110 protein-coding genes, 1 tRNA gene and 2 pseudogenes (1 of these 113 cut by a window edge) are annotated in these 113,566 nt (G+C 70.0%); 69 read left to right on the forward strand and 44 right to left on the reverse strand.

Features of this window, described 5'->3' with window-relative positions:
* Window positions 1-291 precede the first annotated feature (291 nt).
* On the reverse strand, window positions 292-711 hold the full coding sequence (locus tag MQP27_RS46555; RefSeq protein ID WP_242777310.1) for a DUF3151 domain-containing protein: 420 nt from the start codon (window positions 709-711) through the stop codon (window positions 292-294).
* Window positions 712-896: 185 nt separating this feature from the next.
* On the opposite strand from MQP27_RS46555, the gene MQP27_RS46560 reads away from it, so the two are divergent.
* The gene (locus MQP27_RS46560) at window positions 897-1,739 is read left to right on the forward strand and encodes a tryptophan 2,3-dioxygenase family protein (RefSeq protein WP_242777312.1); all 843 of its coding nucleotides are present in this window, start codon (window positions 897-899) and stop codon (window positions 1,737-1,739) included.
* Window positions 1,732-2,928, forward strand: coding sequence for a kynureninase (kynU, locus tag MQP27_RS46565; RefSeq protein WP_242777314.1), 1,197 nt, complete (start codon window positions 1,732-1,734; stop codon window positions 2,926-2,928). The genes MQP27_RS46560 and kynU overlap by 8 nt, the downstream gene beginning before the upstream one ends.
* Here kynU and MQP27_RS46570 read toward each other — a convergent pair.
* Complete coding sequence (locus MQP27_RS46570; protein ID WP_242777316.1) at window positions 2,909-3,256, reverse strand: DUF5955 family protein; 348 nt, start codon at window positions 3,254-3,256, stop codon at window positions 2,909-2,911. The genes kynU and MQP27_RS46570 overlap by 20 nt on opposite strands.
* Window positions 3,257-3,285: 29 nt before the next feature.
* Complete coding sequence (locus tag MQP27_RS46575; protein WP_242777318.1) at window positions 3,286-5,247, reverse strand: FHA domain-containing protein; 1,962 nt, start codon at window positions 5,245-5,247, stop codon at window positions 3,286-3,288.
* Window positions 5,248-5,590: 343 nt separating this feature from the next.
* Between MQP27_RS46575 and MQP27_RS46580 the strand changes: the two genes are divergently transcribed.
* The 7 genes from MQP27_RS46580 to MQP27_RS46610 all read left to right on the forward strand — a co-directional run bounded on the left by MQP27_RS46580 (window position 5,591) and on the right by MQP27_RS46610 (window position 13,400).
* Window positions 5,591-6,538 (forward strand): alpha/beta hydrolase, encoded by a 948-nt coding sequence (locus MQP27_RS46580; protein WP_242777320.1) that lies wholly within the window; start codon window positions 5,591-5,593, stop codon window positions 6,536-6,538.
* Between the two features lie 293 nt (window positions 6,539-6,831).
* Window positions 6,832-7,944 carry an alpha/beta hydrolase gene (locus tag MQP27_RS46585; protein WP_242777321.1) on the forward strand — a complete coding sequence of 371 codons (1,113 nt, stop codon included), beginning with the start codon at window positions 6,832-6,834 and terminating at the stop codon, window positions 7,942-7,944.
* 10 nt (window positions 7,945-7,954) lie between these two features.
* Window positions 7,955-9,163, forward strand: a complete 1,209-nt coding sequence (locus MQP27_RS46590; protein ID WP_242777597.1) for an acyltransferase family protein — start codon at window positions 7,955-7,957, stop codon at window positions 9,161-9,163.
* The gene (locus MQP27_RS46595; protein WP_242777324.1) at window positions 9,156-10,598 is read left to right on the forward strand and encodes a sensor histidine kinase; all 1,443 of its coding nucleotides are present in this window, start codon (window positions 9,156-9,158) and stop codon (window positions 10,596-10,598) included. The genes MQP27_RS46590 and MQP27_RS46595 overlap by 8 nt, the downstream gene beginning before the upstream one ends.
* Window positions 10,598-11,272, forward strand: coding sequence for a response regulator (locus MQP27_RS46600; RefSeq protein WP_242777326.1), 675 nt, complete (start codon window positions 10,598-10,600; stop codon window positions 11,270-11,272). Before MQP27_RS46595 ends, MQP27_RS46600 begins: the two co-directional genes overlap by 1 nt.
* A 101-nt stretch (window positions 11,273-11,373) precedes the next feature.
* Window positions 11,374-12,738, forward strand: coding sequence for a histidine kinase (locus MQP27_RS46605; protein ID WP_242777328.1), 1,365 nt, complete (start codon window positions 11,374-11,376; stop codon window positions 12,736-12,738).
* Window positions 12,735-13,400 carry a response regulator gene (locus MQP27_RS46610; RefSeq protein ID WP_242777330.1) on the forward strand — a complete coding sequence of 222 codons (666 nt, stop codon included), beginning with the start codon at window positions 12,735-12,737 and terminating at the stop codon, window positions 13,398-13,400. The genes MQP27_RS46605 and MQP27_RS46610 overlap by 4 nt, the downstream gene beginning before the upstream one ends.
* Window positions 13,401-13,420: 20 nt before the next feature.
* Here MQP27_RS46610 and MQP27_RS46615 read toward each other — a convergent pair whose 3' ends face one another.
* A complete protein-coding gene (locus MQP27_RS46615) occupies window positions 13,421-14,020 on the reverse strand; it encodes a TetR/AcrR family transcriptional regulator (RefSeq protein WP_242777332.1) in 600 nt (199 codons plus the stop codon).
* 102 nt (window positions 14,021-14,122) lie between these two features.
* Between MQP27_RS46615 and MQP27_RS46620 the strand changes: the two genes are divergently transcribed.
* Window positions 14,123-15,286, forward strand: a complete 1,164-nt coding sequence (locus MQP27_RS46620) for an epoxide hydrolase family protein (RefSeq protein ID WP_242777334.1) — start codon at window positions 14,123-14,125, stop codon at window positions 15,284-15,286.
* A 7-nt stretch (window positions 15,287-15,293) separates the two neighbouring features.
* Here MQP27_RS46620 and MQP27_RS46625 read toward each other — a convergent pair whose 3' ends face one another.
* A complete protein-coding gene (locus MQP27_RS46625) occupies window positions 15,294-16,010 on the reverse strand; it encodes a TetR/AcrR family transcriptional regulator C-terminal domain-containing protein (protein WP_242777336.1) in 717 nt (238 codons plus the stop codon).
* A gap of 112 nt (window positions 16,011-16,122) precedes the next feature.
* Here MQP27_RS46625 and MQP27_RS46630 point away from each other — a divergent pair, with 112 nt between their 5' ends.
* Together MQP27_RS46630 and MQP27_RS46635 are read left to right on the forward strand one after the other, a co-directional pair.
* Window positions 16,123-17,265: an FAD-dependent oxidoreductase gene (locus tag MQP27_RS46630; RefSeq protein WP_242777339.1), complete on the forward strand. Its 1,143-nt coding sequence runs from the start codon at window positions 16,123-16,125 to the stop codon at window positions 17,263-17,265.
* A 37-nt stretch (window positions 17,266-17,302) separates the two neighbouring features.
* Window positions 17,303-18,484: a GDSL-type esterase/lipase family protein gene (locus tag MQP27_RS46635; protein ID WP_242777341.1), complete on the forward strand. Its 1,182-nt coding sequence runs from the start codon at window positions 17,303-17,305 to the stop codon at window positions 18,482-18,484.
* On the opposite strand, the gene MQP27_RS46640 is transcribed toward MQP27_RS46635, so the two are convergent.
* Window positions 18,426-19,358: a hypothetical protein gene (locus MQP27_RS46640; RefSeq protein ID WP_242777343.1), complete on the reverse strand. Its 933-nt coding sequence runs from the start codon at window positions 19,356-19,358 to the stop codon at window positions 18,426-18,428. The genes MQP27_RS46635 and MQP27_RS46640 overlap by 59 nt on opposite strands.
* A gap of 74 nt (window positions 19,359-19,432) precedes the next feature.
* Window positions 19,433-19,849, reverse strand: coding sequence for an ATP-binding protein (locus tag MQP27_RS46645; RefSeq protein WP_242777345.1), 417 nt, complete (start codon window positions 19,847-19,849; stop codon window positions 19,433-19,435).
* 193 nt (window positions 19,850-20,042) lie between these two features.
* On the opposite strand from MQP27_RS46645, the gene MQP27_RS46650 reads away from it, so the two are divergent.
* The 5 genes from MQP27_RS46650 to MQP27_RS46670 all read left to right on the forward strand — a co-directional run bounded on the left by MQP27_RS46650 (window position 20,043) and on the right by MQP27_RS46670 (window position 23,792).
* Window positions 20,043-20,894, forward strand: a complete 852-nt coding sequence (locus MQP27_RS46650) for a helix-turn-helix domain-containing protein (RefSeq protein ID WP_242777347.1) — start codon at window positions 20,043-20,045, stop codon at window positions 20,892-20,894.
* Window positions 20,894-21,112 (forward strand): DUF397 domain-containing protein, encoded by a 219-nt coding sequence (locus MQP27_RS46655; protein WP_242777349.1) that lies wholly within the window; start codon window positions 20,894-20,896, stop codon window positions 21,110-21,112. The genes MQP27_RS46650 and MQP27_RS46655 overlap by 1 nt, the downstream gene beginning before the upstream one ends.
* Window positions 21,113-21,243: 131 nt before the next feature.
* The gene (locus tag MQP27_RS46660; RefSeq protein ID WP_308290093.1) at window positions 21,244-21,942 is read left to right on the forward strand and encodes a DinB family protein; all 699 of its coding nucleotides are present in this window, start codon (window positions 21,244-21,246) and stop codon (window positions 21,940-21,942) included.
* A gap of 84 nt (window positions 21,943-22,026) precedes the next feature.
* Window positions 22,027-23,232, forward strand: a complete 1,206-nt coding sequence (locus MQP27_RS46665; RefSeq protein WP_242777351.1) for a cytochrome P450 — start codon at window positions 22,027-22,029, stop codon at window positions 23,230-23,232.
* A 35-nt stretch (window positions 23,233-23,267) separates the two neighbouring features.
* Entirely contained in the window at window positions 23,268-23,792 is a 525-nt protein-coding gene (locus tag MQP27_RS46670) for a hypothetical protein (protein ID WP_242777353.1), read from the forward strand.
* Here the strand turns inward: MQP27_RS46670 and MQP27_RS46675 are convergent.
* From MQP27_RS46675 to MQP27_RS46695, 5 genes are all read right to left on the reverse strand, one after another.
* On the reverse strand, window positions 23,755-23,988 hold the full coding sequence (locus MQP27_RS46675; RefSeq protein ID WP_242777355.1) for a hypothetical protein: 234 nt from the start codon (window positions 23,986-23,988) through the stop codon (window positions 23,755-23,757). The two genes, MQP27_RS46670 and MQP27_RS46675, sit on opposite strands and share 38 nt — an antisense overlap.
* 47 nt (window positions 23,989-24,035) lie before the next feature.
* Window positions 24,036-24,956 (reverse strand): RNA polymerase sigma-70 factor, encoded by a 921-nt coding sequence (locus MQP27_RS46680; RefSeq protein ID WP_242777357.1) that lies wholly within the window; start codon window positions 24,954-24,956, stop codon window positions 24,036-24,038.
* A gap of 30 nt (window positions 24,957-24,986) precedes the next feature.
* Window positions 24,987-25,370, reverse strand: a complete 384-nt coding sequence (locus MQP27_RS46685; RefSeq protein WP_242777359.1) for a DoxX family protein — start codon at window positions 25,368-25,370, stop codon at window positions 24,987-24,989.
* 75 nt (window positions 25,371-25,445) lie between these two features.
* Window positions 25,446-27,014 (reverse strand): ABC transporter permease, encoded by a 1,569-nt coding sequence (locus tag MQP27_RS46690; RefSeq protein ID WP_242777361.1) that lies wholly within the window; start codon window positions 27,012-27,014, stop codon window positions 25,446-25,448.
* Window positions 27,014-27,907, reverse strand: a complete 894-nt coding sequence (locus MQP27_RS46695) for an ABC transporter ATP-binding protein (RefSeq protein WP_242777363.1) — start codon at window positions 27,905-27,907, stop codon at window positions 27,014-27,016. Before MQP27_RS46695 ends, MQP27_RS46690 begins: the two co-directional genes overlap by 1 nt.
* A gap of 74 nt (window positions 27,908-27,981) precedes the next feature.
* On the opposite strand from MQP27_RS46695, the gene MQP27_RS46700 reads away from it, so the two are divergent.
* A complete protein-coding gene (locus MQP27_RS46700; RefSeq protein ID WP_242777365.1) occupies window positions 27,982-28,476 on the forward strand; it encodes a GbsR/MarR family transcriptional regulator in 495 nt (164 codons plus the stop codon).
* On the opposite strand, the gene MQP27_RS46705 is transcribed toward MQP27_RS46700, so the two are convergent.
* On the reverse strand, window positions 28,477-29,988 hold the full coding sequence (locus MQP27_RS46705; protein ID WP_242777367.1) for an APC family permease: 1,512 nt from the start codon (window positions 29,986-29,988) through the stop codon (window positions 28,477-28,479). It abuts the gene before it with no gap.
* Window positions 29,989-30,148: 160 nt separating this feature from the next.
* On the opposite strand from MQP27_RS46705, the gene MQP27_RS46710 reads away from it, so the two are divergent.
* Genes MQP27_RS46710 through MQP27_RS46720 form a run of 3 tightly spaced genes read left to right on the forward strand, consistent with a single transcriptional unit; the run spans window position 30,149 to window position 32,656 of the window.
* Window positions 30,149-31,531, forward strand: coding sequence for an ethanolamine ammonia-lyase subunit EutB (locus MQP27_RS46710; RefSeq protein WP_242777369.1), 1,383 nt, complete (start codon window positions 30,149-30,151; stop codon window positions 31,529-31,531).
* Entirely contained in the window at window positions 31,528-32,286 is a 759-nt protein-coding gene (eutC, locus tag MQP27_RS46715; RefSeq protein WP_242777371.1) for an ethanolamine ammonia-lyase subunit EutC, read from the forward strand. Before MQP27_RS46710 ends, eutC begins: the two co-directional genes overlap by 4 nt.
* A 4-nt stretch (window positions 32,287-32,290) precedes the next feature.
* Entirely contained in the window at window positions 32,291-32,656 is a 366-nt protein-coding gene (locus MQP27_RS46720; RefSeq protein ID WP_242777373.1) for a hypothetical protein, read from the forward strand.
* Here the strand turns inward: MQP27_RS46720 and MQP27_RS46725 are convergent.
* Complete coding sequence (locus MQP27_RS46725; RefSeq protein ID WP_242777375.1) at window positions 32,653-33,504, reverse strand: diacylglycerol kinase family protein; 852 nt, start codon at window positions 33,502-33,504, stop codon at window positions 32,653-32,655. The genes MQP27_RS46720 and MQP27_RS46725 overlap by 4 nt on opposite strands.
* Window positions 33,505-33,723: 219 nt before the next feature.
* Between MQP27_RS46725 and MQP27_RS46730 the strand changes: the two genes are divergently transcribed.
* Both MQP27_RS46730 and MQP27_RS46735 read left to right on the forward strand, forming a co-directional pair.
* A complete protein-coding gene (locus MQP27_RS46730; RefSeq protein WP_242777377.1) occupies window positions 33,724-35,007 on the forward strand; it encodes an adenylosuccinate synthase in 1,284 nt (427 codons plus the stop codon).
* A gap of 149 nt (window positions 35,008-35,156) precedes the next feature.
* Window positions 35,157-36,977 carry a bifunctional metallophosphatase/5'-nucleotidase gene (locus MQP27_RS46735; RefSeq protein WP_242777379.1) on the forward strand — a complete coding sequence of 607 codons (1,821 nt, stop codon included), beginning with the start codon at window positions 35,157-35,159 and terminating at the stop codon, window positions 36,975-36,977.
* 41 nt (window positions 36,978-37,018) lie between these two features.
* Here the strand turns inward: MQP27_RS46735 and MQP27_RS46740 are convergent, their stop codons facing one another.
* The 3 genes from MQP27_RS46740 to MQP27_RS46750 all read right to left on the reverse strand — a co-directional run bounded on the left by MQP27_RS46740 (window position 37,019) and on the right by MQP27_RS46750 (window position 40,743).
* On the reverse strand, window positions 37,019-38,410 hold the full coding sequence (locus MQP27_RS46740) for a HupE/UreJ family protein (RefSeq protein ID WP_242777381.1): 1,392 nt from the start codon (window positions 38,408-38,410) through the stop codon (window positions 37,019-37,021).
* A complete protein-coding gene (locus tag MQP27_RS46745; protein WP_242777383.1) occupies window positions 38,407-39,726 on the reverse strand; it encodes a DUF3500 domain-containing protein in 1,320 nt (439 codons plus the stop codon). The genes MQP27_RS46740 and MQP27_RS46745 overlap by 4 nt, the downstream gene beginning before the upstream one ends.
* A 162-nt stretch (window positions 39,727-39,888) precedes the next feature.
* A complete protein-coding gene (locus MQP27_RS46750; protein WP_242777385.1) occupies window positions 39,889-40,743 on the reverse strand; it encodes an NAD(P)H-binding protein in 855 nt (284 codons plus the stop codon).
* Between the two features lie 155 nt (window positions 40,744-40,898).
* On the opposite strand from MQP27_RS46750, the gene MQP27_RS46755 reads away from it, so the two are divergent.
* Window positions 40,899-41,189: a hypothetical protein gene (locus MQP27_RS46755; RefSeq protein ID WP_242777387.1), complete on the forward strand. Its 291-nt coding sequence runs from the start codon at window positions 40,899-40,901 to the stop codon at window positions 41,187-41,189.
* Window positions 41,190-41,209: 20 nt separating this feature from the next.
* On the opposite strand, the gene MQP27_RS46760 is transcribed toward MQP27_RS46755, so the two are convergent.
* The 4 genes from MQP27_RS46760 to MQP27_RS46775 all read right to left on the reverse strand — a co-directional run bounded on the left by MQP27_RS46760 (window position 41,210) and on the right by MQP27_RS46775 (window position 46,674).
* Entirely contained in the window at window positions 41,210-41,860 is a 651-nt protein-coding gene (locus MQP27_RS46760; RefSeq protein WP_242777389.1) for a putative DNA-mimic protein, read from the reverse strand.
* 93 nt (window positions 41,861-41,953) lie between these two features.
* Entirely contained in the window at window positions 41,954-44,482 is a 2,529-nt protein-coding gene (locus tag MQP27_RS46765; RefSeq protein WP_242777391.1) for a dolichyl-phosphate beta-glucosyltransferase, read from the reverse strand.
* Complete coding sequence (locus MQP27_RS46770; RefSeq protein WP_242777393.1) at window positions 44,479-45,180, reverse strand: GntR family transcriptional regulator; 702 nt, start codon at window positions 45,178-45,180, stop codon at window positions 44,479-44,481. The genes MQP27_RS46765 and MQP27_RS46770 overlap by 4 nt, the downstream gene beginning before the upstream one ends.
* Window positions 45,181-45,318: 138 nt before the next feature.
* Window positions 45,319-46,674, reverse strand: coding sequence for an aspartate aminotransferase family protein (locus MQP27_RS46775; RefSeq protein ID WP_242777395.1), 1,356 nt, complete (start codon window positions 46,672-46,674; stop codon window positions 45,319-45,321).
* A 145-nt stretch (window positions 46,675-46,819) separates the two neighbouring features.
* On the opposite strand from MQP27_RS46775, the gene MQP27_RS46780 reads away from it, so the two are divergent.
* From MQP27_RS46780 to MQP27_RS46800, 5 genes are all read left to right on the forward strand, one after another.
* Window positions 46,820-47,419: a type 1 glutamine amidotransferase family protein gene (locus tag MQP27_RS46780; protein ID WP_242777397.1), complete on the forward strand. Its 600-nt coding sequence runs from the start codon at window positions 46,820-46,822 to the stop codon at window positions 47,417-47,419.
* Window positions 47,416-47,883, forward strand: coding sequence for a MarR family winged helix-turn-helix transcriptional regulator (locus MQP27_RS46785; protein WP_242777399.1), 468 nt, complete (start codon window positions 47,416-47,418; stop codon window positions 47,881-47,883). Before MQP27_RS46780 ends, MQP27_RS46785 begins: the two co-directional genes overlap by 4 nt.
* Before the next feature lie 86 nt (window positions 47,884-47,969).
* The gene (locus MQP27_RS46790; RefSeq protein WP_242777401.1) at window positions 47,970-49,964 is read left to right on the forward strand and encodes a serine/threonine-protein kinase; all 1,995 of its coding nucleotides are present in this window, start codon (window positions 47,970-47,972) and stop codon (window positions 49,962-49,964) included.
* 91 nt (window positions 49,965-50,055) lie between these two features.
* Entirely contained in the window at window positions 50,056-51,600 is a 1,545-nt protein-coding gene (locus tag MQP27_RS46795; protein WP_242777403.1) for a PstS family phosphate ABC transporter substrate-binding protein, read from the forward strand.
* Between the two features lie 78 nt (window positions 51,601-51,678).
* Window positions 51,679-53,073 carry a M20/M25/M40 family metallo-hydrolase gene (locus tag MQP27_RS46800; protein ID WP_242777405.1) on the forward strand — a complete coding sequence of 465 codons (1,395 nt, stop codon included), beginning with the start codon at window positions 51,679-51,681 and terminating at the stop codon, window positions 53,071-53,073.
* Here the strand turns inward: MQP27_RS46800 and MQP27_RS46805 are convergent.
* Entirely contained in the window at window positions 53,021-54,157 is a 1,137-nt protein-coding gene (locus MQP27_RS46805) for a sensor histidine kinase (RefSeq protein WP_242777407.1), read from the reverse strand. The two genes, MQP27_RS46800 and MQP27_RS46805, sit on opposite strands and share 53 nt — an antisense overlap.
* Window positions 54,158-54,303: 146 nt before the next feature.
* Window positions 54,304-55,059 (reverse strand): SLATT domain-containing protein, encoded by a 756-nt coding sequence (locus MQP27_RS46810; RefSeq protein ID WP_242777409.1) that lies wholly within the window; start codon window positions 55,057-55,059, stop codon window positions 54,304-54,306.
* A gap of 277 nt (window positions 55,060-55,336) precedes the next feature.
* Here MQP27_RS46810 and MQP27_RS46815 point away from each other — a divergent pair, with 277 nt between their 5' ends.
* The 9 genes from MQP27_RS46815 (at window position 55,337) to MQP27_RS46855 (ending at window position 60,667) form a co-directional block, all read left to right on the forward strand.
* Window positions 55,337-55,681 carry a YbaB/EbfC family nucleoid-associated protein gene (locus MQP27_RS46815; protein ID WP_242777410.1) on the forward strand — a complete coding sequence of 115 codons (345 nt, stop codon included), beginning with the start codon at window positions 55,337-55,339 and terminating at the stop codon, window positions 55,679-55,681.
* Between the two features lie 55 nt (window positions 55,682-55,736).
* The gene (gene recR, locus MQP27_RS46820; RefSeq protein WP_055516352.1) at window positions 55,737-56,336 is read left to right on the forward strand and encodes a recombination mediator RecR; all 600 of its coding nucleotides are present in this window, start codon (window positions 55,737-55,739) and stop codon (window positions 56,334-56,336) included.
* Window positions 56,329-56,988, forward strand: coding sequence for a DUF5063 domain-containing protein (locus MQP27_RS46825; RefSeq protein ID WP_242777412.1), 660 nt, complete (start codon window positions 56,329-56,331; stop codon window positions 56,986-56,988). The genes recR and MQP27_RS46825 overlap by 8 nt, the downstream gene beginning before the upstream one ends.
* Window positions 56,989-57,082: 94 nt before the next feature.
* Window positions 57,083-57,478: a type II toxin-antitoxin system RelE/ParE family toxin gene (locus tag MQP27_RS46830; protein WP_242777414.1), complete on the forward strand. Its 396-nt coding sequence runs from the start codon at window positions 57,083-57,085 to the stop codon at window positions 57,476-57,478.
* On the forward strand, window positions 57,475-57,807 hold the full coding sequence (locus MQP27_RS46835; protein WP_242777416.1) for a helix-turn-helix domain-containing protein: 333 nt from the start codon (window positions 57,475-57,477) through the stop codon (window positions 57,805-57,807). Before MQP27_RS46830 ends, MQP27_RS46835 begins: the two co-directional genes overlap by 4 nt.
* Window positions 57,808-57,915: 108 nt before the next feature.
* On the forward strand, window positions 57,916-58,734 hold the full coding sequence (locus MQP27_RS46840; protein WP_308290094.1) for a helix-turn-helix domain-containing protein: 819 nt from the start codon (window positions 57,916-57,918) through the stop codon (window positions 58,732-58,734).
* Entirely contained in the window at window positions 58,731-58,913 is a 183-nt protein-coding gene (locus MQP27_RS46845) for a DUF397 domain-containing protein (protein ID WP_242777418.1), read from the forward strand. The genes MQP27_RS46840 and MQP27_RS46845 overlap by 4 nt, the downstream gene beginning before the upstream one ends.
* Window positions 58,914-59,208: 295 nt before the next feature.
* Window positions 59,209-60,198: a hypothetical protein gene (locus MQP27_RS46850; protein WP_242777420.1), complete on the forward strand. Its 990-nt coding sequence runs from the start codon at window positions 59,209-59,211 to the stop codon at window positions 60,196-60,198.
* 10 nt (window positions 60,199-60,208) lie between these two features.
* Window positions 60,209-60,667: a Uma2 family endonuclease gene (locus MQP27_RS46855; protein ID WP_242777422.1), complete on the forward strand. Its 459-nt coding sequence runs from the start codon at window positions 60,209-60,211 to the stop codon at window positions 60,665-60,667.
* On the opposite strand, the gene MQP27_RS46860 is transcribed toward MQP27_RS46855, so the two are convergent.
* Window positions 60,633-61,367, reverse strand: a complete 735-nt coding sequence (locus MQP27_RS46860) for a sulfite exporter TauE/SafE family protein (RefSeq protein ID WP_242777424.1) — start codon at window positions 61,365-61,367, stop codon at window positions 60,633-60,635. The genes MQP27_RS46855 and MQP27_RS46860 overlap by 35 nt on opposite strands.
* A 47-nt stretch (window positions 61,368-61,414) precedes the next feature.
* Between MQP27_RS46860 and MQP27_RS46865 the strand changes: the two genes are divergently transcribed.
* Window positions 61,415-63,487, forward strand: coding sequence for an NB-ARC domain-containing protein (locus MQP27_RS46865; protein WP_242777426.1), 2,073 nt, complete (start codon window positions 61,415-61,417; stop codon window positions 63,485-63,487).
* 131 nt (window positions 63,488-63,618) lie between these two features.
* The gene (locus tag MQP27_RS46870; RefSeq protein WP_242777428.1) at window positions 63,619-64,128 is read left to right on the forward strand and encodes an SgcJ/EcaC family oxidoreductase; all 510 of its coding nucleotides are present in this window, start codon (window positions 63,619-63,621) and stop codon (window positions 64,126-64,128) included.
* Here the strand turns inward: MQP27_RS46870 and MQP27_RS46875 are convergent.
* The 4 genes from MQP27_RS46875 to MQP27_RS46890 form a co-directional block, all read right to left on the reverse strand.
* Entirely contained in the window at window positions 64,094-65,446 is a 1,353-nt protein-coding gene (locus MQP27_RS46875) for a HAMP domain-containing sensor histidine kinase (protein ID WP_242777431.1), read from the reverse strand. The genes MQP27_RS46870 and MQP27_RS46875 overlap by 35 nt on opposite strands.
* Window positions 65,443-66,180: a response regulator transcription factor gene (locus MQP27_RS46880; protein WP_242777433.1), complete on the reverse strand. Its 738-nt coding sequence runs from the start codon at window positions 66,178-66,180 to the stop codon at window positions 65,443-65,445. Before MQP27_RS46880 ends, MQP27_RS46875 begins: the two co-directional genes overlap by 4 nt.
* A gap of 67 nt (window positions 66,181-66,247) precedes the next feature.
* Window positions 66,248-67,447, reverse strand: a complete 1,200-nt coding sequence (locus MQP27_RS46885; protein ID WP_242777435.1) for a cytochrome P450 — start codon at window positions 67,445-67,447, stop codon at window positions 66,248-66,250.
* Window positions 67,437-68,168, reverse strand: a complete 732-nt coding sequence (locus MQP27_RS46890; protein WP_242777437.1) for a cyclodityrosine synthase — start codon at window positions 68,166-68,168, stop codon at window positions 67,437-67,439. The genes MQP27_RS46885 and MQP27_RS46890 overlap by 11 nt, the downstream gene beginning before the upstream one ends.
* 97 nt (window positions 68,169-68,265) lie before the next feature.
* Between MQP27_RS46890 and MQP27_RS51280 the strand changes: the two genes are divergently transcribed.
* The 5 genes from MQP27_RS51280 (at window position 68,266) to MQP27_RS46915 (ending at window position 75,088) form a co-directional block, all read left to right on the forward strand.
* Entirely contained in the window at window positions 68,266-70,344 is a 2,079-nt protein-coding gene (locus MQP27_RS51280) for a tetratricopeptide repeat protein (protein ID WP_278197340.1), read from the forward strand.
* A gap of 143 nt (window positions 70,345-70,487) precedes the next feature.
* On the forward strand, window positions 70,488-71,765 hold the full coding sequence (locus tag MQP27_RS46900; protein ID WP_242777439.1) for an aspartate kinase: 1,278 nt from the start codon (window positions 70,488-70,490) through the stop codon (window positions 71,763-71,765).
* On the forward strand, window positions 71,762-72,814 hold the full coding sequence (locus tag MQP27_RS46905) for an aspartate-semialdehyde dehydrogenase (protein ID WP_242777441.1): 1,053 nt from the start codon (window positions 71,762-71,764) through the stop codon (window positions 72,812-72,814). Before MQP27_RS46900 ends, MQP27_RS46905 begins: the two co-directional genes overlap by 4 nt.
* Window positions 72,815-73,253: 439 nt before the next feature.
* Entirely contained in the window at window positions 73,254-73,931 is a 678-nt protein-coding gene (locus tag MQP27_RS46910; protein ID WP_372511465.1) for a SigE family RNA polymerase sigma factor, read from the forward strand.
* A gap of 113 nt (window positions 73,932-74,044) precedes the next feature.
* Complete coding sequence (locus tag MQP27_RS46915) at window positions 74,045-75,088, forward strand: hypothetical protein (RefSeq protein ID WP_308290095.1); 1,044 nt, start codon at window positions 74,045-74,047, stop codon at window positions 75,086-75,088.
* A 43-nt stretch (window positions 75,089-75,131) separates the two neighbouring features.
* Here the strand turns inward: MQP27_RS46915 and MQP27_RS46920 are convergent, their stop codons facing one another.
* Window positions 75,132-75,929 carry an SURF1 family protein gene (locus MQP27_RS46920; RefSeq protein ID WP_242777444.1) on the reverse strand — a complete coding sequence of 266 codons (798 nt, stop codon included), beginning with the start codon at window positions 75,927-75,929 and terminating at the stop codon, window positions 75,132-75,134.
* Window positions 75,930-75,974: 45 nt separating this feature from the next.
* Complete coding sequence (locus tag MQP27_RS46925; RefSeq protein ID WP_242777446.1) at window positions 75,975-76,217, reverse strand: hypothetical protein; 243 nt, start codon at window positions 76,215-76,217, stop codon at window positions 75,975-75,977.
* A 52-nt stretch (window positions 76,218-76,269) separates the two neighbouring features.
* Between MQP27_RS46925 and MQP27_RS46930 the strand changes: the two genes are divergently transcribed.
* Window positions 76,270-78,105, forward strand: a complete 1,836-nt coding sequence (locus MQP27_RS46930; RefSeq protein WP_242777448.1) for a S9 family peptidase — start codon at window positions 76,270-76,272, stop codon at window positions 78,103-78,105.
* 239 nt (window positions 78,106-78,344) lie between these two features.
* On the opposite strand, the gene MQP27_RS46935 is transcribed toward MQP27_RS46930, so the two are convergent.
* Window positions 78,345-80,246, reverse strand: coding sequence for a potassium channel family protein (locus MQP27_RS46935; protein ID WP_242777607.1), 1,902 nt, complete (start codon window positions 80,244-80,246; stop codon window positions 78,345-78,347).
* A 356-nt stretch (window positions 80,247-80,602) separates the two neighbouring features.
* On the opposite strand from MQP27_RS46935, the gene MQP27_RS46940 reads away from it, so the two are divergent.
* Window positions 80,603-81,595 carry a permease gene (locus MQP27_RS46940; protein ID WP_242777609.1) on the forward strand — a complete coding sequence of 331 codons (993 nt, stop codon included), beginning with the start codon at window positions 80,603-80,605 and terminating at the stop codon, window positions 81,593-81,595.
* Complete coding sequence (locus tag MQP27_RS46945; protein WP_242777450.1) at window positions 81,592-82,326, forward strand: TIGR03943 family putative permease subunit; 735 nt, start codon at window positions 81,592-81,594, stop codon at window positions 82,324-82,326. Before MQP27_RS46940 ends, MQP27_RS46945 begins: the two co-directional genes overlap by 4 nt.
* Window positions 82,327-82,371: 45 nt before the next feature.
* Here the strand turns inward: MQP27_RS46945 and MQP27_RS46950 are convergent, their stop codons facing one another.
* A complete protein-coding gene (locus MQP27_RS46950; RefSeq protein ID WP_242777452.1) occupies window positions 82,372-83,133 on the reverse strand; it encodes an SDR family NAD(P)-dependent oxidoreductase in 762 nt (253 codons plus the stop codon).
* Window positions 83,134-83,302: 169 nt separating this feature from the next.
* Between MQP27_RS46950 and MQP27_RS46955 the strand changes: the two genes are divergently transcribed.
* Window positions 83,303-84,142: a helix-turn-helix transcriptional regulator gene (locus MQP27_RS46955; RefSeq protein ID WP_242777454.1), complete on the forward strand. Its 840-nt coding sequence runs from the start codon at window positions 83,303-83,305 to the stop codon at window positions 84,140-84,142.
* 53 nt (window positions 84,143-84,195) lie between these two features.
* On the opposite strand, the gene MQP27_RS46960 is transcribed toward MQP27_RS46955, so the two are convergent.
* Window positions 84,196-84,789 carry a TetR/AcrR family transcriptional regulator gene (locus MQP27_RS46960; protein ID WP_242777456.1) on the reverse strand — a complete coding sequence of 198 codons (594 nt, stop codon included), beginning with the start codon at window positions 84,787-84,789 and terminating at the stop codon, window positions 84,196-84,198.
* A gap of 207 nt (window positions 84,790-84,996) precedes the next feature.
* Between MQP27_RS46960 and MQP27_RS46965 the strand changes: the two genes are divergently transcribed.
* Genes MQP27_RS46965 through MQP27_RS46975 form a run of 3 tightly spaced genes read left to right on the forward strand, consistent with a single transcriptional unit; the run spans window position 84,997 to window position 88,146 of the window.
* Window positions 84,997-85,755: a VOC family protein gene (locus MQP27_RS46965; RefSeq protein WP_242777458.1), complete on the forward strand. Its 759-nt coding sequence runs from the start codon at window positions 84,997-84,999 to the stop codon at window positions 85,753-85,755.
* A 31-nt stretch (window positions 85,756-85,786) separates the two neighbouring features.
* Complete coding sequence (locus tag MQP27_RS46970) at window positions 85,787-86,533, forward strand: SDR family NAD(P)-dependent oxidoreductase (RefSeq protein WP_242777460.1); 747 nt, start codon at window positions 85,787-85,789, stop codon at window positions 86,531-86,533.
* A gap of 41 nt (window positions 86,534-86,574) precedes the next feature.
* Entirely contained in the window at window positions 86,575-88,146 is a 1,572-nt protein-coding gene (locus MQP27_RS46975; protein ID WP_242777462.1) for an aldehyde dehydrogenase family protein, read from the forward strand.
* Window positions 88,147-88,728: 582 nt separating this feature from the next.
* Here the strand turns inward: MQP27_RS46975 and MQP27_RS46980 are convergent.
* The 4 genes and pseudogenes from MQP27_RS46980 to MQP27_RS46995 all read right to left on the reverse strand — a co-directional run bounded on the left by MQP27_RS46980 (window position 88,729) and on the right by MQP27_RS46995 (window position 92,054).
* On the reverse strand, window positions 88,729-89,265 hold the full coding sequence (locus MQP27_RS46980; RefSeq protein WP_242777464.1) for a hypothetical protein: 537 nt from the start codon (window positions 89,263-89,265) through the stop codon (window positions 88,729-88,731).
* Between the two features lie 197 nt (window positions 89,266-89,462).
* Window positions 89,463-89,620: pseudogene (locus tag MQP27_RS46985) on the reverse strand (phosphorothioated DNA-binding restriction endonuclease); the annotation flags it as partial.
* A gap of 55 nt (window positions 89,621-89,675) precedes the next feature.
* Entirely contained in the window at window positions 89,676-91,034 is a 1,359-nt protein-coding gene (locus tag MQP27_RS46990; RefSeq protein ID WP_242777466.1) for an SNIPE associated domain-containing protein, read from the reverse strand.
* A 438-nt stretch (window positions 91,035-91,472) separates the two neighbouring features.
* Window positions 91,473-92,054, reverse strand: coding sequence for a hypothetical protein (locus MQP27_RS46995; protein WP_242777468.1), 582 nt, complete (start codon window positions 92,052-92,054; stop codon window positions 91,473-91,475).
* A gap of 531 nt (window positions 92,055-92,585) precedes the next feature.
* Between MQP27_RS46995 and MQP27_RS47000 the strand changes: the two genes are divergently transcribed.
* From MQP27_RS47000 to MQP27_RS47015, 4 genes are all read left to right on the forward strand, one after another.
* Window positions 92,586-93,809 carry a hypothetical protein gene (locus MQP27_RS47000; protein WP_242777470.1) on the forward strand — a complete coding sequence of 408 codons (1,224 nt, stop codon included), beginning with the start codon at window positions 92,586-92,588 and terminating at the stop codon, window positions 93,807-93,809.
* A gap of 180 nt (window positions 93,810-93,989) precedes the next feature.
* Window positions 93,990-94,919, forward strand: a complete 930-nt coding sequence (locus MQP27_RS47005) for a hypothetical protein (protein WP_242777473.1) — start codon at window positions 93,990-93,992, stop codon at window positions 94,917-94,919.
* 329 nt (window positions 94,920-95,248) lie between these two features.
* Window positions 95,249-95,797, forward strand: a complete 549-nt coding sequence (locus MQP27_RS47010) for a GNAT family N-acetyltransferase (RefSeq protein WP_242777475.1) — start codon at window positions 95,249-95,251, stop codon at window positions 95,795-95,797.
* A 142-nt stretch (window positions 95,798-95,939) separates the two neighbouring features.
* On the forward strand, window positions 95,940-96,584 hold the full coding sequence (locus MQP27_RS47015; RefSeq protein WP_242777477.1) for an HAD family hydrolase: 645 nt from the start codon (window positions 95,940-95,942) through the stop codon (window positions 96,582-96,584).
* On the opposite strand, the gene MQP27_RS47020 is transcribed toward MQP27_RS47015, so the two are convergent.
* The 5 genes and pseudogenes from MQP27_RS47020 to MQP27_RS47040 all read right to left on the reverse strand — a co-directional run bounded on the left by MQP27_RS47020 (window position 96,581) and on the right by MQP27_RS47040 (window position 99,619).
* Entirely contained in the window at window positions 96,581-97,006 is a 426-nt protein-coding gene (locus MQP27_RS47020; RefSeq protein WP_242777611.1) for a DUF1932 domain-containing protein, read from the reverse strand. The two genes, MQP27_RS47015 and MQP27_RS47020, sit on opposite strands and share 4 nt — an antisense overlap.
* Window positions 96,992-97,453: pseudogene (locus MQP27_RS47025) on the reverse strand (NAD(P)-binding domain-containing protein); the annotation flags it as partial. The gene MQP27_RS47020 and the pseudogene MQP27_RS47025, both read right to left, overlap by 15 nt.
* Window positions 97,429-98,001 (reverse strand): ATP-binding protein, encoded by a 573-nt coding sequence (locus MQP27_RS47030; RefSeq protein ID WP_242777479.1) that lies wholly within the window; start codon window positions 97,999-98,001, stop codon window positions 97,429-97,431. The gene MQP27_RS47030 and the pseudogene MQP27_RS47025, both read right to left, overlap by 25 nt.
* Window positions 98,002-98,012: 11 nt before the next feature.
* Window positions 98,013-99,029 (reverse strand): P-loop nucleotide/nucleoside kinase family protein, encoded by a 1,017-nt coding sequence (locus tag MQP27_RS47035; RefSeq protein ID WP_242777481.1) that lies wholly within the window; start codon window positions 99,027-99,029, stop codon window positions 98,013-98,015.
* 233 nt (window positions 99,030-99,262) lie between these two features.
* Window positions 99,263-99,619 carry a GntR family transcriptional regulator gene (locus MQP27_RS47040; RefSeq protein WP_242777613.1) on the reverse strand — a complete coding sequence of 119 codons (357 nt, stop codon included), beginning with the start codon at window positions 99,617-99,619 and terminating at the stop codon, window positions 99,263-99,265.
* Window positions 99,620-100,202: 583 nt separating this feature from the next.
* Here MQP27_RS47040 and MQP27_RS47045 point away from each other — a divergent pair.
* The 13 genes from MQP27_RS47045 to MQP27_RS47105 all read left to right on the forward strand — a co-directional run bounded on the left by MQP27_RS47045 (window position 100,203) and on the right by MQP27_RS47105 (window position 112,607).
* Window positions 100,203-100,460, forward strand: a complete 258-nt coding sequence (locus MQP27_RS47045) for a DUF6284 family protein (protein WP_242777483.1) — start codon at window positions 100,203-100,205, stop codon at window positions 100,458-100,460.
* Entirely contained in the window at window positions 100,457-101,563 is a 1,107-nt protein-coding gene (locus tag MQP27_RS47050) for a hypothetical protein (RefSeq protein ID WP_242777485.1), read from the forward strand. The genes MQP27_RS47045 and MQP27_RS47050 overlap by 4 nt, the downstream gene beginning before the upstream one ends.
* Entirely contained in the window at window positions 101,560-101,895 is a 336-nt protein-coding gene (locus tag MQP27_RS47055; RefSeq protein ID WP_242777487.1) for an RRQRL motif-containing zinc-binding protein, read from the forward strand. Before MQP27_RS47050 ends, MQP27_RS47055 begins: the two co-directional genes overlap by 4 nt.
* 107 nt (window positions 101,896-102,002) lie before the next feature.
* On the forward strand, window positions 102,003-103,598 hold the full coding sequence (locus MQP27_RS47060) for a hypothetical protein (RefSeq protein ID WP_242777490.1): 1,596 nt from the start codon (window positions 102,003-102,005) through the stop codon (window positions 103,596-103,598).
* 1 nt (window position 103,599) lies between these two features.
* Window positions 103,600-105,705 (forward strand): FtsK/SpoIIIE domain-containing protein, encoded by a 2,106-nt coding sequence (locus MQP27_RS47065; RefSeq protein WP_242777492.1) that lies wholly within the window; start codon window positions 103,600-103,602, stop codon window positions 105,703-105,705.
* A 212-nt stretch (window positions 105,706-105,917) separates the two neighbouring features.
* Window positions 105,918-106,109 (forward strand): hypothetical protein, encoded by a 192-nt coding sequence (locus MQP27_RS47070; protein WP_242777494.1) that lies wholly within the window; start codon window positions 105,918-105,920, stop codon window positions 106,107-106,109.
* A gap of 23 nt (window positions 106,110-106,132) precedes the next feature.
* The gene (locus MQP27_RS47075) at window positions 106,133-106,639 is read left to right on the forward strand and encodes a hypothetical protein (protein ID WP_242777496.1); all 507 of its coding nucleotides are present in this window, start codon (window positions 106,133-106,135) and stop codon (window positions 106,637-106,639) included.
* A 12-nt stretch (window positions 106,640-106,651) separates the two neighbouring features.
* The gene (locus MQP27_RS47080; protein WP_242777498.1) at window positions 106,652-107,161 is read left to right on the forward strand and encodes a hypothetical protein; all 510 of its coding nucleotides are present in this window, start codon (window positions 106,652-106,654) and stop codon (window positions 107,159-107,161) included.
* A gap of 91 nt (window positions 107,162-107,252) precedes the next feature.
* Window positions 107,253-107,945, forward strand: coding sequence for a class I SAM-dependent methyltransferase (locus tag MQP27_RS47085; protein WP_242777500.1), 693 nt, complete (start codon window positions 107,253-107,255; stop codon window positions 107,943-107,945).
* Window positions 107,942-108,769 carry a bifunctional DNA primase/polymerase gene (locus MQP27_RS47090; RefSeq protein WP_242777502.1) on the forward strand — a complete coding sequence of 276 codons (828 nt, stop codon included), beginning with the start codon at window positions 107,942-107,944 and terminating at the stop codon, window positions 108,767-108,769. Before MQP27_RS47085 ends, MQP27_RS47090 begins: the two co-directional genes overlap by 4 nt.
* 2 nt (window positions 108,770-108,771) lie before the next feature.
* On the forward strand, window positions 108,772-110,253 hold the full coding sequence (locus tag MQP27_RS47095) for an AICE element replication initiation protein (protein ID WP_242777615.1): 1,482 nt from the start codon (window positions 108,772-108,774) through the stop codon (window positions 110,251-110,253).
* Between the two features lie 448 nt (window positions 110,254-110,701).
* A complete protein-coding gene (locus MQP27_RS47100; RefSeq protein WP_242777504.1) occupies window positions 110,702-111,040 on the forward strand; it encodes a helix-turn-helix domain-containing protein in 339 nt (112 codons plus the stop codon).
* Between the two features lie 58 nt (window positions 111,041-111,098).
* Window positions 111,099-112,607: a tyrosine-type recombinase/integrase gene (locus tag MQP27_RS47105; protein ID WP_242777506.1), complete on the forward strand. Its 1,509-nt coding sequence runs from the start codon at window positions 111,099-111,101 to the stop codon at window positions 112,605-112,607.
* Window positions 112,608-112,725: 118 nt separating this feature from the next.
* On the opposite strand, the gene MQP27_RS47110 is transcribed toward MQP27_RS47105, so the two are convergent.
* A tRNA-Pro gene (locus tag MQP27_RS47110) sits at window positions 112,726-112,799 on the reverse strand.
* Window positions 112,800-112,841: 42 nt separating this feature from the next.
* Window positions 112,842-113,566: the 3' portion of a Pr6Pr family membrane protein gene (locus tag MQP27_RS47115; RefSeq protein ID WP_242777508.1), read on the reverse strand. Its footprint extends 61 nt past the window's final position; only the last 725 of its 786 coding nucleotides appear in the window; its start codon lies beyond the right edge, outside the window — the gene reads right to left on this strand; the stop codon is at window positions 112,842-112,844.

Raw genomic sequence — 113,566 nt, forward strand, 5'->3', positions numbered from 1 at the left:
GTGGGGCGGGGGGCGGGGTGGCGGGGGGGGGGGGGGGGGGCGGGGGGGCGGGGGGGGGGGGGGGGGGGGGGGGGGGGGGGGGGGGGGGGGGGGGGGGGGGGGGGGGGGGGGGGGGGGGGGGGGGGGGGGGGGGGGGGGGGGGGGGGGGGGGGGGGGGGGTTTGGGGGGGGGGGGGGGGTGGGGGGGGGGGGGGGGGGGGGGCGGGGCGGCTGGCAGGGCGGGGCGGCTCGGGGCCTGAGGCCGCCCCGGCCCGGCCCCGCCCCCAGCGTGCCCCCCCGGCTACCGCTACCGCTACCGCTTCAGCTCCGCGTAAGCCTCCTCGCTGCTGTCCTTCAGGAACTGCCAGCAGCGCTCCGTCTCGTCCTTCTCGTCGATCGCGCCCGCGGCCCGTGCGAGGGCGGCCAGGCAGCGCAGGAAGCCGCGGTTGGCGCGGTGGCTCCAGGGGATCGGGCCGTGGCCCTTCCAGCCGGCCCGGCGCAGGGCGTCCAGCCCGCGGTGGTAGCCGGTGCGGGCGTAGGCGTACGACTCGACCACGCGGCCCGCCTCGAAGGCGTCGTCGGCGAGCATGGCCCAGGCCAGCGAGAACGTGGGGTACTTGGCCGCGACCTCGGCCGGGCTGCGGGACTCCTCGCCGAGCAGGCGGTACGCCTCCTCGTTCTCCGGCAGATGGGTCGGGTCCGGGCCGCCGAGCAGGTTCGTGTGAGTGGTCATGGGTGCAGTCTGCCACCGCCCACCGACACCCCTTCACCGCCCACCGACACCCCCGCCGCCCCCGGTGTGACGGGGTCGTGCTTGCCGTCCGCCGCCGGATTGCGGAGGATGCCGGTGGGGACCGGGGCCCCCGTGTCGGTAACGGCAGGGGCGGACCGCTACCCGGAGTACAGCAGGAGACAGCGATGTCGTCCCATGAGGCTCAGGAATCGCAGGAGCCCGAGACCCCGCATCTCGATTTCGCCGGCACCACGCCGTACGAGGACTACGTCAAGGCGGACGTGCTCACCCACCTCCAGCACACCCTCTCCGACGATCCCGGAGAGATGGTCTTCCTGGTCACCACCCAGGTCATGGAGCTGTGGTTCACCGTCATCGTCCACGAGTGGGAGACCGCCGCACGGGCACTCCGCGAGGACCGCGTGCCGGTCGCGATCGACGCCCTCAAGCGTTCCGTACGGGAACTGGAGGCGCTGAACGCCTCCTGGCGGCCGCTCGGCCAGCTCACCCCGGCCCAGTTCAACTCGTACCGTTCCGCCCTCGGCGAGGGCTCCGGCTTCCAGTCGGCGATGTACCGCCGCATGGAGTTCCTGCTCGGCGAGAAGTCCGCGTCGATGCTGGTCCCGCACCGCGGCGCCCCCCGCGTCCACGCCGAACTGGAGAAGGCCCTCGCGGAGCCGAGCCTCTACGACGAGGTGCTGCGCCTGATGGCCCGCCGCGGCTGCGCGATCCCGGACTCGGTCCTGCACCGCGACGTCACCCGGCGCCACGAACCGGACGAGGCCGTCGAGCAGGCCTGGACCGCGATCTACGCGGGCGACGAGAACGCCGAACTCGCCCGCCTGGGCGAGGCGTTGACCGACGTCGCCGAACTGGTGTGGCGCTGGCGCAACGACCACCTGGTCGCCACCCGCCGGGCCATGGGTGCCAAGCCCGGCACGGGCGGCTCGGCCGGCGTCGCCTGGCTGGAGAAGCGCGCGCAGAAGAACGTCTTCCCCGAGCTGTGGACGGCGAGGTCCCATGTCTGAACTCCTCGTACGTGCGGAGAAGTTGGACGCCTCCGACGAACTCGCCGCCAAACGCGCCGAGTTCGTCCTCGACGAGACGGTCTACCTGGACGGCAACTCGCTCGGCGCCCTGCCCGCCGCCGTCCCCGACCGGGTCGCGGACGTCGTACGACGCCAGTGGGGTGCCCTGCGTATCCGGTCCTGGGACGAGAGCGGCTGGTGGACGGCGCCCGAGCGGATCGGCGACCGGATCGCCCCGCTGGTCGGCGCGGCGGCCGGCCGGATCGTGGTCGGCGACTCGACAAGTGTCAACCTCTTCAAGGCACTTGTGGGCGCGGTACGGCTCGCGGGGGAGGGCCGCGACGAGATCGTCGTGGACGCGACGACCTTCCCCACCGACGGCTACATCGCCGAGTCGGCGGCCCGCCTGACCGGCTGCACCCTCCGCCCGGTCACCCCCGCGGAGGTCCCCGAGGCCCTGTCCGCCCGAACGGCCGCGGTCCTCCTCAACCACGTCGACTACCGCACCGGCCGCCTGCACGACCTGCCCGCGCTCACGGCCGCGATCCACGCGTCCGGCGCGCTCGCCGTCTGGGACCTGTGCCACAGCGCGGGCGCGCTGCCGGTCGGCCTGGACGAGCACGGGGTCGACCTGGCGGTCGGCTGCACCTACAAGTACCTGAACGGCGGCCCGGGTTCACCGGCGTACCTCTACGTCCGTCACGACCACCAGGCCCGCTTCGACTCCCCGCTGCCCGGCTGGAACTCCCACGCGGAGCCCTTCGGGATGCGGACCGACTACGAACCGGCGGCGGGCGCCCTGCGCGGCCGGGTCGGCACGCCGGACATCCTCTCGATGCTGGCCCTGGAGGCGGCGCTGGAGGTCTGGGACGACGTCCCGATCGAGGCCGTACGGGCCAAGTCCCTTGCGCTGACGGACTTCTTCCTGGAGTGCGTGGCGGAGTACGTCCCGCCGGGCCGGGTGGAGTCCCTGACGCCGGCGGCGCACGCGGAGCGGGGCAGCCAGGTCGCGCTGCGGTGCGACGAAGCCGGGCCCGTGATGAAGCGGCTGATCGAGCGGGGCGTGGTCGGCGACTTCCGCCACCCCGACGTCCTGCGCTTCGGCTTCACCCCCCTGTACGTCGGGTTCGCGGACGTGGAGCGGGCGGCGCGGGTCCTGGCGGAGACGCTCAGCCCAGCACGCGGCTGACCAACTGCCCCACACCCTGCACGGCGGCGGCCACGGCACTCACGCCGCTGGCCCCCGCCGTCAGCGAGGTCAGCAGGCTGCGTACGACGGTCCGGTTCGGCCGGTCGCGGCGCAGCTGGGTGGCCAACTCGTCGGTGTCGTCCTGCAGTTGCCCGGAATTGGGGAGGGCGGCGGCGTATCGGGCGAGCAGCTGCTGCAACTCGTCGAGACGCCGCTGGAGTTCGACGGTGTCGGCGGACGGGGCGCCCGAGCTCCAGGACACCTGGTTGTTGCTGCCGCCGACGATCTGGCCGCTGTTGTTGTTCGCCACGATGCGGTTGTCGCTCACGAGGTTCTCCTCCGTTGTCCCGGACGGGCTCAGCCCTGCGCCGGAGCCCGGCCGCCGCCGCCCTGGCCCGGCCCCGGGTTCACCCGGTTCCGGTGGCCTCCGACGACCTGGCCCCGGTTGTTGTTGGCCCAGATGCGGTTGTCGTTGTAGTTGTTGTTGATGTTCTGCTGGAACCGCAGGAAGTTCTCCGAGTCGATCCCCTTGGACTCCAGGAAGTCGCCGATCGTGTTCATCAGGTGCTGCTCCGTCGTGCGCATGATCCGGCTCGCGTCCTGGTCGACGAAGTGATGCCCGAACTCCTCGCCGCACGCCAGCTCCCGAATGCTGTGCTCGGCGCCGTAGTCGAAGACGTACTTGCCCCGGATCGTGCGCCGTTGCCGCGCCCGGTACGAGGACGCGGCCAGGGCCGCCGAGCCCCGGCGCAGTACGCCCCGCGGCGCCCACAGCAGCGCGGACGGCACCCGGAACAGCGCCGAGCCGAGAGCCCGCAGCGCCGCGCCGACGGCGGTGCGGCGGGGCAAGTAGTCGACGCCGTAGTACTCGTTCCGCATCGGCACCAGCGCGTGCGCCGACCACTCCAGGTACAACGTGCCCTCGACCTGCACCGCCCGCATGTACATCGTGAGCACCAACTGGCCGCTCCATGCGGGCACTTCGATGCTCACGTACGACCGTCTGGTGGCGCTCAGCCCGTCCGGCATGCCGCGCATGAGGGGGACGGGGATCCGGGTGACCGGCGGGCGGAGGGGGTCCGGGAGCAGGTTCCGGTCGCGGGCCACGTTCTGGCCGTCGACGAACAGCCGCTCCTCGACGCGCAGATCGGCCAGGCCCATCCGCCGGGCGGCGGTGACGAGGACCTCGTAGAGCTCGCCGTTGGTGAAGCGCTGCGGGGTGCGGCGGCCGCGGCCGTCCGAAAGGAGCATGCCGCGGCGGATGTCGATCGGTGTGTCCCACTGTTCGAGGAGGTAGCCGCTGCCCGCGAACGGCGAGTAGTGGGAGCAGACGATCACGTTCCCCGCCGGCCGCTCCGCCACCGCCGCCAGCCGCGCCCGCGCCCGTCCGCTCATCGCCTCCGGCGCCTGTCTCGGCTCGAACCGCCCGTGCTTCAACTTCCGCCGCAGCACCAGGTGTTCGGTCACCCAGAAGTCCACCGCGAGAACCAGCCACGCCACTCCCAGCAGCAGTCCGCCGAGCACCGCGTACCGCTGCCACCAGCCGTCGAAGTCACCGTTCCCGAGGGCGTCCTTGTTCCCGAGCGCACCCAGCGCGAGCGTCGCGAGCAGCGTCAACAGCACGCCCAGCAAGGTCAGATCACGCGCCAGCCGCCGCCGGCGAGCGGACAGCGCCCAGCGCGTCACCACCCCGAGGTCGGCACCGAAGACGGGCGCCAGCGCCCGATAGGGCTCGTCGACGACCTGTCGTACGACCAAGTCCGCGAAACCGGGGTCGAGTTGGGTCGCCGCGGCGAGATAGCGCGTCGTGGCCGACCGGGCGTCGTCGGAGGTCGGTGGCGGCGGCGCGTGCCGGGGCGGCGGATCCGGCAGCGGCGGACCGTCCGGATCGCCGTGCGCGGAGCGCCGGTTGCGGTAGGAGTGCAGATGGGTTACGTCCGTGATGGTGTCGCCCTGTGGCTGTGGCTGTGGTGGTTGCTGCTGAGGCTGATGGAACGTCAACTCCAGGGACCCGAACCGCAGTCGGTCCCCGTCCTGCAGCCGCACCGGCGTGCCCGGCTCCAGCCGCCGCCCGTTGCGCAGCACCCCGTTGCTGGAGTGGAGGTCGTTCAGCCACACCCCGTCGCTGCCCAGGCGCAGTTCGGCATGGCGTTTGCTCACGTCGGGCGAGCTCAGCCGGATGTCCCCGAACCGCCCCACGATGTGCGCGGCCCGCGTCAACGGCCAGCGCGTGCCCGCGAGATGCGCCGGCTGCTCGACGACCAGACAGGGCGAACCGCCCCCGCTCCCGGCCCCCGCCGACGCCGTACTCCCTGCCATGGGGCATCGACCCCTTCCCCCGTGTCCCCCGTGTCCCCCGTGCCCTGCGTTCCCCGTGTTCCGTGTCGCCGAAGGCCGGATTCCGGGGGATTGCGTCCATGCTCCTCACGCGCCCGCGTACACCGCAATTCGTCAAATTTGAGGGTGGTGGAGGGGTGCATTCCGCGCTATATGGCGACGGGGTCACCCCACGGGTACGGAGGTGGGGCCCGGCAGAACCGTTTGCCCCTCACCGAGCGTGACATCCCCGTGTCCGCGCACGTCACGGGCCTGGTACCGTCCCCGCCAACGGCCGATACCCACCTGGTCCGCCAACATAGTTACGTCGCTGAGAGGTTGGAGCATGCCGGACGACGACGCCGCAGCAGCCCGGGCCGCCGCCGAGGAGGAGTCGGCGTTCTCGCACCCTGCGGTCGACCCCGACGCGACCGCCGCGTACGGCGGCCACCCCGACCAGCTGATCGACTTCTACGCCCCGCGCGTCCAGGACCCCTCCGGCGCGCAGGCCCCGCTGGTCGTCGTCCTGCACGGCGGCGCGTGGCGGGCCCCGTACGACCGCCGCCACATCTCCCCGTTCGCGGACTTCCTGGCACGGCGGGGCTTCGCGGTGGCGAGCGTGGAGTACCGGCGGGGACCGGGGGAGGAGGGGGTCGCGATTTCGGCGCAGAGTGGCGGGACGGCCAACGGCGTCGGTACCGGCACGGGCACGGGCACTGGCGCCGGTCCCGTCGCAGGACGCTGGCCGGAGACCTTCGACGACGTCGCGGCGGCGGTCGACGCGCTGCCCGCGCTCGTACGGGAAGCCCTCCCGCAGGCGGATCCGCGCCGCATGCTGATCACCGGGCACTCGGCCGGCGGCCACCTGGCTCTCTGGGCGGCGGCCCGCCATCTACTGCCCGCGGACGCACGTTGGCGCAGCGACCGCCCGGCTCCCCTGCGCGGAGTCGTGGCCCTCGCCCCGATCGCCGACTTCGAGGTCGCCGACAAGCTGAACGTCTGCGGGGGCGCTGCGCGGCAACTCCTGGGCGGGGAGGCTCACTTCGCCGAACGCCGCCCGTACGCCGACCCGGCGCTCCTGCTCCCCACGGGCATCGCGACGACGCTGGTCCAGGGCCGCACGGACGTGGTCGTCCCGCAGGCGGTCGCCGAGTCGTACGCGGACGCGGCGGCGAAGGCGGGGGAGGTGGTGGGCCTGACGCTGCTGGAGGAGGTGGGCCACTTCCCCCTGATCGACCCGGCGGCGGACGCGTGCGCGGTGGTGGCGGAGGAGATCGCCCAACTGGCCTGGTGAGCAGCCCCCGGACTGCCGTCCCCGGGCCCCCTTTCATACCCGTAGTACTTGAGAGCTACATCCCGGAAGAGCTCCCAGGCGGGACGCGGACGACATCCGCAGCTCCGTAACTTCCCATCCAGACAAGCCCGATGCCCGGGCGAACTGGAGGGGAGACGACGGTGGGGCTCACGACGGGGGACTTGGAGACGTACGGCGCTGAGCGGCCGTGCAGTAGGCGCAGCGCCGAGCACCTGGGCGACGCACGCAGCGGCGGGCACCCGGACCCGCATAGCTGCGGGCAGTCGTGCCGCTTGGGCGGCGCCCGTCCCAAAGAGAGCGGCACCCCGCCAGCGCGGGCGAGCGAAACCCCGGCACGCCAGCCCCAACGCCCCGCACCCACCCAGCCGACGGCAACCGCACCCACCCAGCCGACGGCAACCGCACCCACCCCCCGCCGCCCACGCCACCCCCACCGCCTACGCCGGACAACCCTCGCCGCCCTCATAACCGCCGCCGTAGTCCTCCCCCTCTCCGCAGCCACCCGCCCCACCATCCCCGCCCCACCCCCCGCGACCCTCACCACCCCCCTCACCCCCTCCACCCTCGACACGGCCTACAAGGCCAACCGAGCCAACGCCGCCCAGGCCGCCGCCATGGCCGCCGCCCACGGCGACCACAAGCGCGCCGCCGCGGACCACACCCTCGCCTCCCCCTCCCACCACCTCCTCCACTTCGACGCCCGAGGCGCAGGCCAGGTCACGGAGGTCTTCGGCGACCTCGCACACGCCACCCGCGTCGCCGTCCTGGTCCCCGGCTCCGACACCTCCATCGACACCTACCCCCGCTTCCGCGCCACCGCCCTGTCCCTCCAGTCCCGCCTCACTCGCACCGCCCCCAAGGACACCCACACAGCAGTAGTCGCCTGGCTCGGCTACAAGACCCCCGCCACGATCAGCCCGACCGTCCTCACCTCCGGCCGAGCAGCCCAAGCCGCCCCCCACCTGCGCGACTTCATCGCCACCCTGCACACCGTCACCACCCCCATCACCCGCATATCCCTCCTCTGCCACTCCTACGGCACAGTCGTCTGCGCCCAGGCCGCCCCCCACCTCGACGTCTCCGACATCGCCCTGGTCGGCAGCCCTGGCACGGGCGTGGACAGGGCCGCCGACCTGCACACCCGGGCCCGCGTCTGGGCGGCCCGCGGTGCCGACGACTGGATCGCCGAAGTCCCGCACGTCCGCACCGACTTCTTCGGCACGACCGTCGGCTTCGGCACCGACCCCGTGTCCCCGGCCTTCGGCGCCCGCGTCTTCGCGGCCGGCACCGGCGGCCACAGCGACTACTTCGAACCGGGCTCGGTCTCCCTGACCAACCTCGCCCGGATCGTCCTCGGCGAGACGAAGGAGGTCGGCCGTGCCTGAGTCCAGCAGCATGCGCCGCGCATGGCACGGAGTACGCCACGGGATACGGCACGGCGCCGACCGCATCGACGCCGCCACCCCCGCCGACCGCGACCGAGCCGTCGACGCCCTGCGCGCCTTCGCCATCCTCGGCGTGGTCATGGGCCATTGGCTGGTCACGGCCCTGGTGGCCGACGGCGGCACCCTGCACACCGCGAGCCCGCTCCAGCACATGCCCTGGCTGGCCCCGATCTCCTGGGCGTTCCAGACCCTGGCCGTGTTCTTCCTGGTCGGCGGCCATGTGGCGACCCGCAGTCACGCCTCGGCCCGCGCCAACGGCACCCCGTACCGCACCTGGCTGACCGCCCGCCTGTCCCGGCTGTTCAAACCGGTCGCCGCCGTCCTGGCCCTGTGGACGATCGCGACGACCGCCCTGCTCCTGACGGGCACGGAGTTCGAAACGGTCCGCACGCTCGCCAAACTCGCCCTCTCCCCGCTCTGGTTCCTCGTCGTCTTCGCGGCCCTGACCGCGGCCACCCCGCTCCTCACCCGGCTCAACCCCCTGTGGCCGCTGGCCGTCGTCCTCCATGTGGACCTCCTCCGCTTCGGCCTCGGCGCCCCGCAGAGCCTCGGCTGGCTGAACCTCGCGGCCGGCTGGCTGGTGCCGTACACCCTGGGCGCGGCCTGGACCCGCGGTGAGCTGGAGCGCCGGCGCTCGGGCTGGGTCCTGCTCATAGGCGGTACGGCGGCGACGGCAGGGCTGGTGGCCTGGGCCGGCTACCCGGCCTCGATGGTCGGCGTCCCGGGCGCCTCGGTCTCCAACCTCAACCCGCCCACCCTGGCCGCCGTCACCTTCGGCCTGGCCCAGTGCGGCCTCGCCCTGCTGCTGCGCGAGCGGCTGCGCCGTACGATGCGACGCCCGCTCGCCTGGACGGCCGTGGCCTTCGTGAACCTGTCCGCGATGACGATCTTCCTCTGGCACCAGACGGCCATGATGGCGACCACGGCCACCGGCCTCCTCGCGGGTCACCTGCCCGGTCTGCACACCCGCCCCGACGGTGTGGTCTGGGTGGCGTACCGACTGGCCTGGCTCCCGGCCTTCGCCCTGGCGCTCACCGTCTGCTGGGCCGCCTTTCGGTCCTATGAGCACGGCCGCCCCGGCCGGCCGGGACGCTCGCGCGTCGTCCGGGCGCAGCGCTCGCCGGATCGGGCGACACCGGTGAGGGCGCGCCGTGTCTAGGGTGTTGCGTGTGACGGAGACGGGGACCCAGCGCGTGCTCGCGAGCCGCGCCGAGCGCTGGCTGCGGATGCTGCGCGACGACCTGTGCACCGTCCGCGCCGATCCACTGCCCCCGTCCAAGTGGCTGCGCTGGCTGCCGCACGGCATGCTGTGCCTGACCGCGTTCGGCATCGTGCTGGGCGGCACGGCACAGCTCCAGGACAACGGACATCTGGGCGCCAACGGCTTCCTGATCGCGCTCGCGCAGGGCGGCGCCGTGGTGCTCGCGATGTGGCGGCCGATCCCGGCGTGGTGGGTGTCGACGGGGGCCACGGTCGTGGGTGCTCTTGCCGTGCACGGCAAGTTGGGCATGGACGACGGGTCCGGGTTCACCTGGCCCTGGACAGCGGCCGGGATCATCGCCCAGCTGGCTGTGCTGCTGCTGGTCGCTCTGCGGGTCCGCACCAGGGTGTCCGTCGAGGTGCTGGTCATCACCGCGCTGGTCACGTACCTCTTGGAGGGCGTGTGGGGTGCGGCGCACTACCAGCCCACCGGCGTGATCACCATCGCCCTGTCCACGATCGCCGTGGTGCTCGGCATAGCGGTCCGCGGCCGCCGCGAGGCCCGCGCGGAGCTCGGCCGGCAGGCCTCGCTCACCGCCGAGGAGCGGGCGCGGCGCACGCTGCTGGAGGAGCGCAGCCGTATCGCGCGCGAACTGCACGACGTGGTCGCCCACCACATGTCCGTCATCTCCATCCAGGCGCAGGTCGCCCCGCACCTGGTGGAGAACCCGCCCCCGGAGCTCCGGGAGAACCTGGACGGCATCCGGGCGAACGCCCTGGAGGCGCTCGCCGAACTGCGCCGCGTCCTCGGTGTGCTGCGCTCGGAGAGCGCCGACGCGGACGCGCCGGCCGACGCCGCGTTCGACCCGCACAGCCCGCAGCCCACCCTCGGCCGGCTGGACATGCTCGTCGAGAACACCCGGGCGGCAGGGCTGACCGTCACCGTCCAGACCGTCGGCGACGTCCGCCCGCTGCCGCCCGGCCTGGAGCTGTCGGCGTACCGGATCGTGCAGGAGGCGTTGAGCAACGTCCTGCGGCACGCGCCGGGCGCGAGCGCCGAGGTCAGGGTCGAGTACCACCTCTACGGCCTGCGGGTGTCGGTCACCAACACCCGCCCCGACCGGCCCGCCCCCCGGTCGCCCGGCGCGGGACACGGCCTGCTCGGCATGCGGGAGCGCGCCTCGATGCTCGGCGGCGAGCTGAGCTCCGGCCCGACGGAGGAGGGCGGCTACCGCGTCACCGCCTTCCTCCCGGTCCAACCGCTCCCCGAAGGCCTGGAGTACTCCGGCGAGTACGGCATCCGGTACATCTTCCCCGCCGACTCCACGGACTCCACGGACTCCACGGAGTCCGCAGACTTCACCGACCCTTCCGACCCCGAGGACGCCCCCTGATGACGAGCAGTCCCATCCGCGTACTCATCGCCGACGACCAGCAGATGGTCCGGCAGGGCTTCACCGTGCTGCTCAACACGCAGCCCGGCATCGAGGTCGTCGGCCAGGCGGTGGACGGCCAGGAGGCGGTGGACCGCGTGCGTGAACTCTCCCCGGACGTGGTCCTGATGGACATCCGCATGCCGGAGCTGAACGGCATCGAGGCCACCCGCCGCATCACCGGCGAACGCCCCGACATCAGAGTGCTCGTGCTCACCACCTTCGATCTGGACGAGTACGTGTACGAGGCGCTGCGGGCCGGCGCGTCCGGGTTCCTGCTGAAGGACGCGTCCGCGGAGAAGCTCGCCGAGGCGGTACGGGTGGTGGCGGCCGGAGACGCGCTGCTCGCGCCCGGCATCACCCGGCGGCTGATCGCCCAGTTCTCCCGGCTGGACGACAGACCCCGTGCCCCGTTGAAGGACCGCGTCGGCGACCTGACCGAGCGCGAGACGGAGGTCCTCTCGCTGATCGCGCAGGGCCTGTCGAACGCGGAGATCGCCGAGCGCCTGGTCGTCGCCGAACAGACCGTGAAGACCCACGTGGGCCGCATCCTCGTGAAACTTGGCCTGCGCGACCGCACCCAGGCGGCGGTGTTCGCGTACGAGTCGGGGCTGGTACGGCCCTCGGGGTACTGAGCGGTGCCGGTACCCATGTACCCGTAGTACCTGAGAGGGAGGTCGCAGGACCATCCTCACTGGTGACGACCGCGACCTCGGCCCCCGCCTACGGTTTTCATGTGAACGAGACGACCCAGACGCAGTCGACGCCTCCGGAGCCCCCGGACGGCGTCTTCGAGCCGTACAAGCCGCGCAGCCCGGAGTTCCGGGCGTCCATGGAGGCACTGCGAGGACTGCGGCAGGACCTGTTCCAGGACGCGTTCGCCTATCGGCCGTTGCCCCCGATGAGGACGTACGGCCGGTTCACCCGCGGGCTGAAGGGTCGGATGCGGGAGTACGCGGCCTGGAGGGCGCACGCCGCGATCGTCGCGGCGGGGCTCCTCGCGATGCTGATCGCCTCGAACAGCGCCGCGATCGGCGCTCGGGAGAACGTCTTCCTCGGCCTGCTCGCGCTGGCCCCCGTCCTGCTGACCCTCGTCCGGCCGGTCGGCGCGTTCTGGCTGTCGATGGCCGCGACCCCCGTCGCCGCCTTCCTGGGCACCGACTGGGACAGCGAGTGGCCGTGGCTCCCGGGCGCCTTCGCCTGCCAGCTGATGGTGCTCACGATCGTGGCGATACGCACCAGGCCGCGGACGGCGGCATGGATGTGGGTGCTGACCGGTGTGTACGGCCTCGCGGCGCAGAGCGTCGGCGGCCACTACTTCGGCTCGAACACCGTGGAGCTGCTGTTCCTCTCCGCGATCGCTCTCCTCGCCGTCACCGTCTGGCACATCCGCCGCGAGGCCCACCAGGAGGTGACCGCCCAGCAGACAGTGACCGAGCACGAGCGTTCCCGGCGCACGCTGCTCGAGGAGCGCACGACGATCGCCCGCGAGCTGCACGACGTGGTCGCCCACCACATGTCGGTCGTCGCCATCCAGGCGGAGGCCGCCCCCTACCGGGTGGAGAACCCGCCGCCGGAGCTGGAGAAGGCGTTCGCCACGATCCGGGAGAACGCGGTGGCGGCGCTCACCGAGCTGCGCCGGGTCCTGGGCGTGGTCCGCGCCGAGGACTACGAGGCCCCGGACGCCCCGCAGCCCACCCTCGCCGACCTGGACGGCTTGCTCGCCAACGTGCGGGAGGCGGGCCTGAGCGTGGACAAGACGGTCACCGGGGCGATACGTGAACTCCCGCAGGGCGTCGAGCTGTCGGCGTACCGCATAGTCCAGGAGGCGCTGAGCAACACCTTGCGCCACGCCCCCGGCGCCGGTGCCCGCGTGGAGGTCGCCTACGTCCTCGGCGGCCTGGGCCTGCGCATAGTCAACGGCCGGACACCCAACCCGTCCCTGGTGAAGCCCTCGCCGGGAGCCGGCCACGGCATCACCGGCATGCGGGAGCGCGTCACCATGCTGAACGGCGAGATGACGGCGGGCCGCACGGACGAGGGAGGCTACGAGGTGGCGGTGTTCCTCCCGGTCGCCGCACCGAACGAAGGAGAAGCATGACGATCCGCGTCCTCATCGCGGACGACCAGATGATGGTGCGCGAGGGCTTCTCGGTCCTGCTGAACGCGATGCCGGACATCGAGGTGGTCGGCGAGGCGGTCAACGGCCGAGAGGCGGTGGACCGTGTCCGCGAACTCTCCCCGGACGTGGTCCTGATGGACATCCGCATGCCGGAGCTGAACGGCATAGAGGCGACGCGCGAGATCGTAGCCACCGACACCACGGCCAAGGTCCTGGTCCTCACGACCTTCGACCTCGACGAGTACGTCTACCAGGCCCTGCGCGCCGGAGCCTCCGGCTTCCTCCTGAAGGACTCTTCGGCCCGCCAACTGGCCGACGGCGTAAGGGTGGTGGCGTCGGGCGAGGCCCTCCTGGCTCCCTCGGTCACGAAACGCCTGATCACGGAGTTCTCGAAACTCTCCGACGCCCCCCGCCCCATGCAGTCGGCCCACGCGGCCTATGGCGACCTGACCGACCGAGAGACGGAGGTCCTGGTCCTGATCGCCCAAGGCCTTTCGAACGCGGAGATAGCGGAACGCCTGGTCGTGGCGGAGTCCACGATCAAAACCCACGTCAGCCGCATCCTGGTCAAACTGGGCCTGCGCGACCGCACCCAGGCGGCGGTCTTCGCTTACGAGGCGCGGCTGGTGACACCGGGCTGACGCCGACTGCGGCCGCCGAGTCAGGGCTGGGCGCCCACGAGAGCGATGGCGCGTGTCTCGGGCACTCCCAGCATCAGCAGGCTCGTGATCGTCGCGGCTCGGGCGCCGGGGGTCCCGTTCGACAGGTCGCTGTCGGCGATGGCGAACACGACGCCGTAGGCAACCTGGCTCAGAGTGTCCGCCGGCAGGTGCCGTGCGAACACGTCGGTGTCCTGACCCCGTTTCACGAGGTCGGCGAGGAGCTCGTCGACGGGGCCGAGCAGGGCGTGGATCGCCTCGCCGTACTCGCCGCGGCGCAGCGCCAACAGCACTCGGTACCGGTGCGCCACCGGCCAGAGACGGGCGATGAATGCGACCCATGTCGCGTCCGCTTCCGCGCCGGAGGCCTCGACTTCGGTGAGCACGGCTGTCACCTCGGTGACCGCCCGTTCCGTGAGCGTCCGAACCAGGTCGAGGCGCGAGGGGAAGTGGTCGTAGACCGTGCGACGGACGACGCCGGCGGCCGAGGCGATGTCGCCCATCCCGGCGTCGGGGTTCTCTCCCAGTACGTCGAGGGCGACGTCGAGGATGCGATCGCGTGTCTCTCTCATGGAGCGCGCACGGGAGGACTCGGTGGACATCGCCCCAGTATTGCACACGGGTGTACAGTGAAATGGACTGCACACCAGTGTGCAGTGGAGAGCTGCGCTGAGCTTCGAAGCGCAGGAGAAGAGGAGAAGGCAATGACCGCATCGACGCCGCCCGCCTCGACCCTCGTCCGCCCGTTCACCGTCTCGATCCCGGAATCGGAGATCGACGACGTCAGGCAGCGGCTGGCCCGAACCCGGTGGCCGGATCCGGAAACGGTGGGCGACTGGTCCCAAGGGGTTCGCGTGGAGAACGCCAGGTCTCTGGTCGAGTACTGGGAGCGCGGCTACGACTGGCGGCGCCTGGAGTCCGAACTCAATCGCTTCCCCCAGTTCCTGACCGAGATCGACGGACTGGACATCCACTTCATCCACGTCAGGTCCAAGAACCCCCACGCGATGCCGCTGATCCTCACGCACGGATGGCCGGGCTCGATCCTCGACTTCCTGAAACTGATCGGCCCGTTGACCGATCCGGTCGCGTTCGGCGGAGACGCCGCGGATTCGTTCGACGTCGTCGTCCCGTCGCTCCCCGGGTTCGGGTTCTCCCAGAAGCCCACGGAGACCGGGTGGACCGTGTCGCGCATCGCAAGCGCATGGGTGGAGCTGATGAAACGGCTCGGCTACACGAGTTGGGCCGCGCAAGGCGGCGATTGGGGTGCCATGGTCACCACCGCTCTCGGGGCCATGCAACCCGAGGGGCTCCTCGGCATCCACCTGAACACCCAGTACGCCTTTCCCGCACGGATACCCGACGACCTGTCACCCGAACAGCGCGATGCCGTGGAGACCCTCGCCCTCTACGCCGGCGAACTCGGTGGGTCGAACCACCTCCAGGGCACGAAGCCGCAGACCGTCGGATTCGCCCTGGCGGACTCTCCCGTCGGCCAGGCGGCCTGGATCTACGAGAAGTTCCAGACCAAGACCGACAACCAGGGGCTCGCCGAGGACGCTCTAGGCATCGACGACATGCTCGACGCGATATCCCTGTACTGGTTCACCAACAGCGCGGCGTCGTCCGGCCGCATCTACTGGGAGAACAGAGCGCTCACTTTCGCCGGCCCGAAGGTGACGCTTCCGGTCGCGGTGACCGTCTTCCCGAGGGACATCCCGCGCGTGCCGCGCAGCTGGATCGAAGACACGTACAGCAATCTGATCCACTACGGCGAGGCCGACAAGGGCGGGCACTTCGCGGCCTTGGAACAGCCCGAGACCCTGGTCGCCGAAATCCGCACCGGCCTGCGCGCCCTTCGTTCCTGACGGAGGCTTACCAGGCGTTCGAGTCTCCCGCGGGCGGTCGCGGGGCCGCCGTCGCGTTGAGGCCGTCCAGGAGCAGGTCGAGGCCGGCGATGAACTGGTCACGATCGGCGTGGTCGCGCAGGTGCTGGGTGGTGCGGGTCAGGAAGGGGTAGTCGGCCGGGTCGAGTTCTTCCCAGCGTCGGGCGGTCCGGGCGAGGAAGTCCTCGCGGCTGACGGTCGCGTCGTGGGTGGGGCGCGGGGCGATGATCTGGGCGCTGACGCCGGTGATGTAGTAGGAGATCGCGGTGGCGACCGTGAAATGCCGTTCGGCCGGCAGTCCGGTTCGTGCGACCAGGGTGCCGACGCGGTCGAGCAGGCGCAGCGCGTTGGCCAGCGTGGGCGGCGCGGAGACGTGGGACGCCGCCCACGGGTGCCGGTCGAGGGCGTCGAAGACGGCGACGGCAAGCGCGCGCAGCCCGGAGGCGGCGTCTTCCTCAAGGCTCGGGTGCGCGGCGAAGGCGTGGCCGAGCACCTGATCGGCGGCCAGGTCCACCAGTTCGTCCTTGTTCGACACGTGCCAGTACAGCGCGCCGGTCCCGGTGTTCAGCTCTTTGGCCAGCAGCCTGAAGGTGAGCCCCCGCTCGCCCAGCTCGTCCAGCAGTGAGACGGCCGCGCCGACGATCACCTCTTGTGAGAGGGCGCCGGCCCGCCCGCCGCTGGGTGCTCTTCCTCGCGTCCGCTGCATGACCTCATTTTGACACACCCTGGACCGGCGTTCCATATTGCTTATGGAACGCCGGTCCATATGGATGCCGGGCGCGTGCCCGACGCTGCCCCGTGGCGGAAACGAGGAAGCCATGAACACCAGCCACCACCCCATCGCCATCGTCGGCGCCGGCCTCGGCGGCCTGACTCTCGCGAGGGTCCTGCACGTCCACGGCATCCCGGCGACGGTCTACGAGGCCGATCCCTCGGAGCAGTCCCGCACGCAGGGCGGCCAGCTCGACATCCACGAGGCCGACGGGCAGCGCGCACTCGCCGACGCCGGCCTCACCGACGAGTTCCGCGCGATCATCCACGAGGGCGCCGAGGCGTCGCGTGTGCTCGACCAGCACGGCAAGCTGCTGTTCGACGCCCCCGACGACGGCGTGGGGCGGCGTCCCGAAGTGCTCCGCGGAGACCTGCGCCGCATCCTCCTCGACTCCCTGCCCGGTCGGACGGTCCGGTGGGGACACAAGGTCACCGGTGTCCGGCCCCTCGGCGACGGCCGGCACGAGCTGGCCTTCACCGACGGCACGACCGTGACCAGCGGCCTCCTCGTCGGCGCCGACGGCGCCTGGTCGAAGATCCGCCCACTGCTCTCCGACGCCGAACCCCGGTACACCGGCACGACGTTCATCGACATCTACCTGTACGACGCCGACGAGCGCCACCCCGCGGCGGCTGAGGCGGTCGGTGCCGGCGCGATGTACGCACTGGCTCCGGGCCAGGGGATCGTCGCGCACCGCGAGGCGGGGAATGTCCTGCACACGTACGTCGAGCTGAAGCGCTCCGCCGAGTGGTTCGCCGCCATCGACTTCACCGACGCCGCCGCCGCGACCGCCCGGATCGCGGCGGAGTTCGACGGCTGGGCCCCGGAGCTCACCGCGCTGATCACCGACGGCGAGACCGCTCCGGTCGCCCGCCCGATCCACGCACTCCCGGACGGACACCGATGGGAGCGCGTGCCCGGAGTGACGCTCCTCGGCGATGCCGCACATCTGATGCCGCCGTCCGGTGACGGCGCGAACCTGGCGATGCTCGACGGCGCCGAACTCGGCAAGGCGATCGCCGCTCACCCCGACGACGTCGAGGCGGCTCTCACCGCGTACGAAGAGGAGCTGTTCACGCGCACCGAACCCTTCTACGCGGAGGCGCACGCCATGCTGAACCTGATGATCGGCGACACCGCACCGTACGCATTCCTCGACCTCTTCACCGCCGCCGACCGGGCCGCGTGACATCAGACATCAGCAGCACCTGACAGCAGAGGCCACCTTGCGCACACACGAGACCGACGACGGCATGGGCTGGACGCCGACGTGGACCCAGGCCATGACCGACTTCCGCGGTGAGGACGACGAGCCGCCCTTCGACGATGTCACCGTCCGCATGACCGTGCCCGCGAGCATCGGCGGCAGCGGAGTCCGGGTGGAGCTGTCCAATCGCTTCGGGGACGGCCCCGTTCGCATCGCACGCGGTGCCGTCGGAGTCGGCGGACGGTTCGTCGAGATCTCCGTCGACGGGCAGTCGTCGATCGAGATCGCGGCCGGCGCATCGCGGTGGACCGACCCGGTCGACCTGACCGTCAGCCACGGCGACGAGATCGTCGTCGATCTGTACCTGCCCGAGTCCACGCCCTACACGTCGGCGAACGGATTCACGCTCGACCGCTCCCTGCCGGGCGACTTCGTGGGATCACGCGAGTTCCCGCTCGAAGGACCGACGCCGGTGGAGGCCACCACCAACACCGGCACCGAACCCGATCCCGATCCCGACGGGACCGGCTGGTCCCTGCCTCCGGGAGGTCCTTTCCTGCGTACCGTCGAGGTGGCCGGAGCCGAGGCGAGGGCGGTGGTCGTATGCCTCGGGGCCTCCAGTACGGCGATGGGGTGGCCGCAGTACACCGCGGCCCTGCTTCCCGCTGATGCCGGGATCGCTGTCCTCAACCGAGGAATCGCCGGAAACCGGATCCGACTGGACGCACCGCGGACGAACCCGTCCTGGGGCCGGGCCGGGCTGTCCCGATTCGATGAGGACGTACTCGCGACCCGCGGCGTGACGCACCTGGTGATCGCCTACAACAGCAACGACTGGAGCCTTCCCGGCAGAATCACGCCGAAGGACGAGATGCCGACCTTCGCCCAGCTGATCGACGGTTACCGAGAGCTCGTCGACCGGGCCCGGACGGCAGGCCTCACCGTGCTCCTCACCACCGTCACCCCGCTCGCCCCAGACATCGCGGGCGACCCCGGCCGAGAAGGCCTCCGCGTTGCGGTCAACGAGTGGATCCGCACGTCAGGGTACGAATTCGTCGACTTCGACGCAGCGATCCGCTCCGAGGCCGACCCTTCCCTCCTGGAAGACGCATACGCCGCCCCCGACCACACCCATCCCAACATCAACGGCTCGAAGCGCCTTGCACGGGCGATGGCGGAAACTCTTGCCCGGTTGCAGTGATGAGGTCCTGGGCGTCGTTGACCTCCCAGGCGCGGTCCACCCAGATACCGAGCTGTTCGTAGTCCCGACAGGACAGGACGTGCTCGCGCACCTGGTCCGAGACCTCCAGGCCACGCCGTTCCAGCAACATGATCACGGTCCGGGCCCGCTCTTCTTCCCGGCCTTCCTCGCGGCCCTCTTCACGGACTTTCTGGGCCGCCTCGGAGCGGAAGAAGATTTCCATGGTGCTCATCAGTTGCCTCCAGATCTCGACGGCGGGGGAGCCCGTGAGACCGGCCTCCACGTATTCGGCGTAGACGACGGCTTCGTCGGGATTCGTCTCGTTGAGTGCCTGGGCCAGTCCCGTCAGTATGCCAGCGTGCGCGGGATCACGGCCATGGACCAGGCAGGACAGCACCCACAGGGAGATGTCTCCGGCCGCAGTGGCGGCGTCGCTGATCACGGGTACGCCGGCGGGGCCGAGGACCAGCGGCTGCGCGATCAGCGACGGGCGCCCAGGGAAGCCGGAGGCGACCGGCTGGGAAGCCCATCGCTCTGTGGCCGGGTCGTCGGTGAGGACGATCAGCACGGCGTCGGCCTCGTAGCGCACACCGAGATAGCCCAGGTAGTACGGCCAGGACCGGCGCTTGTCCGGGTCCGGCTTGCCCTGGGACTCCAGGGCGACCACGTACCGTCTGTCCTCCGTGTCGAGCCGGAACAGCGAGTCGACCCGTCTCTCCATGGGAAGCAGCTCGGTGACGGTTGTATCGAGCGGTGTGATCGCGATGACCGGCCCCACGGAGAGGCCGAGGAGTCGCTGCATCGCGGTGACGAGCAGTTCGGTGTCCTGCTGGAAGACCTGGTGCAGGGATTCGTGGTGCGGGCTGACAGCCATGGTGGGGACGCTAGCTTTCGGCGCGGGGCAAGATCGGCGGAAGGTTTCGGGGTCACTCGTACGAGGGGTGGGCGTCAGGCCGTGGCCAGTTGGCACCAGACGTACTTGCCCCGGTTGCCGTTTCTGGACTGCGGCTGCCAGCCCCAGACGTCGGAGCAGGCGCGGACCAGGGCGAGGCCGCGGCCGTTCTCGGCGCAGGTGAGCTGATCCAGCGCGAGGGGAGGGTCGGGTGGTTCGGGGTCCGCGTCCCACGCGCCGATCCGCAGCACGCCGCCGGACCAGCGGAGCCGTAGTGCAGCGGGGCCCGTTGTGTGGCGTACGGCGTTGGAGATCAGTTCCGCGGCGAGGAGTTCGGCGGTGTCGACGAGGTTGATCAGGCCGTGCAGGGTGAGGATCAGGCGGAGGGTGCGGCGACAGACGGTGACGGCTCGGGGGTCGTTGGGGATGGAGAGGGTGTACTCCCAGGGGGCTGGCGGTTCGGTTTCGGGCATGCGGCAACTCCGGTTCGCTGGTGGGGGATTGGCGGTGGCATCGCCGGGGCCGTCATGGCAGGACGGTACGGTGCACTTCCGCAGCGTGTGCGTTGCGTCACCGACGGTAGGGCAATAATTATCGCCAGCGCAACTGGTTGTCGTAGTCTTGCGCTCGAACGAGGCATGCCGACACGGGTGTTGAGGAGGGGTGATGCCGCCGAGGAGTTATGCGACTGCACGGCAAGTGCGTCTGGGGGCTGAGCTGCGGCGCCTGCGCGAGGCTGCCGGGCTGAAGGCGCGTGAGGTGGCCGGCCTCCTGGATTCGACTTCGGCGCAGATAAGTCAGATGGAGCTGGGTTTCGCCGGTGTCAGCGAAGAGCGAGTACGGCGCCTCGCGGCTCACTACGCCTGCACGGACGAGGCGTTGATTGATGCTCTTGTCGTGATGGCGACCGACCGAACGCGTGGCTGGTGGGAGGAGTATCGGGGGGTGCTTCCGTCGGCGTTCCTGGACACCGCCGAGGTTGAGCATCATGCGACGTTCCTGCGCGAGATCGTGATGACGTACGTTCCGGGGCTGCTGCAGACCGCCGACTACGCTCGCTCGGTGTTCACGTATACGCGGCCGGAGCTGCCCGAGAGTGAAGTGGCCCTCCGCGTGGATCACCGGATGCGACGCCGCACTGTCATCGAGCGTGATGTTCCAGTTCCGTACGAGACGATCGTCCATGAGTTCGCTCTGCGCGTGCATGTGGCAGATCGCCAGGTATCGCGCTCTCAACTCCGCTTCATCCTGGACAAGATCGATGCTGGGCAGGTCTCAGTGCGTGTTATCCCCGTCGAGCGCGAAGGCTTCGCCGGTGCCGGGGCCTCGATGATGTACCTCGGAGGTCCGGTGCCCCAATTGGACACCGGGCAACGGGACGCCCCTACCGGCGTTGCGTTCATCGATGCGCAGCCTCAGCTGGAACAGCTTCGAACGCTTTTCCGTAGGGTGCAGGCAGCGACGCTGGAGCCTGCTGCGTCGCGGGACTTCATCCACCGGCTGGCGAAGGAACTCTGATGCACTGGCGAAAGTCCACGTACTCCGGCGGCGGCGACGGTGACAGCTGCGTCGAGATAGCCACCCTCTCCACCCGCATATCCATCCGAGACTCGAAGGCCCCCACCCGCGCCACCCTCACCTTCCCCACCCCCGCCTTCACCGCCCTCGTCGACCACCTCAAGGGCCCGCTCTCAGCGAGCCTCGGCGGATCTGATCGCGTCGGTGGTCAGGCGTAGGTTCCGGAAGTCTCCGCGGCCAGGCGGGTGTAGTGGGTCTTCCCCCCTCGCCCGAAAATCGTTCGCACCCTCGTGCTCCCAGACGCTAACTTCCCTCAGCGCGTGCCAAGTTGTCGTGAGGGGAGCTCGGTGTGGGGACGACCGGTCGGCTGGGGTTGTTGCTGGGGCAGTTCGATCACGCCAGGGAGATGGCGCAAGTACGGCTCACCGGACTCACGGACGACGAGTTCCTGTGGGAGCCCGTGCCCGGGTGCTGGTCGCTTCGGCGGCGGGTCGATGCCGTGACGCCCAGGGCGTTCGGGCCGGGGGAGTGGGTCATGGACCTCGGCGCCGCGGATATTCCGGCGAGCGAGTACGGCGAAGTAGCCCGGCAGGCAGCCAGCGGCATGAGCGTCGAGAAGATCGCCGAGGACTGGAGCGTGAGTGTCGGGCGGGTGGAGGAGGTGCTCGCGCACACCGGTGAGCCGGAGCCCGACGCGACCCCGGTCACCACCATCGCGTGGCGCCTCGGGCATCTGCACTTCCAGTTCGCGGGTGGCTGGGAGTGGGCCTTCGGTGAGCGGCGGCGGGATCCCAAGCTGATGGTCGACTTCACCCCCTCCGCCTCCCTCGCCCTCGAACGCTTCTGGGCCGACGTCGACCGCTGGCGCGAGAGCGTCGCCGGCGTCACCGACGAGCAGCTCGACACCGTCGGCTTCTCCCAGTACCCGTACGGCTCGGACCCCGACGACGCCTTCGCCGACGTGCTCGCCGGTACCAACCTCGAGTTCATCCACCACATGGCCGAGATCGCCGTCCTCCGGGACCTGTGGCGCGCCCGCGCCCAGTAAGAGGCCACAGCGTCCAGTAAGAGGCCGCCGCGTCCAGTGAGACAGCCCTGGTCAGACGCCCGTCTCCCGGGCTAGCGTCCGTCCATGGCAGCCTTCGACCCCTGGGACCCGGCGTTCCTCGCCGACCCCTACCCCGCCTACGACGAACTCCGCGCCAAGGGCCGGGTGCACTACTACGAGCCCACCAACCAGTGGCTCGTCCCCCGGCACGCGGATGTCTCGGCGTTGCTGCGGGAGCGGCGGCTCGGGCGGACGTATCAGCACCGCTTCTCGCACGAGGACTTCGGGCGTACGGCACCCCCGGCCGAGCACGAGCCGTTCCACACGCTCAACGACCACGGGATGCTCGACCTCGAACCGCCGGACCACACCAGGATCCGGCGGCTGGTGTCGAAGGCGTTCACCCCGCGGACCGTCGAGCAGCTCAAGCCGTACGTCCAAAACCTCGCCCGGGAACTCGCCGGCCGGCTGGTGGACGCCGGTGGCGGTGACCTGCTGACCGATGTCGCGGAGCCGCTGCCCGTCGCCGTGATCGCCGAGATGCTGGGCATTCCGGAGTCCGACCGGGGGCCGCTGAGGCCATGGTCCGCGGACATCTGCGGGATGTACGAGCTCAATCCGCCGGAGGACGTGGCGGCGAGGGCCGTACAGGCCTCGGTCGAGTTCTCCGACTACCTGCGCGAACTCATCGCCGAGCGGCGCAAGAACCCCGGGGACGACCTCATCTCCGGGCTCATCGCCGCGCACGACGAGGGCGACCGGCTCACCGAGCAGGAGATGATCTCGACCTGCGTCCTGCTGCTCAACGCGGGCCACGAGGCGACCGTCAACGCCACGGTCAACGGCTGGTACGCCCTGTTCCGGAACCCGGAGCAGCTCGCCGCCCTGCGCGCGGACCACTCGCTCGTCCCCCGGGCCGTCGAGGAGCTCATGCGGTACGACACCCCGCTCCAGCTCTTCGAGCGCTGGGTGCTGGACGACATCGAGATCGACGGGACGACGATCCCGCGCGGCGCCGAGATCGCGATGCTCTTCGGCTCCGCCAACCACGACCCGGCCGTCTTCTCCGCCCCCGAGCGCCTCGACCTCACCCGCACGGACAACCCGCACATCTCCTTCAGCGCCGGCATCCACTACTGCATCGGCGCGCCCCTGGCCCGTATCGAACTGACCGCCTCCATGACAGCCCTCCTGGAAACGGCCCCCACCCTGACCCTGACAGAGGAGCCGAGGCGAAAGCCGAACTTCGTGATCCGGGGGCTGGAAGGGCTGCGGGTGCAGGTCTCATAGTGAGTGCTGTGGTGCGTTACGTGCACTATCAGTTGATGACCGCCGTCGAGGCGGGGGTCGCCGTGGCCGTCACCGCGCCTGTGGTGTTCGGCGTGCGCGGGCTGCCGGAGGGCGATGGCTTCAAAGTGGCTCTCCTGCTGCTGCTTGCGGGGATCAGCGCGCTCTTCGGGCTGTTGGCGGGTACGACGCGGTCGAACTGGCTGGGCGGCGAGAAGCGCGAATTCGAGAGCGCGCTTCCCCTGACCGACCCGGACGCGGTGCTCCCCACCCCGCGCGAGTCCCTGCGCCGCGGTTTCGACGCCGGCTTCGTCGTCATCCTGGCCGTGCCGTCCCTGGCTCTCGGCCTGCTCTGGGATCCCTGGGCCGTCGGCTGGGCGGCCCTCTTCGCGCCGGAGCGGATCGCGAAAGGCGTGTGCCTGATCTTCTGGGAGCGGCGGCACGGCATACGCCTGTGGCGTGGGCGGGTCGCGGAACAGCCCCTGGGCAAGGGGCAGTTCCTTTACTCCTCGGCGGCTGTCGCCGTTACTTCGTTCGGTTCCGCGTCCGGGTCAGGAGCATGAACACGAGGAGCGGTATGAACGCTCCCCCGAGGATCACGAAGGGGAGCTCGGTCAGCAGGACCGTGTAGTCCATGCCCTCGCCCTCGAAGCCGCCGCCGAGGTGGCGTCGGGTGCGGGGTGTGGACAGCCACCAGAGCGGGGCCGCCACCGCGCCCACCGCCGACAGCGCGCAGCCGCCGCACGTCACACCGTCCACGCCACTTCGTCCCATGTCCCCAAGGACGTGATCCACCGCGCCCTGGTTCAGACCGTCCGCCGCATCTCGCGGTGCAACGCCCACGCGTCCGCCACCGGTCCCAGATGGCCCAGCTTGTCGGGGTTGATCACCGTGCGGACCGTCTGGACGCGGCCGTCGGCGATGTCGAGGGTCATCGTGCTGACCACCCTGCCGTCGCGGTCGCGGAAGATCGCGCCGGGCTGGCCGTTGAGCTCGTGCGGCTGCCAGGTGATGCCGATCCGGGCCATGCGCGGGAACGCGACGGACACCAGCCCGGCCACGCGGTCGGCGCCCACCAGGATCCTCGCCAGCTGCGGCGACTTGCCGCCCCCGTCGCCGGCCATCGTCACATCGGCCGCGAGCAGATCCCTCAGGTCGGCCACGTCCCCCTCGCGCAGGGCGTCGAAGAAGCGCGCCGCCAGCTTCTCCCGCTCCTCGCGGTCCGCCTCGAAACGCGGCCGCCCCTCCGCCATGTGCTTCCGCGCCCGTACGGCCAGCTGCCGGCACGCCGACTCCGAGCGCCCCACGGCCGCCGCGACCTCGGGGAAGCCGAAGTCGAACACCTCCCGCAGCACGAACACCGCCCGCTCCAGCGGACTGAGCCGCTCCAGCAGCAACAGCGCCGCCAGCGACACCGAGTCGGCCAGCTCGGCCGCCCGCGCCGGGTCCTCGTAGGGGTCGTCCAGCAGCGGCTCGGGGAACCACTGGCCGACGTACCGCTCCCGCCGCACCCGCGCCGAGCGCAGTACGTCGATCGACAGGCGGGTCACGGTCGTCGACAAGTAGGCCTTCGCCGACCGGGGTTCGGTCGGCACGGCCTCGTACCGCAGCCACGTCTCCTGTACGACGTCCTCCGCCTCGGAGACGCTGCCGAGGATCCGGTAGGCGATCGAGAACAGCAGCGGTCGCAGTTCCTGGAATTCCGTGGTCCTGCCGCCGCCGCCCATGCCGAATCCCCCTGGTCTTCATGTGCGTTGTCAGCCGGTGAAGGACTCCGGTCCGAAACGGCCCCACGCGATGAACACCGCGAGTGCCAGATAGACCACGTTCACCGCGACGAGCGCGAACTCTCCCCTGCGTCCGTGGGTGATCATCGCACCGACCATCAGTACGATCCAGCACACCGCCGTCACGGGCACCAGCACCGGCGCGATGTCCAGCGCCGCGGTCAGCACCAGGCCCGCCGCGGCGAGGAGTTCGAGCACGCCGAGCGTCCTGACGAAGCGGGCGTCGACGTCCGCGGTCCAGCCGCCGCCGTGCAGGGCGGCCAGCTTCTCCACCGGCACGAACGTCTTGGTGACACCGCCGGTCAGGGCCACCACGGCCAGCAGTCCGGCGGCGATCCACAGCGCGAGGTTCATCGTCCTTACTCCTTGATCGGGGCTTGCCTTCACCCCCGGGACGAGAGAGCCAACCGGCCTGTGACATCCACGGGGTCAGGTGGTCAGGTCCCGTCGCCGCAGGCCCGCCAGACCCGCCCCGGCCAGTACGACCGCCAGGGCCAGCAGGACCAGCACCGGCCCCCACTCCATCCCGCCGCCCGGCAGCTTCGGGAGGTGGCCGAAGGGGGAGAGGTCCAGGACGAACCGGGGAGCGTCCAGCGCCGGTCCCACCCAGCCGATCAGCAGGACCGCGACCGCGACTCCCCAGGCCGCCGGGGCGAGGCGGGGTGCGAGGCCGTACAGCAGGACCGTCAGGCCGCCGATCACCCAGATCGCCGGGAGCTGGACCAGGCAGGCGCCGAGGATCGGGCCGACCTCCCTGCCGTAGCCGACCGCGAAGCCCAGGCCGGCGAGGAGCATGATCAGGGCGGAGCCGGCGAAGGCGACGGTCAGATGGCCCGCGGCCCAGCGCAGTCGGCCGACCGGGGCGGCCAGCAGGGGTTCCGCCCGCGCCGAGGTCTCCTCGCCGTGCAGCCGCAGTACCGACGCGACGACGTACAGCGCCGCGATCAGACCGAGCATGCCGGTCATCGACGCGAGGAACGCGTTCGTCAACCCGCTCTGGCCGCCCATCCGTTCGAAGATCTCGCGCGCGTTCTCGTTGTCGCCGACCAGGTCGGCCACGCCGTCGGTGAGGCCGCCGTAGACGACCCCGGCGAGGAAGAAGCCGACCGACCAGCCCAGCACGGCGCCGCGTTGGAGCCGCCAGGCCAGCGCGCCCGCGGTGCCGAGGCGGCCGGCGGCCGGTCCGGGCCGGGTCGGCAGGAAGCTCATGCCCACGTCCCGGCGGCCCGCCAACTCGTAGGCGACCAGGGCCTGTACGCCCACCGCCGCCGCGAACAGCAGCAGTACCCACCAGCGTTCGTCCGCGAACGGCCGCAGGTTCTCCAGCCAGCCGAGCGGCGAGAGCCAGGTCAGCGCCGAAGAACCGTCGTCGGACGCCGAGTCGCCCGCCGCGCGCAGCACGAAGGCCGCGCCGAGCACGGCCGCCGCCAGCCCGCGCGCCAGCCGCGCGCTCTCCGTCAGCTGGGCGACGATCGCCGCCATCGTCGCGAAGAGCATGCCGACGCCGGCGAGCCCGAGCCCGAAGGCGAGCGCCCCGGCCGCCCCCTGTCCGGCCAGCCCGGCCACAACCAGCAGTGCCAGTACGGCGTTCGCGACCCCGGCGGCCAGCAGGGCGGCCGTCAGCGAGGCCCTGCGGCCCACCGCGCCGGACGCGATCAGCTCCTGCCGGCCGCTCTCCTCCTCGTCACGGGTGTGGCGTACGACGACCAGCAGGCTCGTCACGGCGGCGAGCGCCCCGGCGTAGACGCCGACGCGCCAGGCGGTGAGGGCGCCGAGGGAGTCGTCGAAGACCGGGCCGATCAGCGCGCGGAAGGAGGCGTTCGTGGCCACCTGGTGCAGCAGGTCGGTGCGCTCGGACTCGGTGCCGTACAGGCCCTTGAGGGTGTTCGGCATGGAGAGGATCATCAGGGCGTTGACCGCCACCCACGCCGGGATCAGCACCCGGTCGCGGCGCAGCGAGAAGCGCAGGAGCACGCCCGTGCCGGTGAGGGAGGTCATCACGCCGCCCCGTCTTCCTGGTAGTGGCGCAGGAACAGCTCTTCGAGGGTGGGCGGGGTCGAGGTGAGCGACCGCACGCCGGACTCGCTCAACTGCCGTAGCACCCCGTCGAGTTGGTCCGTGTCGACCTGAAGCCTGACCCGCTTTCCCTGTACGTCGAGGTCGTGCACGCCGGGCAGGCGCGACAGCCCGTTGGGGGCGCCGGCGAGTTCGGCCGTCACGCTGGTCCGCGTGAGATGGCGCAGGTCGGCAAGGGAACCGCTCTCCACGGTTCGCCCCTTGCGGATGATGCTCACCCGGTCGCACAGCTCCTCGACCTCGCTGAGGATGTGGGACGAGAGCAGGACCGTGCGGCCCCGGTCCCGTTCCTCCTCCACGCAGCGCTGGAAGACCTCCTCCATCAGCGGGTCCAGGCCCGAGGTCGGCTCGTCGAGGATCAGCAGGTCCACGTCCGAGGCGAAGGCGGCGACCAGGGCGACCTTCTGCCGGTTGCCCTTCGAGTACGTCCGGCCCTTCTTCGTCGGGTCCAGCTCGAAGCGGTCGATCAGCTCGGCGCGGCGACCGGTGTCGAGCCCGCCGCGCAGACGGCCGTAGAGGTCGATCACCTCACCCCCGGAGAGGTTGCGCCACAGGGTCACGTCCCCGGGGACGTACGCGATCCGGCGGTGCACCTCCACCGCGTCCCGCCACGGGTCGCGGCCCAGCACCTGCGCGGCGCCGGAGTCGGCGCGCAGCAGGCCGAGCAGGACGCGGATGGTGGTGGACTTCCCGGAGCCGTTCGGGCCGAGGAAGCCGTGCACCTCGCCTGCCTCGACGTCCAGGTCGAGGCCGTCCAGGGCGTGCGTGCGGCCGAAGGACTTGTGGAGCCCGGCGACCGTGATTGCCTTCGTCATGCTTCAGAACGTACGCTTCTTTCAGAAATTTGTGAAGTTAAGGAAGCGTATGAAGCCCGGTTAGGGTGGTGACCATGGCTGATGAGGTGGGGCGTGACCCGGAGGCGGTCTCCAAGTTCGTGGAGAGTTTCGCGGCGCAGCTCGTCGAGGCCGGGATGCAGCGCATGCCGGCCCGGGTCTTCGCCGCGCTCCTCTCCTCCGACGAGGGCGTGATGAGCTCCGCCGAGCTGGGCGAGCAGCTGCGGATCAGCCCTGCGGCCGTCTCCGGGGCGGTGCGCTACCTGACCATGACGCACATGGTCTCGCGCGAGCGGGAACCGGGCTCGCGTCGGGAGCGCTACCGGGTGCACGGCGACCAGTGGTACGAGGCGCTCACCAACCGCGAGGCCCTCATCAAGCGGTGGGAGGGGGCCCTGCGCGAGGGCGTCAGCAGCCTGGGCGCCGACACCCCCGCGGGCCGCCGCATGGCCGAGACGCTCGCCTTCTTCGAGTTCGTCGAGGGCGAGGTCGCGGCCATGATGGAGCGGTGGCGGGCACACCGCCGACAACTGTTCGGCGGCGAAGGCTAGTTACCGCTCCTTGGTCTCCTCCAGGACCGTCCGGCCCAGCAGTTCGTACCGCTCGGGGGAACGGCGCTTGAGGTACTGGGCGTAGCCGATGCCCGTCGCCCCGACCAGGGCCACCAGCCAGGGGGTTGCCTTCAGGAGCGGTGAGTCGGACTCGGAGCCCGCTGCCACGCTCATGTTGGACACCAGGAGGAGGACCACCGCGAGCATCGCGATACCGCCGGCGAGCGGGGCGACGAAGGTCTTGAACCAGTGCCGGCTCTCGGGGTGGTTGGTGCGGAAGTAGGCCAGCACCGCGAACGAGCACACCGCCTGCACGACCAGGATGGCCATCGTGCCGAGGATGGCGAGCAGGACGTAGAGGGCGTTGGCCGGGTCCTTGCTGGTGGCCCAGAACGCGAGGATCAGTACGGCGCTGATCACCGTCTGCACCAGGCCCGCGATGTGCGGGGAGCCGTGCCGGGCGTGGGTGCGGCCGATGGTGTTCTGGAGCTTCGGCAGGACGCCCTCGCGGCCCAGGGCGTACATGTAGCGGCTGGCGCAGTTGTGGAAGGCCATGCCGCAGGCGAGCGAGCCGGTGATCATCAGCCACTGCATGAGGTCGACCGCCCAGTGGCCGACGTAGCGCTCGGTGGGGTTGAAGAAGAGGGCGAGCGGGTTCGCGGACGAGGCGACCTTGACGGCCTCCGTCTCGCCGTTGCCGATGATGGCCATCCAGGAGACGAAGACGTAGAAGACGCCGACTCCGAGGACCGAGATCATCGTTGCCTTGGGGATGATCTTCTTCGGGTCGCGGGACTCCTCGCCGTACATCGCGGTCGACTCGAAGCCGACCCACGACCAGAAGGCGAAGAAGAGGCCGAGTCCGGCGGACGTGCCCTTGAAGGCGTTGACCGGGTTGACCGGGGCGAAGGTGAAGCCGTGCGGGCCGCCGCCGTGCAGGGCGACCGAGATCGCCATCGCCGCGAGGACGGTCACCTCCGTGCCGAGGAGTACGACGAGGAGCTTCTCGGCGACCGAGACGCCGAACCAGGTGCCCGTCGCGTTGACGGCGAGCATCACGATCGCGCAGGCCCACCACGGGACGTCAAGTCCCGTCTGGTCCTTGAGGGTTCCGGTGGCGAAGACCGAGAAGATGCCGATCAGCGCCGGCTCGAAGACGACGTACGCGAAGGTCGCCAGGAGCCCGGAGGCGAGGCCGACGGTGCGGCCGAGGCCGTAGGAGATGAAGCCGTAGAAGGCGCCGGTGGAGGTGATGTGCTTCGCCATCGACGTGAAGCCGACGGAAAAGATTGCCAGTACGACCATTGCGACGAGGTAGCTGGCGGGAGCGCCGATGCCGTTGCCGGACGACACCATGAAGGGCACGTTGCCGGTCATGGCGGTGATGGGCGCGGCGGTGGCGACGGCCATGAAGACCACCCCCAGCAGGCCCACCGCGTTGGGCTTCAGCCGGTGGACCGTGTCCGATCCCGCTGTCTTCGCCGCGGGGGCGACTCCTTCGTCCACTGCCATCGGGGTGGCCCCTCTCCTGCTGTCCGCTGTTTGCACTGGACCGGAACTCTCTAGCCCGTATGAGTCGAGCAAGGGTCTCGGGACGTTAAATGTTTGTCAACCAGACCTTTAGAAATCTCGCGCAACCTGCCGGCAACACACCGCTCGTACGGTCGCCACCATGAGCTACCTGTCCACCCTCGGCGGCGAACGCTTCCGCTTCGGCTCCCTCGCCCGCCTCCTCGCCGCCGCGAGCCCCGAGCGCTCCGGCGACCGGCTCGCCGGACTCGCCGCCGCGAGCGCCCAGGAGCGGGTGGCGGCCCGCTGGGCCCTCGCGGAGGTGCCGCTCGCGACCTTCCTGACCGAGCCGGTGATCCCGTACGAGACCGACGACGTGACCCGGCTGATCCTCGACACGCACGACGCGGACGCCTTCGCGCCGGTGGCCGGGATGACGGTCGGGGAGCTGCGGGAGTGGCTGCTGGCCGCGGACGGCCCGGCGCTGGCGGCCCTGGCGCCGGGGCTGACGCCCGAGATGGCCGCGGCCGTCTCCAAGCTGATGAGCAACGCGGATCTCGTCGCCGTCGCGCGCAAGGTGCGCGTGGTGACCGCGTTCCGCTCGACGATCGGGCTGCCCGGCCGCCTCGCGACCCGGCTCCAGCCCAACCACCCCACCGACGACCCCGCGGGCGTGGCGGCCGCGCTGCTCGACGGTCTGCTGCTGGGCTCCGGCGACGCGGTGATCGGCATCAATCCCGCGACGGACAGCCCGAAGGCGGTGCGGGGGCTGCTGGAGCTGGTGGACGGGGTGATCGGGCGGTACTCGATTCCCACCCAGAGCTCAGTGCTATGTCACATATCAATGAGCGTGCAACTAATGGCCCAGGGCGCCCCCGTCGACCTCGTCTTCCAGTCCATCGCCGGCACCCAGGCCGCCAACGCCTCCTTCGGCGTCACCCTCGGCCTCCTCGACGAGGCGTACGAAGCGGCACGGGCGCTGGGCCGCGGCACCGTCGGCGACAACGTCATGTACTTCGAGACCGGCCAGGGCAGCGCGCTCTCGGCGGACGCGCACCACGGGGTGGACCAGCAGACGGTGGAGGCGCGCGCGTATGCGGTCGCGCGGCGCTACCGGCCGCTGCTGGTGAACACCGTCGTCGGCTTCATCGGCCCGGAGTACCTGTACGACGGCCGGCAGATCCTCCGAGCCGCGCTGGAGGACCACTTCTGCGGCAAGATCCTCGGTCTCCCGATGGGCCTGGACATCTGCTACACGAATCACGCGGACGCCGATGACGACGACGTGGCGACCATGCTCACGATGCTCGCCGTCGCGGGCGCGTCCTTCGTGATCTGCACGCCGGGCGGCGACGACATCATGCTGAACTACCAATCGGCCTCGTACCACGACGCGTTGTATCTGCGTGAGGTCCTGGGGCTGCGTCCGGCGCCGGAGTTCGAGGCGTGGCTGGAGTCGGTGGGCCTGCTGGACGAGCGGGGAGCGATCAAGGACGTGTCCGGGGCCCATCCCCTGACGGCGATCGGAAGGGAACTGGCGGCATGAGCGAAGTCACCCTGCCCGGCGGTGAGTTGTGGCCGGCGCTGCGCGCCCGCACCCAGGCCCGGATCGGCCTCGGCCGCGCGGGCTCCGCGCTGCCCACCCGGCACCGCCTGGCCCTCCAGGCCGCGCACGCGGCGGCGCGGGACGCGGTGCACTCGCCGTTCGAGCCGGACACGGTGGCGGCGGGGCTGGCGGGGCTGGCCACGGTACGGGTCCGCAGCGCGGCGGGTGACCGGCCGACGTACCTCCAGCGACCGGACCTGGGCCGCCGCCTCCACCCCACGGACCGCGCCCATCTCCCCGTCGGCGACTGGGACGTGGTGTTCGTCGTCGCCGACGGGCTGTCCAGCCGGGCGGTGCACGAGCATGCGGCGGCGATGGTGCGGGAGACGGCGGCACGCCTGCCCGGCTGGCGCGTCGCCCCTGTCGTCCTGGCCGAACAGGCGCGTGTGGCTCTGGGCGACGACATCGCCCACGCGATGGGCGCGGCGATGGTGGTCGTCCTGATCGGCGAACGCCCCGGCATGTCGGCGGCGGACTCCCTGGGCGCGTACCTGACGTACCGTCCGACCCCGGGCGTGACAACCGACGCGGACCGCAACTGCCTGTCCAACATCCGGCCACCGCTGGGCCTGACGTACGAGGCGGCGGCAGGGAAGCTGGCGGGGCTGATGGGGAAGGGGCGGGAGCTGGGGGTTACGGGGGTGGGGCTGAAGGACGAATCCGATCACGCCAATGTGATCGACTGGCTACCCTGAGTTGGTGATAAGCGGCACTGAGCCCAGCGGCAGCTTCGAGGAGCTCCTGGATCTTCTCGACGAACTGAACGTGCCTGACGGCTACAAGGCCGAGATCATCAGGGGGAGCATCGTCGTCTCGCCGTGGTCGAAGGGGTACTACGTCCGTGTCATGCGGTCGGTGTGCAGCCAACTCGAGCCGTACCTCCCCGAAGGCCACGTCATCGAGCGGGCGCCCGTTCTGTTTGTGTTCCCAGGCGTCGACCGTGTTCTGGACGCCGTCCGCCACAGGCTACGGGTCGCACTGCACCCAGCCGTTCGGCGAGCGCCTCCACATCCCGAAGTCGTTCGACTGCACCCTCGACACCACCGGCTTCCAGGCCCCCGCTAAGAAGCCACCGGCACCGTAAGCCCCCAAGCCCCCTCCCAAACCGTCCACGTCCGTCTCCGTACCGGCCCCCACACGCCCGCGTCCGCCCGGTACCGGAAATCCGTGCCCGAGACGCTCACCGTCCGGCCCAGGGCTCGTACCGGTGAGGCCTCCGCGCCCACCGACAGGGGGCGGATCTCGATCTCGGCCATGCCCGCGGCGGCCGGTGTCACCGACACCGTCTCCACCGGATGGTCCAGGTCCACCAGGGTCACGCCGTCCACCTCGACGCGCAGGCGGGCCGGCCGGGGGGCGGGGGCCGGGGCCTCGCGGGGCGGGACCAGGGTTCGTACCAGGGACTGGGCCGTGCGGAGCCAGGGGCGGGTCGGTTCGGCGGACGTCGGGGAAGGGGAGTCGGGGGGCAGCGAGGGGATGCGCAGGGTGCCCAGGACGACCCCGTCGCTCTCGTCCACCAGCAGGTCCAGGCGGCGTACCGAGCCGTCGAGCACCGCCCTCGCCGCCGCCACCGGCCCCGTCGGCACCCCCAGGGACCGGGCCACCGACAGGGCGCCCCCGACCGGTACCACCGACAGCGCACATCCGGCCAGCTCCCGCTGCCGGTGCAGCAGCGACACCGCGCGGGCCAGCGCGCAGTCGTCGCCGATGACCACCGGCCGCCGGGAACCGCGCCGGGACAGGGCGCGGGCGAACTCCTCCGCATCCTCGGGCAGACAGACCTTCGCCTGCGCACCCGCGCTGAGCACGTCTTTTGCGATACGTACCGCCTCGCCGTCCGTCCGGCGGGCCACCGGGTCGATGACCACAAGCAGCTGGTCGGAGCGCGCCTCGGAAGTCGCGGAAGTCGCCACCTCGGTCCTGCCTCGCTTCCTCGGGTAGCATCTTTGTGCAAGAGCCCCTTGCGCTATTGCGCCAGGGGCTTCGTCTATTCCGGGGCATCCGGGTCCGACGGGTTCGCGGCCGACGACGGCCGTCGGTGGCCGAAGCAGGTCGCCGGTGTACGAGGCACAGGGCCGTGCCGCGTACGCCCCTGACCTTGGACATGCCCCGCCCGGAAGGGGTGTACGCGCGTGCCCGCACTTGTGCTGCTCGGTGCTCAGTGGGGTGACGAAGGCAAGGGAAAGGCGACGGACCTGCTAGGCGGGTCGGTCGACTATGTAGTGCGCTATCAGGGCGGCAACAACGCCGGCCACACGGTCGTCGTCGGCGACCAGAAGTACGCGCTGCACCTGCTCCCTTCCGGAATCCTCTCCCCGGGGTGCACCCCGGTCATCGGCAACGGTGTCGTCGTCGACCCGTCGGTCCTGTTCTCCGAGCTGAACGGGCTGAACGAGCGTGGCGTCGACACGTCCAAGCTCCTGATCAGCGGTAACGCTCACATCATCACGCCGTACAACGTGACGGTGGACAAGGTGACGGAACGCTTCCTCGGGAAGCGGAAGATCGGGACGACGGGCCGCGGGATCGGTCCGACGTACGCCGACAAGATCAACCGGGTCGGCATCCGGATCCAGGACCTGTACGACGAGTCGATCCTCACCCAGAAGGTCGAGGCGGCGCTGGACGGCAAGAACCAGCTGCTCACCAAGGTCTTCAACCGCCGCGCCATCGAGGTGGAGAAGGTCGTCGAGGAGCTCCTCGGCTACGCCGACCGCCTCAAGCCGTACGTCGCCGACACGGTGCTCGTCCTCAACCAGGCCCTGGAGCAGGACAAGGTCGTCCTCTTCGAGGGCGGTCAGGGCACGCTCCTGGACATCGACCACGGCACGTACCCCTTCGTGACCTCGTCGAACCCGACGGCGGGCGGCGCCTGCACCGGTTCCGGTGTCGGTCCGACGAAGATCAGTCGGGTCATCGGCATCCTCAAGGCGTACACGACCCGTGTCGGTTCGGGCCCCTTCCCGACCGAGCTGTTCGACGAGGACGGCGAGGCGCTGCGCCGCATCGGCGGCGAGCGGGGCGTGACCACCGGCCGGGACCGCCGCTGCGGCTGGTTCGACGCGGTGATCGCCCGGTACGCGACCCGCGTGAACGGCCTGACCGACTTCTTCCTCACCAAGCTCGACGTGCTGACGGGCTGGGACGAGATCCCGGTCTGCGTCGCGTACGAGATCGACGGGCGGAGGGTGGAGGAGCTGCCGTACTCGCAGACCGACTTCCACCACGCGAAGCCGGTGTACGAGTACCTGCCGGGCTGGAGCGAGGACATCACGCAGGCGAAGACCTTCGCCGACCTCCCGAAGAACGCGCAGAACTACGTGAAGGCCCTGGAGGAGATGTCCGGCGCCCCGATCTCCGCGATCGGCGTGGGCCCCGGCCGGGACGAGACGATCGAGGTCAACTCCTTCCTCTAAGTCCCTTATATCCCCTAGCTGTTGGGCCGGTCATGGACATCCTTGACCGGCCCATGGCTTGTTCCTGGTTCCGCATGTAATAGAGGGACGCAACTATCTACGCGGGTAGCCCCGTAACTCTCCTCCCTCTTCCGTTCCAGGAGCCTCGCATGCCCGTCAGTCCCATGAACCGTCGGCAGTTCGTGAAGAAGTCGGCCGTCACCGGTGCCGCCGTCGCCGCCGCGGGAGCGGTCGGCACCGGCACCGCCCAGGCCGCCGACCTCGGCAAGCCCGCGAAGACCCCCAAGACCTGGTCGTTCTCCATCCTGGGCACCACCGACCTGCACAGCCACGTCTTCAACTGGGACTACTACGCCAACAAGGCGTACTCCGACAGCAAGGGCAACACCTACGGCATCGCCCGCATCGCCACCCTCGTCAAGCAGCTGCGCGAGCAGAAGGGCGAGGACCGGGTGCTGCTCGTCGACGCGGGCGACATCATCCAGGGCACCTCGCTGGCGTACTACTACGCGAACGTCGACCCGATCACCGGCAAGGACGGCAAGCGCGGCCCCAAGCACCCCATGGCGATCGCCATGAACGAGATGCGGTACGACGCCGCCGCGCTCGGCAACCACGAGTTCAACTACGGCATCGAGGTGCTGCGGAAGTTCGAGGAGCAGTGCCGCTTCCCGCTGCTCGGCGCCAACGCGCTGGACGCGAAGACCCTGCGGCCCGCCTTCCAGCCGTACACCGTCAAGCGCATCCGGGTCCCCGGCGCGCCGGACATCAAGGTTGGCATCCTCGGCCTCACCAACCCGGGCATCGCGCTGTGGGACAAGGACAACGTCTCCGGCAAGATGACCTTCACCGGGCTGGTCGAGCAGGCGAAGAAGTACGTGCCCCGGCTGCGCGCGCTCGGCTGTGACGTCGTCTTCCTCACCGACCACTCCGGCCTGGACGGCTCGACCTCGTGGGGCGACGAACTCCCGTACGTGGAGAACGCGTCGAACCTGGTCGCCGAGCAGGTGCCGGGCATCGACGCGATCCTCGTCGGGCACACGCACGTCGACGTCCCGACGTACACCGTGAAGAACGAGGAGACCGGCGAGGACGTCCTCCTCTCCGAGCCGTACTGCTACGGCTACCGCCTCTCCGTCTTCGACTTCGAGCTGGAACTCGTCCACGGCTGCTGGAAGGTGACGGGCAAGACCGCGACCACGCTCAACAGCAACACGGTCGCCGAGGACGAGCGCATCACCGAACTCCTCACCGCGGACCACGAGTTGGTCGTGAAGTACGTCAACACGGCGATCGGCACGTGTACCGAGGACATGTCGACGGCGGAGGCCTGCTGGAAGGACGTGCCCGCCATCGACTTCATCCACCAGGTGCAGATGGAGGCGGTGAAGTCCGGTCTGTCGACGGCGGACGCGGCGCTCCCGCTGATCTCCGTCGCCGCCTGCTTCAGCCGCACCGCCGACATCCCGAAGGGCGACGTCACCATCCGCGACGTCGCCGGGCTCTACATCTACGAGAACACGCTGTACGGCAAGAAGCTCACCGGCGCCCAGCTCAAGGACTACCTGGAGTACGCGGCGAAGTACTACCACCAGGTGCCGGCGGGGACGGCCGTGGACACCGCCACGCTCACCAACGCCAACAGCTTCTGGGACTACATGTACGACACGGCGGCGGGCGTCTCCTACGAGATCGACATCGCGGCGGCCGAGGGCTCCCGGATCAAGAACCTGACCTACAACGGCGCCGCCGTCGCCGACGACCAGGTCTTCGTCGTCGCGGTCAACAACTACCGCGCCAACGGCGGCAGCGGCTACCCGCACATCGCCGCCGCGGAGTCCGCCTACAGCTCCACCAACCAGGTCCGCGACCTGATGATCGCCTACGCGACGGCGAAGGGCACGATCGACCCGACGACGTTCGCGGCGACCAACTGGAAGCTGACGCAGGGTGGGACGCCGGTGTTCTAGCGGTCGGAGAGGGGGGAGGGGGCTCTCGCCGAGCCTCCCCCTCAGCCGACGAGTGCCGGATCGTGATCGTCGGTCGGTTCTGCCGGCTCGGTCCGGTCGGGCCTCGGCAGATGTCGCTTGGCCAGGGTCCAGGCGGTGGCCGTCAGTGCGGTCGCCGTCAGGGCCGCGAGCATCAGGGTCGTGTGCGAGCCCGCGCTGTCCGCCGCCCTGGCGACGGGGTTCGGCAGGCCCAGGCGGGCGGCCAGCCAGGCTGTTGCCGCTGTCGCCGTGAGGAGGGCGCCGGTCAGGCGGAGCCGGGGCTGGATGCTGAGGCGGGCCAGGGTCAGCAGCGTGGGCAGGGCGAGGCAGACCAGCAGGAGCTGGACCAGTTCGATGCCCAGGTTGAAGCCGAGGAGGCTGGTCACCAGCTGGCCGGTGGAGAGGTGCATCTCCGCCAGCACGAATGAGAACGCCATGCCGTGTCCCAGGCCGAAGACCCCGGCCACGACCGCCTCCCGGCCCGGGAAGAGCGGGCGGATCGCGTGGACGGCGCCGACGAGGATGCTCGCCGCGATGAACGCCTCCACCGGCCAGGCGGGGATGTCCAGCCGGCCCAGCGCGGTGACGGCCAGGGCGATGGAGTGGCCGGCCGTGAAGGCGAGGGTGATACGGCCGATGCGGGCGAGGGCGGAGCGGGCGCCGACCAGGCCGTTCCAGCGGCCGGCGGTGACGGCCAGCGGTGCGGGGAGCAGCAGGATCAGCAGGAAGAGGAGGTGGTCGGTGCCGGTGAGGATGTGGTTGCCGCCCAGTTCCACCATGGCGACGAAGCCGCGCCAGGCGCTGCCCGCGCCGAGGTCCACCTTCAGGGCGTGGACCGTCATGTGCCGGGTGTCGAGGGCGATCGTGCCGACCTGCGTGGTGCCCTTGCCGTCGACCCGGCCGGCCGCCCAGTCCTGACGTACCGTCACCAGAGCGACATGCGTGACCACTTGGTGCACGATCACGTCGTAGTCGAAGGTGAAGCGGCGTACGTCGGCCCCGGCCGGCGGGGTGAGCACCGCCTTCGCGACCAGCTCGCGGTACGGGCCGGTGGACGTCTGCTGGGTGCGGCTGAGGCTCAGCGCGCCGATGGCGACCTGCCAGGCCCTGCCGTCGGTGGTGGTCGGGTGGATGTGCTTGAGCAGGTAGGCGCGAACCGCCTTGGCCTTCGCGGGTAGTTGGGCCGTGGTCGTGTCGGTCAGGTCGATGCCGCTCGCGCGCGCCAGCTCGTCGACCGGCAGCTCCAGGCGCGCGTCGACCGAGCTCCGGTACACGTCCAGCTGCACCACCGAGTGCGGCATCGGATGCGCGGCGGCCGGCGACGCCCCGAGCAGGAGCGCCGCCGGTACCGCGATCGCGATCCCGGCCACCAGGCGTAGCAGCGCTGTGGTCAGCCAGTTTCGCGGTCCGGTCATGAGAAGGAGAACTCGTTGCCGTAGTCGCGGGTGTGGTCCCGGTACACGGTGTGGTAGTGGACCTGGTCCTGGAAGACCACGCCGTTCTGGCAGACGAACTCGATCCAGACGCTGGGGCCGTCGATCCGGACGTAGTCGCCCTGGGTGGTCAGGTCCGTGCTGCCGGAGTAGGAGACGTAGGTCTCGTCGAGCTCCTTGGCGTACGTCTTCATCAGCTGCTGCGCCGTGGCGTCGTCCACGTCGGCCACCCACGGGTGGATCGCGGCCAGGACCAGCTTCTTCTGCTTGGGGGAGAGCTCGCTGACCTTGATGCCCTCCTTGGTCTCCGGGAAGTCGCCGTCCTTGCCCGGGCCGAGCAGCACGTCGCCGAAGGACTCGGACAGCTTGGCCTCGGCCAGCTGCTCGGTGCTCAGGCTCCCGGTCAGCTTCAGCAGGCCGTCGCGGAACTTCGCCAGCGGGGAGTACGTCGTGCCGTCGTCGGCGGTCCAGCTGGTCGGCTCGACGCCGGTGAAGAACGGGCTCGCGCCCTCGACCTTGCCGTCCTTGTAGGTGATGTTCACGGCGAGGTGGTGGCCGCCGAAGTGCAGCTGCCAGGTGCCGGTCTTCGACGGGGTGCCGAGGAAGGCCAGGTAGTAGTAGCCGCTGCCGTACGAGAAGCCGCCGGGGCCGCCGCCCGTGCCGCCGGAGGGCGGGGCGCCCGTCGGGGTGTCGGTCGGGGTGTCGCTGGCGCTGGCGCTGGCCGTGGCGGTGTCGGTGGCGGTCGCGCTCGGGTCCGCCGAGGCGGTGTCGGACGCGGAGGCGGAGGCGGACGCCGAGGGCGCGTCCGTCGGGCCGGCCGACGCGGAGCTGGTGCTCTCCGCCGAGGCGAGGACGTCGTCGGCCTTGAGGGTCTGCAGGACGTGCTCGTAGCCGGTGTCCTTGCCGGAGCCCAGGGCCAGCTTCAGCACGTGCTCGGCGGCAGCCAGTTGGTCGTCGGTGAGCGAGCCGAACTCGATGCCGGGGCGGCAGGTCCCGGCGCACGGGAGGTTCGACCAGGCGGTCGCGTTCGCCTGGGAGAAGTCGACCAGCGTCGAGGACTGCTGGTCGGAGTCGAGGGTGTTCAGGAACGCGTTGGCGGCGCTGACCACGGCCGCGACGCCCTTGGCGTTCTTGTCGACCGGGCGCTGGGTGCCGGCCGTCTTCTGCGTCCCGCTCGTGCCCGTCGAAGCATTTGCTACGGCGAATCCGCCACCGACGAGCACCAGGGCTGTGGCGGCTCCGGCTATGGTCCGCCGGGTCCGCCTGGAACGGACCTGGCGGGTTCTCTCTTTACTCACGAATCGCTCCCTATGGGCGAATTCCGGGCGCACTGAAGGCACTTGAGCCCTGTCTGCGCGATTGATGAGGACATTACCAACGTCTTTGTTGACACCTCAATGCGCGGCGCGGACTTATGTTCGGCGAATTCGCATATGGAATTGACAGGTGATTGCTATGGCTCATTTAAGGAAGGCGTGCGCGTGAATCGCGGCCCACTGCGCGAACGTCCGCGGCGGCCGTCCGAGCAGCTTCTCCGCCGTCGGGAGCACCTCGGCGCCCCGGTCGCCGCCGAGCGTGCGGTGCATGATCGCGTCGACGACCTCGGCCGGGAATCCGTACCGCTCCATGCCCGCCCGGGCGGCCTCCGGGGGCAGCGGGACGGCCCGCAGGTCACGGTGGAGCACGTCGGCGAGGACGGCGAGTTCCTCGACCGGGGTGAGCGACTGGGGGCCGCTGAGCTCATGGGTCGCGCCCGCGTGGTCGTCGGTGGTCAGGGCCAGGGCCGCGATCTCCGCCAGGTCCGCCGGGTCGATGCTCGCCGCCGGGCGGTCCGCGAACGGGATCCGCACCTCGTCGCCCGCACTCAACTGCCCCGCCCACTGGAGGGCGTTGGACATGAAGCGGCCGGGGCGCAGCAGCGTCCAGGACCAGTCGCGGTTCGTCACGGCCGCCTCCGCCGCGGCGTGCCAGCGGGCGATCACGTCGGCGCCCGTGCCGCCGTCGAGGACCGAGAGCTTGGCGACCCGCCGTACTCCCGCCCGCTCAGCCGCGTCCGCGAGCGCGATGTCGTGCGTCGGGCCGGGTGCCGTGCCCACCCCCTGGGCCGACATCAGGAAGGCTCCCCCGGCCCCCGCGAAGGCCGCGTCCAGGCTCGCCGGGTCGTCCGCGTCGCCGTACACCGCCTCGGCGCCCTTGGGCAGCCGCGCCTCGGACGGGCGTCGCGTCATCGCCCGTACCGGATGTCCGGCCGCCGTCAGTCGCCGGACCAGTTCGCCGCCCACGTGTCCCGTCGCGCCGGTCACCAGGATCGTCATCGCCGTCTCCCTTCGAGTGGGTTCCAGCGTGCGCCCGGGGCCCTCACGGGTCGTCGTGCGAGGGGAGAATCCCGTCGGCCTCCGAGGAGAGTATGGGAGATGTCGGGCATACGATGTAAATGCCGTGCATCCGGCTACCGGGGAAGGTGAGTGCCATGCGCGTGCTGCTGAAGGCTTCGATGAACACCGAGAAGGCGAACGAGGTCATACGGTCCGGCAAGATGCCCCAGTTGATGCAGGAGGCGCTCGGGAACATCAAGCCCGAGGCCGCCTACTTCACCCTCGACCACGGCGTCCGCACCGCCTACCTGGTCTTCGACCTCAAGGACAGCTCCCAGATGCCGCCGATCGGCGAGCCCTTCTTCATGGACCTGGACGCCGAGCTGGACATGACGCCGGTCATGAACGCGGACGACCTGCAGAAGGGCCTCTCCCAGCTGCGGTGACGCCCGTATTCAGCCCGTACTCAGCTGAAGACGATCATCGACCCCTGCGCCAGACTCCGCGTCGCGGCCGCGTGCAGACCCAGCCAGACATGGCGTTCGCGGGCGAAGGGGCTGGGATCGTACGGCGCCGGAACGGCCGGTTCCTCCAACTCGGTGGGCGACACGGGCGGCTGCGGGGCGGCCGGCGGGTTGGCCGGGTCGATGCCGATCGAGGGCGCCACGTATTCGAGCTCGCGGAGCAGGGCCTGCGCGGAGCCGAGCGGTCCGCCGCCCGCGAGGAGTTCCTCGTTGGACAGGGGCTGCGGGAAGTCGACCGGGACGTACGCGCCCGCGTGGTCGTAGTGCCAGACCAGGTGGGACTGCTGGGCCGTCGTCTCGAACATCTCCAGCAACTGCTCGTAGTCGCCGCCCAGTTCACCGATCGGCGTCACCGGCAGCCCGCACACCTGGAGGAGGTAGACCCGGCGCAGGAAGTGCAGCGCGTCGTAGTCGAAGCCGGCCACCGGGGCGACCTCGCCGGACAGGCCCGGCATGTACTGGTAGACCGGCACCGGCGGCAGACCGGCGGCGGTGAGCACGTTGTTGTACTGCGCGAGTTCCTCGGCGAACGGATTGTCGGGGGTGTGGCACAACACGTCGACGAGCGGTACCAGCCACAGGTCACAGGCCAAAGAAAGCTCCTCGTACAGGGACGCACACAGCAAGTCGGTCAGGGAATGTGAAGGGTAGTCGGTACGGCCCGCGGTGCACCCCGCTCGGTCGGGTCAGCTGCCCTTGTGCAGGTCCCATACCCACACGCCGTCCACCCACTTCCCGTCACGGCCCACCAGTTCGGTCACGGCCTTGCGCAGCGCGTCGTCGTGCGACTGCGGCGCCACGACCAGCGCGCCCGCCTTCCAGAAGGCGAAGTCCCGCTCGGCCTGCGCCCGCCAGTTCTTGCCGATCGCGGGGACCAGGCCGGTGTAGCGGACGTCACGCAGCATGTTGGAGGTGTAGCGGGGCGAGGCGCCGTAGATGCCGATCCGGTCGGGCCCGTAGGGGCCGTTGAAGTAGCCGCCCGGCAGCTTGAAGCCGAGCCCGGCCCGCTGCTGCCAGTGCAGGGCCTCCGCGTTGCCGGGATCGGGCAGCGGGACGGTGACGAGCGACTCGCCGTCCCGGACGTACGACTTCCAGGTCCCGTCGGTGAAGAACGCGGGCGTCGCCGGCCGCTCGACCGTCCTGAGCGGGGCCGGGATCAGCGGGATCAGGGCGAGACAGAGGCCGAGCAGGCCGAGGTACTGGGTGCCCAGCCGCGTCCTCATCGCCATCAGCCGTTGCAGCGCGAGGGCGAGCAGCATGCCCAGCGCGGGCGCGCAGACCATCGCGACCCGGCCCTCGATCACCGACTCGAACAGCGGCAGCTTGGCGAGCAGCGCCCAGGGCCCCGGGTAGACGTCATCGGTCATCGGGATGCGGATCTTCGGCCCGAGCGACAGCACCGCCGCGCCCACCGCGGTGAACGCCAGCGCCTTGACCAGGCGGTCCTCCCACAGCCGTACGACGATCGCGAAGGCGACGAGGACCAGCGGCCAGCCGTAGAAGGCGTTCTGCTCGGTCGGGTTGAGGGACAGCGAGTCGGCCCGGATCTCGTTCCCGGCGATCAGGGAGCGCTCGGCGAAGGAGAGCAGGGCGAGGGGGCTGTTGCCCGCGTTGTCGCCGTGCAGCACGCTCTTGTAGCTCTGCGGCCCGGCGAACTGCCAGATCAGCGGGCCGATCACCAGAGGCAGACAGACGGCGGCGGCAATGGCGAGCCCCTTGAGCAGCGGCCGCCAGGCGGCTCTGGCCGCATCCCGTCGTACGACCCCGTAGGCGCCCGCGAACAGCACCATGCCCAGCATCGCAAGGAGCAGCGGCTCCTCGCCGAGGAAGACTTGGTACGCGGCCATCAGACCGAGCACGAGCCCGTCGCGGACGACCCGCTCGCCCTCGCACAGCCGCAGGGCGCGGTCGATGATCAGCGGGATCATGAACAGGACCACGAAGTTGGGGTGCGCGTTGGCGTGGCTGACCATCGGCGGCGCGAAGGTGGCCAGGGTCGCGCCGACGAAGGCCGCGATGCGCTGGGCGACGACGCGCTTCACGATCAGCCAGTACCAGGCGAGGCCGGTGACGGCCATGCCGAGCGTCATCGCGATGCTCAGGGAGACCGCCGGGCCGGCGAGCAGGGTGAGCGGGGCGAAGGGGACGGACAGGCCCAGCATGACCGTGTTGGCCATGAGGTTCACGCCGTCGGGGAAGCCCTGGAGGTCGGAGAAGAGGGGGTTGTGGAGGTGGACCAGGTTGTGGGCGGTGACGTCGAAGAACCACTCCCACTGGTTCTGGTCCTGGAGGGAGTCGGGGAGGTAGCGGTGCTCCGGGTCGAACAGGCGGCCCGAGTACAGGGCCATCGCCATCAGCAGGAAGAGGAGCGTGGCGAAGAGGTCGGCGGGGCGCAGGGAACGGACGCGCAGGCGGGTCAGTTCGGCGAGGACGCGGACGTAGTCGAGGCTCTGGACCTTGGAGCCGGGCTGGTGCGACCAGTGGACGGGGACCTCGGCGATGGGGAGGCCGGCGCGGTGGAAGTGGTGCAGGACCTCTACGTCTATGCCCCAGCCGTTCAGGCGGGAGGCGGCGAAGGCCTCTCGGGCGTGGGCGCCGTCGAAGAGCTTGAAGCCGCACTGGGTGTCGTGGATGCCGGGGACTGCTATGCGGCGGATGAGTAAGTTGCCTGCGCGGCCGAGGAGTTCGCGTATTCGGTGTTGGCGGTCGCCGATTGTTGCGCCGGGGAGGGCGCGGGAGGCGATCGCGGAGATTGGTTGTTGGTCGGGTGCGGCTTTGTGGGGGCTGGTCGCGCAGTTCCCCGCGCCCCTATGGGGCGCGGTTGTGCTCAGGGCTTTATCTAGTTCGGCCAGTTCCTCTATTGGCGTTGCCAGGTCGGCGTCGGTTATCAGGATGCGGTGGCCCCGGGTGGCGGCTACGCCCAGGCGTAGGGCGTGGCCCTTGCCGTGGTTGTGAGGGGTGGATACGAGGCGGATGCGGGGGTCCTCGCGCGCCGTGACCAGGGTGCCCGTGCCGTCGGTCGAGCCGTCGTCGGCGACGATGATCTCCCACTCGCCGAAGCGGCCGTCGCTTTCTTCGAGGTAGGTGGTGATCGCGTCCAGGGTCGGGCCCAGGCGCTGTTCCTCGTTGTAGGCGGGGATCACTACCGACAGGTCCACGGGGCCGGCGCTGTCGGGCGCCGCGCCGGTCAGGGGGGTTTCGTCGAGGGTGCTCATTCGGCCGCCAGGCGTTCGATGAGGGCGAGCGCGTGGGCGTTGTACCCGGCGACGATCGATCGCGCCGTGGTGGTGTCGCGGCGCGACAGGGCGTCGACCAGATCGGTGTGGGCGGACCACAGGGCGCCGCGCAGATCGGTGAGCCGGCGCAGGTGCTGCACCGCGCACACCCAGGACTGCACGCGCAGCCGGTGCAGGAAGTCTGCCAGGTAGGGGTTGCCGAAGAGGGCGCCGAGCTCGTGCCAGAAGCGCAGGTCGTAGCCGATCAGCACGGTGAGGTCGCCGGCCAGCGAGGCGCGCTGGGCCTCCTCGCCGCGCCGCCGTACTCCGGCGAGGGCGGCGACCGCGCGGGGCTCGTCGTGCGGCGGGAAGCGGCCGGCGTCGTCCTCCAGGGCCTGGAACATCCCGTCGGTGACCAGGCTGCGGGCCTCGACGATGCCGCGGTAGTCGGCGACGGAGTACTCGTGGACGTGGAAGCCCCGGTGCTGGTCGGCGTCCAGCAGGCCCTGCGCGGACAGGTCGACCAGTGCCTCGCGCACCGGCGTGGCGGAGACGCCGTACTGCTCGGCGATCTCCTTGACCGTGAACTCCTGCCCCGGCTGCAGCCGTCCCGCCAGCACCTCGTCGCGAAGCGCGTCGGCGATCTGCTGCCGCAGGGTGCTGCGGGTGACGGAGCCGTTGCCACTGCTGCCGGGCATCGTCGGGGGCTCTCCTCGAAGCGGTCGGGTGGCGTGCACGTCCTTACCTACGAGCACGCCACCTTACGCGTTCGGGTTCCGCGCGTTTATCCGCGTAGCTGTGGGGGGCCGGTGCGGCACCTGAGCGGCGGCAACCGGTTACTCCACGTACTCGTCGGCCACGGAGAGGGCCGAGTCAAGGGCGGCGAGGCCCTCCTTCAGCTCGGCCTCGGTCGCGTTGCACGGCGGTACGACGTGGGTGCGGTTCATGTTGATGAAGGGCCAGATGCCGTGCTTCTTGGCGGCGGCGCCGAAGGCGGCCATGGGGGCGTTCGCCTCGCCGGCGGCGTTGTACGGGACGAGGGGCTCGCGGGTCTCGCGGTTCTTCACGAGGTCCAGCGCCCAGAACATGCCGACGCCACGGACGTCACCGACGCTGGGGTGCCGCTCGGCGAGCTCGCGCAGCGCGGGCCCGACGACACTAGCGCCGAGGTTCTTCGCGTTCTCGACGACGCCCTCCTCCGCCATGACGTTGATGGTCGCGGCGGCGGCGGCGCAGGCGAGGGGGTGCCCGGAGTAGGTGAGGCCGCCGGGGTAGGGGCGCTTGCCGAAGGTCTCGGCGATCGCGCCGGAGATGGCGACGCCGCCGAGCGGCACGTAGCCGCTGTTGACGCCCTTGGCGAAGGTGATGAGGTCGGGCACGACCCCGAAGAGATCGGCGGCGAACCACTCGCCGGTGCGCCCGAACCCGGCCATGACCTCGTCGAGGATGAGGACGATCCCGTACTTGTCGCAGATCTCACGGACGCCGGCGAGGTATCCGGGGGGCGGGACCATGATGCCGGCGGTGCCCGGGATGGTCTCCAGGATGATCGCGGCGACGGTGCCGGGGCCCTCGAAGGCGATGGTTGTCTCCAGGTGCTCCAGCGCGCGGGCGCACTCCTGCTCCTCGGTCTCGGCGTAGAAGCGGGAGCGGTAGAGGAAGGGCGCCCAGAAGTGCACCACGCCGGCGGCGGCGGAGTCGGAGGCCCAGCGGCGGGGGTCGCCGGTGATGTTGATGGCCTGCTGGGTGCCGCCGTGGTAGGACCGGTAGGCGGAGAGCACCTTGGGCCGCCCGGTGTGCAGCCGGGCCATGCGCACGGCGTGCTCGACGGCGTCCGCCCCGCCGTTGGTGAAGAAGATCTTGTCCAGGTCGCCGGGCGTCCGCTCGGCGATCAGCCGGGCGGCCTCCGAGCGGGCCTCGACGGCGAAGGCGGGGGCGAAGGTGGAGAGGGTCGCGGCCTGCTCCTGTATCGCGGCGACGACCTTCGGGTGCTGGTAGCCGATGTTGGTGTAGACGAGCCCGCTGGTGAAGTCGAGGTACCGCTTCCCGTCGTAGTCCCAGAAGTACGACCCCTCCGCACCGGCGACGGCGAGCGGGTCGATGAGCTCCTGCGCGGACCAGGAGTGGAACACATGAGCACGGTCCGCGGCCTTCACGGCGGCGCCGACCTCGGGGTTTGGCTGAGGGGTCATGCGCCCGAGCGTAAATGTCCGCGATCCGGAAGCGATATCGGCGTCATGTCTGCGGGCGGGGGGTTTCCGCGACAGGTTGTCGACACGGCGGGACGACGGTATGCTGTCAAGAAGACAGGATGCTGTCATATCGGTTGGAGGGGCCATGAGCCGCAAGCCCGTACACCTCGCCGTCTACGACACTTTCGCCGACTGGGAGACCGGTCATACGACCGCCTATCTCGCGCGGGCCGGGTTCGCGATCCGTACCGTCGGGCCGGCGCTCGGGCCGGTGCGGTCCATCGGGGGGCTCCGGGTCCAGCCCGAGCTGGGGCTGGACGACCTACGGCCGCAGGACAGCTCCCTGTTGATCCTTCCCGGGGCCGATCTCTGGGACGCGGGGGACCGACTGGCGCCCTTCGCCCGCAAGGCTCGGGAGTTCCTCGACGCCGGAGTGCCCGTCGCTGCCATCTGCGGGGCCACCCTCGGGCTCGCCCGGGAGGGGTTGCTCGACGAGCGGGAGCACACCAGTGCCGTCTCCCTCTACCTCGCCGCCACCGGGTACGGGGGCGGCGAGCGGTACGTCGAGGCGGACGCCGTGACCGACCGGGGGCTGGTCACCGCGGGGCCCACCGAGCCCGTCGCCTTCGCCCGCGAGGTGTTCCGGCTGCTCGGGGTGTACGAGGGGGAGGTGCTCGACGCCTGGTACCGGCTGTTCCACGACTCCGACGCCGAGGCGTACGCCGTGCTGGAGAAGGCGCGTTGAGCCGCGGGCGGCAGGAGCTGCTCAGCCGTGGCGCGCTCGGCGTCTTCCGGCTCAACGGACAGTTCCTCGCGGTCGCCGAGGAGCTGGCCAAGCCCGCCGGGCTCACCGCGGCCTGGTGGCAGGTGCTCGGCGCGGTGCTGGGGGAGCCGTTGACCGTGTCCGGGATCGCACGCGTCATGGGGATCACCCGGCAGAGCGTGCAGCGCATCGCCGACCTGCTCGTCGGGCGCGGGCTCGCCGAGTACCGGGACAACCCCGCGCACCGGCGCGCCAAGCTCCTCGCGCCGACGCAGGAGGGGCGGGCCGCCGTCCAGCGCATCGGCCCCGGCCACTCCGCCTTCGCCGACCGGCTCGCCGAGGCCTTCGGGGAGGACGAGCTCGCCGTCGCCGTACACGTGCTGGAACGGCTGTCCAAGGTGCTGGACCAGGTCGGTCCGCCCGAACCGCCTGTTACGGAACCGTAGACACCGGTCGTCTGTCCTCCCCTTGCGCCCGCACTATCGTTGGGCTGTTGCACTGGGGCGTATCGGGGGATTTCGGGGGGCCTGCGATGGAGAAGCTCGGGGCCGGCGATCCGCAGCGGATCGGGGCGTACCGGCTGTTGGCGCGGCTGGGGGCCGGCGGGATGGGGTACGTGTACCTCGCCCGGTCGGAGCGCGGCCGTACCGTCGCCGTGAAACTGGTCCGGCAGGAACTGGCCGCGCAGGAGGAGTTCCGGGCCCGCTTCCGGCACGAGGTGCAGGCCGCCCGGCAGGTCGGCGGGCACTGGACGGCCCCCGTCCTCGACGCCGACACCGAGGCCGACGTGCCCTGGGTCGCCACCGGGTACGTCGCCGGGCCGACCCTCCAGCAGGTCGTCGGGCACGACCACGGCGCACTGCCCGAGCGGTCGGTACGGATCCTCGCGGCCGGGCTCGCCCACGCGCTCAAGGACATTCACGCCGCCGGGATCATCCACCGGGATCTGAAGCCGTCCAATGTGCTGGTCACGATCGACGGGCCCCGGGTCATCGACTTCGGGATCGCGCGGGCGCTGGAGACCGTGACGGACGGCGGGCTCACACGGACCGGGGCGCTTGTCGGGTCGCCCGGGTTCATGGCGCCCGAGCAGGTGCGCGGGGACCGGATCACACCCGCCTGCGATGTCTTCTGTCTGGCCTCGGTGCTCGCGTACGCCGCCACCGGGGCGCTTCCGTTCGGTACCGCCAACAGCGGTGTGCACGCGCTGATGTTCCGGATCGCCCAGGAGGAACCCGACCTGGAGGGGGTGCCGGAGGGCATCGCCGACCTCGTACGGGACTGTCTGAAGAAGGACCCGGCCGCTCGGCCGACGCTGGACCAGGTGCTGGAGCGGACCGGCGCCGAGGACACGGTGCTGGGCGGACGGTCCCGGGACCCGTGGCTGCCGAGCGCGCTGGTGGCCCAACTCGGCCGTCACGCGGTGCAGTTGCTGGACACCGAGAACCCGGAGCGGACCGGTGAGGTGTCCCTCGGGAAGGCGACGGCGGGCGGGGCCTCGCCCGAGCACGGGGGCGCGGAGGGTTCGCCCACCGGTCCGCCACCGCCGGGACAGCCGGGCAGCGGAGCCCCGCTGAACCATCTGCCGACGATGGCTGCGGGTGCTGCGGGTGCTGCGGGAGCCCCCGGCGGCTCGGGTGCCGTAGCCCCGCCGACACCGACGCCCTCGCTCTCGCCCTCGCCCTCGCACGACCAGACACCCCCCTCCGGGCACCCCGCCTACGGCTATCCCCAGCAACACCCCCAACAGCAGCAACAACCCGCGTACGGCTACCCCCAACAACCCGGCGGCCCCTACGCGAACCCCCAGCAGCCCGCCGCCTACGGCTACCCGCAGCAACAGCCCGGCCAGTACGGCGCCCTCGGCTCCACCCCGCCCTACGGCCCCTCCTACACCGGCCCCACCCCGCCCTTCGGCCAGCCCCCGTTCACCCCGCAGGAGCCCCCGCGCAGAAGCGGGCGTTCCACCGCGGTCCTGGTCCTGATCGCCCTGGTCGTCGCCCTCGGCGCCGGCGGCTCGGTGTACGCCCTCATGAACGGCGGCGACGGCGGAAACTCGGACGCCAAGAACACCAGCCCGAGTCCGACCGCCGGCGCGCCCCGGAGCACCTCCGGCGCCACCACCCCGCAGCCGTCCCCGACCAGCGCCTCCCCGTCCGCCTCCGCCTCCTCCGACGGCGCGATCCCGACCGGCTTCCTCGGCACCTGGACCGCCACCATCACCAACAAGGACGGCGAGAACACCCGTCAGCTCACCATCCAGCAGGGCCAGGTGGGTGACACCGTGTTGTCGATGGTCGCCGACGGGCCCACCAGCAGCGGCAGTTACCACTGTGTCTTCCAGGCCGACCTGACCGCGGCCCCGGGCGCCGAGGGTCCGCTGGAGCTCGGCCCGTCCACCGTCACGTCCGGCGACCCGGGCTACTGCAAGCCGGGCGACCCCACGGAGATCAGTCTGCTGCCCGACGGCAGCCTCCAGCGGGTCAACACCAGCAACGGCGAGAAGCTGGAGTACACCCGACAGTAACCCCAAGTACCCCCGTCCATAAGGTTGTTGGCCTCGCACAGCCGTACGGTGACCCCCTCGTTCCGCTCCGGGGAGTTGCGGGGGCACCCACATGGAGTTTCTGAGTCCTGAGAACATCGTCGCCGTCGGCACGGCGGTTCTCGGCATCGTCGCGTCCGGGATCATGGTCTGGTACGAGCGCCGGGTGCCGCGCCGCAAACGGATCGGCTACCGCGTCCAGATGGACAACCCGATAGGCGACGACGTCCGGATGGGCAGAGCCAACGTACGACTGGGCCTGTTCGACGAGGCGCCCGAGATGTCCGACGCCACGCTCGTCCTGCTGCGCATCGAGAACGACGGCTCCCAGGGCATCGACCGCGACGACTACACCAGCCCCGAAGTCCACGGCCTGACCGTGCTGTTCACCGACCGCACCATCCGCGGCGTCTCGGTCACCCAGCCCTCCGACACCGACCACCTGATGGACCACTTCACCCCGTCCCGTGGCTTCGGCTACGACGGCAACACCCTGCGCATCCCCCGCGTCCCGCTCAACCACGGCGACCACTTCAAGCTGCTGGTGCTGCTGTCCGGCGGCGATGTCGGCAGCCCGATACGGCTGATCGGCGGCATCCGCGAGGGCGAGGTGCACCCCAACCGCAGCGCGACACCGGACGAGAAGCCGCCGCTGTTCAGCCGCGCCGCCCGGCTCATCACGATCATGCTGACGGTCAGCGTCCTGACCCTCGCCGGGATCATCGTCGCGGGCGACAACCCGGCCTGGATCGGCTGCGAGAGCGGCACGCTGGAGATCACCGGCTCGACGGCGTTCAAGCCGGTGGTGAAGGAGCTGGCGGAGGGGTACGAGCGCAAGTGCCGCGGCTCGGAGATCAAGGTGGACCCGCGCGGCAGCGCGGCCGGCGTCAACGAACTCTCCGCGCTCGGCGCCGAGTCGAAGCGCAGCACCCGCAACATGATCGCCTTCTCCGACGGCCCCGCGATCGGCGGCGCCGGAAAGCTGGTCGGCCGGCGCATCGCCCTCTCCGTCTTCACCCTGGTCGTCAACGACGGCGTGAAGCTGTCCGCGAAGGGGCTCACGCTCGACCAGGTGCGCCGCATCTACCGCGGTGAGGTGACCCGTTGGAAGCAGGTCGACACCGCCCTGCCGGACATCCCCGTGGTCCTGGTCAGCCGCAACGCGGACTCCGGCACCCGGCAGACCTTCCAGCGCGAGGTGCTCGGCACCTGGGAACGCGTGCCGAGCACCTCCCTGGACTGCGTCCACAAGGACGACGCGTCGGCTCCCGTCACGCGCTGCGAACTCGACTCCACCGAGGGCGTGTTGGACACGGTGGCCGAACTGCCCGGCGCCATCGGGTACAGCGAGTTCACCCTCGCCCACGACAAGAAGGGCGTGCGCCCGGTCTCCCTGGACGGTGACGCACCCTCCGTCGAGGACCTGGAGTACGGCAGGAGCGAGTACCCGTACCGGGCCGTCGAGTACGCCTACACCTACGGCGCCCCGCAGGACAACTCCCTCGCCGCCTCCTTCCTCTCCTACGTGGACGAGACCACCAGCGAGAACGTCATCCGCAACCACGGCCACCTGCCGTGCTCGGCGATGGCGGCCTCGGGGCTGTGCGCGGGGGACTGACGGGCCCCCTTGTCCCTCTGTGGCGTGTGCATGACGATGTGAGAGGCCTGGGCGGTATCGGCAGCCACGGGAGGACTCATGCGTCCCACCAGGAGAACGGTCCTGACGGCAGCGGCGGGCGCGGCCGCACTGACGGCAGGCGGCACGGAGGCGGCAGCGGCCACCCCGCAGGGCAGCCGCCCACCGGCCACGACCCAGCACCCCTCCCGCGAACTCCGTTCCCTCCTAAGGGAGTTGGACCCGGCCCGCATAGAGGCAACGGTCCGCAAACTGGTCTCCTTCGGCACCCGCCACACCCTCTCCGCCCAGGACGACCCGGCCCGCGGCATCGGCGCGGCCCGCGACTGGCTCCTGGCCGAACTCCGCTCGTACGCCGCCGACTCCGGCGGCCGTATGACGGCCGAGCTCCAGTCGTACGTCCAGGAACCGGCCTCCCGTATCCCGACCGCCACGAGGATCACCAACGTCGTGGCCACCCTGCGCGGTTCGGTCACGCCCGAGCGCGTGTACGTCGTCTCCGGGCACTACGACTCCCGGGTCACCGACGTCATGGACGCCACGTCCGACGCACCGGGCGCGGACGACGACGCGTCCGGGGTGGCCGTCGTACTGGAGCTGGCCCGGGTGATGGCGAAGCGCCGGCCGGCCGCGACGATCGTCTTCGCGGCGGTGGCGGGGGAGGAGCAGGGGCTGTACGGATCGACGTACCTGGCCCAGCAGTTGAAGGCGGCCGGTACGGACGTCCAGGGCATGTTCACCAACGACATCGTCGGCAGTCCGACAGCGGACGACGGTACGGAGGACCCGTACACCATCCGCTTGTTCGCGGAGGGCGTGCCCTCGTCCGAGACCCCGGCGCAGGCGACGGTCCGCAAGTCGGTGGGCGGCGAGAACGACTCGGCGACCCGCCAACTGGCCCGTTTCGTCAGGGACGTGGCCGACAACGAAGCGACCGGCATGCGGGTCCGCGTGATCTACCGCCGTGACCGATACCTCCGCGGCGGCGACCACATCCCCTTCCTCGAACGCGCCTACCCGGCCGCCCGCTTCACCGAACCGGCCGAGGACTTCGCCCACCAGCACCAGAACGTCCGCGTCGAGGACGGCAAGCAGTACGGCGACCTGCCGGAGTTCTGCGACTTCGGCTTCATCACACGCGTCGCGAAGGTCAACGCGGCCACGCTGTGGACGCTCGCGCAGGCGCCCGGCACCCCCAAGGGCGCGAAGATCCTGACGGCGGCGCTCACCAACTCCACGACCCTGGCGTGGACTCGGGGGAGCGAGCCGGACCTCACGGGCTACGAGATCGTGTGGCGCGAGACGACGGCACCGGAGTGGACGCACGTCATCCCGGCCGGGGACGTGACGACGTACGAGGTGGACCTCTCCAAGGACAACGTCTTCTTCGGCGTACGGGCGGTCAACCGGGCGGGCCTGCGAAGCCCGGTGGCGTTCCCGGACCCTCAGTCGTAGTTCCTGCCGGCAGTACCGCGATCACCTCGAAGCGGCCACCGGCCACCCGCGCCCAGGTCAACTCCCCGCCCGTGGCCCGGAACCGGTCCGCGAGACCGTTCAGACCGGTGCCGTCGGAGGGGCCGAGAGCGCTGTCGGCGCCGTCGTTGGTGATCCTCAGCCGGAGACGCCCGTCGCTGACCCGGTGGTCGACCTCGACACTGCCCGCGTGGCTGTGCCGCAGGACGTTGGTGGTGGCCTCGCGCACGACCAAGCCCAGCAGGGTGCGCGCCGACTCGCTCAACTCAAGGTCTCTCACGCCCGGTTCGAGGTGCGTACGGGCGTCGACGCCGGCCGCGGCCAGGACCCGGGCGGAGTTCGCCAGCTCCTCGTCCAGGGTCGTACGGCGGATTCCGCGCACCACGGCCCGGGTGTCCCGCAGCGCGTCCGAGCACAGCTGCCGTATCTCCTGCATCTCCGCGGCGGCACCCGCCGGGTCGGTCGCGGTCCGCCGGGACGCCAACTCCGCTTTCATGGCGATGACTTGAAGATGATGCCCCTGGATGTCATGCAGATCGGAGGCGAACCGCAGCCGCTCGTCCTTGACGGCGACCTCCGCCTCCAGCAGCCGCGCCCGATCCAGCCGCCCCGCGATCCGCCAGGCCCACAGCGGCCCGAGCACGGTCCACACGGTGAAGGCGACGAGCCCGGCGGGGAAGAGCACGGCGTACGCGGTCTGGCCATCACCAGCAGCGAGACTGACGGCGCCACCGGGCACGAGCGCGAGGATCACGGCGCAGATGATGAGGGCGGTTCTGGGGCGCGGGGAGAGGAAGCTCGCGCCGATGGCGACGGTCACGGCGGGGCCGACGGCCCACAGCCCGTAGTTGTGCCGGACCAGCGGAAAGACGGCGAGGACGAGGGAGGCGGCGACGGCGAGCGAGAGCCAGACGGCCGAGGGCCGCCTTTGCCGCTCCGCGAGCGCCCCGCCCAACAGCACGACGCTCGCAACGACCTGCAGGCCGACGGCGGGCACGACCGGCACCCGGGCCCACAGCGGCACGTCACTGTCGAGGACCCAGTCGCCGTAGACGGCCACGATCACGCAAACGACAGTCCCTGGGACAGCCCACCAGGTGTACCGCCGAAAACTCCCGAGCCCCTTCTCTCGCACGGGGCCATCGTCGCGCCCCGATAGGGGCGCGGGGAACTGCGCGACCAGCCACAACGCACCCGCACCCGACCGACGACCTACCGCGGCTCGGGCGGCCGTTGCCGAGGCATGTTCGGCCGAGCGTTGTTCGTACCCGGCGGCAACGGAAACCTCCCCTGCCCGCCCCCACCGTCCTGCCGCCCATGCCCCGCGGCCCCCGCCGACTGGATCCCCATCGGCGCGGACCCGGTCCGGAACTCGACCATCCAGTCCGCAGTCTCCGTACGCACCAGCTCGGTCACGTCCTCAGAGAACCGCCGCAACACCCCGAGACACCGCTCGGCAGCCTCCCCGGCCGTCCCTTCCGTCGGCCCCAATACTTCCCGCACGCTCTCCGAGGCCCAGTCGAACTGCAGCACCTGAAGCCGCCGCTGCACCGCCTGCGCCGTGGCCACATCCCTTATCCACCCGGACGTGACCCCGAAGAACCGGTCCACGGCCACGCACGCGACCGCGAGCAGCAGCGCCAGATACCCCCACGCGGCGACCCCGCCGACCGCCCCGGTCAGATCGAGCAGCGGCAGCGCGGCCCCGACCGCCGCCCCCGCCGCGGCCCCGCCGCGCAGCGCCCGCGCGCCCCGCCGCTTCCACACCCGGTCCGCGAGATACCAGGCGGACGTCTCCAGCGCCCCGCGCTCCACCCAGCGGTACAGCTCGTGCAGCCGCTGGGCCGGTTCGCCCCAGTCCCCGAGCGGAAACGTCCGCCCGAGCAGATCGCCCGGCCGCAGCCCGGCCGCACCGTCGCCCCGCCCGTCCTGAGGCGGACCCTCGGGCTGCATCTCCGGCTGACCCACCCGGCACTCCCTACTGATCACGGCCGCTCACGTTGCGTGACATCGCATGCCGACGCGGACCCCTTCCTACCGCCCAATGGGTGGCGCGGGGTTGCCTTTCGCCTCTTTTCCGCCCGCAAGAGGGGCTTGATCAGGTATGGGAGTCACGGCGATCTCACTCGAAAGAGTGGCGGGGCGATGGCTGCGCGGAGCACGTAGGCTCGTGCACAACGGACGAGCACGACTGATGACCCGACCGATGACACGACCGACGAGACGACGAAACCAGGAGCTGATCGTGATTCCCGGTGGTGGCCAGCCCAATATGCAGCAGCTGCTCCAGCAGGCCCAGAAGATGCAGCAGGACCTGCAGAAGGCGCAGGAGGAACTGGCACGGACCGAGGTCGACGGGCAGGCCGGCGGCGGCCTGGTGAAGGCGACCGTGACCGGTTCCGGAGAGCTGCGGGCCCTGCAGATCGACCCGAAGGCGGTCGACCCCGACGACACCGAGACCCTCGCCGACCTGATCGTCGCGGCGGTCCAGGCGGCCAACGAGAACGCCCAGAACCTCCAGCAGCAGAAGCTCGGCCCGCTGGCCCAGGGCCTGGGCGGCGGCAGCGGCATCCCGGGCCTGCCTTTCTAAGAGGCCCCGGGGCCAACTACCGTACGTACTGCAAGCCTCCAGAAAGGGCAGTCCGTTGTACGAAGGCGTGGTGCAGGACCTCATCGACGAACTGGGGCGGCTGCCCGGCGTCGGTCCCAAGAGCGCCCAGCGCATCGCCTTCCACATCCTGCAGGCGGAGCCGACGGACGTACGGCGGCTCGCGCAGGCCCTGATGGAGGTCAAGGCGAAGGTCCGCTTCTGCGCGACGTGCGGGAACGTCGCGCAGGAGGAGCTGTGCAACATCTGCCGCGACACCCGCCGCGACCCCACCGTCATCTGCGTGGTGGAGGAGCCCAAGGACGTGGTCGCCATCGAGCGCACCCGCGAGTTCCGGGGCCGCTACCACGTGCTCGGCGGGGCGATCAGCCCCATCGAGGGGGTCGGTCCCGACGACCTGCGTATACGAGAACTTCTCGCGCGGTTGGCCGACGGTACGGTCACGGAGCTGATCCTGGCCACGGACCCGAATCTGGAGGGCGAGGCGACCGCCACCTACCTCGCTCGCATGATCAAGCCCATGGGCCTCAAGGTCACCCGCCTGGCCAGCGGCCTCCCGGTGGGTGGCGACCTGGAATACGCGGACGAGGTGACCCTCGGTCGCGCCTTCGAGGGGAGACGACTCCTAGATGTCTGACGCCACGCTGCACGCCACGACCCAGGACCCGGACGACTTCGCGGTCCAGATCGCGGACCAGGTAGAGAGCTTCCTGGTGGCCGTCGGGGAGGTCGCCAAGGGCGACGAGCCCGACTCGGCGGTGCCCTTCCTCCTCCTGGAGGTCTCCCAGCTCCTCCTTGCCGGTGGCCGCCTGGGCGCGCACGAGGACATCGTCCCCGACGAGCGCTACGAGCCCGACACGGGCCCGGACGCGGACGTGGACGAACTCCGCGAAAACCTGGCCCGTCTCCTGGACCCGGTGGACGTGTACTCGGAGGTCTTCGACCCGTACGAGCCCCGGAAGGCCCCCGTCCCGGCCCGCCTCTCCGACGACCTCGCCGACGTGATCACCGACCTCCGCCACGGCATGGCCCACTACCGCGCGGGCCGCACCACGGAGGCGCTGTGGTGGTGGCAGTTCTCCTACTTCTCCAACTGGGGCCCCACGGCCTCCGCGGCCCTCCGAGCCCTCCAGTCGGTCCTCATCCACGTCCGCCTCAACCAGCCCCTGGAAGAACTGGACGGCCTGGACACGGACCAGCCCGGCATGGGCGACGAGACGCTGGAGTTCGAGGCGGGACGGGTGATGCAGGAGGAGATCGCGGGGCCGCTGGGGCTTCAGCAGGGGTGACTGAGGGACCTTGTCTGCGGGTCGGATCGGCGCAGTCACTCGATGAGCTGAAGGTATAAGGATTCCCTTCTGCCGCTCGGCGTCCTACGCTCGAATGCGGAGCATGAACTGGGAGATCAACCTCCATCCTTCGGTGGAGTCGTGGCTGCTCAAGCTCGCGGAGGAGGATCCGATGTCTGCGGACCTCGTCGAGGCGGCGATCGACATGCTGGCGGACAGCGGTCCCGCGCTGGGACGCCCGCTCGTCGACCGGCTCACCGGCTGCCGTACCCACAACCTCAAAGAGCTGCGGCCAGGCAGTTCGGGGAGCACGGAAGTCCGGATCCTGTTCGTCTTCGATCCGAGGCGACAGGCCATCCTGTTGGTCGCCGGGGACAAGTCCGGCCGCTGGAGCGACTGGTACCGGGAGGCGATCCCGATTGCCGAGGCCCGCTACGACGAGTACCTGGCCGTCGCAGACGAGTCTGGAAGGGACGGGAAGGTCCGATGAGCCAGTACAGCAGCTGGGCGGAGACCAAGCGCCGGTTGCGGGAGAACCAGCCCGCCGTGTCCGATGTCGAGTGGGAGTCCCGCAAGCAGGCGGCGCGTACGGCGACCGAGGCGTACGTGGTCGGTCATCACCTGCGGGAGATCCGTGAGGAGCAGGGGCTGACGCAGGCTCAGGTGGCCGCGACGGTGGGGATCTCCCAGGCGCGGGTGTCCCAGATCGAGCGCGGAGAGATCCACAACCTCGAGACGATGCGCGCGTACGCGGAGGCGCTGGGGGCGCGGATCACGGTGACCATCGAGTACGGGGACCGGACGGCCGGGGCGGCCTGAGGCAGACGGTGTCGCCCACGAAAGGGTCACACAGCGGCATCGGCGCCGCTACGCTCGGTAGTGACCCAGGTGACCCACACCCGGGTCCACCGGTCGGAGGTGCGTGTCGTGGCGGGCCAGTCCAACAGCTCCAACTCCCAGCCGCCCGTTGCCTGGCGCTACGCCGGCGACCAGCTGAAGCGCTGGCGCATGAAGGCGGACGTGAGCCGAGAGCAGCTGGCCTCCGCGGCCAACTACTCCCCGGACACCATCACGTCCATGGAGCGTGGGGTACGCAGGCCCACTTCCCGTGTCCTGGACGTCGCCGACGAACTCTGCGACGCGAAAGGCATGTTGAGCGGCGCGAAGGAATTCGTTAACCGGGAGCGGTTCCCGGCGCGGGCGCAGGACTTCATGGAGCGGGAGAGGGAGGCCACCAGTATTTGGTCGTACGAGGTCGCCCTGGTCCCGGGTCTGTTGCAGACGAAGGGGTACGCGCGATCCCTCATCGACAACCGCATCCCTCCGCTGGACGAGGAGACGGTCGAGGAGCGCATCGCCGCCCGTATGGAGCGGCAGGCAGTGCTCAACCAGCGGAAGCCGCCCGTGGGTTTGAGCTTCGTCCTCTACGAGGCCGTGCTGCGGAGTCCGCTGGTGGACGCCGAACAGCTGCGTCATCTGTTGGAGGCGGGGCGCTTGCGAAATGTGGTGATCCAGGTGCTCCCATTTGAACGGGCCATCTCTGGTGCACTTCTGGGGCCCATGGTGCTGTTGGAGACCCGTGATCACGAGCGATTCGCCTTCGCCGAAGGGCAGTTCTCCAGTGAGCTTTCGGCGGATCCTGGGGTTGTCAGTCGCGTGACCGAGCGTCTTAGCATGATCCGTACGCAGGCCCTCGATCCTGACGAGTCGGCCCGTTTCATCGAGCGGATGGTGGATCAGTCGTGAACGACCAGTTGAAGTGGTTCAAGTCGAGCTACAGCGACGATGAGGGCGGCAACTGCGTCGAAGTCGCGTTCGCCTCCGCCATCCATGTTCGTGACTCCAAGCTCTCCGCGAGCCCTGAACTCCACGTCACCGCCCCCGCCTGGGTGGCCTTCGTTTCCGCAGTTCAGCCCGGGGCTTGAGTCTCGGGTTTCGAGCTCTTCCAAACCGGGTTTTCTGGGTTCTGGGTTGGTTGAAATCCAACCCAACCAACCATGTATGTGCGGGAGTTGAGCGCGCGCAACCCGAAAGGGTGACGCTGAGTGATCGGCTTGCTTCGGAGCGCAAGGGCACTCTAGGTTCGCGGCAAACAAGCAAATAGTTCGGCCCCGGTCGGTGCTACCAACACCGGCTCCGGGGCCTGACCTACGAATCGAAAGCGAGTCGATCGTGGCTTACGCCCAGCCTAGCCCTGCCCTGCCGTCCCCGTCCCACCCCATGGCCAAAACGGGTTACGGCAAACGCTCCGCCGGTGACGAAGACCCGCACGCAGACCCGGACTTCGCACACCTGAGCCCCCGTGACGCCGAGATCGCCGTCTTCGTCGACCACCTCGAAGCGGGTCACGCGATGGGCTACAAGGCGATCGCCGCCGCGCACCCCCGCTACGGCCAGCAGGCGGTACGCGCCTCCCTCGGCCGTATCACCGTCGCCGGCCACCTGCGCTGGATCAAGGAGCACATCACCGTCGAGGACAACTCGATGCGGTGGGTGACGCGGACGTACTGGTCGCGTACGCGCAGGTCACCGGAGTGGTGGGCGGACTTCGCGCGGGAACTCCACGGCAGGGACGTGACCGAGGACTACATGCGCGGTCTCGTGCGGGTCGAGGACGCGGAAGAACCGGCCCCGAAGGCCGAAGAGGCCGTACCGCAGGAGACGTCCGCCGCGGAACAGTCCGCCGTCGAACAGCCCAGCGCGGCCTACCAGACCCTCGCCGACGTGCGTGCCGCCGACGCTCGTATGCCGCTGTCGGACGGTGACTGCCGTTCCCTCGAATCGCTCGCCGCCGAGTGGCTGTCCCGTGGCGCGACCCCGAACGACATCACCCGAGCCCTGACCGACGGGCTGCCGCCCGCCGTCACCAACCCGGGCGGTCTCGCCCGCAACCGACTGGAGAACAAGATGCCCCCGAAGAAGGCCAAGACCAGGCAGAAGGCCGCCGTCCGCCGTGCCCGGGTGACCCGCGTGATCATGGCCTGCGGTCTGTGCGACGCGGACGAACGGACGACGGAGATCGTGGACGGGCTGTGCCGGGAGTGCCTGGCGGAGATCGAGGCGGAAGGGCCGGTGTACGTGCACAAGCCGGTCCCCGAGACGTTCCTCCCCGGCCCGCGTGACAGCGGCGGCGGTCTGCCCGGCGCCGACGAGGTCATCGACGTCACCGAACGCGTCGACGCCCTTCGCCGCGCGGCGGGGCTGCTGTGAAGGCGGCGCCATGACCCCCAGGACCGAGCAGCAGCCCCAGATGTCCGTCGAGGAGTTCGAGGAACTGGAACGCCATGCCCCGGAGACCGTGCGGCTGGAGTTCATCAGCGGGAAGGTCCAGGTCAAAGGCGTGACGGACGGCAATCACGACACGATCACCGCCTGGTTGCAGAGGCTGTGCATGCAGCATCGTCCCGAGCTTTGGCTGTACGGGCATGGGGACTGGTCCGACGCGGACGATGTGCTGATGGTCGTGGAGGTCACGTCCCACGACTCCGACACCCACCAGCGTGACCGGGTCGAGAAGCCGGGCGGCTGCGCGGCTGCGGGCATTCCCGTCTACCTCCTCATCGATCGTGACGAGGCCTCGGTCATCGTGTTCAACCAGCCGGAGGACGGCCGCTATCTGCACTGGGAAGGAGTTCGCGGACTGATCAGAGTCCCCACAGTCCCTTCCCGACGGCAGTGATCCCGCCCGTCAGGGCCAGCAGCAGCACCAGCAGCCGGGCTCGCCGCTCGGGTATCCGCTCGGCGAGCCCCCTCCCGATCACCGCCCCCACCACCATCGCGCCGACGACAACGCCCCACTGTTCCCCGCCCAGCCGCGGCACCCCGTTCGCGGCGACGGAGAAGGCGTTCACGACCACCCCGTAGAACTGCGCGTTCGGCACGAACTCCCGTACCGTCCAGCCTGCGTTGAGCGCGTACAGGGAGATGGGCGGCCCGCCCACCCCCGCCGCGGAGTTCATGAACCCACCCGCCGCCCCCGCAGCGACCGCCCCCTTGGTCCCCCGCAGGGCCGGCACCCGGGCACCCCGCATGACGAGCAGCACGGCGACGGTCACGAGCCCGCCCATGACCAACAGGAGGGCGGGCTCCGGGAGTTGGCGCGTCATCCAGGCCCCCAACGGCACCGTGCACGCCGCCGCCACGCACAACGGCACCATCGCGCCGAGTCGCACCCGCCGCCAACCACCCACCAGCCCCACGACACTGATCGCCCCCGCCGCGCAGTTGGCGAGCACGACACCCTCGGCCGGTCCCAGCAGCAGCACCAACGCGGGTACGGCGACCAGGGCGAAGCCCATGCCGGTGAGCCATTGCACGGAGGAGCCGAGCAGCACGATCGCCGTCAGTAGTACGTCGCCCGTCCAGCCGTGAGTCGCCATGGATCAGCATCCTGCGCCTCTCGGGTTCCGGGCGCCATCATGGTCGTATGACGGGGGAGTCGAAGACCGAGGCGTCCGGTGCGCGGGCGATCGCCTCGGCGCGGGCGATACGGCAGGCACTCACGGGCGACGGCTCCGTCGCCATGTACGCCGAGAACTCGACTGTGTTGCCGCCGGAGGCGTTCGCGTTGCCCGAGTCGGCGCCACACGGGCTGGTCAACCTGCCCGACAAGACGGCCGTGTTCGTCGGCCGGGAGCGCGAACTCGCCCTTCTCGACGAGGCGTTCGGCGAGGCGCGCGGTGTTGTCGTCCAGGCAGTGCACGGTCTCGGCGGCATCGGGAAGTCGACGCTGGCAGCGCACTGGGCGGCGGGGCGGGTGGGGTCGTACAACCCGGTTTGGTGGATCACCGCGGAGACTCAGGCCGATCTCGACGCGGGGCTCGCCGAGCTGGCGGTGGCGCTGGCGCCGGCCTTGAGGGACGTACTGTCCCGGGAAGCGCTGCGGGAGCGGGCGGTTCAGTGGCTGGCGGGGCATGACGGGTGGCTGCTGGTGCTGGACAACGTGTCCGACCCGGCCGATGTGAAGCAGCTGCTGGGGCGGGCCACGGGCGGGCGGTTTCTGATCACCACGCGGCGGGCCAGCGGGTGGCACAAGGTCGCCGAGCCGTTGGCCCTCGACGTGCTGGAACCGGCTGACGCCATCGAGTTGTTCGAGCGGATCGACGGGCCCGGTGAGGACATCGAGGAACTCTGCCGGGAGCTGGGGTTCCTGCCGCTGGCCGTGGAACAGGCGGCGGCGTACTGCGCAGAGGCGGGGATCACGGCGGGGAGGTACCGGGAGCTGCTCGCCGCGTATCCGCGGGAGGTCTTCGCGCAGTCGGCGGAGGGGACGGACCAGGCCCGGACGGTCGCCAGGGTGTGGCGGATCTCGATGGACCGGCTGACGGACACGCCGCTGGCGGAGCGGATTCTGGGGGTCGTCGCGTGGTGGGCGCCGGAGGGGATTCCGCGGGGGTATCTGGCGGAGATGGGCGGTCCCGTAGAGGTCACGGAGGCCGTCCGGCGGCTTGCCGCGCACAGTCTGATCAGGCTGCACGACGACGACACGATCTCGGTGCATCGGCTGGTGCAGGCGGTGGCGCGGGCGGAGGCGCCGGGTGCGTGCCGGGAGTCCGTCGAGCGACTGCTGCGCAGCAGCTGGGGACTCCGTGGCATCGATGCGGAGAAGGTGTGGTTCACCCATCTCGACGCATTGGCCGGCTGCACCGACCCGGATGCCGACGGCGCCAACGAAGCCTGGCTGTTCAACATGGGAGGTATCAAGGTCTCGACCATCGACGAATCCCGCATGACGGAGTTGCACGCGCGGGCCGTGGCCGCGGCGGAACGCTCGCTCGGTCCACGGCACGAGATCACGCTCATCATGCGCTCGGATCTGGCCCACGCCCATGGAATCGCGGGCGACCCGGAGCATGCGATCCGGCTTCTGGAGACGAATCTGGCCGATCACGTACGGGAGTTCGGGCTGCACAACGAGCGGACCTTCGAAGCCAGGGCCGTCCTGGCCGAGGAAATGGTGGACGGCGGCCGGATCGCGGACGGGTTGTCGTTGGCGAAGGAGAACGCGGAGAGCGCCGAGTTGGCCCTGGGCGAGGACCATGCCATGGCCCTGAGGGCCTGGTCGGCCTGGAGCAGGGCGCTGCGGTATTGGGCCGAGGAGGCCGCCGACGACGTCACGGCTGCCAGGGCCGCTGATGCCATCGAGGCCCTGCTGTCCCGGATCGAGGCGGTCGAGGGCACGGAGAGCAAGATCTACGACACCGTTCACTGGAATCTGATCTGGTCCTGCAGGAAGGCGGGCGACATCGCCAGGGCCACGGTCCTCCTGGAAGAGAGCATCGCGCGCAGGACACGCCTCTACGGCGAGACCAGCAGGGTCACCATGAACAGCCGCAGGGCTTTCGTCGGGTTTCTCTGGCGGGCTGCTGACGACCAGGCCCGGGCCCGTGACCTGGCCGTCTCTCTCGTTGCCGACAGCCGCCAACTCCTCGGCGACGACCCGTACGTCCACCAGATTCAGCAGGCCTTCGCACCCCTCCTGACCCCACACGAAGCGTGATCGGCCGATACGGCCCGTGAGTTGGATGCACCCTGTATCCACGCTGTACGTCCCCTGCACAGCCCCTAACCAGTGAAAAGCGAGTCTTGAGGCATCACCAAGACCCGCCACCGCACTGGAGTTGAGTTGCGATGACCCGTCGATCCACCAGCATCAGCAAGCGCGCAGCCGTCGTCACCGCCACCGCCGCCCTCGCCCTCGGCACCGTCGGTACCGTCGCCGCCACCGCCGGCACCAAGGACGGCAGCGGCATGCCCAGCAAGGCGCAGATCGCCGGGCTGTTCGACCAGTGGAACAGAACCCTGCAGACCGGCGACCCGGAGAAGGTCGCGGACCTGTACGCCAAGGACGCGGTGCTGCTGCCCACCGTCTCCAACAAGGTCCGCACGGACCACGCCGGCATCGTCGACTACTTCGAGCACTTCCTGCAGAACAAGCCGGTCGGCAAGAAGATCCAGACGATAGTGAACGTGCTCGACCGGAATTCGGCCATCGACACCGGCGTCTACGAGTTCACGCTCACCGACCCGGACACCGGCGCGAAGAGCACGGTCGAGGCCCGCTACACGTACGAGTACGAGAAGCGGGGCGGCAAGTGGCTGATCGTCAACCACCACTCCTCGAAGATGCCCGAAGGGTGATGACCACCCACAGGCCTCCGTCGGGCGCGTCCCGGAGGGCCACCGTGCCACCGTCGTCCGTCACCAGCTGTTTCACGACGGCGAGGCCCAGGCCCGAACCGGAGCGCCCGGTCAGGCCCTGACCGCGCCAGAAGCGGTCGAAGGCGCGTGGCTTCTCCGCGTCGGACATGCCCGGCCCCTCGTCTAGGACCGACAGCACCACCTCGTCGGCCTTCGACTCCACCCGCACGGTGATCGTGCCGCCGTCGGGCGACACCTCCAGGGCGTTCGAGAGCACGTTGTCCAACACCTGGTCGAGATGGCCGGGACTGGCCAGCACGGTCGGCCGGCCGTCGGCACTCCCCCTGAGCGCGATGGTGACTCCGCGCTCGTCGGCGGCCGGTCTCCACACCGCGAGCCGTTCCTCCACGATGTCCGTGAGCGGCAGCGGCTCCGCCGCGGTCACCTTCGCCTCCGCCCGCGCGAGCACCAGCAGGCCGTTGACCAGCCGGCTCATCCGGACGACCTCGGCGGTCGCCTGCTCGACGTCCTCGCGTACGAACTCGTCGTCCACGCCGTCCGCGATGTTGTCCAGCGACAGCCTCAACGCGGTGAGCGGGGTGCGGAGTTGATGGGAGGCGTCGGCGACGAAGATGCGCTGCGAGGCGATGAGGGTGTCGAGGCGCTCGCCCGCCTGGTTCAGGGTGCGGGCGAGGGTCTGGGTCTCCGGCGGGCCCTCCACCGGGGAGCGTGCCGTCAGGTCGCCGTCGCTGAACTTGCTTGCCATGTCGTTGAGTTGGCGCAGCGGGCGGGTGATCCGGCGGGCGGCCACCGCGCCGATCGCCGCGGCGGCCGCGAGCACCAGCACCGCCAGGCCCGCCCGGAAGCCCCAGATCTGCCACAGGCGGTCGGTCATGCCGGAGGTCGAGTACATGATCCGTACCGCCGCCCGGCCGTCCGCGGGGACGGTGACCTTCAGCTGCTTGCCCCAGATGAAGTCCGAACCCCAGTCGGTGGTGGGCTCGTCGTGCTCCACGGCCCGGGTCAGCGCCGCATCCGGGGCCGGCTTCGGCAGGTCGGGGGCGCAGCGGCCGTCGGCGGTCACCTGGACGGTGCCGGGGGTCTCCTTGCCGTATGCCCTGGCCACCTCCGTCAGGGCGTCGCACGAGACCGTGTCGCCGTTGCCCAGCAGCAGCGCCATGGTCTTGGCCTCGCGCAGGACGGACAGCCCGGTGTCGTCGCGCAGTTGCTTGGTGAGGGTGAAGGCGACCGGCACGGTGAACAGGAAGATGGCGACCGCGACGAGGAGGATGTAGCTGCGGATGAGTTGCCGGTTCATGAGACCCCGGGGGCGGCGGGACCAGCGGGGTCAGTGGGGTCCGCGGCGTCCGCTGCGTCCTTGACGATCTCCAGCCGGAAGCCGACCCCCCGCACCGCCTCGATCGTGATCGCCCCCGCGAGCTTCCGCCGCAGCGCCGCCACATGCACGTCCAGCGTCTTGGTCGGCCCGAACCAGTTCGCGTCCCAGACCGCTTCCATGATCTGCTCGCGCGACATCAGCGCGCCCGGCTCCTCGGTGAGGAAGGCCAGCAGGTCGTACTCCTTGGGCGCGAGCGCGACCTCCGCGCCGTCCAGCCGGACGCGGGCGGCCTTGCGGTCGACGGTGAGCCGGGCGCCGTAACGGTCCGGGGCGTTCTCCGAAGGCGAGGCTCCGGTACGGGGCTGCACGCGCCGCATGACCGCCCGTATCCGCGCGATGACCTCCCGCACCCCGAACGGCTTGGAGACGTAGTCGTCCGCGCCCAGCTCCAGGCCCACCACCCGGTCCGTCTCGTCGCTGCGCGCACTGATCACGATGATCGGCACGTCACCACGCCCGCGCAGCGCCTTGCAGACGTCGAGGCCGTCAGCGTCGGGCAGTCCGAGGTCGAGGAGTACGACGTCGTAGGGGCCCTCGTGGCCGAGCGCCGCGCCGCCCGTGGTGACCCACTCCACCTCGAAGCCGTAACGCAGCAGTCCTCGCCGGAGCGACTCGGCGACCGGTTCGTCGTCTTCCACCAGCAGTACGCGCACAGCCGAACCCTAGTGCTTGAACTTTAAAGACGGCCGGTCACCGAGCCACGGACGGGCAAAGCAGCACTTACCACATGGTCGGGAGCCGCTCCGGGATCCGCTTCATGAACCCGGTCCGCCACACCAACTGCTCGATCGGCACGGCGAGCCGTAGCCCCGGCATCCGTTCCAGCAGCGTCGCGAGCCCGATTTCGGCGTGCTTGCGGGCCAGCGCGGTGGCGGGACAGTAGTGCCGGCCGCCGCCGAAGGAGAGGTGGGCCGTGCTGTTGGCGCGGGCGAGGTCGAGGGTGTGCGGGTCGGGGAAGGCGGCCGGGTCGAAGTTCGCGCCCTCGACGAGGACGAGCACCAGCTCACCGGCCCGCACCTCGGCCTCCCCGAGCCGTACGTCCTCCAGTGCCAGCCGCGGCAGCCCGTCCCCGATGGAGAGGTTGACGCGCAGCAGCTCGTCGACGGCCGCGGGAATCCTGCCGGGATCCGCGACGAGTTCCTTCTGCAGCTCCGGGTGCTGGACCAGTGACACCAGCGCCATGGTCAGGAAGCCGGACGTCGAGATCACCCCTGCCCCGAACATCGTCACGCCGACGGTCGCGAGCATCTCGTCGGTGAGATGGGCGTAGTCGGGGTCGTCGCGCAGCGCGCCGATCTCGGCCATGAGACCTGTGGTGGCCGGATCACCGAGCCGTTCCGTCATGTACGCGATGTCGCGGTCCCAGTTGAGCCGCGCGCCGGCGACCGGGCAGGCCGAGTTCATGAACGCGATGTCCAGACTGCGCATGAGCCGGGGCGCGTCGGCCTGCGGGATGCCGAGGATGCGGCAGTGCGTGCCCGCCGAGTACGGATCGGCGAAGCCGGCCCGCAGGTCCACGGGCGCACCCTCGCGCACCAGCCCGTCGACGAGCTCACCGGCGTACCCCCGAAGCCACTCCTCCAGCCCCGGGCTCTTCGGACTGAGCGCCTTGAGTACGGCCTTGCGCAGCCCGGCGCCGGTGATGTTCCCCATGTTGTTGACGACCTCGGGCGGGATCGTCAGCGCGTACTGGCGCGGGACGCCCGGCGCGGAGGTGTCCTTGAGACTGAAGCGCGGGTCCTCCAGGACCTGCTTGCAGAGTTCGTACGACGACACCAGCCAGGCCTCGTCCCCGGCGATGGTGCGTACGCGCCGTACCGGTGTGGTGGCTCGCAACTCCTCGACCTCAGGAGGGAGTTGGTCGCCGCGCCACGAGAACGGAAAGTCGATCGGGGTGTCGATCGGGGTGTCAACGGACATCGGCGTGCTCCGTTCCGGCCGGCGTGACGATGGCGTGGCCCTGGTTGCGGGAGGCGCGCAGGCCGGCGCCGGGGGAGTAGAGCAGTTCGGCCATCGGGAGGAGCTGGTGGTAGCAGTTGAGGGAGGACGGGACGCCCAGGATGGCCGGGGTGTCCAGGAAGAGGGGCGCCTCGGCGGTGACGTACTCCAGGCAGACCTGGCGCTGTCTCTCGCCCATCCGCTGATCCTTGGTGGCGAGGAAGCCGTCGACGAGCTGTTCGCAGGTCGTGCGGAACTCGTCGTCGGTGGCGAGGCGGGCGCGCAGGTCGTGGTGGATCTCGCGGTACGCGCCGTTGTCGCGGAAGTCGGACATGGCGTGGGCCCGCACGCGGCGGCCGCCGGGGTCGGTGGCCTGGACGGCGCCGAGCACCTTGGCCCGTACACCGCGCAGGTTCTTCACCGCCTTCCGGCGCGCGTCCTCGGCGGTGTAGCCGGAGGCCTCGTACATCTCCGCCACGTGCAGGTCGGTGTAGACGAGGTCCACGCGTTCGAAGAGCGCGAGCCCCCAGCGGGCCAGGTCGAGGACCCGGCGGGCGGAGAAGTAGCTGTTGCCGGGGGAGACGCCGATCACGGCGTGGTCGGCGGCGGTGTGGATGACCTCGCAGTGCGGGGTGAAGGGCCGGACCTTGAAGAGGCCGGCGGGAGCGACGTGCTGGATCTCGGAAACGGTCGCAGTCGTCAAGGAAGGAGAATCCTTCGCGTCGCTAGTCCCTGGGAGCCGTGTGCTCCTGGTGTGGCGACGACGACGCGAAGTTAGCTGGCGATTACGGAGAGCGTCAATGGTGGATGTTCCGGGGGAGCGGGCGGTAGGGGTCGGACGGGACGCGCGCAACATCGCGACCGGGGACTACGTCCAGCAGATCGAGCAGGCCGTGGTGCTTCCTGCGGAAGCCTTCATGCCGGTGGGAGAGTTGGCGAAGTGGGTCGTCAAACTGCCCCTGCCGACACGTGTGTTCGTGGGCCGGGAGCGCGAACTCGGCCTGCTGGACGAGCTGTCGGGGGTGGTGTGCGTGCACGGCCTCGGCGGGATCGGCAAGTCCACGCTGGTGGCGAAGTGGGCGCGGGAGCGGGCGGGCGAGGACCGCAATCCCGTCTGGTGGATCACGGCCGACAGTCCGGCGGCGATCGACGCGGGGCTGACCGGGCTGGGCATCGCCATGCAGCCGGAGCTGGCCGCCGTACTCCCTCAACAAGCTCTGCGGGAACGGGCCTTGCAGTGGCTGGGCACGCATGACGGGTGGCTGATCGTCCTGGACAACGTGGCCGATCCGGCGGATGTCGAGCCGCTGTTGGAGCGGGCGCGGGGCGGCGGGCGGTTCGTGATCACGAGCCGGCGGGGGACCGGGTGGCACGGTACGGCGACGACGGTGGACCTGGACGTCCTCGACGCCGGGCACGCGGCCGAGCTGTTCGAGCGCATCTGCCCCGGCGGCGGGGCGGACGTGCCCGAACTCGTCGCGGAACTCGGCCACTTGCCGCTCGCGGTGGAACAGGCGGCGGCGTTCTGCCGGGAGACGGGGACTTCGGCGGGGCGGTATCTGGAGCTGTTGGGGGACTATCCGGCGGACATGTACGCGGCGACGGCGGAGGGCGGGGATCCGGAGCGGACGGTGGCCAGGGTGTGGCGCGTGACGCTGGACCGGCTGGAGGAGGGGGACCAGACGGCGGTCGTGCTGTTGTACGTCCTTGCCTGGTACGCGCCGGACGGTATTCCGCGGAGTCTGCTGGAGCAGGGGGCGCGTCAACCGCTGGCCGTCACTCGGGGGTTGGGGCGCCTGGTCGCCCACAGTATGGTTTCGACGGAGGGCGGCACGCTGTCCGTGCACCGGCTGGTGCAGGCGGTGACGCGGACGCCGGACGGGCGTGAAGCGGGGAACGGCGAATTCATCCGGGCAGCCCGGGACCAGGCGATCCACTCGCTGCTCTGCGCCCTTCCCCAAGACCCCGCGGACGCCGTCTCCGCCCGGCCCGTCTGGCGCTCGCTGATCCCCCATGTCGAGGCGCTGGCCGATCACGTGCCGCCGGAGGAGGACACGGAGCTGCTCGCCGCGGTCATGCACAGGGCCGGCACGCTGCTCATGGGGCAGTTGGACGTACACCGGGCACAGCGCTTCCTCGTCCGAGTCCATGCCACCTGCGTACGGAGACTGGGACCCGAGCACCCCAGCACGCTGGCCGTGGCCGGCGACCTTGCCCACGCGCACTCGTGGGCGGGTGACTACTCCGCCGCGATCACGCTGCTGGAGCGGGTCCGCGAGGACGGCGGGCGGATCCTGGCCGAGGACCGCCCCCAACTCGCGAGGCTGCTTGGCGCCCTGGGCTCCGCGTACTACCGGACGGGCCGCCTGGACACCGCCATGCGCCTGCACAGGCAGTCGTTGGAGATGCTGGTGGAGCACGCCGGCCGGGACGACGAGCGCACGTTCCGGGCCCATGGCGATCTCCTGAGCGACCTGCTGGCGGCCGGCCTGGGGGAGATGGCGCTGCCGCTGCTACGGCAGTACGCCGAGGAGGCCGAACGCCGCTACGGCGAGGGGCATCCGGTGACGTTCACCGCCCGCACCAACCTGGCCTGGGCCCATCAGGAGTGCGGAGAGCCGGAGCGGGCCGTCGACCTGCTGCGCGGCTGCCTCGCCGACGGCGAGCGGTTGCTGGAAAGCCGCCACCCGTACATCTGGACGGTGCTGAACAACCTCGGAGCCGCCTACCGCGCGGCCGGCCGTCCGGCGGAGGCGGTCGAGGCCTATGAGCAGGCCCTCGACGGCCTCCGCCGCGCCTACGGCGAGACCCACCCCGAAACCCTCAAGGTCCGCGACATCCTGGAGTTCGCCCGCCAGAGCCTTCAGCCCCCCGAGTGACCTGCACCACTAACCGGCATCCCCCGCCCCCCACCGGGCAGAGACCTCCCCGAGCGCCCGTATCTCACGATCCGATACCCCCAAGGTCGTTTTCGGACGCTCGTTAAACTGAGCCGACACACCGAACCGAGCGAGGAGCGCACGTGGGCCTTGTCGTGCAGAAGTACGGAGGCTCCTCCGTAGCCGATGCCGAGGGCATCAAGCGCGTCGCCAAGCGAATCGTGGAAGCGAAGAAGAACGGCAACCAGGTGGTTGTCGTCGTTTCCGCGATGGGCGACACGACGGACGAGCTGATCGATCTCGCCGAGCAGGTATCCCCGATGCCTGCCGGGCGTGAGTTCGACATGCTGCTGACCGCCGGAGAGCGTATCTCCATGGCCCTGCTGGCCATGGCGATCAAAAACCTGGGCCACGAGGCCCAGTCGTTCACCGGCAGCCAGGCAGGCGTCATCACCGACTCGGTCCACAACAAAGCCCGGATCATCGACGTCACCCCGGGCCGTATCCGGGAGTCGCTGGACAAGGGCAACATCGCCATCGTCGCCGGCTTCCAGGGCGTCAGCCAGGACAAGAAGGACATCACCACGCTGGGACGCGGTGGGTCCGACACCACGGCCGTGGCGCTGGCCGCCGCGCTCGACGCCGAGGTCTGCGAGATCTACACCGACGTCGACGGCGTGTTCACCGCCGACCCGCGCGTGGTGAAGAAGGCGAAGAAGATCGACTGGATCTCCTTCGAGGACATGCTGGAACTCGCCGCCTCCGGTTCCAAGGTGCTGCTCCACCGCTGTGTGGAGTACGCCCGCCGTTACAACATCCCGATCCACGTCCGGTCCAGCTTCAGCGGACTGCAGGGCACATGGGTCAGCAGCGAACCGATCGAGCAAGGGGACAAGAAGGTGGAGCAGGCCATCATCTCCGGTGTCGCGCACGACACCTCCGAGGCCAAGGTCACGGTCGTCGGCGTGCCGGACAAGCCGGGCGAGGCCGCCTCGATCTTCCGCGCCATCGCCGACGCCGAGATCAACATCGACATGGTCGTGCAGAACGTCTCGGCCGCGTCGACGGGCCTGACCGACATCTCCTTCACCCTCCCCAAGACCGAGGGCCGCAAGGCCATCGACGCCCTGGAGAAGGCGAAGGCGGTCATCGGCTTCGACTCGCTGCGCTACGACGACCAGATCGGCAAGATCTCCCTGGTCGGCGCCGGCATGAAGACCAACCCGGGCGTCACCGCCTCCTTCTTCGAGGCGCTCTCCGACGCCGGCGTGAACATCGAGCTGATCTCGACCTCCGAGATCCGCATCTCGGTCGTCACCCGCGCCGACGACGTCCCGGAGGCCGTCCAGGCCGTCCACTCCGCCTTCGGCCTCGACTCCGACACCGCCGAGGCGGTCGTGTACGGCGGCACCGGGCGATGACCGTACGCCCGACGCTCGCGGTCGTCGGTGCGACCGGAGCCGTCGGCACGGTCATGCTTCAGATCCTGTCCCAGCACGCGGACATCTGGGGCGAGATCCGTCTGATCGCCTCGCCGCGCTCGGCCGGCCGCAAGCTGGCCGTGCGCGGCGGGGAGGTCGAGGTGGTCGCGCTCACCGAGGCCGCCTTCGACGGGGTCGACGTCGCCATGTTCGACGTACCCGACGAGGTGTCCGAGCGGTGGGCGCCGATCGCCGCCGCCAAGGGCGCGGTCGTGGTGGACAACTCGGGCGCCTTCCGGATGGATCCCGAGGTGCCGCTCGTGGTGCCCGAGGTCAACCCGCACAAGGTGCGCGTACGGCCGCGCGGGATCATCGCCAACCCCAACTGCACCACCCTCTCCATGATCGTCGCTCTGGGCGCGCTGCACGCCGAGTTCGGCCTGCGCGAGCTGGTGGTCTCCTCGTACCAGGCCGTCAGCGGGGCCGGTCGGGCCGGCGTCGAGACCCTGCGGCAGCAGCTGGCGCTGGTCGCCGGCACGGAGCTCGGGACCAGCCCCGGTGACGTACGGCGGGCCGTCGGCGACAACACCGGGCCGTTCCCGGAGCCGGTCGCGCTGAACGTCGTACCGTGGGCCGGGTCGCTGCGCGAGGACGGCTGGTCCTCGGAGGAGATGAAGGTGCGGGACGAGACCCGCAAGATCCTCGGACTGCCGGACCTGCCCGTCGCGGTGACCTGCGTACGGGTCCCGGTCGTCACCACGCACTCCCTCACCGTGCACGCCCGCTTCCAGGGCGAGGTCACCGTCGACGGGGCCCGTGAGATTCTCGCCACCGCCCCCGGCGTCGTCCTCTTCGACGATCCGGCCGCCGGCGAGTTCCCGACACCCGCCGACGTGGTGGGCACCGATCCGACCTGGGTGGGCCGGGTCCGGCGGGCGCTCGACGATCCGACCGCCCTCGAACTCTTTGTTTGCGGCGACAACCTGCGCAAGGGCGCGGCCCTCAACACCGCGCAGATCGCGGAACTGGTGGCGGTCGAGTTCGGGTGACACCAGGTGACCATGGTCGCGCTCCCATGACGTGCCGTGTTGCCCGCAACACATGTACAAGAAAAGGGTTACCGACGGAAAAGCCCTGGCTGTGGGCTAGTCGGTTTGTAGGATCTGTGGGCGATGTGTGTCCGGAGTAATGGTCCGGACCACTTGCCCCGGGCCGCCCGGGCGTCCGAAGATTTCCCTCCCCGCCCTTCGCAACCGCGCGAAGGGCGGGGAGCGTCTTTGCGAACGCCCTTCGGGGGAGCGGGGACGCTTGGTGAGGCGTGGGGACGCCTCGGTCATTCAGGGACATAGGGGAAGAGCGGGTAGGCATGAGGGCGCTTGACGCACGGTCGGTTGCGCTGCCTGACACCAGACGTCCGGCTGCGGCACATGACGCAAAAGTGACGCCCGGCACGTACAACCCTCACGGGGTGGAGCGTGTCCAACTGGCGTGGCAGAGGTTCTCGACTTCCAGGCAGCGACCCGCGGTACGGCTCTACGGCCGCCCCGCCCGTCGCTCCGACCCCGCATGCCCGGTGCGCCCGGCGGCGGCATGCCGGTGATCGCGCCCATGCCCGCGGCGCGGCCCACCCGCATACCGAATCAGCGCGACGGCGCCGACGACACCGCGGCGGCCGGCACGACCGTCGACCACCTCACCGAGACGTATCGCGCCCACTACCGCTCGCTGCTCGGCCTCGCCGCCCTCCTGCTCGACGACACCGCCTCCTGCGAGGACGTCGTCCAGGAGGCCTTCATCCGCGTGCACTCCGCGCGCAAACGCGTCCGTGACCCCGAGAAGACGCTCGCCTACCTGCGTCAGACGGTCGTCAACCTCTCCCGCTCCGCGCTGCGCCGCCGCATCCTGGGCCTCAAGCTCCTGTCCAAGCCGATGCCGGACATGGCGAGCGCCGAGGAGGGCGCGTACGACCAGCTGGAGCGCGACTCCCTGATCAAGGCGATGAAGGGCCTGCAGCGCCGCCAGCGCGAGGTCCTGGTGCTGCGCTACTTCGCGGACATGACCGAGGCCCAGGTCGCCGAGACGCTCGGCATATCCCTCGGCTCGGTCAAGGCGTACGGCTCCCGCGGCATCGCGGCGCTCCGCATCGCGATGGAGGCGCCGGCATGAACAAGGACGGCGAGGGACGTGACTCCCATGAGCGCCATGAGCCCTTCGCATGGCACGAGCCGACAAGACAGCCCGAGCAAGAGCACACGCCATCGCACGCTGGGAACGGAACTGTGAACCACGGCCAGGACGACCGGAGCCCCGAGGGGTTCGACTCGGACGAGCTGGCGCTGCGCAGGATGCTGCACCAGGCGGTGCAGACGGTCGAGCCGCGCGAAGGCGCCCTGGACCACCTGCGCAAGGCCGTCCCCGCCCGCCGGGCGCGCAAGCGGCAGGCCGTCGTCGGCATGGCGGCCGCGGCCCTGTTCATCGGCACCGCCGTCCCCGCCCTCGTGCACGTGTCCAACTCCACCGGCTCCGACGTCAACCCCTCGACCGTCGGCCAGGCCTCCCAGGCCCAGGGCGGGTCGAGCCAGGGAAAAAACGCCGACGGCAGTGAGAGCACCGCCGGCGGCGGCTCCGGCTCCTCGCCGGGCAAGGACAAGGGCGACACCAAGGGCGACGGCAAGGGCAAGAACACCGGCTCGGCGGCGGGCGGCAGCGCGGGCACCGACCCGTCGGCCACCAGCGCCTCGGCCCCCGTCTGCACGGCCGACCAGCTCGGCTCGCCCACCTCGACCGTGGGCAGCGCCGACGCCGCGAACACGGTCTACGGCACCTTCCGCGTCGTCAACATCTCCACCACGTCCTGCACGGTCGGCGGGCCCGGTTCGGTGAGCACGCAGACGGCGGGCGCCGCGGACGCCTCGAAGATCATCCTGGCCCGGCATGTGTCGGGGGACGGCGCGTCCGGCCTGCCCGACCCGTCCACCGAGGTCACCTCGCTCCTGCTGGCTCCGGGCGCGGCCTACGAGGTCAAGTTCGCCTGGGTCCCCTCGGAGAGCTGCCCCAGCACCGGCACCAGCACGGGCGGCACGACCGACGGCGGCGCCACCGCCGACCCGACCCCCACCGGGGACAGCAGCACCTCCTCCGGCTCCGCCTCCAGCGGCACGGACAGCGGCGTGACCACGCAGCTGGTCAGGGAGGACGGCACCCAGGACGGCAGCGTGACCGTGTCCCACACGACGGAGGCGGGCTCACCGACGGTCTCGGCGACCGTGTCCAACGCGTGCGCGGGGACCGTGATCTACACCGGAGTGCTGGCCGGGGCGTGACGAGGGCGGGTCCTCACACAGCGGGTCCTCACCCAGCTGGTTCTCACACGCCGGACGAGCTGGTCGCGCTCACCGGCTCCTCCTCGGTCACCAGCCCCATCTCCGCGTCCCGGGCGAACTCGACCTCGCGGCGCAGCAGCCGGAACCACATGAACACCACGAAGCCGGCGAAGACGAACCACTCCCCGGTGTAGCCCAGGTTCTGGAACGCCTTCAGGTCCAGCCCGGAGTCCGCCGGCGCCGTCGCGGGCACGGCCTTCATCCCGGCGTCGGCCTTGCCCAGCGTGACCCACGCGTCGTACACGTCGTACGGCACGAGGTTCACCAGCGACGCCGCGCTGATCGCCGCGGTCTGCCCGTCCGGCAGCCCGCCCTGCGCGCTCACCCCGTTGTCCCCCGGCGTCTCGGACGCCTGGAGCGCACCGGTGACGGTGACCTCGCCGGTGGGCGCGGCGGGCGCCTTCGCGGCGTCGGCGGAACCCGGCAGCCAGCCGCGCACGACGGGCAGCGCCTTGCCGCCGTCGGTGCGCAGCAGCGTCAGCACGTAGTACCCGTTCCGGCCGTCGAGTTGACGGTCGGGGACGAGAAGCTGCTTGCCGTACCGCCCGGTCGCGGTGATCTGCCGCCCCGAGGTCGACTTGTCCACAGGCAGCATCTCCCGCAGCGGACGGGCCGTCTCGTGCCGGTCCGCCGAGATCTGCTCGGTGGCGTCACGGTGGTCCTGCACACGGTCCTCGAAGCGGCTCAGCTGCCATGACCCCATGAAGACGCAGAAGGGGATGGCGAGCAGCACGAAGACGTTGATCCCCCACCAGCGGGGCGTCAGCAGAAACCGGTACACGCTTTCAAAGGTACGGGGCTGCTCCGCGGGAGGGGGCCGCGGGGTTCAGTACCGCACCGTCGATATGCCGTAGATCTCCTCCAGCCCCACCCTGAAGTGCGCCCAGCTCACGACCTGTCCCGGCTCGGCGATGATCCGATCGCGGGTCTGCGGCAGGTTGTGGACGGCAAGCTCTTGACTGTCTTGCGCAGATCGGTCATGTCGAAAAGTCTGCACCTCGCCACTGACAACGACGTCACCCGCCTGCTCGCGGGTGCGGTTGGTAAGCGGCCGGTAGAAGTTATCCACAGGCTGAGGACCTCGCCAGCGGATTGTCTGTGAAGGCAGGCACTATGGGGCCATGACTGAGAGCAACGGGTCCGCTTCGCCCAAGCGGACCGAGGAGATGCCGGACTGGGAGAAGCGCTTCCGGGCGCCGCGGGTGTCGCTGCCCGACTGGGCGGAGGACGCACCGGACCGCTCCCTGTTCGTGTCGAACGCGACGGGGACGTACGAGCTGTACGCCTGGGACCGGGCGACGGGCGAACAGCGCCAGGTCACGGACCGGCCGAACGGCACGACGGACGGCGTGCTCTCCCCGGACGGCGCGTGGATCTGGTGGTTCGACGACAAGGACGGCGACGAATTCGGCATCTGGCGCCGACAGCCCTTCGAGGGCGGCCCGGACGAACCCGCCGCCCCCGGCCTGGAGGCCTCCTACCCGGCGGGCCTGGCCCTGGGCCGCGACGGCCGCACGGCGATCGTCGGCCGCTCCACGGACGAGGAGGGTACGACGATCCACCTCGCCCGCACCGGCTCCGAGCCCGTGGAGATCTACCGCCACCGCGAGTCGGCGGGCGTCGGCGACCTCTCCCACGACGGCACGCTGATCGCCATCGAGCACACCGAGCACGGCGACGCGATGCACTCGGCGCTGCGCGTCCTGCGCCCCGACGGCACGCCGGTCGCCGAACTCGACGACACCAAGGGCGGCACGGAGGAACTGGGCCTGGAGGTCCTGGGCTTCGCGCCGGTCGACGGCGACACCCGCCTGCTGATCGGCCACCAGCGCCGGGGCCGCTGGGAGCCGCTGGTGTGGGACGTGGCGACGGGCGAGGAGACCGACCTCGCCCTCGACCTGCCCGGCGACGTCGGCGCCGAGTGGTACCCGGACGGCACGGGCCTGCTCATCGCGCACAGCTTCGAGGCCCGCAGCGAGCTCTTCCGGTACGACCTCGCGAGCGGCGCCCTGGAGAAGGTGCCGACCCCGCCCGGCTCGGTCTCCGGCGCGACGGCCCGGCCCGACGGCAGCGTGGAGTACCTGTGGTCGTCGGCCGCCGAGCCGTCGGCGGTCCGCTCGACGACGGGCAAGGTGGTCCTGGACCCGCCCGGCATGAAGTCCCCGGGTTCGGTGCCGGTGGAGGACGTGTGGGTGGAGGGCCCCGGCGGCCGCATCCACGCGCTGGTCCAGAAGCCGGCGGACGCGGACGGCCCGCTGCCGACGGTCTTCGACATCCACGGCGGCCCCACCTGGCACGACTCCGACGCCTTCGCGGCGGGCCCGGCGGCCTGGGTGGACCACGGCTACGCGGTGGTCCGCGTCAACTACCGCGGCTCCACGGGCTACGGCCGCGCATGGACCGACGCCCTGAAGCACAGGGTCGGCCTCATCGAGCTGGAGGACATCGCCGCGGTCCGCGACTGGGCGGTGGAATCGGGCCTGGCGGACCCCGACCGCCTCATCCTCACCGGCGGCTCGTGGGGCGGCTACCTCACCCTCCTCGGCCTCGGCACCCAGCCGGATGCGTGGACCCTGGGCATCGCGGCGGTCCCCGTCGCCGACTACGTCACGGCGTACCACGACGAGATGGAAGCGCTGAAGGCCATGGACCGCACGCTCCTGGGCGGCACCCCGGAGGAGGTCCCCGACCGCTTCGAGGCCTCGTCCCCCCTGACCTACGTCGACAAGGTCAAGGCCCCGGTCTACATCTCGGCGGGCGTCAACGACCCCCGCTGCCCGATCCGCCAGATCGAGAACTACGTGAAACGCCTGGAGGCGAGAGCAGCACCCCACGAGGTGTACCGCTACGACGCGGGCCACGGCTCCCTGGTGGTCGACGAACGCATCAAGCAGGTCCGCTTGGAACTGGACTTTGCGGAGAGGTACTTGGGGGGTGAGACCGAGAAGCAGGCCTAGGCGCGGGATCGCGAAGCCTGCGGGCCGTTGGGCCGTGCCGTCCTACGCACGCAGCCTGCGGGCGGTCGGGCCGTGCCGTCCTACGCACGCAGCCTGTGGGCGGTCGGGCCGCCTGTGCCTGCAACGCCGCGCCGTCTGCGGGCAGTCGTGCCGCTGGGGCGGCACGGGTGGGCGCAGGCGGCACCCCGCCAGCGCGGGTGAGCGACAGGCCGGTACTCCGCCCCAGCGCCCCGCACCCGTCACGCCCCCGCCCGCTCCCGCCGACGCCGCCCCAGCAACTCCGCCAACCCCCGCCGCGTAGCGGCCAGCACCACCCGATCCTCCGCCCGCAACACATACGTGTCCGGCAGATCCCACACCAGCCCCGACTCCCGCCCGTCCTCGTACGCCTCCTCCACCGCAGGCTCCTGCCCACCCCCGCTACCCCCGGCACCCCCGCTGCTCCCGGCCCCCTGAACCCCCGTATCCAGCGCCAACACCCGCCACGCCCCCGCCCGAAACGCCTCCGCGACGGTCTTCCCCTCCAGCTGCGGATGCCCACCCACATCCACCGCGGCGAACAGCAACACCCGCCGCTCGACCGGAATCGCCCCCAGGATCTGCCGCCCCATCATCGCCCCGGCAAACGCCGGCGCAGCCAGATGAGACACGCTCCGACTCCGCGTGGACGCCCGAGGATGAGCGGCCCGAAGCGTCCGGTACACGGCGGTCGCGAAGTCGTCGTCGTACAACCGCAACACCACCCGCAGATCCGGCCGAACCGACCGTGCGTACAACGCGGCCTCTAGATTCGTCGTATCCGCACTGGTCACGGCCAGCAGCGCATGCGCCCGATGAATCTTGGCGGCCTCCAGCACACCTTCCTGAGTGACATCCCCCAACACCACAGGCACCCGCAACCGCCGAGCCGTGGCCAGCCCCCGGGCCTCCGGGTCGGACTCGACGCACACCACCGGAATGTGCAGCTCCCGCAGCCGGACCAGCACCCGCGTACCGATCTTGCCCAGCCCGAGGAGGACCACATGCCCGCCGAGCCCCCGAGGAGGCTTCCGCAGGGCCGAGGCCGACCGGAAGGTCCCCAGCGCTTCGAGCACGGCGGCCAGCAGCACCGGCAGCAGCAGCAACCCGACCAGCCCGGAAAGGAGTTGGAGCACCTGCCGCCCGACAGGCGCCCCGATCGCGGGATCGTCGATGGCGAAGAGATCGAGCAGCGTCAGATAGAAGGCGCTCAGCGGATGCATCCCGGTGACCACCCACAGGGCCACCGCGAGCGCGATCACACACGCCACCATGCCCGCGAGCGACCACCGCAGCCGCCGCGAGAACAGCGAGGCGAACGGCACGGCGCCGCGCGCGGGCGGCAGCGCGGGCCCGGAGTACGACACCTGCTCCAGTACGACGGTCCCACGCCCCGTCGCACCCCGTACCGCCGCCGTGTCCGGCAGCAGCAACGGCCCGTCGTCCTCGCCGAGTCCGGAACCGTCCGCGCTGGTCGGCGACAGCACGGCGAGCGTGGCGAGCCCGGGTTCGGCCACCTGTCCGGGCCGCGGCGCCCGCTCCACGGCCCGCAGCAGCAGCCCGTCGGTCTGTACGACCTTGCTGGTGCCGGCCACGGCGGTCGCGACCAGCGCCGGTGCCGCCGTGTCGGCGTCGGACAGCACGGTCGTAGACGCGTCGAAGCCGGATCCGTCGCCGTCGCCCGCGGCCAACGCGGCTGCCTGGTCGAGGAGTTCCTCGATGTGCTGGCCGAGCCGTCGGTTGTAGAGGCGCAGCACGAGCCGCAGGTGGGGGTTGAGGCGGCGGGCGGTGAGGGCGGCGCGGATGTTGGTCTCGTCGTCGTCATAGACGAGCGCGAGCGCGGCGGCCCGGGCCACGCCCGCCGTCCCGAGCGCCTCCTCGGTCGGCTCGGCGGCCTCCACGAGGCGTTCGCCGCCGACGGGTTCGCCGTTGCCGTTGCCGCGGTTCACGGCGGCGCTCACCCGGTCGATCAGCGCGGCCGTCGTCGCCCGGGCCCGCCCGACGACCGGCGGTCGTACATTCCGCTCCGACGGGGGTACGACGAGGGTGACCTGTTCCCCGTACACGCCGCGAAGTTCGGCGGCGAGCCGGTGCGCCAGCCCGTCGTCGCCGCACACGACCATGTGCGCGGACGGGTCCCCGTCCGGCAGCCCTTGATTCGGCACGCTCACCACGAGGGAAAAGACTGCCTCACCGGGACAGGTGGTTCCACCGACGAATGGCCGGGGTCACTGAACGCTCACACCCTCCTCGCCGTACCGAAGGGGAGGGAAACCAACCGAAACCAACCCCCTTCCGCACCACCGGAGGTACCGCGCCCGTGGCCATCACCCGACCAGCCCCCACGGGGGAGGACAGCCATGAGCCGACGACCTGCGCTCCGGAGGGGGAGGAGAGGGTGACCGGGAAGGCGGCGGAGCGCGCGCCCGGCACGGCGTCGGAGCGCGAGCGGGCGTCGGAGATCGACGGGTCGGTGGCGATCCGCGGGGCAGCGGAAGTCGGCGAGGCGGCGGAGGTCGGGCGGCGGGAGGCGCGGTCGCCGCTTGTTCTTACCATGCTTCTGCTGCTCCTGGTGCTGCTGCAGGGGCCGATCCGCGGAGCCCTGTCCGCGCCGGTGATGCAGAGCTGGATGACGGTGTTCGTCGCCGTACTCGTGCAGGCGCTGCCGTTCCTCGTGCTCGGCGTGCTGCTCTCCGCGGCGATCGCGGTGTTCGTGCCGCCGTCGTTCTTCGCCCGCGCCCTGCCCAGCCGCCCCGCCCTCGCCGTCCCGGTCGCGGGCATGGCGGGCGCGATCCTCCCGGGCTGCGAGTGCGCGTCGGTCCCGGTGGCCGGCGCCCTGGTCCGCCGGGGCGTCACCCCGGCCGCGGCCCTCGCCTTCCTCCTCTCCGCCCCCGCGATCAACCCGATCGTCCTGACCGCGACCGCCGTGGCCTTCCCCCGCAACCCCGAGATGGTCCTGGCCCGCTTCGTGGCCAGCCTCCTCGTGGCCTGCGCGATGGGCTGGCTGTGGCACCGCCTGGGCCGCACGGACTGGCTGCGCCCACCGGAGCGCCCGCACCACGAGGGCGACACCAAGGGCGCGGCGTTCTGGGGCTCGGTCCGGCACGACGTGATGCACGCGGGCGGCTTCCTGGTGGTGGGCGCGATGGCGGCGGCGACGCTCAAGGCCGTGGCCCCGGCGAGCTGGCTGCGCACCGCGGCGGACAACCCGCTGGTCGCGATCCTCGCGCTCGCGATCCTGGCCGTACTGCTGTCCATCTGCTCGGAGGCCGACGCGTTCGTGGCGGCGTCGCTGACCCAGTTCTCACTCACGGCCAAACTGGCGTTCCTGGTGGTGGGCCCGATGATCGACCTGAAACTCTTCGCGATGCAGGCGGGCACCTTCGGCCGCGGCTTCGCCCTCCGCTTCGCCCCGGCGACCTTCGTGGCGGCGATCCTGGGCGCGGTCCTGACCGCGGCGGTGCTGCTGTGAACCGCCAGGCACAGGCGGCAGTCCTGTTCCTCACCGGCGCGGCCCTGCTGCACGCCGGATTCACCGACCTGTACCTGCGCTACGTCAAGGCGGGCCTGCAGCCCCTGCTGCTCCTGTCGGGCGCGGTACTGATCGCGACGTCACTGGCGACGGCGTGGTACGAGTGGCGGGGCCGAAGGGCGACGGCGGCGGCCGCCGGCGGCGAGGGCGCGGGCCACGTCCACCGGGAACCCCGTATCTCCTGGCTCCTGGTCCTCCCGCTCCTCGCCCTGATCCTGGTCGCCCCGCCGGCCCTCGGCTCGTACAGCGCGATGCGCACCGGCACGGCCCTCCAACAGCCGTACGGCTACAACGCGTTGCCGGCCGAGGACCCGCTCCCCCTCACGGTGGTCGACTACGCGACCCGCGCGGTCTACGACCACGGCCGCCACCTCACCGGCCACCGGATCAAGGTCACCGGCTTCGTGGCCCTGGACCGCACCGGCGCCCCCTACCTCGTCCGCATGGCCCTCAACTGCTGCGCCGCGGACGCCCAGCCGGTGAAGATCGCCCTGACCGGCAAGATCCCCCCGGTCCTCCAGCCGGACAAGTGGCTGGAGGTGACCGGCACTTACACCGCCAAGGAGACCAGGGACCCGGTCAACAACGGCCCCATCCCGTACCTCCGGGTGACCTCGGCGACCCCCGTCCCCGTACCGAAGGACCCGTACGACGAGAGCTGGAACAACTGACACCGGCCGAGCCGCGCGAGGGGGTATCGGCTGTCGGCGCCGGCCTCAGATGCTCTGTCCGCCGGAGATCTCGACGCGCTGCGCCGTGACCCATCGGTTCGCGTCCGAGAGCAGCGCGGCGAGGGCGGCGCCGATGTCGTCGGGCTCGCCCACGCGGCCCAGCGCGACCTGCGAGGTGAGGTACGCGCGCACCTGCTCGTCGTGCATCATGCCGCCGCCGAAGTCGGTCGCGGTCGCTCCGGGGGCGATGGCGTTGACGCGGATGCCGCGTCCGCCGAGCTCCTTGGCCTGGTAGCGGGTGAGGACCTCGACGGCGCCCTTGACCGCGCCGTAGGCGGCGTGGCCCGGGACGGTGATGCGGGTCAGTCCGCTGGAGACGTTCACGACGGCGCCGCCGTCGGCGAGCCGCGGCAGCAGGGTCTGGGTGAGGAAGAAGACGCCCTTGAGGTGAACGTTCACCAGGTCGTCGAAGTCCTTCTCGGTGGTCTCCGCGAACGGGGCCTGAAGGTCATGACCGGCGTTGTTGACCAGGAAGTCGAAGGTCGTCCTGGACCAGCGGGCTTCGAGTTCGGCACCCAGCCGCTCGGCGAAGCCGGCGAAGGAACCCACGTCGCCGGTGTCCAGGCGCAGCGCGACCGCGGACCGGCCCCGCTCCGCGACGGCCGCCACGACCTCTTCGGCCTCCGCCTGATTGCTCCGGTACGTTACGACGACGTCGACGCCGGCCGCGGCGAGGTGCAGGGCGTGCGCGCGTCCCAGACCACGGTTGGCGCCGGTGATGACGGCGATCTTCTGGTCGGTGCTCATGGTGACTCCTTGACGGGGTGTCGGCTTCACAGACCAGTTGAGGCGCCGGCGGCAGCGGCAACCAGTGCCCGTTTGTCCACTGTCCGGCGATCCCAGGCTGCGGTGGAGGAGCTCAGCCTGGGATCGGCAGACAGTGGATACGGTCCGTCGGGCGCGGCACAGTGGCGGTATGGATCAGACGGGCCTTGCGGCGTTCCTCCGTACGCGTCGAGAGGCGCTGCAACCTGCCGACGTCGGCTTTCCCGCGGGGCACCGCCGTCGTACGCCGGGACTGCGGCGCGAGGAAGTGGCCGTGCTGTGCCAGATGTCGACCGACTACTACAGCCGCCTCGAACGAGGGCGCGGGCCCCGGCCGTCCGAACAGATGATCGCCTCGATCGCCCGCGGTCTCCGGCTCACCCTCGACGAGCGCGACCACCTGTTCGTGCTGGCCGGACACAACGCGCCCGCCCGCGCGACGCGCAGCGATCACGTCAACGCGGGCATGATGCGCATCCTCGACCGGCTCCAGGACACGCCGGCGCAGATCGTCACCGGCATCGGCGAGACTCTCGTCCAGACCCCGCTCGCCGTGGCCCTGCTCGGCGACCAGACCCACTTCACCGGGCCCGAGCGAAGCCTCTTCCACCGCTGGTTCACCGACCCGGGCGAGCGCGGACGCTATGTCCCGGAGGACCACGCCACGCACAGTCGCGTGTACGTGGCACAGCTCAGAGCCGTCGCCGCGCGCGAGGGAAGCGGATCCCGGGCGGACCTGCTCGCGCGCGAACTCCGTACCGCGAGCCCCGAGTTCGCCGCCCTGTGGGCCCGCCACGAGGTGGGCGTCACGTACACCAACCGCAAGGGCATCATCCACCCCGAGCTCGGGAGGATCTCCCTCTACTGCCAGACGCTGGTCGACCCGGACCAGTCCCAGTCGCTGCTGGTGTTCACCGCGACGCCCGGCACGGAGGACCACGACAAGCTCCAGCTGCTGTCGGTGATCGGAAGCCAGCACCTGGCGACGTGACCGGGCGGCCACGCGATCGGGCCGCGGCCGTACGGCCGGGGTTCCGGCAGGGCCTACGAGCGTACGGCGGCGAACGCGTCGTCGACGAGGTTTGTCAGGGGCCGCCCGCCCCCGACCTCCGTCCACACCGTCGCCGCGACGTCCAGGCAGCCCAGAGCCGCCGAGACCAGAGCACGCGCCCGCAGTGACTGCGCTGCCTTCGCTGTCTTCGCTGCCTCCGGCTGCCCGGACGCTCGCAGCCGTCGTTCGACATGCGGAACCAGCATCCGCTGCCAGCGCAGCTGCTTGTCGAGCATGGCGGTGCGCAGCGAGGGGGTTTCGGCGAGCATCTTCGCCCGGCGCAGACCGACCTCATCGTCTTCCAGCGAGGTGACGCACACCTCCAGGGCGTGCCGCAGCGCGGACCACGGCTCCTCGTCGGCCGGCCGGTCCTCCAGTGCGGCGGCGACGTCCTGTCCGAGTTCGACGAGCCCGCCGATCACCATGTCTTCCTTGGTGTCGAAATAGCGGAACAGGCTCCGTCCGGACATGCCGACCACGGCCGCGATCTGGTTGACCGTCGTCTCCTCGAACCCCTGCTCCAGGAACAGCTCCATCGCCTTGGCCGCGATCTCGGCGCGCACCGCCCGCCGGGCTACATCGCGCATCCCACCGTCTCCCGCTTCGCCGCCGTCTTCCCCATCGGCGGATCATAGCGTGCCATTTTTGTCAGTCGCCGCCACTCGCACTCGCACTCGCACTCGCACCCGCACTCGCACCGACCGTCATGATGGTCTCTCACTGCCTAGCTTGTCACTCACTGACAATCGTGTCTATGGTGGACAGGCGCAGTGAAGCGATGAGAGGAGAAGGCAGTGAATATCGACTTCCACGAGGACGGCGCCCCGGCGTGGGTGGAGCTGAGCACGCCCGACGCCGAGGTGAGCACGGGTTTCTACGGGCAGCTGTTCGGCTGGACCTTCGCCGAGGGGTTCGGGGGGCAACCGCAGTCGTGGTTGGCCGAGTTGGGCGGGCGCCCGGCCGCCGCCGTCACGGCGACGCCCGGTGCCGGGCGCGGCTCCTGGACCACGTTCGTCAACGTGACCGACGCGGCGAAGGCCGCCGAGAAGATCACCGCGGCCGGCGGAAGCGTGCTGAGCGGGCCCCGGTCACTGGGCACGGCGGGCCGTTCGGCCGAGGTGGCCGACCACGCCAGGACCCGGTTCGGCCTGTGGGAGGCCGGCGAGCACCGCGGCTTCGGTGTCGCGGGCGAGCCGGGCGCCTTCCACGGCGGCGAGCTGATCACCGACGACGTCGAAGCGTCCGCGGCGTTCTACGGCCCGGTCTTCGGCTGGACCCTCGGCGAGCCCTACGGCCCCCTGAACCGCCGGGACTTGCAGCTGGGCGGCCGGAGCATCTCGGTACTGCTGCCGCGGCCACCGGCCATGCCGGCCGAGATGCCCCCGTACTGGGACGCGTACTTCACCGTCGCCGACGCCGCGCGGACGGCCGACGCCGCCGTCCGGCTCGGCGCCACGGTGCTGATGCCGGCCACCGCGACCGAGCACGGCGCCATCGCGGTCCTCGCCGACCCCACGGGCGCGGTGTTCACCGCCCTGGCCCCCACCCACTGACGCACCGAGCCCCACCACCAAGGAGGACACCATGACCGTCAACGGCAAGGTCGGCATCGTCACCGGCGCCGGTTCGGGCCTGGGCGAGGCGGGAGCCAAGCGACTCGCCCGCGAGGGCGCGAAGATCATCGTCGCGGACCGCGACACCGCCGGCGCCGAACGAGTCGCCAAGGAGATCGCCGCCGAGGGAGGACGGGCCGCGGCGTTCACGGCGGACATCTCCACCTTCGAGGCGGCCCAGGAACTCGTCGGGTTCGCGGTGCGCACGTACGGCCGCCTGGACTTCGCCTTCAACAACGCGGGCGTCACCCCCGCGCTGACCGACACCCACGAGGTCGACCCACAGGACTGGCTCGACGTCATCGGGACCAACCTCACCGGCACCTTCTTCTGTATGAAGGCCGAACTGGCCCACTTCGTCGACCACGGCGGCGGCGCCATCCTCAACATGGCCTCCACCGCCGGAGTGATGGCCCACGCGGGCCGCCCCGCCTACGCGGCCTCCAAGCACGGGATCGTCGGTCTGACACGCAGCGCCGCCGTCGAGTACGCCCAGCGCGGCATCCGGATCAACGCGATCGCGCCCGGCCCGATCGACGCCCCGTCGGCACAAGGGCTGCCTCCGCAGATCCGCAAGGCCATCGCCGACAAGACCGCGATGAAGCGCCCCGGCACCGTGGACGAGGTCGCGTCCGTGGCGGCCTTCCTGCTGTCGGACGAGGCGTCCTTCGTCACGGGTTCCGTGTACGAGGTCAACGGCGGCCAGACCCAGCTGTGACGGCGGCCCGCCGCTCACGACGTACCGAGGAAGGAGTACTCGTGCCCGCAACGGAATCCAGCGCTGCAGCCGTACCGGGAGCAGGCGCCCTCCCGCCAGGGGCGGCACAGGTCACCGACCACTGTGCACAGGTCACGGGCCACTGTGCACAGGTCACCGGCCACTGGTCCTCCGACACCGCCGCGGACGACTTCACCGTGGAGAATCCCGCGAACGGCAGCCTGCTGGCAGTCGTCCGGGGCGCAGGCCCGAAACAGGTCGACGAGGCCGTCCGGGCCGCTCATGCCGCCCAGCCGGCATGGCGGGCGGTCACGCCACGCCGCCGAGGCGAGTACCTGCGGCAGATCGCCGCCGCGCTGCGCGAAGACCTCGACGGCATCGCCGCCGTCGAGTCCCGCGAGAACGGCAAGCCGCTCAGCCAGGCCAGGTTCGACGTCCTCTCCGCCGCCACGGTCTTCGACCTGTTCGGCTCGCTCGGCGAGGCGATCCCCGGGTCCGTGCGGGACGCGGGCGGCATCCTCGACATCACGACGCTGGAGCCGTACGGCGTGATCGGCGCCATCCTGCCGTTCAACTGGCCGCCGATCGTCACCGCCGGCAAGACGGCCGCCGCTCTGGTGGTGGGGAACACGGTCGTGGTCAAGCCGCCGGAGCAGGCACCGCTGTCGGTCCTGCGCATGTTCGAGCTGATCGAGCCGATCCTGCCGCCCGACGTCGTCCGCGTGGTGCCGGGCACGGGCACGGCGGGCGCCGCACTCGCCGGGCACCCCTTGATCGGCAAGATCTCGTTCACGGGGGCGCCCACCACGGGCGCGAAGGTGATCAAGACGGCGGCCGACAACCTGACACCCACCCTCATGGAGCTGGGCGGGAAGAACCCGTTCATCGTCTTCGACGACGCGGACATCGCCTCGGCGGTGCGCTGGGCACTGGAGGGCGGCTACTACAACCAGGGCGAGGCGTGCACGGCGGCCTCCCGGGTGCTCGTACAGGCAGGCGTCCACGACGAGTTCGCCGAGCGGCTCGGGGAGGCGGTGCGGCGACTACGGGTCGGAGACGGGGCCGATCCGGCCACCGACGTCGGGCCCCTGGTCACCGAGGCACACCGGGAGAGGGTCGTCGGCTACATCGGGATCGGTGAGCAGGAGGGCGCGGTGATCGCCGCCCAGGCGGCCCTCCCGTCGGCCCCGGAGCTGGCGGGCGGCTACTTCGCGCCTCCCACCCTGTTCACCGGCGTGACTCGGGACATGCGTATCGCCAACGAGGAGATCTTCGGCCCCGTGGTGTCCCTCATCCGCTTCGACGACGAGGACGAGGCCGTGAGCATCGCCAACGGCACGGATTTCGGGCTCGTAGGAGCGGTGTTCACGGCGAACGCCGAACGTCTGGTCCGAGTCGCCAAAGCAATCAGCGCAAGCGTCATGTTCCTCAACCACTACAGCCGAGCCGGCCTGTTCGGCACCCCCTTCGGCGGCACCAAGCACAGCGGCTACGGCCGCCTGCACGCCCAGCAGACCCTCACCGAATTCGCCCACACCAAAACCCTCCGCCTCCCCACAGGCACGGAACCCATCACCACCCTCGACTTCTTCGCGTCCCACGCCTTCGACTGACCACAATCCGGCAACGAGACCACTGTCGGGGCTGTTTCACCTGATCAGGGCTGGGGTGCGGCGATTACGGTTGGTATCGAGTCGTCCGGACCAGCAATTGACGTCCTTCAGGCAGCAGCCGGAGCAGTTCCGGAGGGCACTTGGGCCGGGTCGGCATCATCTCGGCCCAACTTTCACGAGGCAGAGTGGCGGCACAGTACGTCGTCTAAGGTGAGTGACTTCCGGTAGGAGCGGGCCGCGACCCGATGCCCTGCGGGGCGCCGAGGGAGGCCATGCGTCGGCCTGGCAATGCGGGGACGGGGTCGGTGACGAGCGGCATGATGGTGGCGACCAGTTCCTTCGCCCGTCGGTTCTCCTCCCACGCGTAATGGCTGGAGGATGAGTAGCTGTCTGCACCGGACCGGGCGGACAGCGCCCGTCAGGTGTCCTGCACTTCGGAGAGATGCACGAGGAGCGCGTCCAACCAGCCGCGACCGGGTACCGAGGGCGCCACGCGTTCTCCTGGGACGCGGCCGCCGGCTCCTCTGAGAACAGGCGAGGGTGCCATGCGGTGGCGCACGGCATCCCCTGATGCGGAGTGGGTCAGGATTGGTTCGGTTCAGCTGAATCGCTGGTGCACGCGAGTTGGGCGTCGATCTCTTCGGCGGTCATGGGGCCGTTGCTGGTCCAGAACTGCCCTGTCTTCAACTTTGCCTTGGACACCTTGCGCGGGCTGAAGACATCGCCGTACCCGTCTCCTGTGGAGAATATGTAGTCCACTTCGACGTTGCGAGGGACGGCGGACTCGGCCGGTTTCGGGGCGTGATGCGCGAACCCCTCTCCCGTCCAAAGTCTGGCGATACCTTCCCTCGCTGACGGTGTAGTGGGATCGGAGGCCCACCACAGGAGGCGCGGGTTGTCGCTTGTGTCGTCGAAGTCCGTGACCTCCACACGCCGTAGCTTGTCGGTCGAGCAGCGGGACACCTTGACGACGAACGTGCTGCCTTCGGCTCTTACGCCGTTGACGGGAGTGTCCTCCGGGTCGGATGGCCCCAGAACGCACCCGGCCGCCAGCAGTGAGGTCGAGGCGAGGACCACCGGAAGGCCGGTTCGGAACCGTCTGTGGATCACAGGTGACATTGCTTCGCGTAACCTCCCCCACCGCAGATTGGCCTGGCGTTCGAATCGGTTGTGGCAGGGATTACTCCCCGCACGGATGTACCGGAAGATGAATCCCAGGCCGTAGCGACGCCACTGCCGGACGTGGATCCTTCCGTCCCGGAGCCTGGCCCTGCTCGTCTTGATGTAAGTGAGTAGGTTGACCCCTAGCTTCCGCACCCGGTGCCCGGGCTGCCAGTACCGTTTTCGGTCAGCACTTCCCACAACCTGTTGCTCACCAGGTGGTGGAAGGGATAGGCGGGCGCGGTCGTGCGCTGCGGACCGTACTCCACCAGCGGTTGTACAGCAGCAGCAATGGCTCGTGCGGCGCCCGCACCCCGTCTCGGCTCCGCTACCCCAGTGAAGCCTCGCGTGCATCATGTTGGCCGGGCTCAAGCCCCTCCTGCACCTGAGAAGGTGGTACTCCCTTCGCCTCCGCGCCGTCCGGCCCGCCATTCCAGTGCCTGGGGTTCCTCGGTGAACTCGATCAGATGCTGTCCGGCGAACCGTTGCAGTGCGTCCCGCACCTCCGCCGGGGTGGCATAGAAGAACTCCTTACGACTGTTGACCTGGTTGACCCGTCGAGAGGCGAACTGACGGTGAAGTTCCGTCTCCAGGCCGACCGCGTCCTTGCTGAAGATCAGCGCATGGACGTCGAAGCGGAACGGAACGGCCGCCCCACTCAACTCGTAGACTCGCTCCAGTGGTTCGAGTCGTCGCGTCATGCCGATCTTCACCATGCGGTCGCCGAAGGCTCCGATGTTCGAGATGACGTACACGTAGCCGGCGCGAATGTTCGCCGCGCGGGACTCGACGTCCTGCAGAGCGTCCTCGATCTCGGCCAGCTTGGCCTGCATCTCCGCGACGCCCGCCTCGTCACCGCGCTCGCGCAGGCGTTCAAGTGTCGCCTGATAGTGGCCGAGTTCCTTGTTCAGCTTCTCGCGCTGCCGGTCGAGTTCGCGCTGGACCGCGGCCTCCTCACGCTCCCGGGCGCGCACCTCGCGCTGGGCTTCCTTCTCCTCTTCCTTCTTCTGCAGGAAGTCGGCGGTGAGCTCCAACTCCCTTACGCGCGCGTTGTGGTATTCGTCGGTGATCCGGATGTGCATGGTGGCGCCCAGCCGGGCGATCGTCTCGCGGCTTTTGTAGAGGCGGTCCACGAGGGAGCTCAGCCGGTGCGGTCGCATGGACCGCACGGCGTAGTCGGCCTCGGCGTTGTAGGCGCGCAGCATGAGCTTGGAGAAGTCGCGGACCATCTTCTGGCCCTCGCGCTTGGAGCCGTTGACTGTCCAGTCCGTGGCTGCCTGGACAGCGCGGCCCGCACGGGCGAGCGTCTTGATCTCGTTCTGCAGCGTGTCGAGCCGGCTGCGATAGGCGATCGCGTCGTGCAGCGCATGCCGGTAGGAGTAAATCCCAGCTTCCTGCAGCATGGCGGTCTCGTCGGCGTTGACGATCCGGCCCTGTAGTTCGGCCAGTCGCCGCTCGGCGTCGGAGACGTCCGCGCGGTGCCGGTCCGCCTCCTTGCGTGCGCGTTCGGTCTCCTTCGCGGTCCGGCGTGCGTCGTCGAGGATCTCCTTCGCCGTCTCGCGTGCGTCCTTGAGGATCCCCTCGGCCTCCTCGGCGGCTTCGGCGGACGCCTTCTCGCGCAGCGCGGTCGCCTCCGCCTCGACTTGCCGTACGAGGCCCGCGACTTGCACTGCATCCAGGCCCTGTGTCCGTGCGATCCACGCCCGCAACTCGTCGGCCTCGGACACGACATCCGCCCGACGCCGCCCGAACAGCCCGCCTTTCCGAGGCGTCGGCACAGCGGTCGTACTCCCGGGAGCGGGTGTGGCTGGTACAGCAGAGGCTCCGGTGGCAGGGCCGACGCCGAGGGTGTCAGGAGTGGAACCGGCCTCCGGGACCCATAACTGCCATCCGTCGGGCATCGAGGGCCACGAGGGGTCGGGCCGCCAGTCCGGCGGCGGCATCCATCCCGCGGGTGGCGTAGGCCAACCCGGCGGCGGATTGAAGCGGTAAGTACTCATTCCCCACCCCCTCGCCCCTGAGGCTCCCCAGCCCACAGGGCACCGGACAATCCCGGCGAACGTAGAGTGACATTCTCTTGCTGATCAGCCGTCCGATCGCCTGCTCGTTCCACCTCGTGATGATCTTGTGACTTAAAGTAAGGAAGGGTTGTGATGCGCACTGGGCTATGTCAAACCTGGTGATGAGGAGCTTGCGCTGGTAGTTGTGAAGGCGCTTTGGTCCTTGGTGGCCGCAGCGAGCACGTCATCGCCGTCGGTGATCGCGCGGCTCCGCGCCAGGCGGATGCAGTTCCACTCGGTATCGTCCTCACCAGTCACCCGGAGCAGGCCCAGGAAGAAGTCGCCCTTCGCCCGCCTGCTGTACATCAGGTGATACTCCTCCAGAGCGCACTGCCGGGCCGCGTCGAACGCCCTGCGATACCGAGCCCGTTCCTCGGCGCCGGGGCCCGTGATCCGAAGGAATCGTCCGGCCTTCTGCACTTGCGCGATGAGCGTCGGCCCGACGGCTGCTGGCGACGGGCTCGGAGGTTTCACGGCATCTTTCGATACAGGCTTCGTCTCCGTCGCAGGATCGGCGTCCTGCGGAGGGTCAGCGGCAACCGGCGTCTCGGCTTCAGACGCCACGGCGCGAGGCGGGCGTGGAGCCAGTTCCGGACGGTCGGGATGATGCCCGTGCTCCAGGTGGAACCGCCCCGCGTCAGTGATCTCCGCCTGCCCTCTCCCCTTCTTCCTGGGCATGGCCACCAAGCCCCGGTCCCTGGGCGCGCGAGCCGTGACGACAAGCTCGGGACTACGCCCGCGCCAAGAGGAGTCAGAAGGACACTCGTCGGGGAGCAGTCGGGAGCCGAATCCCGAAGATCACACCAGGTTGGCTCCCAAAAGAGCGTCACAAAGCACGTCAGGCCCAGTTCTGATCTCTCAGAACTGGGCCTGACCTGGTGTTTCGGCTGTCGGGGTGGCGGGATTTGAACCCACGACCTCTTCGTCCCGAATTAGGCCCTGGGAGATGATCTACCTGCGCTTCAAGCCAAATGTGCAGGTCAGGGTGTCGGAGAGCGTTGGCCTCCGTCGGTGCCCCAGAGCCCTGATTGCAAGATCATCTCCAGGATTTCTCCAGGGCGGCGTTCGCATCACCGCGCAGCGGTTGGCCAACGACGGGTTCGCCCAATGCTGGCCTTGTGCGAAGGTCGTCTCGCGCTCGTGCATCCATGCCTGTGTCTTCGGCATCATCGGCGGATAGGTAGTGATGGATGCCAAATCGGAGAGGGAAGCCATCAGTTGAACGCCGAGCGATTCACAGACCTAGCTGGGCAGATGATGCGATCCGCCCTTGACTCCTGGCGCGGCGGGAACCGTCTCTTCGCAGTTCTGCATGCTGGCATGGGCTCCGAGTTCTGTCTGAAGGCGGTCCTGTGCCACCACGACCCGCTGTTGATCTCAGCTCATGGGGACCGGGCGCTTCGTTTCCACGTCCTTGGCTTCGCGGGGGAGAAGGGAGTCAGACCGCTGGAGCAAGCTCGAACGATCGGCATGGCCGAGGCGTTCAGAGATGCAGAGGTCGTGATGCAGGGCCGTATGCCTGTGACGCTCGACGCGTTCACGCCAGTGATGGAGGCCCGCAATGGCATCGCTCACCTGGCCCACCACAACCCAGCAACCGCTGAGCATGTGGTGTCAACGGCCCTCCAGGTAGCTGAGGCTGTCCGGAAGGAGCTCGACACGCCTGCTGCTGACTTCTGGAAGGGGTACGCCCGTGCATTCCATGATCTCAGCAAGATTGCAGCCATGCCAGCCACCCCGAAGGTCGGCATGGAGCAAGCCGCCGAAGATCTGGCACAAGCCGAGGCCGAGGAGGCTGCGCGCGCCGCCATGGACGCCGCCAAGAGCACTGCGGCCACAGCGGTCGATGCGCTCGCCAGGATTCCCCTGTGGGGTGATGCCCTCGGCAACGACGAGGCTGCACGACACGCCTTGAACGTCGCGCATCGCTCCGTCGTCTCGGCTACCTTGCACACCACCAGCATGCGAGCTCAGCGCGCCGCCGCGAACCTACTTAAGTCGTACGGCTACCTGCCCATGGCCCGGGACAGCGAGGTGTCAGCGTCCGATGCGGTAGCGGTGAAGACGCTGGTGGCCAGCAGCGTGGAAGGCGCCTTCAAGGACGCTCTCTCGGCAGAGCTGGAGTTCACCCTGTCGGAGTCGTTGAGTGACGTGGTGTGGCGTCCGCGACCGTACGAGGCTGCTGGATACGGCACCTACCTGTGGCGGTGGGAACCCTGCCCGGCCTGCCCCGCCTGGGGAGATATGTACGGGTACCTGGAGCACGACGTCTGCGTTGTCGAAGAATGCAACGCTGGCGTCTACTGCGGGGAACATGACGAGGGACCGCCGACGACTTCACACGCGCAGGCGTTCGCCTGTCCCGTGTGTTGCCTTGTACTCGATACCGAAGAGGAGTTGGAGGCAGCGCACATGGAGCTCGCTACCAACTACGAGGGCTAGGCCTTCACCTGCATCCAGTTAAGAGCACGGGACTTTTCAATGTAGCTCACACGCCCTGGTGGATTACTGCCTATACTCTGGTCCGCGGGAGGGGAATATATGGATGCGAACATGTTGCGTGAGTCGGCATGCAGGCAGATGCGACGGGCTTTGAATGCCTGGTGTCAAGGTGACCACGACATGGCAGCCCTACACGGCGGGTTGGCATTCGAGCACATTGTTAAAGCTGGGTTAGCCGCACGTCATCCCTCCCTATTGGCAGATGGCCGCGATTTCGCCACGATGCTTCACGCAGCCGGGTTTGGAGATCAGGCCGGCGCTCCGTTGTCTAAAGTGAAAACCCTCGGGGCAGCCGAGGCTTACAAGCGGCTTCGCTCCCTCCTTTCGATACCCGTTAGCGAGCGGGACATTGACACTCTTCTCATGGCTCGCAACGGCGTAGCTCACATGGGATTTCACGACGCAACACAGACGGCCGACGCTCTTACACAAGCAGTGTTGGTAACGGATGCAGTCCTAGATGACATAGGTGAGGGAGAAAGAGATTTCTGGGGTCCATACCGCGATGCGCGGCATGATCTGCTGGTGATGCAGCAAGACGCCCTAGAAGAGGTTAGACGGCTAGCCGTGCAGGAAGCAGCAGAGGCAGCAGAGTGGGAACGTAATCCACTGAGCGCGTTCATCAAGTCAATCAAACCAGCAATCGAGCAGGAACGTGAGATCGCGGAAAAGGTTCTCGCGACGAAGATTCGCTACGCCCAGAAGCTTTTTCGCATATGTAGCACACAGCGCTTGTATGCGTCCGACATGAAGAGTCTGGCCGGAATGGCGGAGATGCGTAAATGGGCGCGCCCCGGCGAGTGCAATGTGACGCATTCCCGATGTCCAGTGTGCGGCTACAGGAAGGGTGTTATCCGTTCTCGCATCGGCGAGGATGGAGGCGACGTTATTGACGAGAACGTCCGGGAGTGCTTCGCTGAAATGTTTGACTGCCCCGTTTGTGGTCTTGAGCTCGATGGCGGTCGGGAGCTTTCCCTCACCGGCCTTCGGATCCATTACTACAAAGACATCGACACCGGCGACACGTTCACTCTCCCACTTGGGCTCTGATCCCCTGTGGCAACAGCGCCAAGGCAGCGCTCATGCTCACTGCGCGCAACGCAGGGAGCCGGCGTGTGGTGCCGACATCGGCTGGAAATCGGGTGCGGGCCCTCCCAAGCGTGGGCACGTACTGTCGCATGGCTAAGAGACGAAGCAAGTCAAAGCGGGTTCAAAGCTCTGGTGGGTGGCGGGAAACGTCGCACCGGCTGGTGCAAGGGTGGGGAGGTCCCCAAGGGACGACTATCCGTCTCGCGCGCCCTGAAGAGGGGCCGGCCGCAGTAGAGCTGCTGCGACTCTCGGGTGAGGAACCAGAGCCCGCAGTGCTACAGGGGTTGGAGATGGGCCTGGTAGGCGCAACCCTGGCGCGGGCGCTTGACCACGGTCACGACGCGATCCTCCGGGATCTTGCGGTTGTGCTCCAGTCGCCCGAGCCATCGTGGGGCAGTCTTTCCGCCAGCTTGGGGCTTCTATTGGTCGCTGTCGACTCGACAGGGCAGGTTGTGGGGGCACTGCTGGCTCATCCGCCGACGTCATTCCTCCTCAATCTCGCTGGTCAGGGGTTGGAGCAGAAAAATGTGTTCCTGGGACACATCGCCATTGCCAAGATCAAGGGGTTGGCGGTCGCCGAAAACAGCCGTCATTCAGGCATTGGCTCAGCTCTGCTTCGGCGGTGCCGTGAGGTCTATTGGCAGTGCGGCTATGAACTGCTGTATGGGCAGTTCCACTCCGATCGCGGGCTGCTGCCGTCGTTCTACAGGGCCTCTGACTTCGAAGTGCTCTCAGAGAACGACGGTGTTGACCTCTGGGTGGTGTTTGGGCAGCGCGTTGTCCTGACCAACGAGTCCGGCGAGCGAGTCTTCTACCGATGGCGTAGGCACAGCGGCTAACGCAATACGGAGGGGGCCGGTCGCGGCTGGGGCTGGCCCAGCTCCGCTTGTCTCAGCGAACGCTTAACCCCCTCTTTGGCCCGCCGTGGGCGCTTCCTGGAAGGGGCGTGAGGTGCCTACGCCGCTCGCGTAGCGTCGCCTTGTGCTGGCACTCTTCGACCTCGACAACACCCTGATCGACCGCAGCGCGGGCATTGAGCAATGGGCTCGTGGTTTCGTGCACTCGCGCTCCCTCTCCCTGGAGGCGGAGGCAGTCATCTGCGATCGGCTCCGAGAGCGGGCTCACCCTGAGGATTTCGTGGGCTTGGGGGCGGCCCTCGGTCTCAGCGACGACCCGGGCGACCTCTGGCACGAGTACGTCGATGGCCTCGCGCGGTCGGTGCGCTGTTTCCCCAGGGCCCGGGAAGGGCTCGAAGCGCTCCGTAGCGAGGGGTGGACTATCGGCATTGCGACGAACGGTGCACGGGATATCCAGCGAGCCAAGCTCGCTGCGACCGGTCTGGCCCCGCTCTTCGACGGCATCTGTGTCTCGGGTGAGGTAGGGGTGCGGAAGCCAGAGCGCTGTCTCTTCGAGGCTGCGGCGGCGGAGTGCGGCGCGTCGCTCAGTGCTGGTGGGTGGATGGTCGGTGACAACCCCGAGACGGATATAGGTGGGGCGAGGGCGGCGGGACTGCGGACACTTTGGGTGGCCAATGGCCGTGAATGGGCCAATGGCCTCCGCGAGCCCGACGTCATGGTGCCGGGCATTGTGGAGGCCATCGAGATACTGCGAGGCAAAGCGGTCTAGGTCGGCTCGTCGTGCGGGGCCGTGTGCAGCTTCTCCAGGACAAGCGCGGGATCCGGCGTCGTGTCCTTGAAACCTGCCCATCGCTCCATCACGGCGGCTGCGGCGTTGGCCAGCTCGGAGGGGAGCCCCGCTTCTTCGAGAGCGTGCGCCGCCTCTTTCATCTCCGGGCCCCAGCGCCACGACCGAGCGGCGACCTTAGAGAAGTACGCGGTCTCTGCCAGGTAGCTGGTTGTACGGCCTTCGGCGATGTCGAGTAGTTCCGCCTCCACTCCGTGGTCACTGGCGAGGGCGTAGGCGACCGCGGCCAGAGCGCGGCTGGCCTTCTGGTAGCTGCTGTACGAGAGTTTGAGCGCGGACGCCTGCCCGATCTCGTCTGATAGGTGACGTGCTTGAACAGCGCTCCTGTCGAAGAGCTGGACCACCTGGTGCAGCGCGTCGGCTGGCCCGGATAGGTAGAGGCGGGGGCACTTCGAGCCCGACGGCGGAGACCCGATCACGGAGCCGTCGACTGCGGTCGCCCCGGAGCGCTGCACGATGGCGCTGATGTTGGCCATCGTTGCGGGAGAGACAGCGTTCCCATCGACGTAGATTCCGGCGTACGAGCACGCCGTGACGTTCCGCGCCACTTCCTCGGCGGCGGCCGGCGGGCACAGGCTCAGGATGATGTCGGCCCGCTCGGCCATCTCGCTCAGCGCGTGTACTGGCGTGAGACCGTATCGCTCGGCTCGTTCCCTGCTTCTCGCGCTGCGTCCGGCTGGACACCACAGAACCTCAGCACCGGAGCGCCGCGCCTGAGCGGCGACGGCAGCTCCCATGCTGCCCGGGTGCAGGATGCCGAGCGTCGTCATCCGACAAGCTCCGGGATGCTCCGACTCTCGGCTGAGGCGTTTGCCGTGAGGGCGTCGATGATGGCATTGGCGGACTCGGCGGGGGTGAGTTGGTCGGTCCGGAGGATGAGGGTCCACGGCTCGGTTTCGTGGGCCAACAGATCCTCCCGGGTCTCGTGCCAGACCTTCACCCGAGCCTCTACGTCCTTGTCTCCGCGGCTGATCGAACGCGACTCCGTGACGTCCAGCGGGCACCACAGGAGGACGCGAATCCAGTGCAGAGGGAAGTTAGCCGCTGCACTGGCCCCCACGACCTGCCCCAAGTGCAGAACGGGGATGCGGCCGGCGTCGACCAGGGCCGCGAGGCCCTGCCGGTCGATGGCGTACTCAGCGCCGTAGCGGGCGTTGCGGTAGAGGAGTCCTCCCGCGCGCGACAGTTCTTCGATGTGGTCAACGGTCGTGAGCCGGTATCCGGTCGCGCGTCCGGGTCCAGCCTTGAGCCGCTTGAATAGCTCGAACTCCGGTCGAAGCCGCGACAGTTCAGTTGTGACGGTGTCCTTGCCCGAGCCAGGCGGCCCGTACAGGATCACGCCGGACGGCATCACAGCCCGCCGCCACTCAGCACGTCGCGCGCTTCGTCGACCAAGGCGACGGCAGCGCCGAGGCTGTTGTCGACGACGAAGTGCGGGCCCTGAGGACGGAACTTCAGATCAAGCCCCGACGCGTATTCCTCCCACGCTTCCATTTTCCAGGCATCGCGTGCCGCGCCTCGGAATTCGATGTACTCACGCATCGATTCGAGGTCGCACTCAACCCATATGGTCGCCACCGAAACCCGCTTGGACCGGCAACGATTTTGGAAGCGCTGCATCCACTCGGGCTGGGCAAACTCTGCAATGAACGGAGCGTCGAGGATTGCCGAGATCCCGCAATTCAAGTTGTCCCACGCAGCTTCCATGAGGCATCGATATTCCAGTGGCCGGACCTTTTCTCGGTAAAGATCCGAGCTCCGGTCGTGTGCCTCTCCGCCCAGTGAAACAAGCAGCTGATCGACCAGTGGGCGCGTAAGTGAGTCCTTGTCGAGGATCGGCCAACCGGTGAGCCCTCCGAGGAACTTCGCGAACTCTGACTTCCCCGACCCTGCGTACCCCCCGACCAGGATCACGGTCGGCCCGTCAGTGCTTGCCCCGGCCGTGTGGCGGCTCCATGCGTTGAACACACGATTGCGCAGAGCCTCGCTGTCCACGTCGTCGGTGCCCTCGCGGATGCTGCTCAGTGCTTTACGTACTGCGTCCGGTTGGTCGGGGAGCCTTCGCTCAGCGGAAGCGGGCGCCGGTACGGATTCCACAGGGGCATCCTCTCCGGGCAGGGCTTTACGGAAGCCGAGTTGGGCCTCATTGCGACGATAGAGACGGCAGTATGCCCGGCGGTAATGGGGACCTGGATATACCGAACCCTTTTCGTGGCCCCAGATCGTCTGGAAGTTCGCGGCAATGTTGAAGCCGTGCCGCTCCGCGATTTCGCGGAGCTTCTCTCCGGTGTCTTCCAGGGTGAGCCCTATCTCTTCGCGGTGCATCCGCAGGAGATCCGGCTTCCAATCCGGGCGCTTCCGAGCCATCTGCCCCTCCTAGATAGCTAGTCGGAGCCGCGAGTGTAGCGGCCCGGCTAGCGCTGTGGAAATTCGTGATAGTGCATGTGTAAGCGGATGTGTAAAACCGCTCGGACTTTCTCAGGTAGCGGGACGTGATACCGGTTTTCGCGCCTCGGCGGTCAACTTGTGGCACACCGAACGAGGAGGTTCAGATGCCCCACGGCGCGGCTGCTCAGGCCCCACCCCGGTTTACTGGAAGGTCAGTTCTCTTCCAGGGTCGCGACGCGTTGGCGCAGCTCTCCGACTTCGGTCCGCAGTTTGTCAACTTCCTCGCGCAGCTCCGTCAAGGTCCCGACCGGATCGGCGAGCTGCGCGGCGGACTGGTCGGCGCCGGCAGTCAGGAACACGCCCTTGCCCTGATGGCTGACGACGAGCCGGTCGGCCTTGAGCTGATTGATGGCGGCGCGGGCCACGGTCACCGTAACTCCGTAGGCCTTCTGGAGATCCCCGTACGAGGGGAGCTGCCCGGTCTCTGCGAACTCGCCACCCGCGATGCGTCGCCGCAGGTCATCGGCCACCTGCTGATAGGCGAACTGCTTGCCGGTCCACTCGACCATCTGCACCCCAAGTTTCGTCTCAGCCTCTGCCTCATAGTGCCTGTGCCGCAGAGGTAGAACCAGCGTCCCATGCCGCTTGTTCCGTGAGGAGGCTTGACGCACTCTGCCTCACAGTGCACTCTGAGGCATAGACGGAGAGTGATTCGTCCCGCAACGGGTGGATCGCTTGACGGCCTGTTTGACCTGCACGAAAGCGCTTGGCGAGTCCCGTGAGAACGGGAGCCCTGACCTGGGGTTACCGCGCTCGCCGAGGAGCGACTGTGGCGCCCCCTGGACGGGGTGTCTTGAGAACTCAACAGCGTGCGGACCCAGCTACCTGCACACGGGTGGTCGATGGGTCCTGAGGGAGTCCCGCCCCACCTCTGCAAGCGGGCGGGCGCGTACGGGTCTGTCCCGTGCGCGAGTACAGCGCATCCCGACCTCTCCGCAGCTCATCGACTGCGGCCGGTTGCCTCCGCTGCTCGTCTCGTACGAGCAGCGCTGAGGGGAGCCGGATCTACCGACTTCAACGGCGTGCGGCCCCGGTGCTCGAACACCGGGGCCGCTGTTCGGGCCGTTGCCTACTGCTAGGGAGACACGACCCATGAAGCTCATCGTTGCTGTTCAGGAGCCCGTTACCGATGGCCTGCCGGACGCGGAACCGTCCTGGCGGGACCTGCACGCCATCGAGTTGGAGCGTCCGCTGATCGATGCGGAGATGGACCTGCTGGACGTCCAGATCAGCCTGTTGGACCGGCCGGCGTCGGAGCTGGATCAGCGTCGTCTGCGCCGGGCAGCGAACAAGGTCCTGGCCGCCCGCCGCACGGTCGCCAACCGGCTCGGGACGGGGGACGCCGCATGACCGGCACCGTTACGACGTCGCCGCGCAAGCTGACCCGCGGCCAGGCGCTCGTGCTGACGGCGGCGTTCGTGCCGATGGTCGCGACCGGAGGGTTCGGTGCGATCGGCACGTTCTCCAACATCAGCCACATGTACGGCAAGGGCACCGCGGCCGGTGCGGTCGCGGCCGGTGAGGGCGCCACCGCGGTCCTCGCGCTGGTCCTGCTCGGTCTGACGATGCTGGGCCAGGCGTCCCCGTGGCCGGTGCGTGCCGGGCTGTGGGCCCTGCCGGCGGCAGCGTCGGCGATGTCGGCGATGGCGGCCCCGGATGCGGGCCGCGTGGTCATCTACGCCCTGACCCCGATGGGCATGTCCGTCTCCGCCGAGGGCGCCGCGTTCCTCGCCCGTCGCATCGTCGTCCACCGCGACGGCCGCGATCCGGAAGCCGAGCGCAAGACGGCTGAGCTTGTTCAGGCTCTCGCCTATCACCGGGCCCGTGCCGCCAACCACCCGGACGCCAAGGTGCAGGCCCAGTCGGAGCGGGAGTCGTGGAAGCTCGCGGAGAAGGTCGGCGTAGGTGACGTCACGCTCGGGGCACGGCTGGTGGACGTGCAGCGCGAGCGCGTCACCGAGGGCGCGGATGCCGCCCTGGCCGCCATGTTCGGCACGCCCGTGACGCCGACCGTCACGCCCCTGGAATCCGCCCCCGCGATCGCACCGGCCCTGCCCCCCTCGGACACCGCCCGGGACGCGGAAGACACGCAGGTCAACGCCCAGTCTCCCTGCCCGGACAGTGAGTGTGACGACGGTCGTGACGCCACCGTGACGCCGGACGTCGAACCGCCCGCCGAGGACACCGAGCCGTCACGGGATGAGGAGGTTCGCCTCCCGGTCGTGACGCTCGCGGACGTGGCGATGGTCGCGGGTGTGACGGTCCCTGAGCCGGGGGCCACGCTCTCGGATGCTCAGCTGGTCGTGGTGTTGCGGTTCCTGCGGCACTCGCAGAACCCGCCGCTGTCGTATCGGCAGGCCGCGACGGAGTTCCGCGGGCAGGGCTTCAAGGGCGCCGAGGACCGGGTGCGTGAAGCGTGGACCACGCTCATGGCCGCCGAGAGCACGTCGTGACCCTGCCCGTCTACCGCTGGCGCCTGGCCCCGGAGGGCTACGCGACCTACCGGCAATTGCGCGCCCTGGGTCTGCGGCCCGGCGGGCAGGACGTCGCCGCTCAGCTCGAACGCCCGAGGCGTCGGCGCGGCCCGCTGGTCGCCTACCTGTACCGCATCGACCAGGCCAAGCCGGTGCGTCCGATGACCCCGGCCAGGTGGGCGGCCCTGGCCAAAGCGAACGCCGCCCGCCGCGTCTGCCCCGAGTGCCGGCGCGACGTCGGCTACGTCATCCCGCCCTCGCTCGGCATGTGCGGCTCCTGCGCCGCCCCCAACGAACAGTGCGCCGCCTGAAATCCCCTGACTGAACAGCGCATCCCCATACCGGCGCAGGACCCGAACGCACCTTCTCACCAGCTCGTTCGGGTCCTGCTTCTCACTCCAGAAGGAGTGCACTCAGCATGACCGACATCAGTACAGAAGCGGTAGTGGCCCCCGCCACCACCGACACCCCGCCCGCCCCGGCCCCCGCACAGGTTGTGGCCACGGCGGATGAGCAGAAGAACAGCCAGGTAGAGGACGCTCCGGGTGGTTGGCCGGTGGCGCCGCTGGCCCTGTCCGGGGCCAACGCCACCGTCTCCACGATCGCGGGGGCAGGGCTGGTCGGCGGGCCGGTCGCCGCGGTGGTCGCCGCGACCGGCATGGTCGTCTTCGGCACCCTCGCCTCCTACCGCAGCCGCAGCCCCCGCCCGAAGCAGGCCGCACGTCGGGCCGCCGCGCGGACCGCGGCCCGCCAGCACGCCGCCCGGCACCGCTCCGGCGGCCTCAACACCGCCGGTCGCAAGACCGGTTCGGGTGGCGGTCGCACGGCTGGCGGGGCGGGCAAGGTCCCCGGTCAGAAGCGGCGCGGACCGGGCTCCGGTCTGGGGCGTGGCGTGGCAGGTCAAGGGCGGTCCGGGGCGGCCAAGCACAGTGCTCCGGTCTCCCTGAACAAGAGCGCCGGGCTCAAGAGCCGCGGTCGTGGCGGTGCGGCGGGTGCGCTGTCCAAGGTGGGGCAGGTCAAGGCGCTGCGGAAGGCGCAGAAGCAGGCCGGGGCGTCCCGCGCGCAGAGGCGGGAGCAGACTGCTGCGGCCCGGCGCGCGGTGGCCGACGCTCGCCGCAACATCCCCAAGACCCACAAGGCGCGGTCGCGGTCGGGTGGTCTGGCGGGTCGGATGCTTGGGGGTGCGGGCCGTAAGGCGCGTGCGGTGAAACAGGCGGCCATCGCCAAGCAGCGTGCGCGCCGGGACGCGGCCACCGCGCGGAAGGTGGCAGGCGGGCGGTCCAGCGTGCGCAAGGCGCCCGCGCGGCAGGCCGCGAGGAAGGCCCTGCGCCGCTCTGCAGCGCGCTTCCACGGGCGCCGCGCCCTGGCCGCACTGCTCGCGCTCCCGGTCGGTCTCCTCGGGTTCCTGTCCAGCCCGTTGGGCCGGAAGTTGGGTCTGCCCTGGCTGGTCCATCCCGGCCGGCGCCTGTACCGGCAGCTGGCCGGTGCGGCCCGTAAGCAGCGCGCCGAGCGCGATACGGCGATCCGTGAGGAGCAGGCCGCCGCGGAGGACGCGGCAGAGCAGGAGGCCGCCCAGGACGCCACGGATGGGCTCGGGGACTGGGTGGAGCGCCCGGCCGGGCCCATCCCGAACAACACCGACCGCACGTCGACCAGTGAGGGAGAGCACGTGTCCGGGTTCCAGTTCGAAGAGCACGCCGCCGAGATGGAGCAGGCGGCACAGTCCTACGACCCCGAGGACGCCATGGAGATCCTCGCCATGGTCGAAGGGCTCCCGGCCGCGCTGACCAGCGTGGCGAACGTGATGAAGACCCTCGCCGAGCGGGCCGACAGTGAGTTCCCGCTGGAGAAGGAGGTCGCGGACGGCTTTAACGACATCTTCGGCGCCCTGATGAGCGCCGTCGCGGTCGCGGAGGACATGGGGCCGCTGTTCCGGCAGGCCCACGAGCAGGACATCGCCCGTCACGAGGACCCCCGCAACGGCCCCGAGGCCGAGAAGGGCTGGAACGTCTGACATGAGTGCCACCACTGCCGCGCACAAGAGGAAGCAGGCGGACAGTGGCCCGGTGCTGGACTGGAGTGCCGGTCACGGACCCGTGACCGGCGCCCTGTCCGCGACCACCGGAGCCCTGGCCATCGCCACCACCGGCGCCGCGACCGGCATGCCGCCCCTGTGGGCGCTGGCCGTGGGCGGGGCTGGCGCCCTCGGTCACACCGTCGCCGGGCTCAAGGTCCGCAACGCGGGCCGCACCCTCGCCTTCAAGGCCGCGTCCTGGCTGGTCGGCGCCGGATGGACCACCTGGGCCATGACCACCGGCCCCCTCTCGTGGGCCGCCCTCGGCTCCCTGGCCACGATCGGCGTCGGGATGGGAGCCGGGGCCCGCTCCGTCGCCCTGTACGAAGAGGCCCGCGAGGAAGAGGCCCTGGCCGCGGAGCGGCGCCAGATCGCGCAGGAGATGAGTGCGGAGCGACGCCAGATCGCTGCGGAGTGGGTGGAGCGAATCCGCCGGATCTGCAACATCACCGTGCGCGTGCTGGCCGTGGAGATGTGGGAGACCGGCAACGGCTACTCCCTCGACCTCGAACCGCAGGGCGGCACCACCTACGACCGCATTGCCCAGTACGCCGCGGCCCTGTCGGCGGACGCGAAGCTCCCGCACGGCTGCACCGCCGCGGTCGGCCCCGGCGTCCACCAGGGCCGCGCCATCGTGGACGTCACCACCCGCAACGTCCTCGCCGAAGCCCGCACCTACCCCGAGGACTACACACCGCTGTCGATCCTGACCGGCATCCCCTGGGGCTTCCGCACCAACGGTGACGACGTCCTCGCCTACCTGCGCGAGCAGTGCGCGCTGGTCGTCGGGCCGACCGGATCGGGCAAGACGAACATGCTGCACACGATCCTGGCCGGACTCGCCCGCGCCGAGGACGTCCTGACCTGGGTGATCGACCTGAACGCCGGATCGGCCGGCCTGCCCTGGGTGCGCCCCGCCCTCAGTGGCGAACTCAAGCAGGCGGACGGGAGTCCGGTGCGGCCCGGCGTGGACTGGCTCGCCGGAACCTACGAGGAAGCCTTGAGGCTGCTGGACGCGGCGATCGCGGTCGGTCTGCACCGCAAGCGCGCGTATCAGGAGCTGATGGCCAAGTACGACACCGACCTCCTGCCGGTCAGCGCGAAGATTCCCCAGATCATGCTGGTCATCGACGAGGGCGCGGAGATCCTGGTCAGCACCGACCGGCGGATGAAGGAACTCGCCAAGCGCATCTATGAGTTCATCCGCATGCACCGCTCGATGGGCGGTCGCACGATCATCACCGCGCTCGGGGCGACCGGCAGCGTGCTGGGCAACCTTCTCATCCGCCGTGAGGCCAAGGTCCGTGTCGCCCTGACGGGTGGTGAGACCGAGGGCATGGACCTCTCCAAGATGTTCCCCGGCCGGCGCGGGCTGCGGGTGGATCAGGCGCCGTTCAAGGGTGCTGGCTTCATGGGCACCCCCGAGTCGCCGGGCGCGCTGTTCAAGGCGTGGCGGATCAAGCCCTCCCAGATCCGGGACATCACCGTCGCCACCAGCGACCGGCACCCGCGTCTGGACGCGGTGTCCGCGAATGCCGCGGGCGCCGACTACGCGCGGCGGTGGGACGCGGACCGGACCGCGTGGATGCGCGACGTCACACCGGAAGCGACCGGCACCGAGCAATTGGCGCCCGGTGCCAGCGGCGGGCTGAACCTGTCCGCCCACCGCGCCGGGAAGCCGGATGGAGACGACGACCTGTTGCGCCGGTTCCGCGAGGAGATCGACGCCCAGTTCGCCACCGCTCCCGATCCGGACGCGCCGTCGCCCGCGACGGGGTTGAACCTGTCGGCGCTGCGCCGGGAGCAGGAGCAGGACAGTCCTGCGCAGCGGGCCGCGCTCGCCGCGCTCCTCGCCGCGGGCCCGGAAGGGACGGGCGCGTCCGCGATCGCTCGCGCGCTGGCGGACCAGTACGGCACGACGCGGCAGACGGTCGTGGGCTGGCTCAAGACGTGGGCCGACGAGGGCACCGCGGTGCGGGTCGGGGAAGGCACCAAAGCCCGCTACGTCCACCGCGACCACGCCCCCGAGCCGCCCTCGGGCGACTAGTGCTTGTCGCTTGTCACCCGTCCCGCACGCACACTCCTTCCCAGGGTGTCTTGGGGGTCGAAAACGGCTTGTGACCTGCGAGGCGACAAGCGACAAGACAAGCAAGGCGACAAGACAAGCGACAAGCCGCACGACAAGTCAGACGACAAGCCATCGGCGGGCAGCATCCGGGTTCGGGTGCTGCCCGCCGGCCGTTCCCGAGGGAGCCGCTCGTGATCGTCACCCTGTCCGCCGTCGCCCTCTTCGGGCTCCTCACGTTCGTCCTCATCCGCTCCCGCTACGTCGGCCCGGGCGCCGCGCTCGCGGTGTTCCTGTTCGGGTTCTTCACCGCCGACACCGGAGCCTCCACCGCCATCCGCGCCGCCATACAGGCCCTCATCAACGCCGTATCCACCATCGCCTGACCCACCGGAAGAAAGGCACTGCCGTGAGCGAGACCGAGAACGCCACCACCGACTGGTGGCCGCGCATGAGCGACGAGGCGGCCAACGCCGAAGCCCGCCGCATCATCGACGACGTCTACCGGCCCACCCCGCCCCCGGCGCTGATCCTCACGTCCTACCGCGACGACACCGAGCCCCCGACCGTCGGGGACGCGCCGCCGGTCTGGCAGGACGACCGCCGGATCGTGCCCGCCTGGGCCGCAGGAACCGCGGTCGCCTCCCTCGGCATCGGCGCCGGCACCACCGGAATCGGCTGCGGCATCTGGCTCGTGCTGAAGGGATTCGCCTCCATGTCCGTGACCGGCGTCATCTGCATGGGCGTCCTCCTCTCTGGCATCGCGTTCGCGGCCCTGTCCATCGGCGCCGCCCTCTCCCGCGCCAGGCGCTCCGTCTCCCACGCCGTCTACACCGGGCCGGTCACCAAGCACACTCACGTCACCACCCACACCCGGGGCGCGTTCGCCCGCTCCCACACCCACCTGCACAACTGACAGGAGCCTGCCGTGACCACCGAGACCACGAACGCCGCGGCCCTGGCCGACCAGGCCGCAGAGACCATCCGCTCCCTCAACTACGCCACCCTCCCCGACGCCAGTGGCCTGGCCTTCCCGGGCGACGCCTATAGCACCGTTGGCAGCCTCTCCACGCTCGCCATGCGCCTTCCTCAAGCCCTGCACCAGGTGCAGGCGTTCATCGACCGGCAGCACGAGACCGGCGACCTGTACAGCGACCAGGGCCCGGAGGACCTGCAAGCGCGTATCGCGTGCCTGCGGGGCGCCACCGGCGACGCCGTGCGCGCCGCGGAAGCGCTGTTGGACGCCCTCGACCAGGCCCACATCGCGCTGAGCCCGATCGGCGCCCGTGGCCACGGCCTCGACGACGAGGAAGAGCAGCCGTGCGGGGAGGGCATGTGCCAGTGCGCTTGCGTCGGTCTGCTGCACCCGTGCGGCTGCGACTGCCTGCACGACGACGACTGCGACTGCGACTCCTGCGACGCCCGCGACCAGTACTAGCTACGCCAAGGGCGGCCCCCATCGTCTCGCCAAAGCCGCGGGGCCGCCCTTGCCAGCCAGCATCCATCAAAGGAACTGGAGACAACCCAGCATGACGCAACCGGCCATCATCCGGCGAGTGCGCGGCCATCGCCCGCGCCTACTGGACCTGTACTGCAAGCAGGGCGGCGCAGCCAGGGGCTACGCCGACGCCGGGTTCGACGTGACCGGCGTCGACAAGGACCCCCAGCCCCGCTACCCCTACCGGTTCGTACAGGCGGACGCGATCGCGTTCGTCCTCGAACACGGAGGCGCGTTCGACTTCATCCACGCCTCACCGCCCTGCCAGCACGACACCGACTGCCAGCGCCTCCACGGCAACGACCATCCGGACCTGATCGCCCCGACCCGTACCGCGCTGGAGAGCAACGGCCGGCCGTGGGTGCTGGAGAACGTCGGCGGTGCGGTGCCCAAGCTGAGCGATCCCGTGATGCTGTGCGGGCCGATGTTCGGCGTGGCCACCTACCGGCACCGGTTCTTCGAGACCGGAGGCGGCTTCACCCTCCCGCAGCCCGAACACCCGGCCCACACGGTGCCGCAGGCCAAGATGGGCCGGCCCGTTCCGCCCGGCTGGTACGGGCAGTTCGTCGGCAACTTCTCCGGCGTCCAGGCCGCCCGTGATGTGCTCGGAGTGCCGTGGATGAACCGCGACGGCATCCGCGAGTGCATCCCGCCCGCCTACTCCCGGTACATCGGCATCGCCGTGCTGACCCTGCTCGCTCCCGTCCTGGGGGTGGCAGCGTGAACAATCACCTGCGCACCGCCCTGCAGCTCGCGGCGGAGGGGCTGCCCGTTCTGCCGCTGCGTAAGGGCAAGGTGCCCTTCGCCAACTGCCCCGCGTGCCTGTACACCGCGTGCGGGGGCCGGCCGAACATGAAGACCCCCGGCCCCTGCACCTGCCCCGCCCCCTGCCACGGATGGGCCGCCGCCACCACCGACACCAGCGTCATCACCTCGCCGGCATGGGCGAGCGCTTGGCAGAGCGCCGCGGCCATCGCCTACCACCCCGGCGGGGCGGGGCTGACCGTCGTGGACTGCGACAACGCCGACGCCCTCGCGTGGGCCCGCGAGACCCTGCCCGCCACTCGGACTGTGCCCACGACCCGCGGTGAGCACTGGCTCTACCGCGGGACGATGCCGTCGGCCAACGGCGTGCGGCCCGGCGTGGACATCAAGTCCACGATGTCCTACGCCCGCTGGCTCGGGCCGGGCACCGGCACCCTGGGCGCGCTGCCCGACGTCGTGCGCACGCTCACCGCAGCCAAGCCCACAGCCCCCGTACCCGTCAGGGTTCCCGCGCCGGTCGGGGGCGGGGAGTGCCGGCATCGGACGCCCGCGTTCCTGGAGCGCGGGATCGCCATGGCGGAGCAGCGCATCACCGCAGCCCGCAGCGCCATCCATGCCACCGTCTACCGGACGTTCCTGGCCGTGCTCTCCACGCACGGCCGGTGCGGCTGCCTCACCGAGGATCACATCGCCCGCCTGTTCACCGCCGCTCAGACCAAGGGCGAGACCACCCGGCACTGCGCCGATGCGTGGACCAACGCACGCACCACGTTGGGGCTTTGAGCATGGAAGACGACGACAAGAACCCGGCCCGGAAGGTCATCGCGGACTACGCCCAAGAGCGCTTCCGCTACTTCCGCACCGCCGACGGCACCGTCTACGCACAGCGCAAGGGCCACCCCGTGGCCCGCCCGATCCGCTCCCAGGGCACCACCGGCAGCCACCGCCAAGAACTCATGGTCGGCCTGTTCAAGGACGGACTCGGCACGTTCAACGGCACCGCGATGAAGGAGGCACTCGACTTGATCGAAGCACTCGCCCTCACCGAACAGGTCCAGCCCGTCCACATCCGCGTCGCCCCCGGCCTGGACGGGGCCACCTGGCTGGACCTGGGCCGCAACGACGGCCAGTCCGTGCGCATCCACCCCACCGGCTGGGACATCGCCGTCCCCGACCCGGCAGAGGTGTGCTGGCGGCGCACCCAGCTCACCGGCGAACTCCCGCTGCCCGCCAAAGACACCAACGGCAAAGGCATCGACGCCCTGTTCCGGCTGTGCAACTTCGTGAACGCCGAGACGGAGTGCCTGGCCATGGCCTGGTTGGTCGGCTGCCTGGAACCCTCCGTGCCCGTCCCCGCCCCCTTCCTCACCGGACCCCAGGGCGCGGGCAAATCCACCGCCGGGCGAATGCTGATCCGGCTCATCGAGGGCATGAGCAGCGACCTGCGCCGGGCCCCGAAGGACGAGGACAACCTGATCGCGGCTGTCGCCGCGGGATGGGTCACCGCGCTGGACAACCTCTCCCACATGACCCCGGACCTGTCCGACGCCATGTGCTGCATCGTCACCGGAGCCGAGTCCGTGAAGCGGGCCCTGTTCACCGACGGAGACGTCTTTCGCGCCCGCTACCGCCGCCCCCTGCTGCTGACCGGCATCGACGTCGGTGTGATCCGCCCCGACCTCGCCGAACGCCTCCTGCCGCTGCGCCTGGAACGCCCGAAGGTGCGGCGCACCGAAGCGGAGCTGTGGGCAGAGTACGCGGAAGCCCTGCCCGTGATGCTCGGCTCCCTGCTGGATTTGACCGTCAAGGTCCGCGCCGCCACCGCGGAGACGCCAACGGATCTGCGGATGGCGGACTTCGCTCACCTGTGCGCGCAGCTCGACGAGGCGATGGGCTTCGGCGCGCTGGCGGCCTACCGGGCTGGGCTGGACGACCTCAACGACGACGTCATTGAGGGTGACCTGCTCGCGCAGACCGTCCTGCAGTATGCGGCCGGCATGGAACCGGGGGCGCAGGAGCGGATGTCGTCCGCGGAGTGGCTGCACCTGCTCACCCGGCTCTACAGCGGCGAGGACTGCCGCCCGCTGCCCAAGGGGTGGCCGACCACCGGCAAGGTCCTCTCCGACCGGCTCAAGCGTCTTCAGCCCACCCTCGCCGCCCGCGGCCTGGTCGTCGACTGGGGACGCACCAAAACGGCCCGCTACATCGAGCTGACCGAACCCGCACCGACGCCGGCACCCGAGCCGCAACAGGAGCCCGCGTTCTGAACCGGGGGTCACGGCACACAGCAAGAAGAGCACCCGTTCCGACACGGCCGGGGGTGCTCCTCTTGTTGTTCGGTGCGTAGCACCGCCCGAAGGACGTGCCGCGCAGCGGCTCCTTCTTCGCTCTCTGAGTCGCGCACAACTACAGACACCACCCCCTCTTTTTCCTAAGTAGGGGAACGCTGCGTCACCTGCGTCACCCACGCCGGAAAACGGCCCCTGAACAGCAGAGAAGGCGGTGACGCAGAGCCCAACCGTCTGCGTCATCGTGCGTCACCTGCGTCACCCCCCGGTGACGCAGGTGACGCGGCGGTGACGCAGCCCCACCAGGCTCCGTCACCGATAATCGCAGGTCAGCGGCCTGAATGACGCAGGTGACGCGGTGACGCAGAAATCCGAACCTCGGACAGGTCCAAGCGTCGGAACCTTCGAAGCGAGCCCAAGAGGAGACATGAAAGTGCGTCAGAAGATCACTGACTTGCCTCAGCTCTACTCCGCTGCGGATGTTGCTCAAGCTCTCCGTTGCTCCGAGTGGTGGGTGAAGGAACAGGCCCGCAGGGGACGCATTCCCTTCACCAAGCCCGGAGGCAGCTACAGGTTCACGGCTGAGCACGTTGCAGAGATAACGCTCATCTTCGAGAGCCGCCCCACCGGAAGCAGCAGTGCTGCCGTACCAGTCTCACAAGGGCCGCGCCGCCGGGCGGCCACCGCAGCGGTGTCCGTCACCTCGCTGAAGGCAAGGACCCCGCGCAGGGCGCGACACGGCCAATCGCAGTCCAGCGCAGCCTGATTCCGTGTGCCGCCCGGCCCTCCAGCCGGGCGGCAACCCCGCCGATAGGGAGAGCAAGTTGGGTTACGCCGAGAACCTCGGCAGCTACTGGCGCGGCCGGTACAAACTCGCGCCCGGCAAGTACGCCACTGTGCGCGATGCTGATGGTGACGCCATCCGATTCCGGACCAAGGCAGCGGCAAAGAAGGCGGCAGACGCTGAAGAAGCGAAGCTGTTGGCCGGAACGAAGAAGGCGCCTTCTGAGCGGATCACTTTTGGCGCCTACGTGAACCGCTGGTACGCCGCGCAGGACTTGGCGGCGTCCACCATGCAGAACTACCGGCGGCACATCGAGGAGCATTTGCTCCCTGCGTTCGAGGATTTCGCCATTGCCGACATCTTGAGCACCGACATTGCCGCTTGGGAGAAGCGGGAACGCGCCGTTCCCTACGCGGCTACCAGCGTCAAGACATGGCGGGCGACCCTGCACCTGATCCTTGCCGACGCCGTTGACGAGGGGCTGCGCGAGTCCAACCCGGCAACCAAGAGGCGCGGGCGAGGGAAGCGCGCCGGTCGCTCCCGCAACCGTGGCCCGGAGAAGGCGGTCACCACAGCGCTCGGCATTCTGCTGCTTGCCGAGCGGATGGCGCTGCTGTCCGGTCGGGACGACGAGTTCGTCTGCGGCATTCTCAAGGGCTACACAGGCATGCGCTGGGGCGAGATCGTTGGCCTTGAGACTGAGTTCGTCCGGCCGAAGAGCATTCGCGTTGAGTGGCAGCTCTACGAGCTGGACACCGGCGAACTGCACCGTTGCCCGCCCAAGGATGACTCGTACCGGGACATTGATGCTCCAGATTTCCTCGCCGCACTGCTTGCGAGCCACATCGCCCGGACGAAACCGAAGCCTTGTGAGTGCCACGGACTGGCCTACGTCTTCCGTGGTCATGGCGCTGCCAATGGCTCTGTGAGCCGTCCGGGAGCAAAGCTGGTCGACGTCGCTCGCCGCGCCGGCGTCTCGACAGGCACGGTGTCCAACGTCCTCAACCGCCCTGGCGCTGTGGCGGAGCCGACTCGTCTGAAGGTGCTGGAGGCCATCACCGATCTCGGATACGTCCGTAACGCGGGAGCGGGGGAACTGGCCGCACACTGGCGACGCTCGGGGTTCGCCACCTGGCTCTTTCGACCTGCCGCCACGGGACGGTATCCCGGACGTGGCAATCAGGAAGAGCACCCTGTGCCGGTCGTCGCTGAGCCGTGGCCCGGGATTCCCGCACGTGGGCGAGGGGCCTCCAAGCGGGCTGAGGCGTGCTGGGTGCCGATCGCTCCTGGCCTGACGCCGCACGGACTGCGCCATACGCACAAGACCCTGATGAGAGAGGTGGGGACCCCGCCGAAGCTGATGGACGAACGCATGGGGCACGAGGACGGATCGGTGCAGGCCCGCTATGACCACATCACGGCTGGCATGCGGCAGGCGCTGATGACCGCGCTCACCGGAATGTGGGAGGAGGCGTTGGACGCGCGCCGGGCGATGAGCCCCGGCTCGCCGGTGGGTGTTCTGGATGCGCTCCTGAGGGCTCGCGGGTAGGCACTGGTCTGGAGACGATTTCCAAGATCTTCTCCAGGATTTCTCCAGAGAGCCTCTGGAGAACAGTTCAGGGCCGGTGCTGATCTCTCAGCACCGGCCCTGAACTGGTGTTTCACTGTCGGGGTGGCGGGATTTGAACCCACGACCTCTTCGTCCCGAACGAAGCGCGCTGCCAAGCTGCGCTACACCCCGATGTCGCTGCTGGTCCTGCTGGTCGCGGCGACGTCGTTTACTTTAGCCCACCGGTGGCTGTAGACGAAATCCGGTTTTGGCGCGGTGGCGTACGGGGTTCGGGCGGGCGTGGTCGAGGGCCACGAGGAGGACGGCCAGGGCGTAGAAGGCGAGGCCGAGGAGGAGGGCGTTGCCGAGGACGCTCTTGTAGCCGTGCAGGTCCACGTCCAGGAAGGGGTAGAGATAGCGGCCCGGCGTGCCGGGGAGGATCAGCTCGCCCCGAGTGAAGGAGAACGCCAGGTAGGCCAGGGGGTAGAGGAGCCAGGTCGCCGCTTGGCGCAGGTGCAGGCGGCCGGGGTGCGTCAGGAGCAGCCAGTCCAGTACCGCCGCGGCCGGGACCGCCGTGTGCAGGACCTGGTTCGTGATCCAGTGCCAGCCGGTCGGCGGAGCCGTCTCGCCCGGCATCGGGAAGGGCCTCGACGCGTTCGCCAGGAGCAGGTGGTACACCGCGCCCGTGATCAACGCGTACAGGAGGGTCGCTCCTGTCAGCGCCGACGGAAGGGGACGGCGTGCCGTCCACGCGCGGCGGGCCGAGAGCGTGAAGACCAGCGCCAGCAGCACGCTGCTCTGGATCGTGAAGTAGCTCAGGACGCGGATCGGGCTGCCCAGCAGCAGCTCGATCGTCACGGCCGCGGCCGCCGCCAGGGCGACCAGGAGGCGGTACGCGGCGGCGAGGCGTCGCCGCACCGGGGCCACCACCGCCGTGGCGGGAACGGGAGAGGGCAGCA

Source organism: Streptomyces cylindrosporus, assembly GCF_022698165.1.
Classification (GTDB): Bacteria; Actinomycetota; Actinomycetes; order Streptomycetales; family Streptomycetaceae; genus Streptomyces; species Streptomyces cylindrosporus.

Coding starts and splice junctions, on each gene's coding strand:
- MQP27_RS46555 (WP_242777310.1), bottom strand. CDS start 711: ATGACCACTCACACGAACCTGCTCGGCGGCCCGGACCCGACCCATCTG.
- MQP27_RS46560 (WP_242777312.1), top strand. CDS start 897: ATGTCGTCCCATGAGGCTCAGGAATCGCAGGAGCCCGAGACCCCGCAT.
- kynU (WP_242777314.1), top strand. CDS start 1,732: ATGTCTGAACTCCTCGTACGTGCGGAGAAGTTGGACGCCTCCGACGAA.
- MQP27_RS46575 (WP_242777318.1), bottom strand. CDS start 5,247: ATGGCAGGGAGTACGGCGTCGGCGGGGGCCGGGAGCGGGGGCGGTTCG.
- MQP27_RS46580 (WP_242777320.1), top strand. CDS start 5,591: ATGCCGGACGACGACGCCGCAGCAGCCCGGGCCGCCGCCGAGGAGGAG.
- MQP27_RS46590 (WP_242777597.1), top strand. CDS start 7,955: ATGCGCCGCGCATGGCACGGAGTACGCCACGGGATACGGCACGGCGCC.
- MQP27_RS46600 (WP_242777326.1), top strand. CDS start 10,598: ATGACGAGCAGTCCCATCCGCGTACTCATCGCCGACGACCAGCAGATG.
- MQP27_RS46610 (WP_242777330.1), top strand. CDS start 12,735: ATGACGATCCGCGTCCTCATCGCGGACGACCAGATGATGGTGCGCGAG.
- MQP27_RS46615 (WP_242777332.1), bottom strand. CDS start 14,020: ATGTCCACCGAGTCCTCCCGTGCGCGCTCCATGAGAGAGACACGCGAT.
- MQP27_RS46620 (WP_242777334.1), top strand. CDS start 14,123: ATGACCGCATCGACGCCGCCCGCCTCGACCCTCGTCCGCCCGTTCACC.
- MQP27_RS46625 (WP_242777336.1), bottom strand. CDS start 16,010: ATGCAGCGGACGCGAGGAAGAGCACCCAGCGGCGGGCGGGCCGGCGCC.
- MQP27_RS46630 (WP_242777339.1), top strand. CDS start 16,123: ATGAACACCAGCCACCACCCCATCGCCATCGTCGGCGCCGGCCTCGGC.
- MQP27_RS46640 (WP_242777343.1), bottom strand. CDS start 19,358: ATGGCTGTCAGCCCGCACCACGAATCCCTGCACCAGGTCTTCCAGCAG.
- MQP27_RS46645 (WP_242777345.1), bottom strand. CDS start 19,849: ATGCCCGAAACCGAACCGCCAGCCCCCTGGGAGTACACCCTCTCCATC.
- MQP27_RS46650 (WP_242777347.1), top strand. CDS start 20,043: ATGCCGCCGAGGAGTTATGCGACTGCACGGCAAGTGCGTCTGGGGGCT.
- MQP27_RS46655 (WP_242777349.1), top strand. CDS start 20,894: ATGCACTGGCGAAAGTCCACGTACTCCGGCGGCGGCGACGGTGACAGC.
- MQP27_RS46665 (WP_242777351.1), top strand. CDS start 22,027: ATGGCAGCCTTCGACCCCTGGGACCCGGCGTTCCTCGCCGACCCCTAC.
- MQP27_RS46670 (WP_242777353.1), top strand. CDS start 23,268: ATGACCGCCGTCGAGGCGGGGGTCGCCGTGGCCGTCACCGCGCCTGTG.
- MQP27_RS46680 (WP_242777357.1), bottom strand. CDS start 24,956: ATGGGCGGCGGCGGCAGGACCACGGAATTCCAGGAACTGCGACCGCTG.
- MQP27_RS46685 (WP_242777359.1), bottom strand. CDS start 25,370: ATGAACCTCGCGCTGTGGATCGCCGCCGGACTGCTGGCCGTGGTGGCC.
- MQP27_RS46690 (WP_242777361.1), bottom strand. CDS start 27,014: ATGACCTCCCTCACCGGCACGGGCGTGCTCCTGCGCTTCTCGCTGCGC.
- MQP27_RS46695 (WP_242777363.1), bottom strand. CDS start 27,907: ATGACGAAGGCAATCACGGTCGCCGGGCTCCACAAGTCCTTCGGCCGC.
- MQP27_RS46700 (WP_242777365.1), top strand. CDS start 27,982: ATGGCTGATGAGGTGGGGCGTGACCCGGAGGCGGTCTCCAAGTTCGTG.
- MQP27_RS46705 (WP_242777367.1), bottom strand. CDS start 29,988: ATGGCAGTGGACGAAGGAGTCGCCCCCGCGGCGAAGACAGCGGGATCG.
- MQP27_RS46710 (WP_242777369.1), top strand. CDS start 30,149: ATGAGCTACCTGTCCACCCTCGGCGGCGAACGCTTCCGCTTCGGCTCC.
- eutC (WP_242777371.1), top strand. CDS start 31,528: ATGAGCGAAGTCACCCTGCCCGGCGGTGAGTTGTGGCCGGCGCTGCGC.
- MQP27_RS46735 (WP_242777379.1), top strand. CDS start 35,157: ATGCCCGTCAGTCCCATGAACCGTCGGCAGTTCGTGAAGAAGTCGGCC.
- MQP27_RS46740 (WP_242777381.1), bottom strand. CDS start 38,410: ATGACCGGACCGCGAAACTGGCTGACCACAGCGCTGCTACGCCTGGTG.
- MQP27_RS46750 (WP_242777385.1), bottom strand. CDS start 40,743: ATGACGATCCTGGTGACCGGCGCGACGGGACACGTGGGCGGCGAACTG.
- MQP27_RS46755 (WP_242777387.1), top strand. CDS start 40,899: ATGCGCGTGCTGCTGAAGGCTTCGATGAACACCGAGAAGGCGAACGAG.
- MQP27_RS46765 (WP_242777391.1), bottom strand. CDS start 44,482: ATGAGCACCCTCGACGAAACCCCCCTGACCGGCGCGGCGCCCGACAGC.
- MQP27_RS46770 (WP_242777393.1), bottom strand. CDS start 45,180: ATGCCCGGCAGCAGTGGCAACGGCTCCGTCACCCGCAGCACCCTGCGG.
- MQP27_RS46775 (WP_242777395.1), bottom strand. CDS start 46,674: ATGACCCCTCAGCCAAACCCCGAGGTCGGCGCCGCCGTGAAGGCCGCG.
- MQP27_RS46780 (WP_242777397.1), top strand. CDS start 46,820: ATGAGCCGCAAGCCCGTACACCTCGCCGTCTACGACACTTTCGCCGAC.
- MQP27_RS46790 (WP_242777401.1), top strand. CDS start 47,970: ATGGAGAAGCTCGGGGCCGGCGATCCGCAGCGGATCGGGGCGTACCGG.
- MQP27_RS46795 (WP_242777403.1), top strand. CDS start 50,056: ATGGAGTTTCTGAGTCCTGAGAACATCGTCGCCGTCGGCACGGCGGTT.
- MQP27_RS46800 (WP_242777405.1), top strand. CDS start 51,679: ATGCGTCCCACCAGGAGAACGGTCCTGACGGCAGCGGCGGGCGCGGCC.
- MQP27_RS46825 (WP_242777412.1), top strand. CDS start 56,329: ATGTCTGACGCCACGCTGCACGCCACGACCCAGGACCCGGACGACTTC.
- MQP27_RS46830 (WP_242777414.1), top strand. CDS start 57,083: ATGCGGAGCATGAACTGGGAGATCAACCTCCATCCTTCGGTGGAGTCG.
- MQP27_RS46835 (WP_242777416.1), top strand. CDS start 57,475: ATGAGCCAGTACAGCAGCTGGGCGGAGACCAAGCGCCGGTTGCGGGAG.
- MQP27_RS46850 (WP_242777420.1), top strand. CDS start 59,209: ATGGCCAAAACGGGTTACGGCAAACGCTCCGCCGGTGACGAAGACCCG.
- MQP27_RS46855 (WP_242777422.1), top strand. CDS start 60,209: ATGACCCCCAGGACCGAGCAGCAGCCCCAGATGTCCGTCGAGGAGTTC.
- MQP27_RS46860 (WP_242777424.1), bottom strand. CDS start 61,367: ATGGCGACTCACGGCTGGACGGGCGACGTACTACTGACGGCGATCGTG.
- MQP27_RS46865 (WP_242777426.1), top strand. CDS start 61,415: ATGACGGGGGAGTCGAAGACCGAGGCGTCCGGTGCGCGGGCGATCGCC.
- MQP27_RS46870 (WP_242777428.1), top strand. CDS start 63,619: ATGACCCGTCGATCCACCAGCATCAGCAAGCGCGCAGCCGTCGTCACC.
- MQP27_RS46875 (WP_242777431.1), bottom strand. CDS start 65,446: ATGAACCGGCAACTCATCCGCAGCTACATCCTCCTCGTCGCGGTCGCC.
- MQP27_RS46885 (WP_242777435.1), bottom strand. CDS start 67,447: ATGTCCGTTGACACCCCGATCGACACCCCGATCGACTTTCCGTTCTCG.
- MQP27_RS51280 (WP_278197340.1), top strand. CDS start 68,266: ATGGTGGATGTTCCGGGGGAGCGGGCGGTAGGGGTCGGACGGGACGCG.
- MQP27_RS46905 (WP_242777441.1), top strand. CDS start 71,762: ATGACCGTACGCCCGACGCTCGCGGTCGTCGGTGCGACCGGAGCCGTC.
- MQP27_RS46930 (WP_242777448.1), top strand. CDS start 76,270: ATGACTGAGAGCAACGGGTCCGCTTCGCCCAAGCGGACCGAGGAGATG.
- MQP27_RS46935 (WP_242777607.1), bottom strand. CDS start 80,246: ATGGTCGTGTGCGGCGACGACGGGCTGGCGCACCGGCTCGCCGCCGAA.
- MQP27_RS46950 (WP_242777452.1), bottom strand. CDS start 83,133: ATGAGCACCGACCAGAAGATCGCCGTCATCACCGGCGCCAACCGTGGT.
- MQP27_RS46955 (WP_242777454.1), top strand. CDS start 83,303: ATGGATCAGACGGGCCTTGCGGCGTTCCTCCGTACGCGTCGAGAGGCG.
- MQP27_RS46960 (WP_242777456.1), bottom strand. CDS start 84,789: ATGCGCGATGTAGCCCGGCGGGCGGTGCGCGCCGAGATCGCGGCCAAG.
- MQP27_RS46970 (WP_242777460.1), top strand. CDS start 85,787: ATGACCGTCAACGGCAAGGTCGGCATCGTCACCGGCGCCGGTTCGGGC.
- MQP27_RS46980 (WP_242777464.1), bottom strand. CDS start 89,265: ATGTCACCTGTGATCCACAGACGGTTCCGAACCGGCCTTCCGGTGGTC.
- MQP27_RS47005 (WP_242777473.1), top strand. CDS start 93,990: ATGGCAGCCCTACACGGCGGGTTGGCATTCGAGCACATTGTTAAAGCT.
- MQP27_RS47010 (WP_242777475.1), top strand. CDS start 95,249: ATGGGCCTGGTAGGCGCAACCCTGGCGCGGGCGCTTGACCACGGTCAC.
- MQP27_RS47035 (WP_242777481.1), bottom strand. CDS start 99,029: ATGGCTCGGAAGCGCCCGGATTGGAAGCCGGATCTCCTGCGGATGCAC.
- MQP27_RS47040 (WP_242777613.1), bottom strand. CDS start 99,619: ATGGTCGAGTGGACCGGCAAGCAGTTCGCCTATCAGCAGGTGGCCGAT.
- MQP27_RS47045 (WP_242777483.1), top strand. CDS start 100,203: ATGAAGCTCATCGTTGCTGTTCAGGAGCCCGTTACCGATGGCCTGCCG.
- MQP27_RS47050 (WP_242777485.1), top strand. CDS start 100,457: ATGACCGGCACCGTTACGACGTCGCCGCGCAAGCTGACCCGCGGCCAG.
- MQP27_RS47060 (WP_242777490.1), top strand. CDS start 102,003: ATGACCGACATCAGTACAGAAGCGGTAGTGGCCCCCGCCACCACCGAC.
- MQP27_RS47065 (WP_242777492.1), top strand. CDS start 103,600: ATGAGTGCCACCACTGCCGCGCACAAGAGGAAGCAGGCGGACAGTGGC.
- MQP27_RS47085 (WP_242777500.1), top strand. CDS start 107,253: ATGACGCAACCGGCCATCATCCGGCGAGTGCGCGGCCATCGCCCGCGC.
- MQP27_RS47095 (WP_242777615.1), top strand. CDS start 108,772: ATGGAAGACGACGACAAGAACCCGGCCCGGAAGGTCATCGCGGACTAC.
- MQP27_RS47100 (WP_242777504.1), top strand. CDS start 110,702: ATGAAAGTGCGTCAGAAGATCACTGACTTGCCTCAGCTCTACTCCGCT.